General features: G+C 65.6%; 98 protein-coding genes, 3 tRNA genes and 1 pseudogene (2 of these 102 only partly in view). 55 read left to right on the top strand and 47 right to left on the bottom strand.

All coding sequences use genetic code 11. The features are described 5' to 3' along the window. Together AC1DEM_RS03105 and AC1DEM_RS03110 are read right to left on the bottom strand one after the other, a co-directional pair. Positions 1-39, bottom strand: partial view of a response regulator gene (locus tag AC1DEM_RS03105; RefSeq protein WP_476883062.1) — the start only. 618 nt of this gene lie to the left of the window's left edge; only the first 39 of its 657 coding nucleotides appear in the window; it begins with the start codon at positions 37-39; the stop codon falls past the left edge of the window. Next, on the bottom strand, positions 36-1,532 hold the full coding sequence (locus AC1DEM_RS03110) for a sensor histidine kinase (protein ID WP_476883063.1): 1,497 nt from the start codon (positions 1,530-1,532) through the stop codon (positions 36-38). Before AC1DEM_RS03110 ends, AC1DEM_RS03105 begins: the two co-directional genes overlap by 4 nt. Positions 1,533-1,720: 188 nt before the next feature. On the opposite strand from AC1DEM_RS03110, the gene AC1DEM_RS03115 reads away from it, so the two are divergent. Both AC1DEM_RS03115 and AC1DEM_RS03120 read left to right on the top strand, forming a co-directional pair. Then, positions 1,721-2,821, top strand: a complete 1,101-nt coding sequence (locus AC1DEM_RS03115) for an FtsX-like permease family protein (protein ID WP_476883064.1) — start codon at positions 1,721-1,723, stop codon at positions 2,819-2,821. Between the two features lie 118 nt (positions 2,822-2,939). Continuing rightward, positions 2,940-3,635: pseudogene (locus AC1DEM_RS03120) on the top strand (ABC transporter ATP-binding protein); the annotation flags it as partial. Positions 3,636-3,644: 9 nt separating this feature from the next. Here AC1DEM_RS03120 and AC1DEM_RS03125 read toward each other — a convergent pair. The 5 genes from AC1DEM_RS03125 to AC1DEM_RS03145 all read right to left on the bottom strand — a co-directional run bounded on the left by AC1DEM_RS03125 (position 3,645) and on the right by AC1DEM_RS03145 (position 9,798). Further along, a complete protein-coding gene (locus AC1DEM_RS03125) occupies positions 3,645-5,093 on the bottom strand; it encodes a phytoene desaturase family protein (protein ID WP_476883065.1) in 1,449 nt (482 codons plus the stop codon). Beyond that, positions 5,090-6,568: a glycosyltransferase family 87 protein gene (locus AC1DEM_RS03130; RefSeq protein WP_476883066.1), complete on the bottom strand. Its 1,479-nt coding sequence runs from the start codon at positions 6,566-6,568 to the stop codon at positions 5,090-5,092. Before AC1DEM_RS03130 ends, AC1DEM_RS03125 begins: the two co-directional genes overlap by 4 nt. A gap of 255 nt (positions 6,569-6,823) precedes the next feature. Next, entirely contained in the window at positions 6,824-7,057 is a 234-nt protein-coding gene (locus AC1DEM_RS03135) for a hypothetical protein (RefSeq protein WP_476883067.1), read from the bottom strand. A gap of 677 nt (positions 7,058-7,734) precedes the next feature. Continuing rightward, complete coding sequence (locus AC1DEM_RS03140; protein WP_377984279.1) at positions 7,735-8,319, bottom strand: histidine phosphatase family protein; 585 nt, start codon at positions 8,317-8,319, stop codon at positions 7,735-7,737. Further along, complete coding sequence (locus AC1DEM_RS03145; RefSeq protein ID WP_476883068.1) at positions 8,320-9,798, bottom strand: CCA tRNA nucleotidyltransferase; 1,479 nt, start codon at positions 9,796-9,798, stop codon at positions 8,320-8,322. A 171-nt stretch (positions 9,799-9,969) separates the two neighbouring features. On the opposite strand from AC1DEM_RS03145, the gene AC1DEM_RS03150 reads away from it, so the two are divergent. From AC1DEM_RS03150 to trxA, 5 genes are all read left to right on the top strand, one after another. After that, positions 9,970-10,518 (top strand): NUDIX hydrolase, encoded by a 549-nt coding sequence (locus AC1DEM_RS03150; RefSeq protein ID WP_476883069.1) that lies wholly within the window; start codon positions 9,970-9,972, stop codon positions 10,516-10,518. Between the two features lie 71 nt (positions 10,519-10,589). Then, positions 10,590-12,653 (top strand): murein biosynthesis integral membrane protein MurJ, encoded by a 2,064-nt coding sequence (gene murJ, locus AC1DEM_RS03155; RefSeq protein WP_476883070.1) that lies wholly within the window; start codon positions 10,590-10,592, stop codon positions 12,651-12,653. Between the two features lie 171 nt (positions 12,654-12,824). Beyond that, on the top strand, positions 12,825-14,387 hold the full coding sequence (locus AC1DEM_RS03160) for an ABC transporter substrate-binding protein (protein WP_476883071.1): 1,563 nt from the start codon (positions 12,825-12,827) through the stop codon (positions 14,385-14,387). A 263-nt stretch (positions 14,388-14,650) separates the two neighbouring features. Then, positions 14,651-15,607 carry a thioredoxin-disulfide reductase gene (gene trxB / locus AC1DEM_RS03165; protein ID WP_476883072.1) on the top strand — a complete coding sequence of 319 codons (957 nt, stop codon included), beginning with the start codon at positions 14,651-14,653 and terminating at the stop codon, positions 15,605-15,607. Positions 15,608-15,647: 40 nt separating this feature from the next. Further along, entirely contained in the window at positions 15,648-15,974 is a 327-nt protein-coding gene (gene trxA / locus AC1DEM_RS03170) for a thioredoxin (protein WP_018775302.1), read from the top strand. A 6,186-nt stretch (positions 15,975-22,160) separates the two neighbouring features. On the opposite strand, the gene AC1DEM_RS03175 is transcribed toward trxA, so the two are convergent. The 8 genes from AC1DEM_RS03175 to rpmH form a co-directional block, all read right to left on the bottom strand. Next, positions 22,161-23,417, bottom strand: coding sequence for a ParB/RepB/Spo0J family partition protein (locus AC1DEM_RS03175; RefSeq protein WP_476883073.1), 1,257 nt, complete (start codon positions 23,415-23,417; stop codon positions 22,161-22,163). A 68-nt stretch (positions 23,418-23,485) separates the two neighbouring features. Continuing rightward, positions 23,486-24,553, bottom strand: a complete 1,068-nt coding sequence (locus AC1DEM_RS03180) for a ParA family protein (protein WP_476883074.1) — start codon at positions 24,551-24,553, stop codon at positions 23,486-23,488. Between the two features lie 87 nt (positions 24,554-24,640). Next, a complete protein-coding gene (rsmG, locus tag AC1DEM_RS03185; RefSeq protein ID WP_476883075.1) occupies positions 24,641-25,291 on the bottom strand; it encodes a 16S rRNA (guanine(527)-N(7))-methyltransferase RsmG in 651 nt (216 codons plus the stop codon). A gap of 16 nt (positions 25,292-25,307) precedes the next feature. Then, the gene (locus AC1DEM_RS03190) at positions 25,308-25,898 is read right to left on the bottom strand and encodes a Jag family protein (protein ID WP_476883076.1); all 591 of its coding nucleotides are present in this window, start codon (positions 25,896-25,898) and stop codon (positions 25,308-25,310) included. After that, the gene (yidC, locus tag AC1DEM_RS03195) at positions 25,898-26,875 is read right to left on the bottom strand and encodes a membrane protein insertase YidC (protein WP_476883077.1); all 978 of its coding nucleotides are present in this window, start codon (positions 26,873-26,875) and stop codon (positions 25,898-25,900) included. The genes AC1DEM_RS03190 and yidC overlap by 1 nt, the downstream gene beginning before the upstream one ends. A 15-nt stretch (positions 26,876-26,890) precedes the next feature. Continuing rightward, positions 26,891-27,301, bottom strand: a complete 411-nt coding sequence (yidD, locus tag AC1DEM_RS03200; RefSeq protein ID WP_476883078.1) for a membrane protein insertion efficiency factor YidD — start codon at positions 27,299-27,301, stop codon at positions 26,891-26,893. After that, the gene (gene rnpA, locus AC1DEM_RS03205) at positions 27,294-27,704 is read right to left on the bottom strand and encodes a ribonuclease P protein component (RefSeq protein ID WP_476883079.1); all 411 of its coding nucleotides are present in this window, start codon (positions 27,702-27,704) and stop codon (positions 27,294-27,296) included. The genes yidD and rnpA overlap by 8 nt, the downstream gene beginning before the upstream one ends. A 41-nt stretch (positions 27,705-27,745) precedes the next feature. Continuing rightward, complete coding sequence (gene rpmH, locus AC1DEM_RS03210; RefSeq protein ID WP_003800212.1) at positions 27,746-27,883, bottom strand: 50S ribosomal protein L34; 138 nt, start codon at positions 27,881-27,883, stop codon at positions 27,746-27,748. A gap of 464 nt (positions 27,884-28,347) precedes the next feature. Here rpmH and dnaA point away from each other — a divergent pair, with 464 nt between their 5' ends. From dnaA to AC1DEM_RS03265, 11 genes are all read left to right on the top strand, one after another. Then, positions 28,348-29,769 (top strand): chromosomal replication initiator protein DnaA, encoded by a 1,422-nt coding sequence (dnaA, locus tag AC1DEM_RS03215; protein WP_277524928.1) that lies wholly within the window; start codon positions 28,348-28,350, stop codon positions 29,767-29,769. Between the two features lie 586 nt (positions 29,770-30,355). Then, on the top strand, positions 30,356-31,480 hold the full coding sequence (gene dnaN, locus AC1DEM_RS03220) for a DNA polymerase III subunit beta (protein ID WP_091560743.1): 1,125 nt from the start codon (positions 30,356-30,358) through the stop codon (positions 31,478-31,480). 99 nt (positions 31,481-31,579) lie between these two features. Continuing rightward, complete coding sequence (gene gnd / locus AC1DEM_RS03225; RefSeq protein ID WP_476883080.1) at positions 31,580-32,464, top strand: phosphogluconate dehydrogenase (NAD(+)-dependent, decarboxylating); 885 nt, start codon at positions 31,580-31,582, stop codon at positions 32,462-32,464. Between the two features lie 45 nt (positions 32,465-32,509). After that, positions 32,510-33,757 carry a DNA replication/repair protein RecF gene (gene recF / locus AC1DEM_RS03230; protein ID WP_476883081.1) on the top strand — a complete coding sequence of 416 codons (1,248 nt, stop codon included), beginning with the start codon at positions 32,510-32,512 and terminating at the stop codon, positions 33,755-33,757. After that, positions 33,754-34,317 (top strand): DciA family protein, encoded by a 564-nt coding sequence (locus AC1DEM_RS03235; RefSeq protein WP_476883082.1) that lies wholly within the window; start codon positions 33,754-33,756, stop codon positions 34,315-34,317. Before recF ends, AC1DEM_RS03235 begins: the two co-directional genes overlap by 4 nt. A gap of 413 nt (positions 34,318-34,730) precedes the next feature. Continuing rightward, positions 34,731-36,830, top strand: a complete 2,100-nt coding sequence (gyrB, locus tag AC1DEM_RS03240) for a DNA topoisomerase (ATP-hydrolyzing) subunit B (RefSeq protein ID WP_476883083.1) — start codon at positions 34,731-34,733, stop codon at positions 36,828-36,830. A 59-nt stretch (positions 36,831-36,889) separates the two neighbouring features. Then, the gene (gyrA, locus tag AC1DEM_RS03245) at positions 36,890-39,625 is read left to right on the top strand and encodes a DNA gyrase subunit A (RefSeq protein WP_476883084.1); all 2,736 of its coding nucleotides are present in this window, start codon (positions 36,890-36,892) and stop codon (positions 39,623-39,625) included. Beyond that, on the top strand, positions 39,622-40,224 hold the full coding sequence (locus tag AC1DEM_RS03250) for a DUF3566 domain-containing protein (protein ID WP_476883085.1): 603 nt from the start codon (positions 39,622-39,624) through the stop codon (positions 40,222-40,224). The genes gyrA and AC1DEM_RS03250 overlap by 4 nt, the downstream gene beginning before the upstream one ends. A gap of 98 nt (positions 40,225-40,322) precedes the next feature. Continuing rightward, positions 40,323-40,396 (top strand) — tRNA-Ile (locus AC1DEM_RS03255). Positions 40,397-40,465: 69 nt separating this feature from the next. After that, the gene (locus AC1DEM_RS03260; protein WP_216699097.1) at positions 40,466-40,582 is read left to right on the top strand and encodes a DLW-39 family protein; all 117 of its coding nucleotides are present in this window, start codon (positions 40,466-40,468) and stop codon (positions 40,580-40,582) included. Between the two features lie 72 nt (positions 40,583-40,654). Further along, a tRNA-Ala gene (locus AC1DEM_RS03265) sits at positions 40,655-40,730 on the top strand. Positions 40,731-40,790: 60 nt separating this feature from the next. Here the strand turns inward: AC1DEM_RS03265 and AC1DEM_RS03270 are convergent. Continuing rightward, positions 40,791-41,159, bottom strand: coding sequence for a cupin domain-containing protein (locus tag AC1DEM_RS03270; protein ID WP_476883086.1), 369 nt, complete (start codon positions 41,157-41,159; stop codon positions 40,791-40,793). A 131-nt stretch (positions 41,160-41,290) separates the two neighbouring features. Between AC1DEM_RS03270 and AC1DEM_RS03275 the strand changes: the two genes are divergently transcribed. Then, on the top strand, positions 41,291-42,235 hold the full coding sequence (locus tag AC1DEM_RS03275) for a DMT family transporter (RefSeq protein ID WP_476883087.1): 945 nt from the start codon (positions 41,291-41,293) through the stop codon (positions 42,233-42,235). A 55-nt stretch (positions 42,236-42,290) separates the two neighbouring features. Here AC1DEM_RS03275 and AC1DEM_RS03280 read toward each other — a convergent pair whose 3' ends face one another. Together AC1DEM_RS03280 and AC1DEM_RS03285 are read right to left on the bottom strand one after the other, a co-directional pair. Then, positions 42,291-43,163 carry a glycosyltransferase family 2 protein gene (locus AC1DEM_RS03280; protein ID WP_476883088.1) on the bottom strand — a complete coding sequence of 291 codons (873 nt, stop codon included), beginning with the start codon at positions 43,161-43,163 and terminating at the stop codon, positions 42,291-42,293. 213 nt (positions 43,164-43,376) lie between these two features. Beyond that, on the bottom strand, positions 43,377-44,360 hold the full coding sequence (locus AC1DEM_RS03285) for a hypothetical protein (RefSeq protein WP_476883089.1): 984 nt from the start codon (positions 44,358-44,360) through the stop codon (positions 43,377-43,379). A gap of 155 nt (positions 44,361-44,515) precedes the next feature. Here AC1DEM_RS03285 and AC1DEM_RS03290 point away from each other — a divergent pair, with 155 nt between their 5' ends. Further along, the gene (locus tag AC1DEM_RS03290) at positions 44,516-45,061 is read left to right on the top strand and encodes a peptidylprolyl isomerase (RefSeq protein WP_476883090.1); all 546 of its coding nucleotides are present in this window, start codon (positions 44,516-44,518) and stop codon (positions 45,059-45,061) included. A 9-nt stretch (positions 45,062-45,070) separates the two neighbouring features. Next, complete coding sequence (locus tag AC1DEM_RS03295) at positions 45,071-45,940, top strand: rhomboid family intramembrane serine protease (protein WP_476883091.1); 870 nt, start codon at positions 45,071-45,073, stop codon at positions 45,938-45,940. Between the two features lie 1,053 nt (positions 45,941-46,993). Here AC1DEM_RS03295 and AC1DEM_RS03300 read toward each other — a convergent pair. Then, complete coding sequence (locus AC1DEM_RS03300) at positions 46,994-47,599, bottom strand: DNA-3-methyladenine glycosylase I (protein ID WP_476883092.1); 606 nt, start codon at positions 47,597-47,599, stop codon at positions 46,994-46,996. Between the two features lie 105 nt (positions 47,600-47,704). Then, entirely contained in the window at positions 47,705-47,959 is a 255-nt protein-coding gene (locus tag AC1DEM_RS03305; protein WP_476883093.1) for a cell division protein CrgA, read from the bottom strand. A 175-nt stretch (positions 47,960-48,134) separates the two neighbouring features. Here AC1DEM_RS03305 and AC1DEM_RS03310 point away from each other — a divergent pair, with 175 nt between their 5' ends. Both AC1DEM_RS03310 and AC1DEM_RS03315 read left to right on the top strand, forming a co-directional pair. After that, positions 48,135-48,905, top strand: a complete 771-nt coding sequence (locus AC1DEM_RS03310; protein WP_476883094.1) for a class E sortase — start codon at positions 48,135-48,137, stop codon at positions 48,903-48,905. A gap of 170 nt (positions 48,906-49,075) precedes the next feature. Then, entirely contained in the window at positions 49,076-49,717 is a 642-nt protein-coding gene (locus AC1DEM_RS03315; RefSeq protein ID WP_476883095.1) for an anthranilate synthase component II, read from the top strand. 10 nt (positions 49,718-49,727) lie between these two features. On the opposite strand, the gene pknB is transcribed toward AC1DEM_RS03315, so the two are convergent. From pknB to AC1DEM_RS03350, 7 genes are read right to left on the bottom strand one after another with little or no spacing between them, the layout of a single operon-like run. Then, on the bottom strand, positions 49,728-51,704 hold the full coding sequence (gene pknB, locus AC1DEM_RS03320) for a Stk1 family PASTA domain-containing Ser/Thr kinase (RefSeq protein ID WP_476883096.1): 1,977 nt from the start codon (positions 51,702-51,704) through the stop codon (positions 49,728-49,730). Between the two features lie 6 nt (positions 51,705-51,710). After that, a complete protein-coding gene (locus tag AC1DEM_RS03325) occupies positions 51,711-53,549 on the bottom strand; it encodes a protein kinase domain-containing protein (protein ID WP_476883097.1) in 1,839 nt (612 codons plus the stop codon). Continuing rightward, on the bottom strand, positions 53,546-55,003 hold the full coding sequence (locus AC1DEM_RS03330; protein WP_476883098.1) for a peptidoglycan D,D-transpeptidase FtsI family protein: 1,458 nt from the start codon (positions 55,001-55,003) through the stop codon (positions 53,546-53,548). The genes AC1DEM_RS03325 and AC1DEM_RS03330 overlap by 4 nt, the downstream gene beginning before the upstream one ends. Further along, positions 55,000-56,445 (bottom strand): FtsW/RodA/SpoVE family cell cycle protein, encoded by a 1,446-nt coding sequence (locus tag AC1DEM_RS03335; protein WP_476883099.1) that lies wholly within the window; start codon positions 56,443-56,445, stop codon positions 55,000-55,002. Before AC1DEM_RS03335 ends, AC1DEM_RS03330 begins: the two co-directional genes overlap by 4 nt. Then, positions 56,442-58,289: a PP2C family protein-serine/threonine phosphatase gene (locus tag AC1DEM_RS03340; protein ID WP_476883100.1), complete on the bottom strand. Its 1,848-nt coding sequence runs from the start codon at positions 58,287-58,289 to the stop codon at positions 56,442-56,444. The genes AC1DEM_RS03335 and AC1DEM_RS03340 overlap by 4 nt, the downstream gene beginning before the upstream one ends. A gap of 2 nt (positions 58,290-58,291) precedes the next feature. Then, complete coding sequence (locus AC1DEM_RS03345) at positions 58,292-58,774, bottom strand: FHA domain-containing protein FhaB/FipA (protein WP_476883101.1); 483 nt, start codon at positions 58,772-58,774, stop codon at positions 58,292-58,294. Beyond that, positions 58,771-59,520 (bottom strand): FhaA domain-containing protein, encoded by a 750-nt coding sequence (locus AC1DEM_RS03350; RefSeq protein ID WP_476883102.1) that lies wholly within the window; start codon positions 59,518-59,520, stop codon positions 58,771-58,773. Before AC1DEM_RS03350 ends, AC1DEM_RS03345 begins: the two co-directional genes overlap by 4 nt. Positions 59,521-59,904: 384 nt before the next feature. Between AC1DEM_RS03350 and AC1DEM_RS03355 the strand changes: the two genes are divergently transcribed. Then, a tRNA-Leu gene (locus tag AC1DEM_RS03355) sits at positions 59,905-59,987 on the top strand. 194 nt (positions 59,988-60,181) lie between these two features. On the opposite strand, the gene AC1DEM_RS03360 is transcribed toward AC1DEM_RS03355, so the two are convergent. Continuing rightward, positions 60,182-60,910 carry an alpha/beta fold hydrolase gene (locus tag AC1DEM_RS03360; RefSeq protein WP_476883103.1) on the bottom strand — a complete coding sequence of 243 codons (729 nt, stop codon included), beginning with the start codon at positions 60,908-60,910 and terminating at the stop codon, positions 60,182-60,184. A gap of 143 nt (positions 60,911-61,053) precedes the next feature. Then, positions 61,054-61,764, bottom strand: a complete 711-nt coding sequence (locus tag AC1DEM_RS03365) for a TetR/AcrR family transcriptional regulator (protein ID WP_476883104.1) — start codon at positions 61,762-61,764, stop codon at positions 61,054-61,056. Positions 61,765-61,953: 189 nt separating this feature from the next. On the opposite strand from AC1DEM_RS03365, the gene AC1DEM_RS03370 reads away from it, so the two are divergent. From AC1DEM_RS03370 to AC1DEM_RS03395, 6 genes are all read left to right on the top strand, one after another. After that, a complete protein-coding gene (locus tag AC1DEM_RS03370; RefSeq protein WP_476883105.1) occupies positions 61,954-63,342 on the top strand; it encodes a flavin monoamine oxidase family protein in 1,389 nt (462 codons plus the stop codon). Between the two features lie 55 nt (positions 63,343-63,397). Next, a complete protein-coding gene (locus tag AC1DEM_RS03375) occupies positions 63,398-64,321 on the top strand; it encodes a universal stress protein (protein ID WP_476883106.1) in 924 nt (307 codons plus the stop codon). A gap of 14 nt (positions 64,322-64,335) precedes the next feature. Then, positions 64,336-65,853, top strand: coding sequence for an APC family permease (locus AC1DEM_RS03380; protein WP_476883238.1), 1,518 nt, complete (start codon positions 64,336-64,338; stop codon positions 65,851-65,853). A 117-nt stretch (positions 65,854-65,970) separates the two neighbouring features. Further along, positions 65,971-66,453, top strand: a complete 483-nt coding sequence (locus AC1DEM_RS03385; protein WP_476883107.1) for a pyridoxamine 5'-phosphate oxidase family protein — start codon at positions 65,971-65,973, stop codon at positions 66,451-66,453. A 318-nt stretch (positions 66,454-66,771) separates the two neighbouring features. Continuing rightward, positions 66,772-68,940, top strand: a complete 2,169-nt coding sequence (locus AC1DEM_RS03390) for a multicopper oxidase family protein (RefSeq protein ID WP_476883108.1) — start codon at positions 66,772-66,774, stop codon at positions 68,938-68,940. A 92-nt stretch (positions 68,941-69,032) separates the two neighbouring features. Continuing rightward, positions 69,033-70,163 carry a hypothetical protein gene (locus AC1DEM_RS03395; protein WP_476883109.1) on the top strand — a complete coding sequence of 377 codons (1,131 nt, stop codon included), beginning with the start codon at positions 69,033-69,035 and terminating at the stop codon, positions 70,161-70,163. Positions 70,164-70,184: 21 nt separating this feature from the next. Here the strand turns inward: AC1DEM_RS03395 and AC1DEM_RS03400 are convergent, their stop codons facing one another. Both AC1DEM_RS03400 and AC1DEM_RS03405 read right to left on the bottom strand, forming a co-directional pair. Continuing rightward, on the bottom strand, positions 70,185-70,823 hold the full coding sequence (locus AC1DEM_RS03400; protein WP_476883110.1) for an NADPH-dependent F420 reductase: 639 nt from the start codon (positions 70,821-70,823) through the stop codon (positions 70,185-70,187). A 53-nt stretch (positions 70,824-70,876) separates the two neighbouring features. After that, positions 70,877-71,509, bottom strand: a complete 633-nt coding sequence (locus AC1DEM_RS03405) for a hypothetical protein (RefSeq protein ID WP_476883111.1) — start codon at positions 71,507-71,509, stop codon at positions 70,877-70,879. A 187-nt stretch (positions 71,510-71,696) separates the two neighbouring features. On the opposite strand from AC1DEM_RS03405, the gene AC1DEM_RS03410 reads away from it, so the two are divergent. After that, a complete protein-coding gene (locus tag AC1DEM_RS03410) occupies positions 71,697-72,074 on the top strand; it encodes a VOC family protein (protein ID WP_476883112.1) in 378 nt (125 codons plus the stop codon). Between the two features lie 195 nt (positions 72,075-72,269). Here AC1DEM_RS03410 and AC1DEM_RS03415 read toward each other — a convergent pair whose 3' ends face one another. Next, positions 72,270-72,674, bottom strand: coding sequence for a DUF5997 family protein (locus AC1DEM_RS03415; RefSeq protein ID WP_476883113.1), 405 nt, complete (start codon positions 72,672-72,674; stop codon positions 72,270-72,272). A gap of 166 nt (positions 72,675-72,840) precedes the next feature. Here AC1DEM_RS03415 and AC1DEM_RS03420 point away from each other — a divergent pair, with 166 nt between their 5' ends. Next, on the top strand, positions 72,841-73,596 hold the full coding sequence (locus tag AC1DEM_RS03420) for a LysR family substrate-binding domain-containing protein (protein ID WP_476883114.1): 756 nt from the start codon (positions 72,841-72,843) through the stop codon (positions 73,594-73,596). A 24-nt stretch (positions 73,597-73,620) separates the two neighbouring features. Here the strand turns inward: AC1DEM_RS03420 and AC1DEM_RS03425 are convergent, their stop codons facing one another. Further along, positions 73,621-73,956 (bottom strand): hypothetical protein, encoded by a 336-nt coding sequence (locus AC1DEM_RS03425; protein WP_476883115.1) that lies wholly within the window; start codon positions 73,954-73,956, stop codon positions 73,621-73,623. A gap of 97 nt (positions 73,957-74,053) precedes the next feature. On the opposite strand from AC1DEM_RS03425, the gene AC1DEM_RS03430 reads away from it, so the two are divergent. The 10 genes from AC1DEM_RS03430 to AC1DEM_RS03475 all read left to right on the top strand — a co-directional run bounded on the left by AC1DEM_RS03430 (position 74,054) and on the right by AC1DEM_RS03475 (position 81,886). Continuing rightward, positions 74,054-74,374: a DUF6221 family protein gene (locus AC1DEM_RS03430; protein WP_277524979.1), complete on the top strand. Its 321-nt coding sequence runs from the start codon at positions 74,054-74,056 to the stop codon at positions 74,372-74,374. Between the two features lie 300 nt (positions 74,375-74,674). Further along, positions 74,675-75,559 (top strand): hypothetical protein, encoded by an 885-nt coding sequence (locus tag AC1DEM_RS03435; RefSeq protein WP_476883116.1) that lies wholly within the window; start codon positions 74,675-74,677, stop codon positions 75,557-75,559. A 199-nt stretch (positions 75,560-75,758) separates the two neighbouring features. Continuing rightward, positions 75,759-76,307 (top strand): DUF805 domain-containing protein, encoded by a 549-nt coding sequence (locus AC1DEM_RS03440; RefSeq protein ID WP_476883117.1) that lies wholly within the window; start codon positions 75,759-75,761, stop codon positions 76,305-76,307. A 275-nt stretch (positions 76,308-76,582) separates the two neighbouring features. Continuing rightward, positions 76,583-76,885 (top strand): urease subunit gamma, encoded by a 303-nt coding sequence (locus AC1DEM_RS03445; RefSeq protein ID WP_476883118.1) that lies wholly within the window; start codon positions 76,583-76,585, stop codon positions 76,883-76,885. A gap of 9 nt (positions 76,886-76,894) precedes the next feature. After that, complete coding sequence (locus tag AC1DEM_RS03450; RefSeq protein WP_476883119.1) at positions 76,895-77,245, top strand: urease subunit beta; 351 nt, start codon at positions 76,895-76,897, stop codon at positions 77,243-77,245. Further along, a complete protein-coding gene (gene ureC / locus AC1DEM_RS03455; protein WP_476883120.1) occupies positions 77,242-79,011 on the top strand; it encodes an urease subunit alpha in 1,770 nt (589 codons plus the stop codon). Before AC1DEM_RS03450 ends, ureC begins: the two co-directional genes overlap by 4 nt. A gap of 19 nt (positions 79,012-79,030) precedes the next feature. Then, a complete protein-coding gene (gene ureE, locus AC1DEM_RS03460; protein WP_476883121.1) occupies positions 79,031-79,513 on the top strand; it encodes an urease accessory protein UreE in 483 nt (160 codons plus the stop codon). Continuing rightward, entirely contained in the window at positions 79,494-80,216 is a 723-nt protein-coding gene (locus AC1DEM_RS03465; RefSeq protein ID WP_476883122.1) for an urease accessory protein UreF, read from the top strand. The genes ureE and AC1DEM_RS03465 overlap by 20 nt, the downstream gene beginning before the upstream one ends. A 48-nt stretch (positions 80,217-80,264) precedes the next feature. Beyond that, positions 80,265-80,882, top strand: a complete 618-nt coding sequence (ureG, locus tag AC1DEM_RS03470; protein ID WP_476883123.1) for an urease accessory protein UreG — start codon at positions 80,265-80,267, stop codon at positions 80,880-80,882. Positions 80,883-81,055: 173 nt separating this feature from the next. Beyond that, entirely contained in the window at positions 81,056-81,886 is an 831-nt protein-coding gene (locus tag AC1DEM_RS03475; RefSeq protein ID WP_476883124.1) for an urease accessory protein UreD, read from the top strand. A gap of 68 nt (positions 81,887-81,954) precedes the next feature. Here the strand turns inward: AC1DEM_RS03475 and galK are convergent, their stop codons facing one another. The 6 genes from galK to AC1DEM_RS03505 all read right to left on the bottom strand — a co-directional run bounded on the left by galK (position 81,955) and on the right by AC1DEM_RS03505 (position 89,882). Beyond that, positions 81,955-83,127, bottom strand: coding sequence for a galactokinase (gene galK / locus AC1DEM_RS03480; protein WP_476883125.1), 1,173 nt, complete (start codon positions 83,125-83,127; stop codon positions 81,955-81,957). Further along, the gene (galT, locus tag AC1DEM_RS03485) at positions 83,124-84,263 is read right to left on the bottom strand and encodes a galactose-1-phosphate uridylyltransferase (RefSeq protein ID WP_476883126.1); all 1,140 of its coding nucleotides are present in this window, start codon (positions 84,261-84,263) and stop codon (positions 83,124-83,126) included. Before galT ends, galK begins: the two co-directional genes overlap by 4 nt. Before the next feature lie 31 nt (positions 84,264-84,294). Next, on the bottom strand, positions 84,295-86,460 hold the full coding sequence (locus AC1DEM_RS03490) for an alpha-galactosidase (protein ID WP_476883127.1): 2,166 nt from the start codon (positions 86,458-86,460) through the stop codon (positions 84,295-84,297). Between the two features lie 106 nt (positions 86,461-86,566). Beyond that, entirely contained in the window at positions 86,567-87,904 is a 1,338-nt protein-coding gene (locus tag AC1DEM_RS03495) for an ABC transporter substrate-binding protein (protein WP_476883128.1), read from the bottom strand. 70 nt (positions 87,905-87,974) lie between these two features. Continuing rightward, positions 87,975-88,907: a carbohydrate ABC transporter permease gene (locus tag AC1DEM_RS03500; RefSeq protein WP_476883129.1), complete on the bottom strand. Its 933-nt coding sequence runs from the start codon at positions 88,905-88,907 to the stop codon at positions 87,975-87,977. A 12-nt stretch (positions 88,908-88,919) separates the two neighbouring features. Next, positions 88,920-89,882 (bottom strand): carbohydrate ABC transporter permease, encoded by a 963-nt coding sequence (locus tag AC1DEM_RS03505; RefSeq protein ID WP_476883130.1) that lies wholly within the window; start codon positions 89,880-89,882, stop codon positions 88,920-88,922. A 170-nt stretch (positions 89,883-90,052) separates the two neighbouring features. Between AC1DEM_RS03505 and AC1DEM_RS03510 the strand changes: the two genes are divergently transcribed. From AC1DEM_RS03510 to mmsB, 9 genes are all read left to right on the top strand, one after another. After that, positions 90,053-91,303, top strand: a complete 1,251-nt coding sequence (locus tag AC1DEM_RS03510) for a Gfo/Idh/MocA family protein (RefSeq protein ID WP_476883131.1) — start codon at positions 90,053-90,055, stop codon at positions 91,301-91,303. A 1-nt stretch (position 91,304) separates the two neighbouring features. After that, positions 91,305-92,354, top strand: coding sequence for a LacI family DNA-binding transcriptional regulator (locus tag AC1DEM_RS03515; protein WP_476883132.1), 1,050 nt, complete (start codon positions 91,305-91,307; stop codon positions 92,352-92,354). Positions 92,355-92,544: 190 nt separating this feature from the next. Further along, on the top strand, positions 92,545-93,567 hold the full coding sequence (locus AC1DEM_RS03520; protein ID WP_476883133.1) for a LacI family DNA-binding transcriptional regulator: 1,023 nt from the start codon (positions 92,545-92,547) through the stop codon (positions 93,565-93,567). Between the two features lie 110 nt (positions 93,568-93,677). After that, positions 93,678-95,393, top strand: a complete 1,716-nt coding sequence (gene araB / locus AC1DEM_RS03525; protein ID WP_476883134.1) for a ribulokinase — start codon at positions 93,678-93,680, stop codon at positions 95,391-95,393. Next, the gene (locus tag AC1DEM_RS03530) at positions 95,390-96,100 is read left to right on the top strand and encodes an L-ribulose-5-phosphate 4-epimerase (RefSeq protein WP_476883135.1); all 711 of its coding nucleotides are present in this window, start codon (positions 95,390-95,392) and stop codon (positions 96,098-96,100) included. The genes araB and AC1DEM_RS03530 overlap by 4 nt, the downstream gene beginning before the upstream one ends. Positions 96,101-96,203: 103 nt before the next feature. Beyond that, positions 96,204-97,724 (top strand): L-arabinose isomerase, encoded by a 1,521-nt coding sequence (araA, locus tag AC1DEM_RS03535; RefSeq protein ID WP_476883136.1) that lies wholly within the window; start codon positions 96,204-96,206, stop codon positions 97,722-97,724. 468 nt (positions 97,725-98,192) lie between these two features. Further along, complete coding sequence (gene chvE / locus AC1DEM_RS03540) at positions 98,193-99,317, top strand: multiple monosaccharide ABC transporter substrate-binding protein (protein ID WP_476883137.1); 1,125 nt, start codon at positions 98,193-98,195, stop codon at positions 99,315-99,317. A gap of 107 nt (positions 99,318-99,424) precedes the next feature. Further along, positions 99,425-100,954: a multiple monosaccharide ABC transporter ATP-binding protein gene (mmsA, locus tag AC1DEM_RS03545; RefSeq protein ID WP_476883138.1), complete on the top strand. Its 1,530-nt coding sequence runs from the start codon at positions 99,425-99,427 to the stop codon at positions 100,952-100,954. Positions 100,955-100,959: 5 nt separating this feature from the next. Further along, a complete protein-coding gene (gene mmsB, locus AC1DEM_RS03550; protein WP_476883139.1) occupies positions 100,960-102,249 on the top strand; it encodes a multiple monosaccharide ABC transporter permease in 1,290 nt (429 codons plus the stop codon). Positions 102,250-102,337: 88 nt separating this feature from the next. Here mmsB and AC1DEM_RS03555 read toward each other — a convergent pair whose 3' ends face one another. The 5 genes from AC1DEM_RS03555 to AC1DEM_RS03575 form a co-directional block, all read right to left on the bottom strand. Further along, the gene (locus AC1DEM_RS03555) at positions 102,338-103,699 is read right to left on the bottom strand and encodes an MFS transporter (RefSeq protein ID WP_476883140.1); all 1,362 of its coding nucleotides are present in this window, start codon (positions 103,697-103,699) and stop codon (positions 102,338-102,340) included. Positions 103,700-103,785: 86 nt separating this feature from the next. Then, on the bottom strand, positions 103,786-104,256 hold the full coding sequence (locus AC1DEM_RS03560) for an RpiB/LacA/LacB family sugar-phosphate isomerase (protein WP_476883141.1): 471 nt from the start codon (positions 104,254-104,256) through the stop codon (positions 103,786-103,788). A gap of 8 nt (positions 104,257-104,264) precedes the next feature. After that, positions 104,265-105,269: a ribokinase gene (locus AC1DEM_RS03565; protein ID WP_476883142.1), complete on the bottom strand. Its 1,005-nt coding sequence runs from the start codon at positions 105,267-105,269 to the stop codon at positions 104,265-104,267. A gap of 79 nt (positions 105,270-105,348) precedes the next feature. Beyond that, a complete protein-coding gene (locus tag AC1DEM_RS03570; protein WP_476883143.1) occupies positions 105,349-106,374 on the bottom strand; it encodes a LacI family DNA-binding transcriptional regulator in 1,026 nt (341 codons plus the stop codon). Positions 106,375-106,896: 522 nt separating this feature from the next. Next, positions 106,897-107,589, bottom strand: a complete 693-nt coding sequence (locus tag AC1DEM_RS03575; RefSeq protein ID WP_476883144.1) for a GntR family transcriptional regulator — start codon at positions 107,587-107,589, stop codon at positions 106,897-106,899. A 107-nt stretch (positions 107,590-107,696) separates the two neighbouring features. On the opposite strand from AC1DEM_RS03575, the gene AC1DEM_RS03580 reads away from it, so the two are divergent. The 4 genes from AC1DEM_RS03580 to AC1DEM_RS03595 all read left to right on the top strand — a co-directional run bounded on the left by AC1DEM_RS03580 (position 107,697) and on the right by AC1DEM_RS03595 (position 113,509). Further along, positions 107,697-108,455, top strand: coding sequence for a LamB/YcsF family protein (locus AC1DEM_RS03580; RefSeq protein WP_476883145.1), 759 nt, complete (start codon positions 107,697-107,699; stop codon positions 108,453-108,455). A 108-nt stretch (positions 108,456-108,563) separates the two neighbouring features. Further along, on the top strand, positions 108,564-109,901 hold the full coding sequence (locus AC1DEM_RS03585; protein WP_476883146.1) for an MFS transporter: 1,338 nt from the start codon (positions 108,564-108,566) through the stop codon (positions 109,899-109,901). Positions 109,902-110,057: 156 nt separating this feature from the next. Beyond that, complete coding sequence (locus AC1DEM_RS03590) at positions 110,058-111,755, top strand: 5-oxoprolinase subunit B/C family protein (protein WP_476883147.1); 1,698 nt, start codon at positions 110,058-110,060, stop codon at positions 111,753-111,755. After that, positions 111,755-113,509: an acetyl/propionyl/methylcrotonyl-CoA carboxylase subunit alpha gene (locus AC1DEM_RS03595; protein WP_476883148.1), complete on the top strand. Its 1,755-nt coding sequence runs from the start codon at positions 111,755-111,757 to the stop codon at positions 113,507-113,509. The genes AC1DEM_RS03590 and AC1DEM_RS03595 overlap by 1 nt, the downstream gene beginning before the upstream one ends. A gap of 369 nt (positions 113,510-113,878) precedes the next feature. Here the strand turns inward: AC1DEM_RS03595 and AC1DEM_RS03600 are convergent, their stop codons facing one another. The 3 genes in view from AC1DEM_RS03600 to AC1DEM_RS03610 are tightly spaced (at most 2 nt apart) and all read right to left on the bottom strand, a layout consistent with a single transcriptional unit that may run on beyond the window. After that, positions 113,879-114,865: an aldo/keto reductase gene (locus AC1DEM_RS03600; RefSeq protein WP_476883149.1), complete on the bottom strand. Its 987-nt coding sequence runs from the start codon at positions 114,863-114,865 to the stop codon at positions 113,879-113,881. A 2-nt stretch (positions 114,866-114,867) separates the two neighbouring features. After that, the gene (locus AC1DEM_RS03605; protein ID WP_476883150.1) at positions 114,868-115,290 is read right to left on the bottom strand and encodes a (R)-mandelonitrile lyase; all 423 of its coding nucleotides are present in this window, start codon (positions 115,288-115,290) and stop codon (positions 114,868-114,870) included. Next, positions 115,287-115,343, bottom strand: partial view of a helix-turn-helix transcriptional regulator gene (locus AC1DEM_RS03610; protein WP_476883151.1) — the 3' portion only. 852 nt of this gene lie beyond the right edge of the window; only the last 57 of its 909 coding nucleotides appear in the window; the start codon falls outside the window, past its right edge; the stop codon is at positions 115,287-115,289. The genes AC1DEM_RS03605 and AC1DEM_RS03610 overlap by 4 nt, the downstream gene beginning before the upstream one ends.

Below are 115,343 nucleotides of genomic sequence, written 5' to 3' on the forward strand. Positions count from 1 at the left end.
CGGGTGGTCGTCCACCAGGAACACCCGGATGCTGCTCATGGCCGGCCCCCGCTGATTTGCCCCGACGTGGCGTTGGAACCGGGCGGGGTGCCCTGCGTGGAATCAGGGGCTTGCCCCAGTGGCAGCCGGATGGCCACGACGGTTCCCTCGCCCGCGGCAGACTCGATGTCCAGCTGGCCATGGAGGGTGGCCACGCGTTCCCGCAGCGACGTCAGCCCGTAGCCGGAACCGTCGGGACGGGCCGGCAGGGCCGCGGGGTCGAACCCGGTGCCGTCGTCGTAGATGTCCATGGCCACTTCCGGGCCCAGGAAGGAAAGGGTGACGACGGCGGTGCTCGCCTGCGCATGGACCCGGACGTTGGCCAGGCTCGCTTGGGCGGCCCGGAGCAGGGCCGTTTGGTGGGCGCCGGGGAGTTCCACCGGCACACCTTCGACGTCGAGGCGGCAGCGCAGCCCGGTACCCCGCGCGGCGGTCTCCGCCTCGGTCTTTTCACACAGCCGGAGGAGGCCGGCCACCAGGGAGCCGTCCTCGAGATCGGGGGACTGGAGCGCCCGGACGAAGTTGCGGGCCTCCGCAAGATTGGCGGCCGCCGTGTCCCGGACAATGCGGAGCCTTTCCCGTGCCACGGCGGGTTCGCCGTCGTCCAGGGCCTTCTCGGCCGCGCGACCCATGAGCACAATGCTGGACAGGCCCTGGGCCAGGGTGTCGTGGATTTCGCGGGCCAGGCGGGTGCGCTCAGCCAGGGTGCCGGCATTGTGCTGGGTCCGCGCGAGTTCGGCACGGGTGCGGCGGAGCTCCTCGGCGGCCAGCCGCTGGTTTTCGGCCTCCAGGAACAGTGCCCGGTAGGCCAGCCCGGTGACCACGGCAAAGGCTGCGCCGAACGCGGGCCCGAGCACCATGGGCAGCTGCGGCGCCACACTGGCGGGATCCGGAGATGCAGCACCGCCGTTGTGGAACCAAAGCGCTCCAATGACAAAAAGGGTGCTGAATGCGATCGCGGGCAGCGCCAGCCGGCGCCGGAAGACATGCAGCTGCAGGAAGAACAGCGGGAAGGCCAGCCAGACGAAGTCGGCGCTGGTCCAGATCAGCAGCAGCCACAGGACGCACACGCCGCACAGCCACCAGGCCGAGTAGGGCCGCGGATCGAACCGGGTCCGGTGGGTGGCGTGCCGCTTCTCCAGAACGGTGCCCACCAGGTAGAAGGCGGCGAGCAGCAGGGCCAGCAGCAAGGTGAGCCAGCTCTGGCCCGTGATTCCGCCGGTCAGGAGCCGGACCAACGCCACCAGGAGCAGCACCGCGAAGCCGACGTGAAGGCTCACGCGAAGAACGCGCAGAATGACGGCCGCCCCGGTGGGCTCCGTACCCGCGTGCTGATGGCCGCCATCCGGCGTGCCGCCAGGCAGCGTGCCGACGTTTCGTGTGACCCCGTTGCCAGTGTCCTCGTGAGTAGTGCCGTCGTGGCTAGTGCCGTCGTGGCTAGTGCCGTCGTGGCTAGTGCCGTCGTGGACCGTGTTGCCGGCGTTGCCCTCCATGCTTCCAGCGTAGTGCCGGCGGGGCGGGGCTCCTGCGGAAAACGGCCCGCCAGCGGCGGAATCAACCTTTCGGTTGACCGCGTGGCCGTCCGCGCGGTTCCGGCGGTCCAACCGGGCGGCCGATGCCTCGGAGCCAGGCGGAGGGAAGGCTGGAAGCAACGCCGCAAACGTCACAAAAAAGGACAACCATGTATCTCGCCATCCGCGATATCCGCTTTGCCAAGGGCCGGTTCGCCCTGATGGGCGCGGTCGTCGCGCTCATCACGCTGCTGCTCGTCATGCTTTCCGGGCTCACGGCCGGACTGGGAAACCAGTCGACGTCGGCCCTCGCCGCCCTCCCGGCCGACCAGCTGGTCTTCGGCGCCCCGGCCGGGAGCACACCCAAGGCCTCGTTCACGGAATCCGAAGTCACGCGCGCCCAACAGGCGCAGTGGAGAGCACGCGACGGCGTCGCCCGGGCCGACGCCTTGGGGATCACCCAGAGCCGCTTCCAGGCGCTGGGCGCCGGAGGCGTGCCGGCACGGACGGCAAGTGCCGCGGTCTTCGGCACCGAGCCCGGCACACCCCTGGCTCCCGTCCCGCTGACCGAGGGAACCATCGCCGTCGGAGCGGGACTGGCGAAGGACCTGGAGCTCAGCATCGGCAGCCGCGCCTCGGTGGGCGGCACCGAACTCGTCGTAACCGCCGTGGTTCCGGAGCAGTGGTATTCACACACCGGAGTCGTGTGGACCACGTTGGCCGATTGGCAGAAAGTGGCACATGTTCAAGCGGGGGGCGCCGCGACGGTGCTGGCCGTAACGTTTGACCCCGACGCCGGACCCGGGGCGGATACGGGCGCCGCCAACGCAGCCGCGGGCACCGTCAGCACCACTGTCGACGGATCCTTCCAGGCCCTCGGCTCCTACAAGAGCGAGCACGGCTCGCTGCTGCTGATGCAGGCGTTCCTGTACGGCATCTCGGCCCTCGTGATTGTTGCCTTCCTGACGGTCTGGACGGTCCAGCGCACCCGGGACATCGCCGTTCTGAAGGCACTCGGCGGGTCCGCCCGCTACATCCTGCGGGACGCCATGGCGCAGGCAGCCCTGGTCCTGCTGGCCGGTGCCGCGGCGGGTGGGCTGGCCGGCGTCGCTGGCGGGGTCGTCGCGTCCCAGGCGGCGCCGTTCCTCCTTACGCCCGGGACCACGCTGCTGCCCATCGCCGGAATCGTGCTCCTGGGCCTAGCCGGGGCAGCCCTCGCGGTCCGCAGCGTGGCCCGCGTAGATCCGCTCATCGCCCTCGGCGGCAACTGACCGGGCCCTGACCCTCCTCCCGTATATTCTTCGAAAGGCATATTTAGTGAACTCCGCACTGAACAATTTCGTCCCGAACGCCTCCAAGCTGAACAAGTCCGCCCTGAACAGTTCCAGCCTGAACCAGGCCGCTCTTAACCTGGTCAACGTCACTCTGGAGTACCCGGACGGAGACGGCACCCTCAAGGCCCTGGACGACGTGAGCCTCAAGGTTCACGCAGGGCAGTTCGTGTCCCTGATCGGCCCCTCGGGGTCCGGAAAGTCGTCCCTGCTGGCCGTCGCCGCCACCCTCGTCCGGCCCTCCGCCGGCCTGGTACTGATCGACGGCCAGGATGCCGGCGGACTGTCCGACGCCGGATGCACCGCACTGCGCCGGGACAAGATCGGCATCATCTTCCAGCAGCCCAACCTCCTGCCCTCCCTCACGGCGATGGAGCAGTTGGTGATCACCCAGCGCCTGCGCGGAGGAGCCGCCCGGGCGGCAGCCGAACGGGCCGCGGGTCTGCTGGATCTTGTGGGTCTCGGGCAGGCCCTCGCGAAGCGGCCCCACCAGCTCTCCGGCGGGCAGCGCCAGCGCGTCAACATTGCCCGGGCACTCATGGGAAATCCAGCCGTGCTGCTCGTGGACGAGCCCACGGCGGCCCTTGACCACCACCGCAGCGAGGCGATCGTCCGGTTGCTGCGGCAGGTCACGGACGAGTTCAGCGTGGCGACCGTCATGGTCACCCACGACACCGATTTCGTCCCGCTCACGGACGCCGTGGCGAGCATGCGGGACGGACGGCTGTCCGCCATGGCTGCTACGGCGGCTGAGGAGACGCGGTTAGGGGACCCGGTAGCCGAGGCCCGGAACGCCGAGCCCGAACATGTCCTTGAGGGCATACCTGGCGGCGTGGAAGCCGGGCATCCCGGTGACGCCGGGGCCCGGCGGGGTGGAGGACGAGCACAAATACACGCCGGGTAGCGGCGTCCGCCATGGAACGGGGCTCAGCACCGGCCGCCGCAGCACGCCCCAAAGGTCCATGCGGCCGGCACCGAAGTCCCCGCCGACGAAGTTCTCGTCGTACGCCGCCAAACCTGCCGCCGTCGTCACTTTGAACTCGACCACCAGGTCCCGGAAGCCGGGTGCGAAGCGCTCCATTTGCGCCATGACCGCGTCACTCATATCCGCTGCGGAGCCGGCCGGGACATGGCAATACGTCCACAGGATGTGCCGGCCGGCCGGGGCTCGGCCGGAATCGAAACGCGAGGGCTGGGAGACCAGCACGTAGGGCCGGTCCGGATGGCGTCCCGCCGCAACCAGGCGCTCCGCTTCCGCGGTTTCTGCCCTGGTGCCGCCCACGTGCACAGTCCCGGCATCGGCGAGGCCCTGCGCCGCCCACGGCACCGGTCCGGAGAGGATGAAGTCGACCTTGCAGGCCGCGTTTCCGAAGCGGAAGGACTCCAGGGAGCTCCGGTAGCGTGCCGGGAGCCTGCCCTCCGCCAGGTGCAGCAGCGCGGGGGCCGCCACATCCAGGAGGGTGGCCCGCGTAGGCGGCAGCTCCGCGAGTGAAGTGATCCGCCTCCCGGTCTCGATCACCCCGCCATGGGCTTCGATGTCGGCGGTCAGCGCCCGGGCAATCGCGGCCGATCCGCCGCGGGGAATGGGCCAGCCGCCGGCATGCCCCAGGGCCGCCAGCATGAGGCCCGCGCCGGCTGCGGCCACCGAGGGCAGCGGCGCCACGGCGTGGGCGGCGACCCCGCTCAGCAGGGCGGGGGCCAGGTCCTGGCTGAACCTCGCGTTCCACAGCGGCGAGCCCTGTTCGAGCGCCCGGAGCCCGAATACGGCGGCTGCCACGGGATCTCCTGGAATCCGCAGCAGCTGGTTCAGGGTCAGGTCTGCGACTCCCTCCACCCGCCGCACGAGTGGCTCCATCAGCCGGCGGTACGCGGCTCCGTCCCGCCCAAGTTCCGCAACAGTACGGTCCAGGGAACGGTAGGCCAGCGCCGCACGGCCGCCGTCGAGCGGGGAACCGTATGAGAGGTCCGGCACCTCCAGGGGCACGCGCCGGGAGAGCTCGAACCGGCGGAAGAATGGTGAAGCCAGAACCATGGGGTGCACGGCCGAACAGACGTCGTGGAAGTGGCCCGGTTCCATCAGTTCGGCGGTGCGGAGTCCGCCGCCGGGGGTGGCGGCCGCCTCGAAGACGTGGACTTTGAGTCCGGCCCGCGCCATGGTCACCGCCGCGGCCAGCCCGTTGGGGCCCGAACCGACGACGGCGACGTCAGTCATGTGCGGGAGCCTTCCGCTACGGCACCCTTCCGCCACGGCACGACGGACGTAGCAGGCCGGCGGAGATTGATCCGCAGCCAGTCCGGGGCGCCATCGAAGGGTCCGCCATGCGGATCATCGATCCGGTGGCGGCGGATCATGTCGTAGGACGGGTCCCAGATGTCCCACGCGACGCGGGCCATCAGGTAGGCGGTGGCGAGCATGTGGGCAACCACTGCCAGGACATAATAGGGCATGTCGATGTTGTGCTGGGTCGAACCGCCGCTGGTCGCCTGCCCCAGGTACATCCAGATGGCGCCCCAGTGCAGCGCTTCGATGGTCTGCCAGATGAGGAAGTCGCGCCAGCGGGGCCGGGCTAGGGCGATGAGGGGTATCAGCCACAGCACGAATTGGGGCGAGTACACCTTGTTGGTCAGGATGAATGCGGCCACGATCAGGAACGCCAACTGCGCGATCCTGGGCCGCCGGGGTGCTGTCAGTGCGAGGACGCCAATCAGGATGCAGGCCAGGAGGAACAGGTCCAGGGCCAGGGAGTTGATGGCTTGGGCCTCAAGCGGGTTCCAGCCCAGCCGTTCGGCCACCAGGTTGTAGGCGAACCAGGGGGAGCTGTAGCCTGCGGGCCGCTCCTGTGTGAACTGGTAGAAGTACTTCCAGCCGTCCGGATTTGCCGCGGCCACAGGGACGTTGACCGCCAGCCAGGCCGCGGTTGCGGCGCCGGCAGTGATAAGCAGCGCCCTGATGCGCCCGCTCCGAAGCGCCAGCAGCAGGACGGCGCCGAGGATTAATAGGGGGTAGAGCTTGGTGGCCGTGCCCAGTCCGATGAGGATTCCGGCGAGGACAAGCTTGTTTCGCGAAAAGAAGTACATGCCCAGGGCCAGCATGCACACGGCCCACATGTCCCAGTTAATGACACCGGCCAGGACAATGCCGGGGGCAAGGGCAACCATGGCCGCGTCCCAGGACCGCGGCCGGTTTGTCCGTGCCGTGGCCAGCACGGTGACGATCCAGACCGCGGCGATCAGGGTGGCGTTGACGTCAAAGTAGCCGAGGACGCGGGGATCCCCGGTGCCGGCGCCGGGGACCAGAAGCGCCGTCGCGCCCGCGATGAACCCCATCAGCACGGGGTACTCAAAGAGGCTTCCCTGGGTGATGAAGGGGAAGGCGCCATCGCCGAGGCCGCGGTTACGGAACAGTTCCGGAAAGTCCGAGTAGCACGTGGCGTAGAACTGTCCGGGTGTTTCCCAGCCGTGGGTGCGGCAGAAGTTCTTAAGCAGGATCCCGGCCAGGGCCGCGATGACTGTGAGGATCACCAGAACACGCTCCACCGTGAAGAATCCTGGCGAAACGATCCCGGGCGCCGAGCGCTGGCCCAAAGGACCGCCTACCACTTCCGTGAAGTTTCGGAGAAAAGGGTCGCTGCGGCTCGGGATGACCAATCGGATCCGTTTGCGCTCCGGCGGCTTTGTCTCCTGCATGTCCTTGAGCTTACCGGGGGCGGTTGCCCCATGCGGCGCGGTGGCGTTCCTGGCACGTCGGATCGTCTCCCGCGCACAATCCGGGGAGGCGAAGGGTACTTAAAAGGGGGAGCCCGCGCGTCGCCGCGCGGGCTCCCCGGGATCGGTTCCGAGGGCAGTCATCAGGTTCTCCTTCGCTGCGGACAGTCCTTCCGGTAACGGGTTTTGTCCCTGCACGAGGTTGGTCCGTGCATCGGTGGCGGAAGTGTCCAGTACTCAGCGGATCAGGCCGGCCTGATGCATGGCGAGGAAGGTGTCGTCTCGCCTTTGGTCCAGGAGTTGACCGTTGAAGCGGGTCGGCTTCCGGTGTGCCAGCTTTCGGAACAGGACCGTATAGAGCTTGTTCATCATGGTTCTTACCTCCCCTCGGGGGCTTGATCGGTGCGTCTTGGCAGCGGGGACGGCGGGGACGGCGGCGCGCTGGGTTGAAGCGGTGGTTGGGGTAGCCACGGGGACCTTTCATTGGTGGGGGATTGTTGCCTGGCCGACGACAAACATGAGGCAAACGAGCGCAAACAGGCGGCAGGTAGGAATGGCCGGGCGAATCAGACGGGGTATTTTGGACGCGGCAAATAGAGCCATTAGTGCATTGAGTTCGAATAGCCGATTCCGGGCGCGACAATTAAGCGCGCAACTCCAGGGCTTTAGTTAAGCCGGAATTCCAGAGACGGAGAAGTTATTCGATGGAATGGCCCCTGGACGCGGTAGCGCCGAGACCCCAACAAGAAGCTGGGTTCCGAACTATGGGGAAGCTGCGCAACCGCGTGGTTCCGCCTGTTCAGGCTGCTGTCGCCGGGCGTTCCGTTGAGGAAGCCAGCTGCCGCCGGCCCCAGGTTGCATTACCTGGGACGGGGGAGCGGTCAGGAAACAGTCAGTCCGACATTCGGGCGCGGCACAGCGAACGAGGCCGGGGTGGCGGTGGTGGTGTACATCCATCCGCTAGTCAAAGTAATCATCATTTTCCCAACCTCCTTTTCTGTCCTGCCGTGGCTCCGGCTGACTGGCCGGGCGACGCGCGCCGTGACCCCGGCAAGTCGCTCTGGGGTCAGAAATAAAAATACACTACGAATGCGGCAGTTGCCTACCGAATTCATAAACTTTTTTTGACTTTGTTTCAAAATCCGGCTTTAGAGTCCCCAGCGCACGATTGCCGGGGTCTTTTTATCCCATCCCAGGGTGCAGACTTTGGCAGTTCCCAACACGAAGTGCCGGCCCTCGCGGGGGTCGAGTCCGAGCCACCGGGCGGTCAGGATGCGGGAGAAATGTCCGTGCGCGACGATCAGCACATTGTCCAGGCCCGATTCCAGAACCCGGGCCACGATCTTGTCCGCCCGGGCGGCGACGTCGTCGAGCGCTTCACCGTTGGGCACGCCGTGCGTCCAGATCAGGTACTCGGGGTTGTCCTTGCGGATGAGGTCTGAGCTGATCCCCTCATAGTCGCCGTAGTCCCATTCCACCGCCAGCGGCTCCAGCTGGGCGTCAGGGTAGCCGGCGAGTTCGGCGGTCCGGCGGGCGCGGCGCAGGGGCGAGGTCAGCACCAGGTCGAAGTCGACGGTCTCGAGCACCCTGCGCGCTTCCACGGCCTGCTGCTCGCCTTCCACCGTGAGGGGCATGTCGGTGAGCCCGGTGTACTGCCCGCTCTTGGACCACTCTGTTTCGCCGTGCCGCAGGATCCACAGTTGGGGGCGGGGGCCGTTAGATGGTGCAGACACTTAGGACTCCTCAGGGGTGGAAGTTTCGACGCCGGCGGGCGCCGCCTCGGGCTGGACCGCCCACCATTCCCGCAAGCGGGATTCGGCGACTGCGGGATCGAGCGGACCGTGCTCCATGCGTTCTTCGAGCAGGAATTTGTAGGCGCGGCCCACCACGGGACCGGGCTTGAGACCGAGCAGGGCCATGATCTGGCCACCGTCAAGGTCCGGGCGGACGGCGTCGAGGGATTCCTGTTCCCGCAGTGCCGCGATCCTCGTCTCGAGGTCGTCATAGGCGAAGGATAGCCGGTCCGCCTTGCGTTGGTTCCGGGTGGTCACGTCGGAGCGGGTGAGCCGGTGCAGACGCTCCAGGAGCGGCCCGGCGTCGGTGATGTAGCGGCGGACCGCGGAATCGCTCCAGCCGGCCTCACCGTAACCGTAGAAGCGCATGTGCAGCTCCACGAGCCTGGCTACGGCCTTGATGGTGTCGTTGTCAAAGCGGAGCGCCTTCATCCGCTTCGCGGTCAGCTTGGCGCCCACCATGTCGTGGTGGCGGAAACTCACCGCACCGCCCGGTTCAAAGCGGCGCGTGGCCGGCTTGCCGACGTCGTGCATCAGCGCCGCGAACCTCAGCACAAAGTCCGGGCCGGGAACCGGGCCGTCCGCCTTCGATTCCAGGGCGGCGGCCTGTTCCAAGACCTGGAGCGAGTGCTGGTAGACGTCCTTGTGGCGGTGGTGTTCATCGGATTCGAGTCGCAGGGCCGAGACTTCCGGCAGCACCAGGTCCGCGAGTCCGGTGTCGACCAGCAGGTCCACGCCGGCCCGCGGTTGGCCGGCGCAGATGAGTTTGATCAGTTCATCGCGCACGCGTTCGGCCGAGATGATGCTGATCCGTTCCGCCATCCGGACCATCGCCTCGCGCACCTCGGGGTGCACCGACACCCCCAGTTGGGCCGCGAACCTTGCGGCGCGCATCATGCGCAGCGGGTCGTCCGAGAAGGACGTTTCCGGCGGTCCCGGGGTATTGAGGATCGAGGCGTGCAGGTCGCGGGCGCCGCCAAAAGGATCGACGAGCTCCAGCGTGGGCAGCCGCAGTGCCATGGCGTTGATGGTGAAGTCCCGCCGCAGCAGGTCATCCGTGAGCGATGTTCCGAAGGCCACTAGCGGCTTGCGGGACTCCGGATCGTAGGCGTCGGCCCGGTAGGTGGTGATTTCGATCTGGAAGTCGCCCTTGCGCATCCCGATGGTGCCGAAGGCGCGCCCGATCTCCCAGTAGTTGTCCGCCCATTTCTTGATCAGGGCAACGGTCTGGTCCGGGGTAGCGTCGGTGGTGAAATCGAGGTCGGGGGAGATCCGGCCCAGAAACAGGTCACGGACCGGGCCGCCCACGAGGGACAGCTCGTGGCCGGCGTCGACGAACCGCTGCCCGAGCTCCAGAACCACCGGATCCACCTGGAAAGAAACGGTGTGGGAGTCAGTCTTGTGATGTGCGTGCGCCATAGTTACTTAAGCTTGTCAGAAAACCGCGGCAGCACCACACCGGAACCCTCACAGATCCGGCCGGTTCGTCACGATTGCAGACGAACCGGCGCGGGCCGACTTTCCCGGCAGTCCACTTTCCGGCCATGTTTAGGTCATCAACAGCGGGCAAGAGTCGTTAGAGTGGACCTCATGGCCCATCCCGTACCGAGCGCTCCCGGCAGGAGGACAAACGCACCGTTGCCGTCGGCAATAGGTGCCAATGTCGCGCCTGTCCAGCACACGGGCCACGCTTCCCTGCCCACCGTCGAGGAAATCTCCGCCGGCGGCGTCGTGGTGGACATGTCCGACGCCGAACTGCGGGTAGCGATCATCGCGCGCCTCAACCGAGGCGGCCGTCTCGAGTGGTGCCTGCCGAAAGGCCACCCCGAAGGCAAGGAAAGCAACGAGGAAGCTGCCGTCCGCGAGATCGCCGAGGAAACCGGCATCGAAGGCAGGATTCTGGCACCGCTGGGAAGCATCGACTACTGGTTCACCGTGAGCGGGCACCGCGTCCACAAGACCGTGCACCACTACCTGTTGCGGGCCACCGGCGGGGAACTCACCATCGAAAACGATCCGGATAAAGAAGCAGTCGACGTCGCGTGGGTTCCCATCCAGGAGCTGGCCCGCAAGCTGTCCTTCCCGAATGAGCGCCGCATCGCGGATCTGGCCAAAGAAGTCCTCCCAGAAGACCGCTGAAGGCCGCAGGTGCGGCCGGTCACGGCCACCGATAGCGACTAATGCCCCGCGCGGGTGAGACGATGAAGACGATGTCATCAGCCAAACCCACCCCCGTACCCTCCGGCCCCGCCGATTCCAAAGCTGTCCAGTCCGGAGAAGCCCGTTCCAGCGCCATCATGGCCGCCGGCACCCTCGTTTCGCGTTTCCTGGGCTTCGCCAAGACTTGGATGCTGGCCGCCGCCCTGGGCCTGGGCTCGACGGTCAACGACACTTTCATCAACGCCAACAACCTCCCCAACCTGATCTTCCTGCTGGTCGCGGGCGGGGTGTTCAACGCCGTTCTGGTGCCGCAGATCATCAAGGCCAGCAAGGCGCCAGACAAGGGAGCGGACTACATCAGCCGGCTGCTGACGCTGGCGGTGCTGGTGCTGCTGGTGCTCACGCTGCTGGTCACGTTGCTGGCGCCTTCCGTTATTCAGCTGACCACCCAGGGCTACTCGCCGCAGCAGAAGGCACTCGCGGTCTCATTCGCATTCTGGTGCCTTCCCCAGATTTTCTTCTATGGCCTCTACGCCCTGCTGACCCAGGTCCTCAACGCCCACGGAGCCTTCGGGCCCGCGATGTGGGCGCCGATCATCAACAACATCGTGGCGATCGCCGGTCTGGGCATGTTCATCGCCATCATGGGCGCCAACGCTGTTAATCCCCACACGATCGACAACTGGGGGTCCTTCCAGACCATCCTCGTGGCCGGGTTCTCCACGATCGGCGTCGTCGCCCAGACCGCCGTCCTGCTCATTCCCGTGTTCAGGCTCCGGCTGGGGCTGCGACCGCGCTTCGGCTGGCGCGGGGTGGGGCTGGGCCATGCCGCGAAGCTGAGCGTCTGGACCTTGGCGACGGCGGCCGTGGGACAGCTGGCATTCCTTTACGTCATGCGCATCGCCACAATCCCGGGCGCGGAGCGGCTCCGCCTCCAACAAGCAGGGGACCCCGCGGCAGCGACGATTCCGGGTAATGCCGTGCTGGAGGTGGCCAGCCAGCTGTATCTGCTTCCGCACTCGATCATTGCCCTGTCCCTGGCGACTGTACTGTTCAACCGGATGACCCGGGCATCACAGGACGGGGACCGGGTTGCGCTGCGCAACGCCCTCTCCCACGGGCTGAGGACCATGGCCGTGGCAACCGTCTTCGGTGCACTGGCGCTCTTTGCGCTGGCCGGACCACTGGGCATGTTCTTCTCAGGCAACGTGCGCCAGGACGGCGTCATGCTGGCCCAGACCCTCACCATACTGGCCCTTAGCACCCCCTTCATGAGCGCCAACTTCATGATGTCGCGGGTGTTCTACGCCAATGAGGACGCCCGGACGCCGTTCTTCATCCAGCTGGTGCTGGCGCTGGTCAATGTGGCGGCCGCGTTCGCGATCCAGTTCCTGCCTTTCGATCAGATCATCTTCGCCATCGCCATCCTCTATACCGGTGGCAATATCCTCTCCGTGATCGTCAGCGCGACGTTCCTGCGCCGGCTCCTGGGTCACCTGGACGGACCTCGGATCGCCAGCTCCTACATCCGCATGGGCTACGCGGCCCTGGGTTCCGCCCTGGCCGGAGCCGTGGCCCTGTGGATGCTGGGCAGCTACAACCCGGACGGCTACGCCTGGAGCGACCGGCTCGCCGCCCTGGTGACGATCGTCGTCGTCGGTCCCGTCATGATGGCCGCCTACTTCCTGCTGTTGAAGCTCTTCCGGGTCACCGAGCTGCAGGACCTCCTGCAGCCTCTGCTTGGGCGGCTCCGGCGCCGCGCCGCGGGGCCGGCCACCGAGGCGGGCGCTGAGCCGCAGGCAGGCGGCGTACCGGAGGTGCGAAGGGCACCGGAGCGGGCCACCATCTCGGTGGATACAGGTCTGATTCCGCGAATCTCCGGTGAGTTCGACGCCGAGTCGTTCCGCGTCGGCCCCGACATCCGGGAAGAGGACTCGTTCCCTTACGGGCGTCCATCCGGTCCTGAGGGCGGATATCTGCCGGCCGAGGACCTCCCCAGTACCGCTCTAGGCGGTTTGGGCCGGGGCGATGCTCCCTTGCCGGGCCGCCGGACATACCAGGGCCCGGCCGGTCACAACCCCTATTTCCCGTTCAGCCGGAAAAAGAAAAAATGAGCCCGGCCCCGTTTCAAACCACCGTGCTCACGCGGCCTGGACAGAGCATCGGCTAGGATCGAAGACTAACAAGGGAAGTTGCGGACCAGCGGTCAACCGGCTTACCGGAGGGCACACGGTCGCTCTCAGAGTGACCACGTCGGCAGGTCCCGGACAGTCTAGGAGGAGCCCGTGTCCCACCCGATCGATGTCGGATCAGTACTCGGTGGCCGTTACAAGGTCACTGCCACCGTACTGACCTCACATGACCAGGATCTGGTGCTGGACGGTGTGGACCAGGTGCTGAACCGTCCCGTGAGCATCCTCGTCGCCGGCCCGGGCAACGCCGATCAGGTGGCCCAGAGTGCCCGCGAAGTGGCCACGGGCGAACGTCCCGGCAGCGTGCAGATCCTTGACCTTGGCGTCAGCGATTCCACCACGTACCTGATCACCAACCACACCTCGGCGGCGGATCTCCTGGATCTTGTGGTGTCATCCAACCCGCCGTACGTCGAACCCTTCTTCACGGACACCCTGGGCAGCGAAATCTTTGGGCAAGCCCGCTCCCACGAGCCCGAAACCTACGACGGGCTCTACGACGACGAGGAAGTCGACGCTGGGTACATCGACTACGGGCAGACCCAGGCTGCAGCCGGACAACCGCCGGTTTCCCCCGCGGGGCCCTCCGCCGGAGTACCGTCCCGCCCCGCGTCGGCTCCCACCGCCGCGGCTGGCATGGCGGCCGGAGCGGCAGCAGCTGCCGCCAGGGCCCCCAAGGCCCCCACCACCGCACCGCAGGAGACCGCGGGACACACGACGGCGCCGCAGACCGTCCAGGGCGGCCAGGCGTCCCGCCAGGCCCAGCCGGCAGCGCAGCAGCCGGCAACCGCCGCGGCACCTAAAGTTTCCCTGTGGTCCGACGGCGACTACACCGGCGACGACCAGCGTGGCCTCGAGCACCACGGCGGCGCAGCAGCAGCCGCAGGAGTGGCCGGAGCCGGCTTCGACACCGCGGATCGGGCTCCAGGCAACTTCCCCGCCTCGGCACGTGCCGCCGTCGATGAGGATGTGGACGAGTACGAGTACGAAGACGAAGACGAGCCCAACCGGGAGCCGCGCTCCATGCGCTGGCTGGTGGGCGGCCTCTTGGCTGTCGTGCTGGTGGTAGGCCTCATCTTCGCGGTCAGCAACCTTGGCAGCCTCTTCAAGAGCGGCCCTCAGACCACCGCCGCCTCCTCCGCGCAGTCCAGCGCACCGGAACAGACCACCGCACAGCCGACGTCGACCGCCAGCCAGGCACCGGTCGCCGGACCGCCCGTCATCGAGGGCGTGACGCGACTCGGCAACTTCGATTTCGCCGGAAATTACGATTCCGACCTCGTCAAGACCTTTGACGGGAACGGCGCGAGTTTCTGGTCCGATATGGAATTCGCCACGGAAGACTGGGGCGGACTGGCTTCCGAGGTCCCGCTCGTCGTCAAGCTGAAAGACCCCTCCAAGGTCTCCTCCGTCACCCTGAGCCAACTCGGCGCCTCCGGCGGCAGTATCAGTGTCTTCACCAATGACAGCCCGTCCCTTGACGGCGCGAAGCAGGTTGGCAGCAACAGCTTCACGTCTCCGGACCTGACCATGCCGTTGGCCGAACCGGTGACGGCGCAATACGTGATCGTGTCCATCAAGACGCTTCCCAAGCTCGCCGCTCCCAAGACCCGTTACGGGTACGGCCTCCGCCTGGCCGAGATCAAGGTTCAGTAGTAGACCAGTTCCGTAGTAGACCAGTTCCGTAGCGGCCCTCTGCAGTAGCGACCGTGTACGGTGGCGGGCTGTACAGTCGCGGCCCTGTGCGGTCGCCGTCCTGTAACCGGGGCCCTGTCCGGCCCCGGCAAACCGGTACCCTGAGTAGTGGTGTCGCTCCGTGACGCCCATTTCGGCCGGAATATTCAATGCCCGGCAATAGTTGTGCCATGTGGCCGGCCATAGAGGCGGGCGCATCGACAAAGGAAGAGGTTCACCGTTCAGTGAGCAACGCAGAAAACACTGCCTCCGAAGTACGTGATGTCATCATCGTCGGCTCCGGCCCGGCAGGCTACACCGCAGCGGTGTACACGGCGCGCGCGAACCTGAAGCCGCTGCTCCTGGCAGGCTCGGTAACGGCCGGCGGTGAACTGATGAACACCACTGATGTGGAGAACTACCCGGGGTTCCCGGACGGCATCATGGGCCCGGATCTCATGGAGAACTTCGAGAAGCAGGCCGAACGCTTCGGCACGGAGATCCAGTTCGAGGACGTCACCGAACTGGACCTCGACGGCGACGTCAAGACCGTCACCATCGGCACGGGGGAGACCTTCAAGGCCCGCTCCATCATTCTCTCCACCGGCTCGGCTTACCGTGAGCTCGGACTGCCGAACGAGAAGCGGCTTTCTGGCCACGGTGTCAGCTGGTGTGCAACCTGCGACGGTTTCTTCTTCAAGGATCAGGACATCGCGGTAATCGGTGGCGGCGACTCCGCCATGGAAGAGGCCCTGTTCCTCACCAAGTTCGCCAGGTCCGTCACCGTTGTGCACCGCCGCGACACCCTCCGTGCTTCAAAGATCATGGCTGACCGCGCCTTGGCCCACGAGAAGATCAGCTTCGTGTGGAACACCGGCGTGGAGGACGTCCTGGGTCAGGACAAAGTCACCGGATTGCGGTTGAAAAATCTCCTGGATGGCGCGGAAACCGAGCTGGCGGTAACCGGAGTGTTCGTTGCTATCGGCAATGATCCCCGTACCGATCTGGTCAAGGGCAAGCTCGAACTGACCACGGAGGGAACCATCGCGGTCGACGGCCGCACGTCCAAGACCAGCATCCAGGGTGTTTTCGCCGCCGGTGATGTGATCGATCCGACGTACCGCCAGGCGATCACCGCTTCCGGATCCGGTTGTGTGGCGGCCCTCGACGTCGAGCACTATCTCGCAGATTTCCACGCCTAAGCAGCGTGCAGCAGCAACCAACGGAAGAGAGACAAAGGCAATGAGCAACGCAAAAGATGTAACTGACGCCAGCTTCAGCACTGACGTACTGGCCTCCGAGAAGCCGGTCATCGTCGATTTCTGGGCCGAATGGTGCGGGCCGTGCCGCAAGCTGGGGCCGATTCTCGACGAGATCTCGGTCGAGTACAGCGAGAAGGTTGATGTGGTCAAGGTGAACGTTGACGACAACCCGGCCATCGCAGCCGAGTACGGCATCACCTCCATCCCGGCCGTTTACCTGTTCCAGGGCGGCGAGGTCAAGAGCACCGTTATCGGTGCCCGGCCCAAGCAGTTCTTTGAGAAGGAATTCGCCGACGTGCTGTCCTAGGCTGACTGAAAATGGCCCCCGCCTTTGGTGGGGGCCATTTTTGGTTCTGATCCTCGATCACTGAGAGGCGCCGGAATGCCCGGATCGAGAGTGCATCCCTTCCGAATTGAGAGCACAACTTTCCGAGGTTGCCTGACGATGTAATTTTCTGCCCGCTCGCCGTTCGCGCCGAAACTTTGTGGGCCGGCCGCAGTTGGGATGCTGACGTGCGGCATCGGGCGCGGGGTAGCGCTGCAATTGGGCAGTTTAGCCCGGACTTGGATCGCCGGTTTTCGAGGTCGCCATCAAACTCGCGTTTCACGTGAAACATGCTGACCGGGGACTCGCTTTTGCTTGTGCCGTCGAGGGCGTTTTCACGAAACGTAAATGTTGGGTCAAACGCAGGCGCTGCCCTGGTTTGGCCTTACCCACAGCCACAGCCACAGCTGTACGGCCCCCTGGTGAGGGAGGACGTACAAAGCCTGGACGGTTTCACGTGAAACATCGAATCCAGACGCGAGGTTCTAGTGAACGGGATTCGGCGGAGGAGATGGCGCAAAGACCGAACAGATTCGAGATCAGGGCGGAGGCTGTCGAGATTCTCGACGGCTGCTGTACTCATCCTCAATGAGTTACGACTGCATATGGTCAGATGTTGTTGGCTGGGTCGCGCCTAGGCGGCCACAAGACGACACTCTGGCGGTGTCGCCACATTACGACGCCACCAAAATGCACGGTTCATTATGGGAAGCCGAGCCAAATTGGGTATGTGGGCGAAAATCGGGGCCAAACACCTAACGCACCTCGAACTCCGGACCGACCAATCAGGTCCTTGGCTTCATCCAGGCTCACCGGTGGTGTCTTGCTCGCTGCCGCCTGCCATCAGCCAGGAGGGCGGCTCGGGAAATCCTAGAACCGATGTTTCACATGAAACGTCCGACTGACGCCTCATTCGGGATTTGGTCAAGCAAGGGGGCGCCGCTGTTTCACGTGAAACATACTGGTGCTTCCCGCGCGAAGATCAGGAGAGCTGCCACGATGTTTCACGTGAAACCGAGATCCGCGAAGAGAACTCCAGCGGCCAGCATGGTGAACTGACAGTTGACTCTTAGATAGTCGCTTGTGCCCCTATCCCAACATCTTGTTCAGTAGGCAGATGAGAGAAAGAACGTCACTTTCGTCCCTGTTGGACTTCGAGCCGTATTCTCCAGCCGCCAAGAGAGCGGCCTACTTGGGGGTGCAGCTACTGTCCTGCAGAACTCCTCAAAGATAAATGGGCGAAGCCGCACGTGTCATGTCGTTCATTTCCGGCGGAACGCTCGATTATCTGCGGGCTCAATTCCCTCCAGTTCCTATTTCTGTTCCTCACGTACGATCACCGCGATCAGTGCCAGTTGCAGCACCTTCTGGTTTCACGTGAAACATGCCCACGTATTCCCGTCAATCTGAGGGGACGCAGACCAGAACTGTTTGGGTCCTAGCGGGGGATGGATGCCACATTTTCAGGGCTCGCCGGCCGCCCAATGACTAGGCAGCCGGGATATCCGTTGGGCAGGTGTGAACACTCGGCTTGGCCGGGCCGATTCCCTGCCTTCGGGCGAATAGCTGATTCACTTCACCCTATGGCAGTGCACATGAAAGGGTCTGGGTGCGTACCACCATAGATTGCCAGGGCAGCGAAGCGCAGCCGGCCGCGCGGCCAGTCGCCATTCGACTGAACCAGGACCTGCGGAAAGAGCCACGAGGGGACCCCCGCGCGTACTGGTATCTCGCTAATGGTGCGTGATTCGACGACCAGTCCGGACACCGACGGTCGAATCCTGGAGTGAGTCAGCGGTAGGCACCGGCGAAAAGCCTCCTACGAAGCCTCTTAGTCAGTCCCCGCCGGTTCAGCCCACGGGAGGTGCCTAGCAGGCACTCCACGACAGCTCGGATGCGGAGGGCGGAGCTCCTTTCCCACCGACTGTTTGCCCGCCGCACAGACCTCGGGCGAAGACGGGCCTCGCCGGCTAGGTCCGCAACCGCTTCAACGGCGGCTGAACCGGCAGCGGACCTGACTAACCCTTCAGTTCTTTCAGTCCCGTGTCCCCGTCAATGACTTATTCGTCCCGGGATCGTTCGGCAACGGCCAGGTTCAGAGTTCGGCCCGTTTGTTGCCGGCTCATCGACTCTCATCTCGACTCAGACTCCGGCCCATTCGCCGCCAGCTCCTCGACTCTCTTGACGTTTCATACCTCGGCCCGTTCGTCGCACCTCGTCTGTCGACTCTGCTCAGGTCTGCTGAACCGGACAGCCAACATCCGGTCCTGTTCGGCCTCGAGCTCGCCCTCAGGCGCAATGGCAACGCTCCATCTACCCGTGCCCCAGCCAGCCATTCTTCCCTGCCTGCTGAAGAGCGGACCGCCTAGATGGCGGTTCTGAGCCCCGTCGAGCACCCGCGGTTCTTCGTTCTTTGGATGGGAGGCGTGCACATTCTCCTCAACCCCGGGTTCGATTCAGGGCGTCGCTTTTCGAACCGCAGTCGGTGCTGCGGCACCTCGGACGTCCTGCCGCTCCTCGCGGAACCACCGGCTGCAGTCAGTGCGGGCTCCCTCGGAAGGAGATCCTTGATCGCTCCGTGTTCATGAGCAATTCCAGACTGCCCAGGGACATAACCCGGAGGACAAGCAGTCAAAAAATTGTCCCCTCACTGCAGCTGTTCGATTAGCCAAATTGAGGTCAACAACAGACGCCATACCCGCACGTCCAGCACCTCCAGGAGCCGGCAGAAACCATCGCGTCAAAGATATCCACCACGTTCTCCACAGAAGTTATTCACATGGTTATCCACAGGCCATGAGAGATTATTCACACCCCCGTACTGGCGTCCCGCGAACGTCGTCGCGCCCTCCGGCGATGACCAACTGACCGGCTGCCTGCAGTGCATTGGCCCTGCCGCGTAGAACGAATCAGAGCACCGGCGATCCGGAGACAAAAAGAGTCTTGGAGACCGAAAAATTAACCCTAGGACGGCGATTTAGTACGTCCCCACTAACGCTTTCGATCCCGTCCCTGCAACGGACGATCATGTTTCACGTGAAACGGAACACGGCCGCCCATAGGACCATCGAGGCGGACTACACGACAATGGCCCGTGCCCACTCAGCCCGATCCACTGGGATTGAGTCCGAAACTAATCCACAAAGTTATCCACAGCGATATCCACCGCGATATCCACCGCTCTATCCACCGGGGTCGGCGGAAGAGCAGGGACGGTGGATGACTCCGAGAGCACCTTATGGCACCGTTCAGCAGTCACAACTCAGCCCCTTGGAGCGCAGTTGGCAAGTGCCCGACCCGCTGACCATAGCGACTTCACCGTGGACAACGAGACCATTCACCACTCGATCCACCTGCCAGCCGAAGCAGCGCCGGCACCTCGTGCTCGAAGTTTCGAGGCACTAGCGGAGCGGAGTTGCTCCCCTTCTGGGCTCTCGGCTTCGGTAATCCGTCTCGTGGCCAAGTCACATAGTGACCGGACCGCCGTCGCATGGGTGTACCGCTGCACCGGAGCACCGCTGACCGGCGTCAACCCCCTCGGGGACCGTATCACCGAGGGGACGCCGGGTGCAGTGAAGCTGGCTCGTCTACGCGCCTCGAATACAGCGACTTCGTGTCCGCGCAAGGACCGTTAGCCGGCCTATCGTCGATGCATGATCACCGGCCATCTTCATTGCCGGCCAGTCCGGTCGTCCATGTCGCGATGGTGCCCGGCGTGGCCGGCGGACCGAAGGCCGGTGGTTGAGCTCCTTCCGGCGCGGTGAAGCCACGAAGCCTCCGGACTCCTGAAGCCGGCGCGGACCAACAGTTGTCGTCCCGAGTATCGAACGTGAGGACCGTCCATGACGCGGATGGCTATTCGCCCGTGACACCTGGGGATTGCAGTCCCCACCGAGGTTCCGGCGCCGGCAGTGAGTCGGTCCTCCGGTGGCACCAGGTCGCGACGTGCGCGTGCAGTAGTCTGACTGGGTTTAGGATAGGTTACGCCCAGACCACCGCTTACAGTACGAGCGCGCACGGTCAGTGGAACCTCGTCCGTGTGGACGTGATGAGGACGCCGGGTACTTCCCTCCTTGGCAGCTAACGAGGACACCAGCGCATCAGACCATGCCGGCTTGGCTGATTCCGCTCCAGGGGCCGCCGATCCGCAATACGAATCGACGCAGCACGGACGCGATCTCCACACACGATTTCCTCGGCATCGTGCTGCGAACCCCATGCACCCTTCCTGCAGTTGGAAGGGCCTCCAAGGTTTCCTTAAAGCTGGGAACGGTTGAATCAACTTCGCGCTGAACCCTCCCGGAGTCCAGCGGAGGCTGACAGGCAGGGCACAGTTGGCGAGCTCGGTGGGGGAGCCACGCAGCGAACCGGCCGCTGCGCCGCGTGTTGCCGTGCCGCGTTTCGCTAGTCACCCCCAATCGTGTCCTGTGATCGTGTGCCGTGTTTGCGGGCTGTGCTGCGTTGCGGGCTGTCCTGCGTTGCCGGCGTGCTGACGCGCCGAGGATCCGCGATGCCGAGTTGCCAGCGTGCTGCCGTGCCGAGATGCGGGAGAAATCTGACCTAAATAACCTGACAACAGACTCGAACCGCATCTGGCGTCGGAGATGAAATGACAAGTGGCACCTTGATGAATTCGGTACGGCCAGCAGGCCGTCGGGGGAGGTGAAAGGATGGGAACTGCGTACTGCCGGACGGCCCTGTCCGGCTTCCCGTGGGGAAGCGCCGCCGCATCACTACGAGGATTGGGTACTACGGGGTCGGCGCAACATCAATATCCGTATCGAGTCCACATTGCAGCCCCCAGACCGACAGCGATGCCCATGACCACCGGCCAAGGCGGCGGCCCCACGCATCGTGGCAGCGTCTCCCAGTCCTCGGATAGGAGACCGTTGGCGGACCACCGAGTGTGTCGAGGACAGATGCCAGGGCACATAGCCGGGGCACCCACGTCCAGGGAGTTTGTGGCACCATCACCGCCAGGTCAGAATCATGGCATTCGAATCTCCGCAGTTGCCTTCCGGAGAGCGCTTCAACGACTAACAACTGGATGCAGAGGGTGCCGGCACTCTGGCAACGCTCCGCGCTGGACGGAAACCCCCTCCACATCACGTTTCCGCCACACCGGTGCTCTGCGGCTGGGCCCATTTGGCATTCATTCGATCAGTCGGGGGAGTCCCAGCTGGCGCAATCGGGGCGTCCGCCAGCGTCCCTAATGGCGCCACGGGATGCCACTTGGATGCCGCGACTGCAGATGGATCCTGGTCCTGCGGGAGGGTTGCCGCCGCCGAAAGTTTGAGCTCCTACCGAGGGCTTACGGCGATCCCCAGAGCCTCATGCATCGTGGGCTGTTTCTGCCTACTTCTGGTTGCGGGAATTGAGCGGTCTGATCGAACCGGGACCAGTCGACGGACCGGGCATGGGCAGGTGCCACTACACCGAGCTGGGCATTTCCCCCTGGGAGGCGAAACCCTTTCCGACGGAGCCCGTGGTGATCTGAAAGATCATCTGCAATCGGTCGACCGCCTGGCTGCAGTGCTCCGCCTGTTCGCAGCTGAATTGCCAGGCAAAAACTCCAGGGCCATTGCCAGTAGGAGTGCCAGGCCTGGCGGAAACCAGCGACGCCGGCCGTCGACGGCTGGGACGAAGGACCGGCACCCGTCGAGCGCATTCGCCACCATCAACAACTTCTTGTCCCTCGGCGTCCCGGATAGATGAGTGTCCTGGCTTCAACCGGCCGGTTCTGTTTCACGTGAAACAGTAGCCTGGCCGATCCTGTTTCACGTGAAACATGGATGGGGGACACCGGAGTAGGCGCTCTATGGACACAGGGATGGGACCATGATGACTGCTTCGCTGAGAAGCGATAGTGATGGCGCGGACTCTGCAGCGCGCCTCCCGCCCGCACGTGCACCGCGAGGTGACGCCATAAGCCGGAGCGACCAGAACCCGGGGTCTCCCCTCGTTGGGCTACCAGGCGATCCGCCACGTCAACAGCGACGATTCCGCCCCACGAAGTGATGCCCCAATATGCCGGCAGCCACGGCGGACGAACGAGAGCGGGAACCCGTCCCTCAGAAGTCCCCGGGATCCGCGGTACTGAGGTTAACAAGAAAGGAGGGCCTGTTTCACGTGAAACAGACCCTCCTCGAATACTCAGTGATTGGCGACCTAGCTGGGCGCCCCGGGTGTCAGGACGTCCATGATGCGATTCAGGTCCTCGACGCTGGCGAACTCAATACTCACACGACCCTTACGGGCTCCGAGCGAGATCTTGACGTTGGTATCAAGGCGGTCAGACAGCGACGACGCCAGGTAGTCCAGCCGTTCGTGGCGGGCCCCCGGGCGTGGGATGTTGTTCTTGGCCGGCGAGGCGGGGCTCTGGTACAGGGTGACGGCCTCTTCGGTTGCCCGGACCGACATGCCCTCCGCCACAATCTTCTGCGCCAGCCGCTCCATGGCCGCGGCGTCCGGAAGTGCAAGCAAAGCGCGGGCGTGACCTGCGGAGATGACGCTTGCGGCAACCCGCCGCTGGACCAACGGGGGAAGCTTCAGCAGCCGCAGGGTGTTGGACACCTGGGGCCTAGAACGGCCGATCCGGTCCGCCAGCTGCTCGTGGGTAGTTCCGAAATCCTCAAGGAGCTGCTGGTACGCCGCGGCTTCTTCGAGCGGATTCAACTGGCTGCGGTGCAGGTTCTCCAGCAGCGCATCGCGAAGAAGGTCGTCATCGGTGGTGTCACGGACAATTGCGGGGATTGTTTCCAGGCCCGCGGCCTGTACTGCACGCCACCGTCGCTCGCCCATGACGAGCTCGTACGGTTCGCCACCCTCTTCGGTTGAGGTACGGACCACAATTGGCTGGAGGACACCGATTTCCCGCACGGAGTGCACCAGCTCCGCCATGTCATCCTCATCGAAGACCGAGCGGGGCTGTTTGCGGTTGGGGTGGATATCAGTGACTGGAATTTCGGCAAACCTGACACCGGGCACTTCTATGAGTTCAACAGATGGCTCATCACGGGGCTCCGACGTGGACTCGAACGCCAACTGCTCGCCGGCGTCGGCCGCGGACTGCTTGGCAGCAGTCGGCGACGACTTCGGGACAGCCGTCTTCCGAACGGGTGTCTTCTTGGACCCCGCACCGGCCGCGCCGCCAGCTACTTCGGCGTCGGCAGCAGAGCCGCCGGCTTCAGCGGCGTCAACAGTGACATCAGAAGGATCGGCCTTGACGGGCGCGGACCCCGGCGACTTGGACTGCTCGGCATTGATGCCCGGGAGCGCCTCGGCATCGGAAGTCTTTTTTCGGGCTTCGGGAAAGAAGAGGTCCACGGGCCGGGAAGGGGCAGCACCGTTTCCGGAGGCAGCCGCGGCGGAACTTGGAATGAGTGCGCCAAGTCCACGGCCGAGGCCGCGTCGCTTATCGCTCATGGATAAATCCCTCCAGTGGAAGAGCCGGGATTCACCTGGCTCTGGTTAGTGCAATTCTTGAAAAGATTCTAACGTTCCGCGATTTCCGCTGCGGCTTCCAGATAAGACAGGGCGCCGCTTGAAGAAGGATCATACGTCATGACGGTTTGCTGGTAGCTCGGTGCTTCGGAAATACGCACCGACCTCGGCACCACCGCACCGAGCACCTGCTTCGGGAAGTGCTCCCGGACCTCGGCTGCCACCTGGGCGGCGAGGTTGGTGCGGCCGTCATACATGGTCAACAGAATCGTGGAAACAACCAGATCGGCGTTCAGGTGCTTCTGGATCATCTCGATGTTCTTCAGGAGCTGGCTGAGGCCTTCGAGGGCGTAATACTCGCACTGGATCGGAATGAGGACTTCGCCGGCCGCGCAGAAAGCATTGACCGTCAGCAGCCCGAGACTCGGCGGGCAGTCAATGAAGATGTAGTCCAGTCGCTCTTCGCCATTCTTGGCGCGCTCCTTGGAGTACACATCGATAGCGCGGCGCAGCCGCTGCTCGCGGGCCACCAGGCTGACAAGTTCGATTTCGGCGCCGGCAAGGTGGATGGTGGCGGGCGCACAAATCAGGTTGTCGATGTCGGGGCACGGGGCCACGACATCCTTCAGCGGGACATCGTTGATCAGGACGTCGTAAATACTGTCGACGTCGGCGTGGTGCTCGATTCCCAGGGCTGTGGAGGCGTTGCCCTGCGGATCGATGTCGATCACAAGTACATTCAGACCAGCGGCCGCCAGCGCGGCGGCGATGTTGACGGTCGTCGTCGTCTTGCCGACGCCGCCCTTCTGGTTAGAGACAGTGAAGACGCGGGTCTTTTCCGGTTTGGGCAGTTGCCGGCCAAACAACCGCTCACGGCGCTTGTTTTCATGCGCGAGTTCCCGCGCGATAGGGCTGGAATCGTCAATGGAGTCCAGCACGTTCCCGGAATGTGGAAGAGAGGTTTCACGTGAAACACCGGCCATTCCGGTTGCTTTTACAACCGAAGCCGTGTGATTTCCGGAGAAGTCAAAAGCTACTGCAGGAGCCGTAAACGCCCGTGCGGACCCCAGGGACACAAACGGCGGGATCCGTTGTGTGGAGGCTTCGCTACTGCTCACTATGACACGCTCACTCTCATTCGGCTTTTACTGCCGGTTACTAGCCTAACCTCTTCCCCTCGGACTCCCCGGGCACCGGGGCCGGTGCTAGGTAATCTTTTGAGGCTTGTTCACTACGATTCGCACAACGGTGGTGGGTTCCTCAAGCAGGTCCTCACCCACCACCACCACGGACGTCTTAGTGCCGCCCAGTTTGCGGATAATCTTGGCGGCTTTTTCAATTTCCTCGCCGGCGCTCCGTCCCTTGATGGCAACGACTTCACCCTTGCCAGCCAGGAGCGGAATGGTCAGTCCGGCGAGGTTGGCCAGCGCGGATACTGCACGGGCCGTCACGACGTCGGCGTTCACGAGACCCACGGCGAGTTCCGCCCGGGTGCGCATGATCGTGACGTTCTCGAGGCCAAGGTCATCCACCACCTCCTGGAGCCAGATGACGCGGCGCTCCAGCGGTTCGATCAGGGTCAGTTCCAGGTCCGGCCGGGCGATGGCCAGGCACAGGCCGGGCAGGCCGGCACCGCTGCCGACGTCGGCGACGTGGCTTCCGTGGGCAATCTGGCTCTCGATGACGGCGCAGTTAAGCACGTGCCGGCTCCACAGCCGGGGTACTTCGCGGGGGCCGATCAGGCCCCGTTCTGTCCCGGACGTCGCCAGGTGCTCTACGTAGCGGGTGGCCAGGTCCAGGCGGTCACCAAAGATGGACTCTGCTGCTTTGAGTTCGGCGGCGGTAATTTCAACCATCAAGCTAGTCAACGGTTCAGTCTGCGGAGACAACGATGTGCCGGTCGGCGCCTTCGCCTTCGGACTCGCTGACGAGTCCCAAATCTGCGACGGCGTCGTGCACGATCTTGCGCTCGTAGGCGCTCATCGGGGCCAAGGCTACGGCCTCGCCGGAGTCCTTAACCGCGGCGACGGCGTCTTCAGCGATCTTTTGCAGGTCGCCGGCACGCTCCGCACGGTACCCGTTGATATCCAGGACCAGACGCGACCGGTTTTCCGTCGCGGAGAGCACAGCGAGCCGCGTCAGTTCCTGGAGCGCCTCGAGAACTTCGCCCTCACGGCCCACCAGGCTGTCCAGCCCAGCCGATTCCTCGTCGGCAACGATCGAGATATACGTGCGACCGTTGCGGACCTCGATGTCGATGTCGCCATCGATGTCCGCGATGTCCAGCAGCTCCTCAAGGTAGTCCGCAGCGACGTCGCCTTCTTCTTCCAGGCGGCTTGCGGAAACACTCTTGCCGATGCCGTTCTCCGCACCCTGGGCTGCGTCCTCAGGCGAGTCCTGAACCGTGTCCTGGTCGTCGTCAAACTCGGCGGAAATAGCGTTCTCGGTGCTCTCGGCAGACATTACTTCCTCTTCCTGTTCTTACGCTGCGGCTGGACGCGCTGGGTCTTGGCCTCCACGGCGGCGGCTGCGGCCGAAGCCTCGGCCGTCGCGGCTTCGTGCTTCTTGCCGCCCAGAAGGGGCAGGGCCGGCAGGCCCTTGGCGGCCCGGCGCTCGGCAAGAGCCTTGGCGGCAGGCGATCCCGGGGTAGGCATGCGGCGGATCACGAAGAACTGCTGTCCCATGGTCCAGAGGTTGGTGGTGGTCCAGTAGATCAGGACGCCAATGGGGAAGTTGATGCCGCCCACGCCGAAGACCACCGGCAGGATGTAAAGCATCATTTTCTGCTGGCGCATGAACGGGCTAGCCAGGGCCTCTTCGGACATGTTCTTGGCCATGATCTGCTTCTGCGTGATGAACTGCGAGGCCGTCATGGCGAGGATCATCACGATGGACAGGATCCACACCGACATTTGGTTGCCGCCGCCACCGTGCAGCAGCGATGCCGACAGAGGGGCGCCGAAAATGGTGGACTCGTCGAACTGCTTGACCTGTTCCGGGCTCATGGCACCAATGCCCTGGCCGCCCGCCTTCGCCGAACTGATGCCGGAGAGCACCTGGAAAAGCGCAAAGAAGAAGGGCATCTGGATCAGCATCGGCAGGCAGGCCGAGAACGGGTTGGTGCCGTGCTTCTTGTACAGCGCCATCTGTTCCTGCGCCATGGCCTGGCGGGACAGCTGGTCGGTCTTGCCCTTGTACTTGTCCTGCATCTTCTTCAGGTCCGGCTGCAGCAGCTGCATGCCGCGCTGGGCCTTGATCTGCTTGACAAAGACGGGAATCAGGGCCGCGCGGATGACCAGCACGAGCCCGATGATGGACAGGGTCCAAGTCCAGCCGCTGGCCGCCGGCATGCCGATGGCGCTGAGTCCGTCATGGAAGCCCACCATGATGGCTGAGACCAGCCACTTGAACGGGGCCAAAAGTGTTCCAAAGATGTCCATACGATTCCCTATTCGTCAGGCCGCAGAGCGGCCTTCTCCATCAGTCTGAGCAGCCAGGTACTGGTCCGGATTGTTCAGCACAACAATTGTGGGGGTGCGGCCGGCCGGCCATTCCCGGTGCCCGGCGGGGACATGGTCCACACCGCCGGCATTCCAGGGGTGGCAGCGCGAAAGGCGCTTGGCAGCCAGCCAGCTTCCCTTCACAGCACCGTGTACCGTGATCGCCTCAAGGGCATAGGCCGAACAGCTGGGGAAAAATCGGCACACTTGGCCGTACAGCGGCGAGACCACCTTGCGGTAGGCCATCAGCAGCAGGATGAGGATGTTACGGGGCAGGTTCCAGACGGCGGTCGCCAACCGGCTCAGCACCGATCCGGGCGCCGCAATGAACAGGCGGGGGACGACGGCGGCAGTTGAGTTACGCACGCGGGGTCCCTTCCTGTGTTGTCTCGTTAGAACCTGATGAAGCAGCCTTCAGAAGGTGGCTGCCCAGCCGCTTCATGGTCGTTTCCAAAGCGGCGTCATAGTCGGCCAGCAGCTGGTCCCAGCTGGCTCCCGACGCGGCGGGCAGTGCCCGGACCACGATGGCGAACCCGCTGCCGTATTTCTGCAACGACAATGCACCGGCTTCTCTCAGTCTCCTCTTAACGAGATTCCTGACAACAGCGTTCCCAACACTCTTGGAAACGATGAATCCGATCCGGCTTGGTTCATCGGCAGCGAGAGCTACCGCATATAACACTACGTTCCGGCGTCCATTGCGGACACCGGAACGTACAGTTGTTGAAAAATCGGTTGAAGTCCGCAGACGGTTCCTGGTGGCTAGCACCGTTCAACTCGCACAGGGATATGGACCGACGAGTCAGTTATTTAGGCCGACAGTTCGGTGCGGCCCTTGCCACGACGGGCTGCCAGGATGGCACGGCCGGCACGGGTACGCATACGAAGGCGGAAGCCGTGCTTCTTGGCTCGACGGCGGTTATTCGGCTGAAAAGTCCGCTTGCTCACGTTAGTTACTCCAGTGGATCAAAGGTGCGCCCACCCGATCAAGGGGAAGAACTGGCCGACGCTAAGTTTTGGTATGTGCCACTTCCCTCGTAACTCGCACGACGCGGGGCGTCAGGCGAGATTCAGATGAGGCGAAAAGCGTACACATGGGACTTCACAACGTTAGGGCTTGCCGCCCTCCCGAGTCAAACCGGGGGTCGCTCCGAAAGCTATCCCCAGCTGTGGCTAACTGCTTTCGCAGCCTGTGGATGAAGTGCGTCACCCGCCCCTTTTGAGAACCACAACGGTGTAATTATCCACAGGACTGAACCCAGCTATCTTCTAGCCTTTTCATCCCCTACAGTGGCTCAGTAACCCCTTATCCACGGACTGTGCATAACCCTGTGGATTGAGCCGGGCCGGTGTACCGCTCCGGACCGCGTGGATGCACGTAATGCAGGCCAGCAAGTTTGAGGAACTGATTGATGACAGTAGACGAAGCCAACCAAGCCAACACTGTCGGAAGTTCCTGGCGGCGGGTTGTGAGCCTTCTGGAGAACGACCACCGTGTCTCTCCCCGGCAGCGCGGCTTCGTGATCCTGGCCCAGGCCCAGGGCCTGATCGGCTCCACCCTTCTGGTGGCCGTCCCCAACGAGCTCACCCGCGAAGTGCTGCAGACCCAGGTCAAGGAAGCCCTCGACGACGCCCTCCGCAGCGTGTTTTCCGACGAGATCCGCTGCGCGATCGACGTCGACACCGATCTGGTGCCCCTGCACACAGAACCCGAACCCGACGTCGAACTTTCCCTGGCCGCCGACCCGACCGTGGAGTTGAAGCCGCAGCCGATGCTGCCGAGCACCTCGCACGAATTCGGCCGACTCAACCCGAAGTACGTCTTCGACACCTTCGTGATCGGTTCTTCCAACCGGTTCGCCCATGCAGCCGCCGTGGCTGTGGCCGAGGCACCGGCGAAGGCCTACAACCCGCTGTTCATTTACGGCGACTCCGGACTAGGCAAGACCCACCTGCTTCACGCGATCGGCCACTACGCGCGCCGGCTCTACAGCGGGATCCGGGTCCGCTACGTCAATTCCGAGGAATTCACCAACGACTTCATCAACTCCATCCGAGACGACGAAGGCACCAGCTTCAAGACCACGTACCGCAACGTGGACGTGCTGCTGATCGACGACATCCAGTTCCTGGCCGGCAAGGACCGGACGCTGGAGGAGTTCTTCCACACGTTCAACGCCCTGCACAACAACAACAAGCAGGTGGTCATCACCTCGGACCAGCCGCCGAAGCTGCTCGCCGGCTTCGAAGACCGCATGAAGTCGCGCTTCGAGTGGGGCCTGCTGACCGACATCCAGCCGCCCGAGCTGGAGACCCGCATCGCGATCCTGCGCAAGAAGGCCCTCAGCGAGGGCCTCTCCGCCCCGGATGATGCCCTCGAATACATCGCCTCGAAGATTTCCAGCAACATCCGCGAGCTTGAGGGTGCCCTCATCCGCGTTACAGCGTTCGCCAGCCTGAACCGGCAGCCGGTGGATGTGGCCCTGGCCGAGATGGTGCTCAAGGACCTCATCACCGACGACGGCGCCCAGGAAATCACCTCGGCCCAGATCCTCACGCAGACGGCCGACTACTTCAAGCTCAGCATGGAAGAACTCTGCAGCAAGTCGCGCACCCGCACGCTGGTGACCGCACGGCAAATCGCAATGTACCTGTGCCGGGAGCTCACGGACATGTCCCTGCCCAAGATCGGTCAGGAGCTGGGCGGCCGCGACCACACCACCGTGATCCACGCCGACCGCAAGATCCGCGAACTCATGGCCGAGCGCCGGGTCATCTACAACCAGGTGACCGAGCTGACCAACCGGATCAAGCAGCAGCAGCGTAATTCCTGAGCCGTCCGCCGGCGCACTCTTACCTTATTAACAGGGCCCTGTGGACAACCCTGTGGATACTTAAGGGGACAACCGCGGTTAATGGGCTTAAAACCCTTAAGGCGCCTGTGGATCAGCGAACCGGCCAAAAAACTTGTCCCCATCCACACCCTGTTTAAAACCTGCTCCACCCACAGTCCATGAACAGGGCATCACCGCGGATTCGCACGGCAGGATCGAGTTATCCACAGTTTCCACAGCAGTTATTAACACTACTAATCCCAAGAAAATGAAATTCCCTCAAACAACAATCTCCTTCCCACTTCCGAGCAGTGCCCAGGCCCGTTCCGGACCGGCACAGCAGACCGGCCCCGCGAACAACACTGATGTAACCCGGGGATGGGAGAAACGCTCACCTTGGGGCTAAGCTGTCTCCAGTGCGTCCGTCCTGGACATCTTTTGTGGTTCCCTGCGGGCCATGAGGCCCGGGGAGGGCGGACGATTCCCTTGTTGACGGAGTTCGGCGTCCCTGCCGAGGTCCGCGGCAGCTTGAGAAGTCTCAGCGGTTTTCAGCACTAACAGCAGCAATGAAAGGCGGCACCCTTCCGTGAAGTTCAGAGTCGAACGGGACGTCCTGGCAGAAGCCGTGACATGGACCGCCCGGTCGTTGTCTCCGCGGCCGCCTGTTCCCGTACTTTCAGGCCTGCTCCTGAAAGCTGAAGCCGGTACCGTCAGCCTCTCGAGCTTCGATTACGAGACCTCCGCGAGGCTCGAAATCCCTGCTGACATCAGCACCGAAGGCACCATCCTGGTTTCGGGCCGCCTGCTCGCGGACATCTGCCGCAGCCTGCCGTCCGCCCCGGTCGAGGTCGAAACCGACGGCAACAAAGTGACACTCACATGCCGCCGAAGCAGCTTCCACCTGGCCACCATGCCCGAGGCTGAATACCCGCCGCTGCCGGCCCTGCCCACCATCAGCGGCACCGTTCCCGGCGATTCGTTCGCCCAGGCGGTGTCCCAGGTGATCATCGCTGCCAGCAAGGACGACACCCTGCCGATCCTGACCGGCGTGCGGATGGAAATCGAGGACGACCTCATCACCCTCCTGGCCACCGACCGCTACCGCCTGGCAATGCGGGAAGTCCCTTGGAAGCCTGTGACTCCCGGCATTTCCACGAGCGCTCTGGTCAAGGCCAAGACCCTTAACGAAGTGGCAAAAACTCTGGGCAGCAGCGGCGACATCAACATCGCCCTCGCCGATGACGACAGCCGGCTGATCGGATTCGAGAGCGGCGGCAGGACTACCACCTCGCTCCTGGTAGATGGCGACTACCCCAAGATCCGTTCGCTTTTCCCGGACTCCACCCCCATCCATGCCACCGTGCAGACCCAAGAGCTGGTCGAAGCCGTCCGCCGCGTCTCGCTCGTGGCCGAACGCAACACCCCTGTCCGGCTCGCCTTCACCCAGGGCCAGCTGCACTTGGACGCGGGCACCGGCGAGGACGCCCAGGCCTCCGAGGAACTCGAAGCCCAGTTGTCCGGCGAGGACATCACTGTGGCCTTCAACCCGCATTACCTGATCGAGGGCCTGAGCGTCATCGAAACCAAGTTCGTGCGGTTCTCCTTCACTACCGCACCCAAGCCGGCCATGATCACAGCGCAGCAGGACGCCGAGGGCGAGGACCAGGGCGACTACCGCTACCTCGTCATGCCCGTCCGGCTGCCCAACTAGCTGACAGTTGGGGCCGTTCTGACCCCTCAAAACGGCCCAACTGTGAGTCAGTTGAGTGACGTCACCACGAAGCACCCAGCGCAGAAAAGAGTTCATCCCGTGCACATCGGACTAATCGGCCTTGGCAAAATGGGCTTCAACATGCGCGAACGCCTGCGCAACGGCGGGATCGAGGTCACCGGCCTTGACCGCAACCCGGACATCACCGACGTCGCCTCTGTGGACGAACTCATCGCCGCCGTTCCGGCGCCGCGGCTCATCTGGGTCATGGTCCCCTCGGGCGACATCACCGATGCCGTCATCGCTGAACTCGGCGCCAAGCTCGACGCCGGCGACCTCGTGATCGACGGCGGCAACTCCCGGTTCACCGAAGACCAGAAACACGGCGCGGCGCTGGCCGAAAAGGGAATCAGCTTTGCGGACTGCGGAGTCTCCGGCGGCGTCTGGGGTCTTAAGAACGGCTATGGCCTCATGGCAGGCGGCGACGCCGCGGACATCGAACGGGCCCTCCCCGTCTTCGACGCGCTCCGTCCCGCCGGCGAACGCGCCGACAGCTTCGTGCACGTCGGCGGCATCGGTGCCGGCCACTACGCCAAGATGGTACACAACGGGATCGAATACGGCCTGATGCAGGCCTACGCGGAAGGCTACGAGCTCCTGGCCGCGAAGGACATCGTCGCCGATCTTCCCGGGACGTTTCGGGCGTGGCAAAAGGGCACCGTTGTGCGCTCCTGGCTCCTGGACCTCATGGTCAAGGCACTGGATGAGGACCCCGGACTGGAATCGATTTCGGACTACGTCGAGGATTCGGGCGAGGGCCGCTGGACCGTCGAGGAAGCGATCGCCAATGCCGTGCCGGCTCCGGCAATCACGGCTGCGCTGTTCGCCAGGTTCTCCTCCCGCGAGGACAACTCGCCGGCCATGAAGATGGTGTCCGCGCTGCGCCACCAGTTTGGCGGCCACGCGACCCGGCCCGCCAAGTAATCCTGCCCGGACAATTTATCTTGCCTGCGAAGTCCTGAATCCCGCGTGTACCTAGAAAAACTCTCGCTCACAGATTTCCGCAGCTACGCGCAGGTCGATCTCAGCCTCGAGCCTGGAGTCACCGTCCTGGTGGGCTCCAACGGGATCGGCAAGACCAACCTGATGGAAGCGATCGGGTATCTTGCCACGCTCAACTCGCACCGCGTCAGCACGGACGGGCCGCTGCTGCGCTTTGGCACCGAGCGGGCGATGATCCGGGCCAAGCTGGTTCGCGGCGATCAGGCCACCGTGCTCGAACTGGAAATCAACGCCTCCAGGGCCAACCGTGGGCGCATCAACCGGAGCAACCCGGTCCGTGCCCGGGACCTGCTTGGCATCTGCCAGACGGTGCTCTTCGCTCCGGAGGACCTGGCGCTGGTCAAGGGCGATCCGTCAAACCGCCGCCGGTTCCTGGATGAACTGCTGGTCAGCCTCATCCCGCGCCACGCCGCGACCAGGAGTGACTATGACCGGGTGCTGAAGCAACGGAACGCGCTGCTCAAATCTGGGCGGACCGGGAAATTCACTGCCGGCCATGAGGCGACGCTCGACGTCTGGGACCAGCACATGGCCCGGGCCGGAGCCGAACTGCTGCACGCGCGCTTGGAGCTTGTGGAGCGCCTGCAACCACACCTGAAAAATGCCTACGCGGAGCTGACCGACGGCTCCAAGGAGGCCGCTGCCGTGTACCGTTCCACGCTGCAGGACACTTTGGACGACGACGGCGCTGCGGCCAGTTCTGGGGCCAGACCTGCGGACGGCGCCGCCACGGAGGCCGGTGTCGTCACCGACGCGGCTGCCGCGCCGGCGGCGGAGGATCTGCGCCTGCTCTCCGTCGAGCAGCTCACCGACCGCTACATCCAGGCCTTTGCCGCATCCCGCCGCAAGGAACTGGAACGGGGCATCTCCCTGGTCGGGCCGCACCGCGACGAGCTTGAGCTGGTGCTGGGATCCGCCCCTGCCAAGGGCTATGCCTCGCACGGGGAAACCTGGTCCATGTGCCTGTCACTGCGCCTGGCCTCCTACTACGTCATGCTCGACGACGCCCGCACCGGGGGGTCGCCTCCGATCCTGATCCTGGACGACGTATTTGCCGAACTTGACGTCCAGCGGCGGCGTAAACTGGCGGCAATAGTATCCGGCGCCGAGCAGGTGCTGGTCACTGCCGCCGTCGAGGCCGATATCCCGGCGGAACTGACCGGCCGGCGGGTGAAGGTCATCCCGGGAGGAATCGATGAGCAGGAAAATCGATGAATAAGGATACCGACGGCGGCCTCCAACCGGGCCGCGACCCCGACGAGATCGACGCCGCGCAGGCCGCACTGAACAGGATGCGCGACGCCGCCGCTGCCCGCGGCGAAATCCGGCGCAAGGCTCCGCCGCGCCCCGGCGCCGCCGCGACAAAACCCGGCCGCACGGCGCGGGGAACCCGCGGATTCTCCCAGTTTCATGGCACCGGCCGGGATCCGCTGGGCCTGGGAAAGGTTGTGGGACGCCTCGTGGCCGAACGCGGCTGGAGCTCGCCGGTGGCCGTCGGCTCCGTCATGGCGCAGTGGGCCGTGCTGGTCGGTCCGGAGATCTCGGCACACTGCACCCCTGAGAGTTTCACGGACACCACCTTGCATGTGCGCACCGATTCCACGGCGTGGGCGACCCAGCTTCGGCTGCTCAGCAGCAGCCTACTGGAGAAATTCCGCACCGACCTGGGTGACGGTGTTGTCACCAGCATCCAGGTGCTCGGACCCGCCGCGCCGAGCTGGCGCAAGGGCCTCCGGACGGTCAACGGCCGCGGGCCCCGCGACACGTACGGTTAACCCTGGCCGCAGAGGCGCGCACCGGATCTGAAGCACTTCTTGCAAAAAACCTTGAAAAATCCGCAAGCGGCGTGTAGGGCGCTCGAACGCCCCGGAGTCGTATAGGCACCCTAGGGCTGGACCCCGAAACCCTTGCAGGGGGAGCCAGCGGCCTCCCAGCGGCACTTTCCTGCCCGTTTGGCGCCCTGGAATGCGGGTTTGGGTCCTATAACACGATAGAATCGGTGGAGATAACTGGGCGCCGGTGAAGCGTTGACTGAGTCCGTTTCCGACGCAATTTCAGCGTGCGGTGGACGGAATCCCAAGTCAGCGGAACACCCGGCGTCGTCAGTGACGTGCCTGTTGGCAGGAGCCTTTTCCACGGAAGAGGCAACGGCCGGCCTTCAACGAACATAGAGGAGTCGAAAGCGCCTGTGGCTAACGACAATGCAGAGATCCCGGCAGTGGAAGACGTAGCGGAAGCGGTAGGGCAAGTGGCGGCGGCAGCGCCGTCGTCGGGGACCGCGACATCGCGCGAATACGGCGCCAGCGACATCACCGTACTTGAAGGCCTGGAAGCTGTCCGGAAACGTCCCGGCATGTACATCGGCTCCACCGGACCCCGTGGTTTGCACCACCTGGTCTACGAGGTGGTGGATAACTCGGTGGATGAGGCCCTGGCCGGGTACTGCACGCACATCGAAATCGTGCTGCAGGCCGACGGCGGCGTGAAGGTGGTCGACAACGGCCGCGGCATCCCCGTGGACATGCACCCCACCGAGCACAAGCCCACCGTGGAAGTCGTCATGACGATCCTGCACGCCGGCGGCAAGTTCGGCGGCGGCGGCTATGCCGTCTCCGGCGGCCTCCACGGCGTCGGCATTTCGGTGGTCAACGCCCTCTCCAGCCGCGTCGACACCGAGGTCCGCCGCCAGGGACACGTCTGGCGGATGTCCTTCGCCGACGGTGGCAAGCCCCAAGGCGGCCTGGTCCAGGGCGAGGAAACCACCGAGACCGGCACCACGCAGACGTTCTACCCGGATGCCACCATCTTCGAGAGCACCTACTTCGACTTTGAAACACTGCGTGCCCGCTTCCAGCAGATGGCCTTCCTTAACAAGGGACTGCGCATCACGCTGACCGACGAGCGCCGTGCTCCGGAGGAACCGTCCGAGGACGACGACCTGGACTTGGACACTGTCCCCACTGAAGGCGAAATCCCCGCGGAATTCCACACCGTGGTCTACCAGTACGACGACGGGCTGCTGGACTACGTCAAGCACCTGAACTCCGGCAAGAAGGTTGATGTAGTCCACGAGGACGTCATCGCCTTCGAGACCGAGGACACGGAACGGCACATCGCCCTGGAAATGGCGATGCAGTGGACCAACGCGTACTCCGAGAGCGTCCACACGTATGCCAACACGATCAACACGCACGAAGGCGGCACCCACGAAGAGGGCTTCCGCGCCGCGATGACCTCGCTCATCAACCGCTACGCGCGGGAGAAAAGCATCATCAAGGAAAAGGACGACAACCTCACCGGCGACGATATCCGCGAGGGCCTGACGGCAGTCATTTCCGTCAAGCTGGCCGAGCCGCAGTTCGAAGGCCAGACCAAGACCAAGCTCGGCAACTCCGAGGTCAAGGGCTTCGTCCAGCGCGTTGTCACCGACGGCCTCGGCGACTGGCTGGAACGCAACCCCGGCCCCGCCCGCGATGTCATCCGGAAGGCCATTTCGGCGGCCCAGGCCCGCATGGCCGCGCGGAAGGCCCGCGACAACGCCCGCCGCAAGAGCCCGCTGGAATCCTTCGGCATGCCGGGCAAGCTCTCGGATTGCTCCTCGAAAGATCCGGCCAAGTGCGAGGTCTACATCGTGGAGGGCGACTCCGCCGGCGGTTCCGCCAAGCGCGGGCGCAACCCGGAGACCCAGGCCATCCTGCCGCTGCGCGGCAAGATCCTGAACGTGGAACGGGCACGGCTGGACAAGGCCCTCGGCAATGCCGAGGTCCAGTCCATGATCACGGCCTTCGGCACGGGAATTGGCGAAGACTTTGACATCGCCAAGCTCCGCTATCACAAGATCGTCCTGATGGCCGATGCCGACGTGGACGGCCAGCACATCACGACGCTGCTGATGACGCTGCTGTTCCGCTACATGCGGCCGCTGATTGAAAACGGCTACGTCTACCTCGCGCAGCCGCCGCTGTACCGGATCAAGTGGTCCAACGCCGCGCACGACTACGTCTACAGCGACCGCGAACGGGACGCCAAGCTGCTCTCCGGCCAGGCCGCCGGCCGCCGTATTCCGAAGGACAACGGGATCCAGCGCTACAAGGGCCTCGGCGAGATGGACTACACAGAGCTTTGGGACACCACCATGGACCCGGACCACCGCACCCTCCTGCAGGTCACCATGGACGATGCCCTCGCCGCGGACCAGACCTTCTCCACCCTGATGGGCGAGGACGTCGAATCCCGCAGAAACTTCATTCAGCAGAACGCCAAGGACGTTCGGTTCCTCGATATCTAGCGGCCAACAGCCCTGAATATTCCCGGACTGATATATACCTGAAACGGAAAATATAGACTATGAGTGACGAAACACCCGAGGTCCCGGCCGGCTCGGCCGCTGGCGAGCCCGTACTTGAAGGCACTGTCCTGGACAGCGATGTGCTGACGGACCGTGTGGAACAGGTGGATCTGCAGACGGAAATGCAGCGCTCCTACCTCGACTACGCCATGGCCGTGATCGTCGGCCGCGCCCTCCCGGATGTCCGGGACGGACTCAAGCCCGTCCACCGCCGCGTGCTGTACGCCATGTTCGACGGCGGCTACCGCCCCGAGCGTTCCTTCAACAAGTGCGCCCGTGTGGTGGGCGAGGTCATGGGCCAGTACCACCCGCACGGCGACACGGCCATCTACGATGCGCTGGTCCGCCTGATCCAGGACTGGACCATGCGCTACCCGTTGGCGCTCGGGCAGGGAAACTTCGGCTCGCCCGGCAACGACGGCGCAGCCGCCCCGAGGTACACCGAAACCAAGATGGCTCCGCTGGCCATGGAAATGGTGCGGGACATCGACGAGGAAACCGTCGATTTCCAAGACAACTACGACGGCAAGAACCAGGAACCCACCATCCTGCCGGCGCGGTTTCCCAACCTCCTGGTCAACGGCTCTTCGGGTATCGCGGTCGGCATGGCCACCAACATCCCGCCGCACAACCTCCGTGAAGTCGCCGACGGCGTGCAGTGGTACCTGTCCAACCCGACAGCCAGCCGCGAGGAACTGCTCGAAGAGCTGCTCCTGCGCATCAAGGGCCCCGACTTCCCGACCGGCGCCACGATCCTGGGCCACAAGGGTATCGAGGATGCCTACCGCACCGGCCGCGGCTCCATCACCATGCGCGCAGTGGTCAGCGTCGAGGAACTCCAGGGACGCACATGCCTGGTGGTCACCGAACTGCCGTACCAGGCCAACCCGGACAACCTGGCCATCAAGATCGCCGAACTGGTCAGGGACGGCAAGATCTCCGGCATCGCCGACCTCCGCGATGAGACCTCGGGCCGCACGGGCCAGCGCCTGGTCATTGTGCTCAAGCGTGACGCCGTGGCCAAGGTGGTGCTGAACAACCTCTACAAGCACACCCAGCTGCAGGACAACTTCGCCGCCAACATGCTCGCCATCGTTGACGGGGTGCCGCGCACGCTCAGCCTCGACGCGTTCATCCGGCACTGGGTCACGCACCAGATGGACGTCATTGCCCGCCGCACCCGGTACCGGCTGCGGAAGGCGGAACAGGAAGCGCACATCCTGAGGGCCCTTCTCAAGGCGCTGGATGCGCTCGATGAGGTCATCGCCCTGATCCGTGCGTCCACCACCACGCAGGCCGCGCGCGACGGGCTGATGGAACTGCTCGCCATCGACGAGCTGCAGGCCACGGCCATCCTGGACATGCAGCTGCGCCGGCTCGCCGCCCTGGAGCGCCAGAAGATCCAGGACCGCCATGCCGAACTCGAGGCCCTGATCGCCGAGTACAACTCGATCCTGGCCTCCGAAGAGCGCCAGCGGGAGATCATCAGCGCGGAACTGGCCGAAATCGTGGCCAAGCACGGCGACGACCGCCGCACCAAGGTGCTCATGGGCTTCGACGGCGACATGTCGATGGAGGACCTGATCCCCGAAGAGGAAATGGTGGTCACCATTACCCGCGGCGGCTACGTCAAGCGCACCCGCAGCGACAACTACCGCTCCCAGCAGCGCGGCGGCAAGGGCATCAAGGGCGCCCAGCTGCGCGGGGACGACGTCGTGGAGCACTTCTTCGTCACCACCACGCACCACTGGCTGCTGTTCTTCACCAACCTGGGCCGGGTCTACCGGGCGAAGGCCTACGAGCTCGCCGAAGCCGGACGCGACGCCAAGGGTCAGCACGTGGCCAACCTGTTGGCCTTCCAGCCGGATGAGCACATCGCCCAAGTGCTGGACCTTCGCGACTATCAGCACGCCCCGTACCTGGTACTTGCCACCAAGCGCGGCCTGGTCAAGAAGACCCGTCTGGAAGATTACGACACCAACCGGTCCGCCGGCGTGATCGCGATCAACCTGCGGGACGGCGACGAGCTCGTCTCGGCCCAGCTGGTCTCCGAAACCGACGACCTCATGCTCGTCTCCCGCAAGGGACAGTCCGTCCGCTTCACCGCGACGGACGATGCGCTGCGCCCGATGGGCCGCGCCACCTCCGGTGTGACCGGCATGAAGTTCCGCGAAGACGACGAACTGCTCGCGGCCGACGTCGTCAAGGACGGCTCATACGTCTTCATCGTCACCGAGGGCGGCTTCGCCAAGCGGACGGCAGTGGAGGAATACCGGCTCCAGGGCCGCGGCGGCCTCGGCATCAAGGTCGGCAAGTACCAGGAGGAGCGCGGGCACCTAGTCGGTGCCCTGATCGTCCAAGAAGAGGATGAAGTCCTGGTGGTCATGGAGGGCGGCAAGGTAGTCCGCTCCTCGGTCACCGGCGTGCCGGCCAAGGGCCGCGACACCATGGGTGTGATCTTTGCCAAGCCGGATAAGAACGACCGCATCATCGCCGTTGCACGCAACAGTGAACGCGGGCTGGAAAGCGAGGAACCAGCCGAAGGCGACAACACAGGTGAAGATACAAGTGACGACGCCGAAAATCGGGCTTCCGCGCCGGATGACGTAACGTTGGCTGAAAATGGCGGATTGCATGACAACTCCGCAACGGCAGAATCAGTACCGGCCCCGGAGTCAGATGAGTCATCAGGCAATGCCGAGCTGGACGAAGACAACACCGGAGGTAACGAGTGAGTAATTCCGACTCATATCCCAAGCCCAGCAGCGGCGTGCGGCAACCCGCAGCCGCACCGCGCGTAGGGGGAGCCCCCTCGCGTCCGCAGCAGCGCCCTGGCGTGTCCGGCGCGGCCGCAGGAACGGGACAGCGTCCACCCGCACCCGGACAGCGCCCAACGGTCCCGGGACAGCGCCCAGCCCAGTCCGGCGGGCAGGGCACAGCCGGGCTGATCAAGCCGGCTCCCAAGGCCAAGGTGCGCCGTGCCAGGCTCCTGGTCAGCAAGGTGGACCCCTGGTCCGTGCTGAAGATGGCCTTCCTGCTCTCCGTGGCGCTGGGAATCGTCACGGTCGTGGCGGCCATCGTGCTTTGGACCGTTTTGGATCTGACTGGGATCTTTGACCAGGTGGACAGCCTGCTAGGGACCCTCGCCGGTTCCGAAGGCGGCGGCTTTGAATTGAAGAAGGTGGCGTCGCTCGGGCAGGTGGCCTCGTTCGCGACCATCATCGCCGTGATCAACGTGGTGCTGCTGACGGCCCTGTCGATGCTTTCGGCGGTGCTGTACAACATTGCGGCGACGCTCGTGGGCGGTATCGGCGTGACCCTCACGGACGACTAAATCCCGCACTTTTCCGCGGAATACCGCGGGAAAAAGCCTCGATTTGAGATCGGGCCGGGATGTGCTGTACAGTCATATCTCGGCCCGATGAGGCATCGGGGCGTATAGCTCAGGCGGTTAGAGCGCTTCGCTGATAACGAAGAGGTCCCAGGTTCAAGTCCTGGTACGCCCACGGAACCAGTACTGGTTCTGATAGAGGTTAGTGAAGGTTCGTCGATGACTGAACCGGAACGGAGTGCATGTGAAGAAGTTGCTGGTTATTGCAGCCACGGTCGCAGGCGTTCTCCTCTACAGGAAAGTGCAGGAATCCGAAGCCCGGAAAGTGATCTGGAGCAATTCAACCGATACGGTTGACTAGCCCGGAAACTGGGAATGGACGCTGGAAATCAGCTCGCCGGACCTAGGGTATGATTGTCGGGTTGCTTCTTATGGGGGCATGGCGCAATTGGTAGCGCACCTGCTTTGCAAGCAGGGGGTTCGGGGTTCGAGTCCCCGTGCCTCCACCATAGGAAAAGCCCTGGACCGCGGAAACGCGGTCCGGGGCTTTTTTCATGCCCTTTTCGCAATCACTCCTTCGGTTTGGCGTAATCAGCCATGCCTTGCCAGTCGATGAACACATAAGGCTCGTCGCCGAGTACCCAGGCATCATGCCCCGGCGGGATGACGCCGAAGTCGCCGGGGCCGAATTCGAGTTCTTCGCCGTCATCCATGACGACTTTGATGCGTCCTGAAATCGTGTAGCCGATATGGCTGGCCATGCAGCTGTCAGTTTTGGCGATCGGCTTGACGTGATCTGACCATTTCCAGCCCGGGAGGAATGTGGCCCGTCCGACCGGGCCGGAGTCCAGGTTGACGAGGTCCACCCGGCCCATCCCCTGGGCAACAGGACGTGATTCTTCGGGATTGTCCAGGCTCTTGCGGATCATTGACGCCATGATGGTCTCCTTCTTCGATGATGGCGAGACCGGGATGTGAGACCGCGACTTAAGGGTGGCACTGGCGTATGTACCGGTCAAGGCGTAGCGGCTGTAAGGGACACGGAGGTCCGCCCCACTAGGGTTGGAACGTGAACTTCTTACTTGCAGCCGTGGGGGTACTCGGCGTGGCCTCGTCCGGGCCGCTCATTGCCGCCACGTTGGGCGCCACGTCGGTCAGTGCCCTGGCCATCGCTTTCTGGCGTAACGCCATCGGAGCAGTGGTGATGGCCGGTCCCGTTGTGGTCCGCAACCCCCGTCAGTTCGCACGGGTGACCGGAGCAGAGTTCCGCTGGTCGCTCGCCGCCGCGGTGGCCCTGGCCCTGCACTTCGCGTGCTTCATTACCTCCCTGCAGCTGACCTCAGTCGCGGCGGCGACGGCGCTGGTGTGTCTTCAGTCAGGCTGGATCGCGATCTTCCAACTCTTCCGGGGAGTCCGGCACCGCTGGCCGGTGTTGGTAGGGCTGGGGCTCGCCTTCGGCGGTGTCGTGGCGATCACCGGTTTTGATATGGGCACCTCACCCGGAGCTCTCGTAGGCGATCTCCTGGCCGTGGCAGGCGGCGCCCTCGCGGGCATCTACACGCTCGCCGGAGGCAAGGCGCGGCAGAGCCTGGGCACCGGGGTCTACACGACCCTGTGCTACGGCATGTGCGCCGCGATTGTGGCGGGGATGGCCCTGTTGGCTGGGCAGCCGCTGGCCGGGTTCGAAGCCACCGGTTGGCTGGGGATCCTCGCGATCACCGTGTGCGCACAGCTGGTGGGGCACACCGCGTTCAACTATCTGCTGGCAACCATGAGCCCGCTGCTGGTGTCCATGATTATCCTGCTGGAAATCCCCGGAGCGGCGCTTTTGGCTGCGGCCTTCCTGGGCGAGACGCTCCCGGCCGGGACCTATGCCGGACTGGCCATGATCCTGGTGGGGCTCGCCGTCGTGGTCCTTGGACAGCGCGGCTCACGCTCCGCCCGGAGCATGGCCGAGGGGCACACTGCAGAGGGGCCCGGTCCGGAGCGGCTGGCGGAGCTCGGCACGGACTAGGCCGGCTGGGCCGCGAATTTTTGGCGGCGCCTCGTGGCCGTGGTGGTGGGGCGGGCTATTGGCCGCCGCGGCGGGCTGGCTGGGGTGCGTTCACCGTGTGAATGGCGCGGAGCAATTTTGCCGGGAAATAGACCGAGAAGAAGACCACCATGGGTGCCTTCAGTGCCATCTTCTTGACGTTGTGGGCCTTGTAGGTTCGGTCAAAGCGCGTCACGTAGTAGCGGTAATCCCGCGGGGAGTCCTCGAGCCGCCGGGCCGACATGCCCGAGATCATCTGCGGCCAGTACTGGATCCGGAGTTCGTGGTCGGCCAGGTGCAGCGAAAGATCGATGTCCTCGTGCATCTCGTCCTGCTCGTCCAGGCAGGCTTCTGCACGGATGGTTTCCCAGGCCGAGCGGCGAAGCGCCATGTTGGAGCCGAAGAGAAAGTGATACTGGTGCTTGGCAAGTCTGAGCATTAGCTGACGCATTTTGTCGTCCGCCTTGAGCCCAAACCGGCGCATGGGCATGTCGTAGTAGACCACCGGCCCGGTCGCGGCGTGCACAGACTCGTCACCGAAGGCGTTCTGTACCTGCTCTACCCAATCCGGTTCCAGGACGGAATCGGCGTCGATCCGGCCGAGGATGTCGCCCGTGGCGTGGTCCAGGCCAAAATTACGGGTGGGGATAAGTCCCTGATCGCGGTTTTGGCTGAGCAGGACGATGGGACTCTCCGGGTACTCCAGCTGCATCTGCCGCACGATTTCCGCCGTGCGGTCCTTGGACAGGTTGTCCACCACAATGATTTCGTGGGCAGGCACAGACTGATATACCGCGGCGATCAGACACTGCCGGATGACACTTTCCTCGTTGTACGCCGGGATCACAATAGATACAGCCGGTGGCGGAGCAGTAAGCAAGGCATCCTGAGGTGATCTATGGGGTGACATCACCACAAATTTAGCATCTAGCCTGCACTTTGAAGGGAGACCGCGACGAGCCTCCACGCTCCGTGCAAAAGCAGCCGCGTGAAACCTATCGTTTAAAACAAAGGGAGGGATCCCGCCGTAGCGGAATCCCTCCCTGGGAAAATGCAGGACACCTGCCGGCTGCCGGGCGGCCCTTGGCAGGGTCGCGGCTCAGCCGGCCTGTGCCAGCCGGAGCTACTGGCCCGGCTTGTTTGCCCCGTTATTCAGGTTGGCCGCAATGTTGCGGACGGCCGTCTTGGCATCGGTGGCAACCTTGGCGGCAGTCTTCGCGGTGTCGTCGGCAGTGTCCTTGGCCGCTTCTGACGCCTTGTCCGCCGCGGCAGCTACGGAATCGGAAGCCTTGGCCGATGCCTCGGCGGCAGTGTCCGCTGCCGCAACAGCCGCGGAGCCTGCCTTGTCGGCGGCGTCCTTCAGCGTTTCGCTGGCAGGGGCGGCAGGGGCAGGCGTCACCGGCGTCGGTACCTTCCAGGGGTCCTCTACAGGCCGGGAAGCCTTCCAGGCTGCGGCACCGGCGGCGACTGCGGCAGCGATGATGCCGAAGATCAGCAGGCCGCGGTGCTTGGATTTCTGCTGCTTGGCGAGCTTCGCATTGGCCGTCTTGCTAGCTTCGGTGGCGGCCGCTTTGATGTTCTTTCCGGCCTTCTTGGCATGTCCCTTGGCAGTCTGGGCCTGTGCCTGGACGCCGTGGACCACGCCGGAATCTACAAGCTTCTGTGCGACGGCGTCCACGTGGGCCGGAGCGTTTTCCAGCGTGCGGTGGACGGCCACGGAAGCCTGTCCGATCTGGTCGGAAAGCCTGGGCAGGTACTCGACTACCACCCGGTCCCGTGCGTTGAGGATCACCGGTGCCGCCTTGTCTACAGCCTCGTGCAGTCGCGGAGTCGCGCTTTCCGCTGCGTCGTGGATCTTCGGCGCAAGCTGGGCCAAGCCATCCTGGAGGCGCGGGGTGACGGTGGCAACGCCGCCGGCCAGATTGTGGGCCGCCGACTTGAGCCCCTCCTGGATTTTGGGAGAGGCTGTATCCAGCCCATGCTGCAGGCGGGGAACAGCCCAGTTCACGGCAGCCTCAACCCGCGGTGCCGCCCAATCCTTGGCGCTGTCTACTCCGGTGCTGACTGACTGCTCCAGGTCACGGGCAATACGATCCGTTTTCTTCACAACTACCTCCCGATTAATGTGACGGTTCTGCTGTTAGCCTACGTGTCTAGGAACGCACCGGCTATTCTTCAGACCGATTTCCAGTGGATTTCACCCAGCGCGGAACTGACTGTGCGGCCCTACGTGGGCGGAGCCGTCATGGAAGAATAGGCCCCATGACTGCCAACGCAACCGCAAAAGCCACTATCCACACGAGCCTCGGCGACATCGTCGTCAACCTCTATGGCAACCACGCGCCGAAGACCGTCGACAACTTCGTCGGGCTGGCCACCGGTGAGAAGGCCTGGACCCATCCGGAAACGGGCGAGGACAAGACCGGCACGCCGCTCTACAACGGCACCATCTTCCACCGCATCATCAAGGACTTCATGATCCAGGCCGGAGATCCCCTGGGCCGCGGCACCGGTGGACCGGGCTACAAGTTCGACGATGAAATCCACCCGGAACTGACTTTCAACGAGCCGTACAAGCTGGCCATGGCCAACGCCGGGGTCCAGATGGGGCGCGGCACCAACGGTTCGCAGTTCTTCATCACCACCATCCCCACCGGCTGGCTGCAGGGCAAGCACAGCATCTTCGGTGAAGTTGCCGATGAGGACTCCAAGAAGGTCGTCGACGCGATCGAAGGCGTCCGCACCGGCATGGGCGACCGCCCTGTCGAGGACGTCACCATCAACAGCATTGATATCGAACAGCTCTAACCCCACACCATGAGCTACGGAGTTCCGGCGGCAGAGCCGTCCGCAGAGGTCCCGGTATGCCCCAGGCACCCGGACCGGCCCGCCTATGTGCGCTGCCAGCGGTGCGGGCGCCCTGCGTGCCCCGACTGCCAGCGGGCGGCCGCCGTCGGATTCCAATGCGTTGATTGTGTTAACGAAACCAAACGCACGACGCCGACAGCCCGGACCGTCTACGGCGGCGCCGTGACCGCCGGCAAACCCGTGGTCACTTACGTGATCATCGGGCTGTGCGCCCTTGTCTATGCACTGCAGTGGATAGTTCCCAACGACGGGATCTATCAGCAACTGGCGTACGCTCCCGCCCTGACCGACGTTGAACCGTGGCGGCTGCTCACCTCGGCGTTCCTGCACTCGCAGGGATTCCTGCTCCACATCGTCCTGAACATGTATACGTTGTGGATTTTCGGCCAGATCCTTGAGCCGCTCCTTGGCTATGCACGCTTCTTGGCCATCTACCTGCTCTCGGCCGTCGGCGGCTCGGTCGGGTTCCTCCTGCTGACCCCGGTGTACCCCGTGAATGGCCCCGTGGGTCTCGTGGGCGCCTCCGGCGCTATCTTCGGTTTGTTTGGCGCGCTGCTGGTGGTCCAGCGGCAGCGCGGCGGGGAAGTCCGCCAACTCATTGTCCTGATCGCCATCAACGGCGTCATCGGCTTCATGGTGCCCCAGATTGCCTGGCAGGCCCATCTCGGCGGCCTCGTCACCGGTGCCCTGAGCGCTGCAGTCATTGCCTATACCCCCCGCGGCCCCCGGCAGACCCTCCTGCAGGCCATCGGCCTTGCCGGGGTCCTTGCCCTTGTGATCGTCGTGTCCGTCGTCCGGATGGCCGGCGCCAGCGCCTAGTCCGCTCCTTAGCCTGCGCCTGCCGGTGTCCCGGCCCGATTTAGCAATCTAGTTTTTTGGTGTCCGCCCCGCCGTTCACTCTCCCCTTAGGTCCCCTCCTCGCTTCCCAGAGGTGGGGACCTAAGCGCGCGGTCCCGGGCCGAGCCCATCGCCGGCATTCATTCCCACGCCCGAATTCACAGGGGCGGCCCGAAAAGTTTTCCACAAGGGTTATCCACATTGTTAATAACTTACAACCGTGTAGTTCACGGTGGCCACCCGGGTCTGACCGCCCGGGCTGGCGATTTTGCCGTGGTCAAGTGCTGCGGCCGGCCTGATCTCCACACCTGTGGATAACTTCTGTGGGCTGCCCTGTGAGTAAGTGGACAACTTTGCTCCGCGAGCCCGCGCCTTCCGCCGGCCGGAACCCCGTCTTGCCCTGTCTTCGTCGCGGCAAGTGTCGCGGCGTCTACGTCGCACTGCCCCTGCTCCATGGCATGCCTGCTGCTGGCCGGATGGGAGCGCCACAGGGGCCGCCCATAGGTATGTACGGTCCTGGGACGGCCGCTGGGGACAGCCGCTGTGTGTTTCAACAGGGTTATTCACAGTGTTAATAACTTGATGGTTGGAGTCTCCGGGGGAACTAACCCGGCTCATGGCCCCACAGCGGGGTCGCGGCCCGCAATCTCTCCCTGTTATCCCCAGCTGTGGATAACTTGTGGGTAGCGGGGTGTTATTAAGTGGATAACTCATCCGTTGCCTTGCCGGCCCGGGCGGGCGGCTTCAGTCGGGGACCGGGCCGCCAAAGGAGGACGACGCAGCACCACGCGAGTTCTGCCTGGGCCCAGTTGATGGCCTGCCGTACTTCTCCACAGGCAATCCACACTGTTAATAACTTACAACCCTGTAATTCGACTCCCGCCGGGAATCTCACCATCCGCACGGGGCCCGGCTGTGGCCTTTAAGCCGAGCCGATACGCGCGAGGACCCGGGAACTTATGAACAATGTGGATAAGTTTCCCCAGACTTGTACACAGCTGTGGATAAAGTCGGGTCGCCCATCCAACCCGGCCGTCAGTGCGGCCAGACGCCCGACGTTCCGCGCCGGTGGCTGTCCAGCAGATGGGTGTCCACCATTCCGATAGCCTCCATGAGCGCGAACATCGTGGTGGGCCCGACGAAGGCGAAGCCCTTCTTGCGCAGAGCCTTCGAGAGCGCAATGGACTCGGCCGAGGTGGTGGGGACCTGGTCGAGGGAGCTGGGCCGGGGGGTGGCAGTAGGCTGGAACCCCCACACGAAGTCGACCAGGCCGCCGTCGTCCCTCAGCGCCAGAGTAGCCCGTGCATTGGTGATGGTTGCCAGGATCTTTAGCCGGTTCCGGACGATCCCGGCGTCCAGCATGAGCCGCTCCACATCGGCGTCCGTGAACAGGGCCACGAGTTCCGGGTCGAAGTCCTTGAACGCCGCGCGGAAAGCAGGACGCTTGCGCAGAATCGTGGCCCAGGACAGCCCCGCCTGAAACCCCTCGAGGCTGATCCGTTCGTAAAGGCCCTGCTCATCCCGGACCGGCATGCCCCACTCGTTGTCGTAGTACTCGCGGAGCATGGGATCCACCGACGCCCACGCCGGCCGCGCCAGTCCGTCGTCGCCAATGGTTGAGCCGCTTACTGCCGGGGTCATCTGGATTCCTTCGCTGGGGCCGGGATTGGTGTCGGGGTTTAACGACGGCGGGCCGGCACACTGTGTGTACCGGCCCGTCAGGGAAATTGCGCCGCGGGGCCTTGTTCAGGAACGCCAGCGCGTGGTCATCAGGAAGCCGATGATCGCGATTCCGAATCCGGCGACGATGTTCCACGAGGCCCAAGCCTGAACGGGGAAGGCGCCCTCGGTGATGTAGAACGTGATGATCCACAGCAGGCCAATGATCATCAGGCCAAACATGACGGGCTTGAACCAGACCGGATTGGGCTTGTAGGCCTCCGCAGCAGAAGTCTGCGGGGGCACATGGGCAGTCCTTTTACGCGGCTTCGACTCGGGCACTGATCCTCCTTGGCGGGCTGGAACAAGAGCGGCAACGTGGCTTGATATCCTGCAGGAAGTGAGCCCCGCCGGCCAAAGCGCTCTTGGTCAGGTTTGAATTCTTTTATCGGAGCCAATTCTAGCTGTAGTTCCGGACACACCGTGGACTCCGCAATCGCCTGAAGGAGAACCCGCCGTGCTGCACTTGGAGCAGGGATCCGGCCCGGCGGCCCGCAGCCGCCGCAGTCCGCTCCTGCGCGGCGTCCGGATCGCGGGCGAGCTGCTCATAAGTGTCGGCGTCATTCTCCTGCTCTTTGTGGCGTGGCAGTTGTGCTGGACGAATGTGGCCTCCGATGCCCGGCAGCGCGACGTCGTGAAGGACTTTGCCCGCGGGACGTTAGACGGCAACGGCCCGGCGGCCACTGCCCCCGGGGCCGCCGTGGTGCCCAAGCCCGGTGCTGCCCCCGAGCCGGCAGAGGGCGCGACAATCGGCATTCTGTATGTCCCCCGGTTCGGCTCCGGATACACGCGTCCCATCGTTCAGGGAACCACGCCGGCGGTCTTGGACACCCTGGGCATCGGGCACTACCAGGGCACGGCAATGCCGGGGGCCGCGGGAAACTTCGCCGTGGCCGGCCACCGGCAGACCCACGGGGCAGTCCTGGACCATATCGACGCCTTGGTGCCCGGGGACCGGATCTACGTTCAGACCCGCGAGGGCTACTATGTCTACGTGTTCCGGAACAGCCAGACAGTCCTCCCCTCGCGGACCGATGTACTGTTGCCGGTGCCGACGCGGCCGGGCGCCGCGCCGACGGATAGCTACCTGACCCTGACGAGCTGCAACCCGCGGTTCGGTTCCCAGGAACGCTTTGTGGCCTACGCACTGCTGGCGCGGTGGCAACCTGTTTCCGCGGGCCCGCCGGCTGAAATTGCGCAGGCGGTCCGCGCGGCCAGGGAAGGCTGACGGATGTATGGCTGGCTTTTCCGCCACCTTCCCGGTCCCTTGTGGCTCAGGATTGCGACTGCGCTGGTGCTGGCGGCCGGAGCACTGGTATTGATGGTTCAGTTCCTTTTTCCCTGGTTGGCACAATTTACCCAGTTAACAGACTCAACGATTGGTTCAGCAAAGCACCCATGAGTACAACCAAGATCCTGGTCGTAGACAACTACGACAGCTTTGTCTACACCCTGGTCGGCTATCTCCAGGAACTCGGTGCCGAGACCACCGTGGTCCGCAACGACGACGTCACGCTCGCCGAGGCGATTGAAATGGCCGAGGCACGGGACGGTGTCCTCATCTCTCCCGGGCCGGGGAATCCCGCCGGGGCCGGTGTCTGCATTGAGCTGATCAAATGGTGCGGCGGCCATGACAAGCCCATGCTGGGTGTGTGCCTGGGCCACCAGGCGCTGGCGGAGGCCTACGGCGGAACAGTGACGCACGCTCCCGAGCTGATGCACGGCAAGACCTCCCTCGTCGAACACCACGGAACCAGCGTGTTTGCCGGGCTGCCCTCCCCGCTCACGGCCACCCGTTACCATTCGCTGGCCGCCGTCCGCGAGAGCATCCCGGCTGTCCTGGAGATCACCGCGGAAACGGGCACGGGCGTTGTGATGGGCCTGCAGCACCGCACCGCACCGCTGTGCGGTGTCCAGTTCCACCCGGAATCTGTCCTGACCGAAGGCGGCTACCAAATGCTGGGCAACTGGCTTGAGTCGCTGGGCATGGCCGGCGCCGCTGAACGGGCAGCGGACCTGAGCCCGCTCATCAAGCACTGACCCGACCGGCCTAGGGGAACAGTCCTTCCAGGACCGCGTCCTCCTTGGACGTGGTCTTGGTGGGAGTCGGCGTGGGCGTGGGCGTCGGTGCCGGGGGCGGCGCTGGTGCCTTCGCCACGGTCACGGCGATGGTCTTGCCCTGTTCCACGAGCGAATCCGCGGCATCGGACTGGCCTGTCACCTTTCCCGGGGCCACCTGGGAATTCTCCACTTCGGTGACGTTGAGCTTCAGGCCCTGCGCCGTCAGTTTCGCCTCCGCCTCCGCCCGCGGGAGCCCGATCAGCTGCGGCACAGCCACCTTCCCGGTGGAGACGACGATTTCGACGGCGCCCGCGACGGCCACGATTTGGCCCGGGGCCGGGTTCGTGGTGATGACGATGCCGACCGGGACCGTGGGGTTGTTGGACATCTTCGTGGTGAGGGAACCCGTCAGTCCTGTCTGGTGCAGGAGATCGCGTGCCGCCGCCTCCGTCCGGCCGGGCAGGTCCGTGGGGATGGTGATGGCGCTGGGTCCTTCGGAAATGTTGAGGACGATGTCCGAGTTGGCGTCCATGGAACTTCCCGATGCCGGCACGGTGCCAATGGCGGTGCCCTTGGGGATGCTCTCGTGCTGCAGCCGTTGAAGCTGTGGCTTGAAGCCGGCGTTGTACAGCCTCTGCAGGGCTTCTGATTCCGTCAGGGACGTCACCGTGGGAACCAAGACCTTGGTTGCCTGCGGCGGGGCCTGATTCATAATGTTGTACAGCCACAATCCGCCCCCGGCCAGTACCAGCAGCGTGAGGACCACGAGCGTCGCGATCCAGGTACGGCGGCGCGACTTCTGGCGTGGAGAGTGCTCGCGTTCGACCGGCAGCGCCAGGGGCAGGCTGCCGGTGTCCGCCGTGCCATAGAGTTCGGTGCCTGCAGGCGGCAGCAACTGCTCGTCGTCGGGCGTTTCCTCGGCGGGCCGGAGCCGGCCGCCGGGCGAATCGTCGAGGAACTTGGCCCCGGTCAGGGAGAACGCTGCTGTGGGCGCCAAGGGGTCATGCCGGGGAACGGCGTTGGTGGGGTCGGTGGGGGCCTCGCTGGCGGCCGGTGCCATCACTGGAACGCCACTGCGTGCGGCCCGGAGGGCACGGCGGAATGCGGCCGCGTCCTGGAAACGGTCCGCGCGGTTCTTTTGCAGGGCCTTCATTAACACGCTGTCCAGCGCTTCGGAGACATCGGGGTTCAGGCTGCTGGCGGGCTCGGGGATCTCCCGAACGTGCTGGTAGGCCACGGAGACGGGACTGTCGCCGATGAACGGCGGCCGGCCGGCCAGCATTTCATAGAGAAGGCAACCTGCGGAGTAGAGATCGCTCCGCGCGTCGACGGTTTCGCCCCGTGCCTGTTCGGGGGACAGGTACTGGGCTGTGCCCACGACGGCCTGCGTCTGCGTCATGGTGGCCGACGAGTCCGCCATGGCGCGGGCGATCCCGAAGTCCATGACCTTGACGCTGTTCGAATCCGGGCAAAACATCACGTTGGCGGGCTTGATATCGCGGTGCACGATTCCGGCCTTGTGACTGTAATCGAGCGCAGACAGCACACCGAGGGTGAAGTCGATCGCCTGATCGATGGTGACATCCTTGGCCCGCACCATGTCGCGGATCGTCTTGCCGGAAACGAATTCCATCACGATGTAGGGCACCCGGACGCTGTCATTGTGGTCACCGGGGACCGCGTGGTCCCCGGTGTCGAAGACAGCCACAATCGAAGGGTGGTTGAGTGCCGCGACCGCCTGGGCCTCGCGTTTGAACCGGGCCTGGAACTGTGGATCTCTGGCCAGGTCGGGGCGGAGCAGCTTGACGGCCACGGTGCGTCCCAGCCGGGTATCGACGCCGCGGAAAACATCCGCCATGCCGCCACGGCCGATCAGCTCACCCAGCTCATAGCGCCCGCTGAGGACGCGCTGCGTGTTCGCCGGGCGTTCCTCCCTGTGCGACGGAGTGCGGGGTGTATTGCTCATGATTGTTTAGGGTCCGGACTTGGTAGGTGACGGTGTTGAGGCGGCGGCTTCGGCCAGGTGGTAGGTCACGACGCTGCCGGCCGTCACCTTGGACCCGGAAGGAGGCGACGAGCTCACGAAAGTGCCCGGATCTTCGTTCTTGTCCGTGGGACTGACGTCGGCCCCCTTGGCCCACCGCAGCCCGGCGTCCTGGATGGCCTGCTGGACCTTAGCCTCGCTTGCGCCTGCCTTGATGGACGGGACGGAAACCATTTCCGGTCCCTTGGAGTAACTGACGGTGATGGTGTCCCCGGGCTGGACCGCACCGGAGGGATCAATGTTGGTGACCGTGCCCGGCGTCGCGTCGTTGACAACCTCGGCGCCGGTGACTTGCAGCCCCTTGCCAATCAGTTCGTTGCGGACGTCGTTGTATGGCCGCCCCAGATAGGCATCCGGAATCAGGTTGATGGCTGCCGGAGTGGACTGCGTGGGTGTCGCTGAGCTGGCGGTGGGGGTGGGGGTCTCTGAGGGGGTCGCGGACGGCGCCGAGGGGGTGGCACTGCTGGGCTTTGCGATGCTGGACGTGGCACCGGTGGTTGCCGGCGCCTGCGAGGGGAAGATATTGCCGGCCTGGCTCAAGACCACGCCGGCCAGGACGAACACCACCAGCAAGATCAGCGCAATGAGCGGCCAGGTCCACGGGCTACGTCCGCGGCGCTTCGGCTCCTCCTCCGGTTCGTCGTAGTCTTCGTCCTCTTCTTCCTGCACCCAGGTCCGCTCGGCGGCCAGGGCATCGGCGCGGTTGAGCGCGTTGCGGGCACCGTAGCCGCTGGCGGCGGCCGCACCGGCGGCCAGGCCGGCCGCGGCGCCGGCGCCGGCTGCGCCAACGACGGGCAGCGCGGACGTTGCGGACGTCGATTTGGCCTCCGCTGCGCTGGAGCCAATGACGCTGGTGGCCGCCGTGGGGACGTCGACGGGGGCCGTGATGGGGCCCGTGGCTGCCTCGAAAAGCAGCATGCCCGGCACGGCCGCGTGCGCGGCGGCGATATCACCGTTGCGGATGGCCTCGGCTGCCTCGGACAGCTTGATGGCGTCGGCCGGGCGGTTCTTCGGATCCTTTGCCAGCATGGACATCAGCAGGGCGCGGACCGGCCGGGGCAGCGTGTCCGGCAGCGGCGGCGGCGCATCGTTGACCTGGGCCAGCGCGATGGCGATCTGGGATTCCCCGGAGAACGGCCGGTGGCCCGTGAGGCACTCGTAGCCGATCACGCCAAGAGAGTAGATGTCCGAGGCACCGGTGGCTGTCTGCCCCGTGGCCTGTTCCGGTGCCAGATACTGGGCGGTTCCCATCACCTGGCCGGTCTGGGTCAGCGGAACCTGGTCGGCCAGGCGTGCGATGCCGAAGTCGGTGACCTTGACGCGGCCGTCCGGGGTGATGAGCAGGTTCCCCGGCTTGATGTCGCGGTGCACCAGGCCCTGCGCGTGGGCGACGGCCAGGGCACGCGCCGTCTGCGCCATCATCGAAAGGGTGCGGTCCGGGGAAAGCACCTGTTCGTGCTCGATAATGCTGCTCAGCGGCTGGCCAGGGACCAGTTCCATGACCAGGTAGGCCGAGCCCTCCTCCTCGCCGTAATCGAAGACGTTGGCGATGCCCACGTGGTTCAGGAGGGCGGTATGGCGGGCCTCGGCGCGGAAGCGCTGAAGAAATCCGGGATCACCCGTGTATTCCTCCTTGAGCACCTTGATGGCGACAATGCGGCCAAGGATCAGGTCTTTGGCTTTCCAGACTTCTCCCATGCCGCCGATCGCAATGCGCGTGGTCAGCTGGAATCTGCCGCCGAGGGTGATTCCCGAAGTAGGCCTCACTTATTCAACACCGCCTCAAAAATCTTCTTCGCGTTCGGACTGGTTAGGTTTGCGCCAGTGGTGATATCTACGCCTTCCATGACGATGGTGACAGCCACTTGCGGGTCATTTGCCGGGGCAAACCCGGTAAACCATGAGTTGTTCAGGCCGTTGCCGAGTTCCGCGGTACCGGTCTTGCCGGCTACCGGGACACCGGGCACGGCGGCCCTGCTGGCGATGCCGTCGTCGACGACGCTGACCATCCACTCGTTGATCTGCCGCGCGATCTCCGGGGTCGTGGCGGTGCGCAGAGCCTGGGGTTTCGGTTCGCTGATCGCCCGCAGGTCAGGGGCGCGCACCGCCTTGATCAGGTTCGGCTGCATCTGCACTCCGTCGTTGGCGATTGCCGCCGTCATCGTGTTGATCTGGAGCGGAGTGGCCCGGACGTCGCGCTGGCCAATCGAGGACTGCGCCAGCCCGGCGTCGTCCAGCGGTTCGCTCGGGAAGAAGCTCGCCGCGTGGTCCAGCTTCAGCTGGTCGCCGAAGTCCTGTCCGAAGCCGAACTTCTCTGCCTGGTCCCCAATGGCCTTCTGCCCCAGGTCCGTGGCGATGCTGGCGAAGGGCGTGTTGCAGGACTGTTGCAGGGAAAACGCGAACGACGCCGTGGTGCGGGTATAGCAGTTGCCGCCCGCGTAGTTGGGGAGCTTGTAATCGATGCCGGGGAATGACATCTCCGCCGGGTTGGGCAGGACGCTGTCCTTGTTGTACTTGCCCGAGTTCAGCGCCGCGGCCGTGTCAATGAGTTTGAAGACCGATCCAGGCGCCAGCAGGGCGCCAGTGGGGCCGCTGACGTTCTGGTTCAGGTTAATTCCGGGAACCTTGTTCAGTTCGGTGTAATTGGCCTGTTCGGCAGCCGGATCCTGGGTGGCAATCAGGTTGGGGTCATAGGACGGTTTGGAGACCATGGCCAGGATCGCGCCGGTCTTCGGGTTGGTGACCACGATCGAACCGCGCTGGCCGTCGGGGATGAGGTCGTAGGCCAGCTTTTGGATCTTGGGGTCCAGGGTCAGCTCTACGGACGCGCCCTTGGGCTGGTTGCCGAGGAACAATTGGCCCACCCGGTCGAGGAACTGCTGGTCCGAGCTGCCTGCCAGTTCGTCGTTCATCGACTTCTCAAGCCCGGTGAGGCCGTAGTTTTTGGAGAAGTATCCGGTGATGCCCGCATAGAGCTCGGGCTGGGAGTAGGTCCGCTGGAATTTGCAGCTCTCCGTGGCAGGAACAGACTCCGCCACCGGGGTGCCGCCGACAATGATTGCGCCGCGGTCGTTGCAGTAGTTCTGCAAGATGGCGCGCCTGTTCCAGGCATTGGCTTTGAGCTCGTCTGCGCCAACCACTTGCACGTAACTGAGCGCACCGAAGACCAGCACGAACATCGCGATGGCGGCGATCCATGAATTGCGGATGGCCTGGTTCACAGCTGTTTCACCGCCTCGGTGGGTGCGTCTGGACTGGTTCGGGGATCCGGTGCCGGTTTGGAGGGCAGCACGGGGAAGTTTTTGCGGATACCCGGTTCCTGGCCGGGCGGCAGCGGTGTCGTATCCACCGGACCGCGCGCGGTGTGCGAAATCATGAGCAGCAAGCCCACAATGATCCAGTTCGCCAAGAGTGAGGACCCGCCGGCGGCGAGGAACGGCGTCGTGAGTCCGGTCAGCGGGATGAGGCGCGTGACGCCGCCAATCACCACAAAGCACTGCAGCGCGATCGCGAAGGAGAGCCCGGTGGCGAGCAGCTTGCCGAACGCGTCGCGGGTGCCCAGTGCGGCGCGGAAGCCCCGCGTGAACAGCAGCAGGTACATCAGGACGATCGCGAAGACACCGATCAGCCCGAGTTCCTCACCGAAGGAGGCGATGATCATGTCACTGTTGGCAAACGGGACCAGGTTGGGCCGGCCCTGGCCGAGGCCGGTGCCCACCAGACCGCCGTTGGCCATGCCAAACAGGCCTTCGACGATTTGGAGGCTGCCACCGAACTGCCGTCCGTAGACCTCATCGGTGAAGGCATTGATCCAGCCGTCGATCCGCAGCGCGACGTGGGAAAAGACGCGGGCTGCCACGAAGCCGCCCACCACAATCAGAATCAGACCGATGATCACCCAGCTGATGCGGCTCGTGGCGACGTAGATCATCACCAGGAACAGACCGAAGAACAGGATCGAGGAGCCGAGGTCGCGCTGGAAGACCAGTACGCCGATGCTCACGAGCCACGCGGTGATCATGGGGCCCATGTCCTTAAACCGGGGGAACTGCACGGGGCCGATCTTCCGGCCTGCCAGCAGGATCAGGTCACGGTTCGAGGACAGGTACCCGGCAAAGAAGATGGCAAGCGTGATCTTGGCAATTTCACCGGGCTGGAAAGTCATGGAGCCGATCTTGATCCAGACGCTGGCGCCGAGGACCTCCCCAGCCGAGATACCGGGAACCAGCGGCAGGATCAGGAGCACGGCGCTGACGGCCAGCGAAATGTAGGTGAAGCGTCGCAGGATCCGGTGGTCCTTGAGGAACCAGATGACCGCAATCGCGACCGCCATGGCAACCAGTGTCCAGCGGAGCTGGTTGTTGCCGGTGTCCTCGCCCACCCTGTCCAGACGGTGGATCATGGCCAAACCCAGCCCGTTAAGGGCCACCACGAGCGGAAGTATTACCGGGTCGGCATATTTTGCGCGGATCCGCAGAACCACGTGAAATGCCAACGCAGCTGCCGCCAGCAGGCTGGATTGGAACCAGAAATCGGTATCGAACGCTTTTTGCCGGTCCACGCCCACTAGGGCCTGGGCGCCAATACCGACCGCGAGGGCAAGGACAAGGAGGACCAGCTCCACGTTACGTCGTGGCCTGGGCACGGGGTCGATGGGTGTCATTTGTCCCCCTCGCAATTCGTAGTCGGGGTGGCGGAGGGTGAAGGTTTGGCCGTCCCTGCGGAGGCCGAGGTGCTTGGTTTGGCCGTCCCTGCGGAGGCCGTGGCGCTTGGTTTGGCCGTCCCTGCGGAGGCCGAGGTGCTTGGTTTGGCCGTCCCTGCGGAGGCCGTGGCGCTTGGTTTGGCCGTTGCACCGGGGGTGGCACCGGCTGCCGTCGCTGTGGGGGACGGGGTGAGGCATTCATCCACCGGGGCGGTGGTGCCGGTGCGTTCCAGATTTTTGACGATCCGCTGCGCGTCGTAAAGATCGCGCGCCGGCACTGTCTGCAGCACCCGCTGCTGCGAAAATTCGGGAAGGTCGGACATCTTGATATCGGTCACCGCTTCGAGGGTGGAAAGCTGGATGGGCCCGAGGCGCTGGGAGACGCCGTTGAAGATGGCCACATGCTGATCGTGCTCGCCGATGTAGTAGCGCGTCTGCGTCCAGGCGTAGCCAAGCCACAGTCCGATGCCCAGCAGCGCGACGATCGCGGCGGCAATGGACACCGTGAGCCACCGCCGCGGCCGTCCGGTGGCCCTGAAGTCGTCGGTGTCCTCCCGGTCCTGTTCCGACTTGTGCGTCAGGACGGTGGCCGCGCGCCGGGCCACGGTGCGTCCGGCGATTGACGGAATGGACCCCGATTCCGCTGCTGCGGCGGCGGCCCCGACGAGTTCGTGGGGGCGCATGGAAAGCTCTTCACGCAGGACTTCGGCCGAGAGGTGTTCGCCCAAGTGCGGGTCGGTGGTGGTCTCTGGTTCCTTGCTTCCGGCATCCTCCTGCGCGGCAGCGGCCGGCGTGCCGTCAGCCGAGGCCCCAGCAGGGGCAGGGTCGGTGGCCGGCCGGCCCGATCCACCCCCGGCCGCGCCCTGCGCGGCGGGCCCGGCGTCGTCCTTTTTCCCGGACTCGCCGGCAGGCTTCGCGGCACCAAAGGTGCTGCCGGTCAGCGCTCCGGCTGCGGCGCCGGGCGTCGAGGTCCCGGTGGCCGGCGCGGGCACGACGTCGACGGCGGCGGTCCGGACGTCATCGCGAGTCGGCTCGGCGATGTCGAGCACCACCACCGTCACGTTGTCCGGGGCGCCCGCCTCCAGCGTCAGTTCAACCAGGAGATCGGCGCATTCGCCCAGATCTTTCGTCTCCCGGACCGTGCGTTCCACGACGTGGCCGGCCACGTAGTTCAGGCCGTCCGAGCACAGCAACCAGCGTTCCCCGGCCTGGACAGCTAAGGTGTCGAGGTCCAGTTCCGGGCTGGCATCGACGTCCCCCAGCACACGCATCAGGACGTTTTTGTGCGGATGCGTCTCGGCCTCTTCCGGGCGCAGACGGCCCTCGTCGATCAGCCGCTGGACAAAGGTGTGGTCGATGCTGACCTGTTCGAACTCACCGTCGCGCAGGCGGTAGGCCCGTGAGTCGCCTATGTGGGCGAAGTGAAGCTTGCCCTCCGCCAGGAGGAGGGCCGTGACCGTGGTGCCCATCCCGGCGAGCTTGGGATTGATGTGGACCAGCTCGGACAGCAGGGAGTTGGCCGTCTGGATTTCGTCGGCGAGGACAGTGCCGGCGTCGCCGTCGTAGTCATCATGATCAAGGTGGATCATGTCCAGGACGGTCGCGGCGGAGGCGACGTCGCCGCCTGCATGGCCACCCATGCCGTCGGCAACGACGGCGAGGTGCCGGCCCACATAAGCGGAGTCGTCATTCTTGGCGCGGATGCGGCCGACGTCTGAACGCGCGGCGTAACGCATGATGAGCGGCCGCTTCAGGGGCGTAGTTTTACCTTCGGCCCTGTCTGCGGGGCGATCGGGGGCAGCCATGGCTACGGCCTCAATTCAATGACCGTCTTGCCGATTCTCACGGGGACGCCCAGCTCCACCGGGAGGGCCCGGGTCAGCTGCTGGTCTGCCAGATACGTGCCATTGGTGGAGCCCAAGTCCTCGATGAACCAGCGGCTGCCTTGCGGGAACAGACGGGCGTGGCGGCCCGAGGCGTAGTCGTCCTCCAGGACGAGGGTCGCTTCCTGTGCCCGGCCAAGGAGAATGGGGCTCGCCGCTAGGGGGATAGTGGTGCCCTTGAGCGGTCCCTCGGTCACCACCAGTTGGCGGGCCTGCTGTTTGACGGGGGCGGGCGCGGGCTCGGCGAGGTCCGGATTCTTGCGCACCTGGCGTGCCGTTGGGGCCCCGGCCGCCGCCTTGCGACCGATCATCAGGTCGCGCCGCATGGCAGAAACAATGCTGAAGATCAGCACCCAGAGGAGGATAAGGAACCCGAAACGCAGGGCCGTGATGGTCAGTTCGCTCATGCGCGGCCGCCTGTGTTGGCGGGCAGAAGGCGGAAGATGATTTTGGTCCGTCCCATCATGATCGTGGCGCCGTCAGCAAGTTCGGAACTGCCCACGATCTTTTGGCCGTTGACGTAGCTGCCGTTCGTGGAGCCGAGATCGATCGCCTGGGCCGGGCCAGACCCCGTCCGGATTTCCAGGTGGCGGCGCGAAACGCCGGTGTCGTCAATGAGGATGTCTGCTTCCGAGGACCGTCCGAGGACAATCGAAGGCGCGTTCAGCGAGTAGCGCTGACCGTCGATGTCCAGTACGGGTTGAAGCTGTGCCGGCTGGCGTGTCGGGGCCGCCGGTACGCTGCCGTGAGCTCCCGGCTGGGCAGGGGCCGAAGGGGCGGAGCTTTTCTCGGTCCGCGAGGTGATGTCGAAATCCCCGGCGCGGTGCTCTTCGTCGCGGCGGAAACTGATCCGAACCGGTCCCTGGAGGGTGTAGCCCTGGCTGCGGACATGGTTGATGACGACGTCGCACAGTTCTTCCGCGAGCGGAGTGCCCCATTCCTGGGCGCGCTGGAAGTCGTCGCTACTAAGGAGCACGTCAAAAACGTTAGGGGCCAAGGTGCGTCCCGCGGCGATCGTAATGGCCTTATTGTCCACCTCGGTGCGGAGCCGGCTCGCGATCTCGACAGGCTCAACCTGGGCGCGAGAACCGGTGGAGAAGACTCCGCGGACGGCCTTTTCGATGCCGCGCTCGACTTTGTCCAGCAATCCCATGGTCCTTCTCCTTTCCTGTTGGCTGCAATGCAGCGCTCGTTCCGGAACTCGGTTTCCAACTTTTGCGAGCCCGCGCTCAGCGGACACTCCTACATCAGATACTACTGGGCGTGTCTGGGAATGGCCTCAATGGACGCCGCCGGGCGGCCGCCGAAATGAGCGCTGGCTGCGCTCTGACGTGCGCGAACATCGCCGACGGGGCCACCCCCGCGGGGCCCAGCGTGACGTTCGACTACAGGGCTTGATAGGCGGGAAATACACCGGGACCCGGGACCTGGACGGCTCGATTGGTGTTTTCCCGCAATTGTCCGTTATGCTTGATCTCGCTGCTTTTACGAGGTTGGCGGTCCGGGAAACCGGCCCTATCCGAGTGGAAGAAGTTGCGCGCGAGTGGCGGAACGGCAGACGCGCTGGCTTCAGGTGCCAGTGTCCGAAAGGGCGTGGGGGTTCAAATCCCCCCTCGCGCACGCAATCGAAAGACCCCGGGAAATCAACGATTTCCCGGGGTCTTTTTTGTCTCCACCCATGCCAGACGCCTGTTCGCCCACGTGAATCCCGACACGCGACCGCGCGCTGGGGGCCCGACCGGCCCGCGTCATGAGTTAGCCAGTGTTTCCAGGGCCCACCCGGTCCACCGAATTCAACGACGAGCGGGACCACCTCACTCCGTCAGCCTGCCGAGCTCATGCTCTGCCTCGATGAGCGTTGCGGCAAGGCGCCCGGGGTTCGTGAGGTGCACCATGTGCCCCTCGTCCAGGGTCAGGACGGGGATCCCGTGGGACCGTAAGTCGATGGCGGTGTCATCGAAGAACTGTCCGCGGGCGCAGTGCACGAACACGATTCGCACGGTGCTCAGATCTCCTGCCTCGTCGGGAAGCTTTTCGTCGACTGCCTTCCACAGCATGGGTGTGAGCAGCGGCGCGGCCCACTCGCGTAGCTGCGGGTCCTCGACTCCGAGTGCCTCGAGCGGGAATGGCGCAAACAGCCATGGACGGTCGGGCAGAGCCAGGCTGGCAAAGGCGTCCCGGAGCGACGGCAAGATGTCCAGGGCGGACTGCCCCGGATTTGGGACGAATGCATCCACGTACACGATCCCCGCGATCCGCTCCGGAACACGGCCTGCGACACCGGCAACCACCATTCCGCCGTAGCTGTGCCCCACCAGGACGACATCCCGAAGATCGTTCGCCTCGACAAGGCTGGTGATCTGATCGATGTGGGACAGCAACCCCACCTCCGGGGTCGCCTCGCCCGCGCGTTCTCCGACGCCGGTGAGCGTCGGCGCGTAAACCTCATGCCCGGCAGCTTCCAGCAGAGGGACGACTCGCGACCAGCACCAGGCCCCGACGAATGAACCGTGCACCAGCACATAGATCCTTGATGTCTTCATGGATTTCATTGTGCTCTTCTGCTCAGGTACTGGGAACGGGTGAAGAGATACCGGGTGCGGACAGCCCTCCTACAGCCCGCGAGGGAGCAGCCAACCCGTACTGGCGCACGTTCGCGCTCTAAGCCACAGCCCGGCGCCCGCCCCTAAGCCGCCCGCAGCGCCCCGAGTCCGGCGAGGAGTGCTTCGAGTCCCAGGCTGAAGGCGACGTCGGCCGGTTTTTCATGGCTGTCCTCGGCCAGGCGCTCGACGGCGGCCGTGAAATGCGGCGTCGAGGCGGCCATGGTCCCGGAATCGAAGATGTCCGCCGGTGCCGTGACGTCGTACGCGGAGCCAAAGATGAACGATTCGATCGCGACAATGGCCGGGACGATGCGCTCCTGGGGAAAGCCAGCCCGGCTGAAACCCGCGCTGACGGCCTCATACATGGCCAGCGTCTTGGGTGCGTCCGTCACCGGCAGCACGGCGATCACCGGGATCAACGGCGTGTGCTTGGAGAACACATCACGGTAGCTCCAGGCCCAGTCCCTCACCGCCTGCTCCCACGGCCCGGTCTCAAACGCGGCGACGTCCACGAACGACGTCAAGTGGTCCTGGACGAGGACCAGAACGTCCCGCTTGGAGGAAACGTGGTTGTACAGCGCGGAAGGCGCCACATTGAGGGTCCTCGCCAGCGCGGCCATGGTGAAGCCGTCGTATCCGCTCTTGCCGATCAGCTGCAGGGCGGCCGCGGTGATGCCGCCCTGATCCAGAACGGCCGCGGCCGGCCGGCCCACGCGGCGGCGGGGCTTGGCGGCGGGGCTGTGTTGATCTGTGGGGCTGTGAGGATCGGCGGGGACGCTGGTTGCTGCCGTCATTCCGGGCCTTTCTTCTTTGCTTGGCTGTCGTTCCGGGACTCAGCCCATTCTGCCCCCAACCTTACGGAAGAAATCCACGTGGCAGTGGGTCTTCCGGGTCTTCCCTGAACCGCAACGAAGGTCTATCATCTAAATGAACGGCATTCATTTAGTGGTCCGCATCACTCAAGCGGCCACGGAGAGGACATCATGCTGGAACTTGACCGCGACGTCGTTATCGTAGGGGCCGGGCCTTCGGGACTGACCGCAGCCCGCGAGCTGAAGAAGGCCGGATTGACTGTGGCTGTGCTCGAGGCACGGGACCGCGTGGGCGGCCGGACCTGGACCGACACGATTGACGGGGCCATGCTCGAAATCGGCGGCCAGTGGGTCTCGCCGGACCAGACGGCACTCCTGGGGCTTCTGGATGAGCTCGGATTGCAGACCTATTCCCGCTACCGCGACGGCGAATCCGTCTACATCGGCGCAAACGGCAAACGCACCTTGTACACCGGTGACACCTTCCCCGTCGGCGAGGCCACAGCCGCCGAAATGGACAAACTCACGGTCCTACTCGATTCCCTCGCCGAGGAGATCGGTGCCGAGGAGCCGTGGGCACACCCCAAGGCCCGCGAGCTGGACACCATTTCCTTCCACCACTGGCTGCGGCAGAACTCAACGGATGAGGAGGCGTGCAACAACATCGGCCTGTTCATCGCGGGTGGCATGCTGACCAAGCCCGCCCATGCCTTCTCCGCCCTGCAGGCCGTCCTGATGGCTGCCTCAGCCGGCTCCTTTAGCAATCTCACGGATGAGGACTTCATCCTGGACAAGCGGGTTATCGGCGGGATGCAGCAGGTGTCGCTGCTCCAGGCCGCTGAACTGGGCGGGGATGTGGTCCTCGACAGCCCTGTCCGGACCATTAACTGGACCGAGGACTCGAGCGGGGGACACCGCGTCACGGCAGTCTCCGAACGGGCCACCGTGACCGCCCGCTTCGTCATCATGGCCGTGCCGCCGAACCTCTACTCCCGGGTGTCCTTCAACCCGCCGCTTCCCCGCCGCCAGCACCAGATGCACCAGCACCAGTCCCTTGGTCTGGTGATCAAGATTCACGCCGTCTACAGCTCGCCGTTCTGGCGCGAGGATGGCCTCTCCGGGACGGCCTTCGGCGCCGGTGCGATTGTGCAGGAGGTTTACGACAACACGAACCACGAGGACCCCCGCGGCACGCTGGTGGGCTTCGTCTCCGACGAGAAGGCCGACGCGATGTTCGAGCTCAGCGCCGAGGACCGGCGCCGCGCCATCCTCGAATCGATTGCGTCCTTCCTCGGCGAAAAAGCCCTGGATCCCGAGGTCTACTACGAGTCCGACTGGGGCTCTGAGGAATGGACCCGCGGAGCTTACGCCGCCAGCTATGACCTCGGCGGCCTCCACCGGTACGGGAAGGACCAGCGCAAGCCGGTCGGCCCCATCTACTGGTCTTGCTCCGACCTTGCGGCCGAGGGCTACCAGCATGTCGACGGCGCCGTCCGGATGGGGCAGATCACGGCCGCCCGGATCGTCGCAGCCGCGGACCGCGCTTCCGTCTCCCGGTAGGCAAGTCGACCAGCAGATAACCCCAACGGTTCAGTTCAGTGAGGAGAGGGACCAGATGCGTTACGTAGTAGGGTATTCAGCCGATGACAGGGGCCATGATGCGGTCAATCTGGCCGTCTCCCTGGCGCTCGGGCGTGGAGCGAGCCTGGACCTCGTGCTCGTGGTACCTGAAGTGCAGCAGTCAGGGCACGCCCTCGCACCCAAGGCTGGCTTCGAAAATCTGCTCAATGAGCAGGCCCAGGAGTGGCTCGACCAGGCGCTGGCACTGGTTCCCTCGAGTGTCCCGGCGCAGGCGCACATCCGCAGCCACGATTCGGACGCACACGCGCTGATCGAGGCGGCCGAGGAACTGGGCGCGGACATGCTGATCATTGGGGCAACCAGAAGCGGGATCTTCAAGCGGTTCACGATCGGGTCGGTGGCCAGCGCTCTGCTCCACGCGTCGACTGTTCCGGTGGCCCTGGCGCCGCACGGCTATCACCGCCAGGATGCCTTGACCCGGATCAGCTGTGGGTTCGGAACCCGGGCGGGTGCCGAGAAACTGCTCGATTTCGCCCTTGGCATGGCATCGAACAGGGTCGTGCCGCTGCGCGTGGTCTCGCTTTTGGCGCTCCACGGCGGCGATGCCGCCGATGCGGCCGGCGCAGCGGATGCGGCCCGGGAGTACGCGGAGACGCACCTTGCCGCGGCCCTGCCTGACGGCGAGCAGCAGGCCCGGGAGGCAGCCAAGACCGACGTGGTCGTCGCGCAGGGCCGCAGCATCGAGGAAGCAGTGGACCGCCTGGACTGGGAGGACGGCGAGGTCCTGTTAATTGGGTCTAGTCGGCTTGCCAAGGGCCGGTCCATCTTCCTCGGCAGCACGGCCAACCGCATTCTGCGCGCCCTGCCGGTGCCGATGATCGTGGTCCCCAGTGACTATGAACTTAAGCACCTCAACCAGTCAGCATCCAATGACGTTCCCCGAGAGGCAGAAAAATGAGCACCGAACACGCGATGTCCCAGGCCTCGCATCCCGGCCAGAAGCACGACCAGCACGGGCTCAGTGAGAAGGGCCTGAAGGCCGGATCGGTGGGCCTGATTGGCGCCGTCGTCATCGGTATTTCCTGTATCGCCCCGGCGTATACCCTTACGGCGGCACTGGGCCCCACCGTGGCCGAGGTCGGCCTGCACCTGCCCGCGATCTTCCTGGTGGGCTTTATCCCCATGCTGTTGGTGGCGCTCGGCTACCGCGAGTTGAACAACGCCATGCCCGACGCCGGCACGTCCTTCACGTGGGCCTCGCGGGCGTTTGGACCGTGGATTGGCTGGATGGGCGGGTGGGGGCTGATTGCTGCGACCATCATCGTGCTCTCGAACCTGGCGGCCGTAGCGGTGGATTTCTTCTACCTGATGCTGGCGCAGCTGACGGGTAACCCGGACCTCGCTGACCTCACTACGAACCTGCCGCTAAACATCGCCACCACGCTGGTGTTCATTGCCCTCGCCTGCTGGATCTCCTACCGCGGCATGGAAACCACCAAGACTGTCCAGTACGTTCTCGTGGGATTCCAGCTGCTGGTCCTTGGCTGGTTCTCCGTGGCAGCGTTCAGCCACGTCGCCAACGGGACGGCCTTTGACGCCACTGCCATCGCCCCGGACTGGTTCAATCCGTTCGCGGTGGGATCCTTCTCCGCTTTTGCCGCTGGCGTTTCGCTGTCCATCTTCATCTACTGGGGCTGGGACGTCACGCTGACCATGAATGAGGAGACCAAGAACCCGGAGAAGACCCCGGGCCGTGCGGCCACCCTCACCGTGATTGTCATTGTGATCATCTACATGACCGTTGCCCTGGCCACGTTGTCCTTCGCCGGCGTCGGCGACACAGGCCTCGGTGCCGGCAACCCGGAGAATCAGGGCAGCATCTTCGCGGTCCTCGCGGGGCCGGTGATGGGGCCGTTCGCCATCCTGATGTCGCTGGCCATCCTGAGCAGCTCCGCCGCATCGCTGCAGTCCACATTCGTCTCGCCGGCGCGCACCCTGCTGTCCATGGGCCATTACAAGGCCCTGCCGCAAAAATTCGGCAACATCAGCCCCACATACAAGTCGCCGAGCTATGCCACGATTGCCTCGGCTGTGGCTGCCGCGGCGTTCTATGTCATCACCCGCACGACGTCGGAGAATGCTCTGTGGGACACCATCACGGCGCTGGGCATGATGATCTGCTTCTACTACGGCATCACCGCGCTGGCCTGTGTCTGGTTCTTCCGCGCCGAGGCGTTCAGCGGGGCGAAGGCGTTCTTCTTCAAGTTCCTGGCTCCCCTTCTGGGTGGCGTCATCCTGCTGGTCATGTTCGTCAAGACGGCCTATGACTCCATGGACCCCGCGTACGGTTCCGGCTCGTCAATCGGTGGCGTGGGCCTGGTCTTCATCCTGGGCATGGGTGTCATCCTGCTGGGCGTGGTGCTCATGCTGGTGATGGCCAAGCTCCGCCCCGAGTTCTTTAGGGGCAAGGTCCTGTCCCGGGGGCACTGAGCCCGCGGCCGGTTTCAGGAGGGTCTCCGTCCGGCAGCCATTGGAAAGTAAGCACACTTACCAATAGGCTGTTCGGAGGGGGACCTTCCTCCGTTGGAACCAGGACGAGGTGAGAGCATGTCGGATGCCGGAAGCATCAGCAAAGTCACGGACATCATCAACGATTCGCACATCGGAATGTTCACCACCATCAACGAAGCCGGCGCGCTCGTCAGCCGGCCGCTGGCCGTCCAAGAGGTCAAGGACGACGGCGACATGTGGTTCTTCACCTCGGCGAACACCTCGCAGGTGGCCCACCTCCGTGCCAACCCGGCGGTGAACGTGTCTTTCGGCAAGCACACCGAGTGGGTCTCGGTGGCCGGGACTGCCGAAGTGGTGACCGACCGGCAGCTGATCCATGACATGTGGAACCAGGTAGTGGATGCCTGGTTCCCGGACGGACCGGACACCCCCGAGGTGGTCCTGCTCCACGTCGACTCGGACTCCGCCGAGTACTGGACCAGCCCGGGCGGCACGGCGGCCACAGTGCTGCAGTGGATCAAGTCCAAAGTCACCAACAGCCGGATGAGCGTCGGCGAAAGCGGAACGGTCGAGCTCTAGGCCCGCGGAACCGGCGGGCCGCTGCTGGCGAGTATTCGTCCAGCACCGCAATCAGCCACTCCCAATATGCCCCGATGACGGGATGGGTCCTGCCCCGAAAAGCCCAGTGTTTCCAAAGGTCTTCCACGCATAGTAATGGCGTCAGCGGCGGAGGGCCTAGCGAAGCTGAGCCCACAGGGTAGGGAGTTTCCTCGTGATCACTCTTCAATTTAGGGATCGACGTGCAGGGGATGGTGGCCTCGGGCCGCAGGACGGCCCTTCGGCCCCACACGAAGGGGGCGCGGACTGATGGCTGGGCAATCTGCAGAAGAAGGCGGGGTGTCCCGTAGAACCCTATTGAGGTTGGGGGCGGCCGGAGGAGCCGGTGCCGCGCTGGTTGCCGCGCAGGGCCTGGGGGTGCCGTTTCTTGCACAAAGGGGCCTGCTCACAGCGGACGGCGCGTTCGCCGCGACGTCGGCAGCGCTAGGTGACGCGTTGTTCTACATTGAGAAGTTCCCGACGAGCCCGCTGATCCTCTCGCCGTTCAGTGACCAGCTGCCCATCCCGAAGTCGCTCCGCCCGATACCGAAGTCGGTGTACAGCGCCTGGCCGAAGCCGCCGGGGCCCGGACCTGGTCAGCAGAATTCGCTGGGTAACGAGCGGCATCAGATCTGGCCCAGCCAGATCGGCTATCCGGATCCGATCGTCTACAAGATCGACGTGCAGCTTCGGACCCACTCCTTCACCACGTCGCAGGTGTTGCCGATCGACTCGGAGGGACAGCCTACGGAGTCGTTCGACTCATCCGGCAAGAAGTACCCGGCTGGCACGAAGCGGACACTGCCGCCCAGCACGATCTACGGCTTTAACGGCGCCTTCCCCGGCCCGATGATCAACGCCGAGTACGGCAAGCCCGCGCTCGTCCGCTTCGAGAACCATCTGGACGAGAACCCGCTCAACCTTGATCGCCAGGATTTTGGCTCCCCGGACTGGTCCTTCCTGACCCACCTGCACAACGGTCACACCGCGCCCGAGAGCGACGGCAACCCGCACTACTCGATGGTGTCCGGGCCGAAGCACCCGGGCTTCAGGCCGCAGATGTTTGTCGACAACCTGTACCTGAACTGGCCGGCCGGTGGAGACGACCGGGAGAAGCAGAGCTTCTTCTGGTTCCACGACCACACGATGGATCACACCGGCTCAAACGTCTACAAGGGCCTGGTCGGCCTGTATCCCATCTACGACCCGAAGAACGGCCTGGACATGGGGGACGAGCGGCGGGGCCTCCGGCTGCCCGGCGTCCGCACCAACAACTCGGACGGTTCCTTCGACGTCAAGTACGACATCCCGCTGGCCTTCTCGGACTTCCGCCTTGACGACGGCGACACCGTTCACAAGGACATCCACGACGTGCAGGGCGAGTTCCCGGCCGCCAAGAACCCGGCCAAGCACCCCGAGTGGTGGGGCAAGACGTTCTACAAGCACTTCCCCAACCACGGTTTTGTTGGCGACATCTGCACGGTCAACGGGACGGCCTTCCCGGTCCTGGAGGTGAAGCGGCGCAAGTACCGCTTCCGGTTCCTGGACGCCTCGGTCTCGAGGATCTACGACTTCAAGCTGATGAGCTCGACGCAGGGTCCCAAGTCGTCGGCGTCGCTCGGCTTCGTCGATGACGAACTCGAGGGCCAGTACCGCATCCCCGACGGCCAGCAGTCCATGCAGTTCACCCAGGTCGCCTCCGACGGTGGGCTCCTCCCGTTCCCGATCAAGCGGGATTCGTTCGAACTGTGGCCGGCCAAGCGGCGCGAGGTCATCGTCGATTTCACCAGGTACCAGGACGGCACGCCCACCACTAAAGGCGACGTCATCTACCTCACCAATGTCATGAAGATGCCCAACGGGCGGATGTGGTCCAACTCGTCCCGCTTCTTACCCGATCCGGCCTACAAGGTGCCCCTGTTGAAGTTCGTGATCGGGGATAGCGCGCCGGACGACAGCGTGATCCCGGCTGCTCTGACTCCTTTGCGTCCGCTTCCGCCACTGCCGAGCAACTGGCGGAACTTGTTGGACAACCGCCTGATCTTCGAGGTGAAGCGGGGCGCTCTGGGCGGTGAGACCGAGTGGCTCATCAACGGCAAACCCTTCGACCCGACGACGGTGGCGAGGAGTCTGAAAAACAAGGCAGGCGCGACGCCGCTGGCCGCGCAGAGGAAGAACAGCTTCAACCTCTGGGAGGTCCGCAACGGCGGCGGCGGCTGGGTGCACCCCTTCCACCTGCACATGGAGGAGCACCGCACCGTCATGCGTAACGGCAAGGACGTGACTGTTGCAGCAGATGCCGGGCATCCCGACGACGTCTCGAAAGAAGACCTGGCGGCGCTCGACCCGAACGATTCGGTGATCCTTTACCGGGGATTCAGGGATTTCGTGGGGCCGTATGTGGCGCACTGCCACAACCTTGCGCACGAGGACCACGCCATGATGTTCGGTTGGGAGATCACACCATGACGGCCTCCCGCCCCCAAACGAAATCCTGGGGTTGGGGCCTGTCACACCAGACGGGCCCCGGCTCCGACAGCGGACATGCGAGGCAGCGGGATTTGATCGAGGACAAGCGGCTCGCCGACGCCAACATGGACCGCAGCGGTTCGGTCCCGGGCCAGCCAACTGTTCCGTGGCTGACGGTTGTATCCCTGTCTGTTGTGATGGCCTACGCTGACGGATTTTGGATGATGTCGCTGCGCGGTGCCGTTGGGGCCATTGAACGCACGGAGGAGCCGTTCGCGGGCTGGCTTCGTGAGTCCACCCTGGTTCTGCCGGTTTTCGTCTTCGCGGTGCTTGGGGCCCTGGCGCTGGCACTCCATCTATTCGGGCCGGTGCTGCGCAGGTCGGGCACGATCCTGACTGCGCTGCTGATTGTTGCGGCCGGAACCGCCGTCGGCGTGGCACTCATCACGGTCAGCGCGGCCTACGACTATCAGCTGCAGTCTTCCCAACTGCAGCTGATCGGCTCGATGAGCCATACCTGCGCGGAGGGGGACTGCCTGGCGCTGCAAGAGCAGGCGTCGCTGGGGCTCCAGGTGCGCGCTGTGGGCTATGGCAGCGGGATACTCCTGGTCACGAACCTCGTCCTGGTCGGCTGGGTTGTTGCGATTCGGGGCGGCCGATTGAACGTCAGCAGCACCCGGCAGCCAACTGCCCGCGGAAGCGGGATTGACCATCGATGGTTGTTTCTGGCTGCGACGCTGCTCGGCAGCGCGGCCATCCACGCTGCAGTCGTACCGGAGCATCTCAGCGAGTGGGCCGGCGCCGGTGTCTTCTTCGCCGTTCTCGCCGCAGCCCAGATTGCCGCGGGCCTCTTATCGCTCGGACGGCGGCACCGCGCCGTGCTCGTGGCCGTCACGGCAGTTTCGATTGTTCCGCTGGCGCTGTGGTTGTGCTCCCGGACCGTCGGACTGCCTTTCGGACCAAACGCCGGTGTCCCCGAATCGACCGGTCTGGCGGACATCGCCTGCTGCGTCCTGGAACTGGGCACCCTGCTCGCTGCAGTTGCCCTACTCCGTGACAAGGGCCGGCTCCCCGCACGACAAGCAGTGTCAGCCCACATCCGATCGCTCCCGGTTGTGGCGGCGATCGCCATTGGCGTCTTGGGTCTCGCCGGAACCGGCCCAAGCTGGTCCGGCAACCCGGGTGGCTCCGGGAACGAGTCGGTCCAAGTCCACCACCATTGAGGTGCACCGGCTCAGTTTCCGCTAGTCGATGATTTTCAAGCCGGTGCCCCAGTTGAAGGTTGGATACGCGGGGTTGGCCTGCAGCCCCATCACCAGCAGTTGGAAGCCCTCCAGCTCGCGGGCGTGGCGTAGCCCGCCCACTTGGAGCGGACGGAGTCCGGCGGCTTCGGCGAAGGCCGCGACCTCGTTGCGGGCTTCTTCGGAGTCCGAGGCAATGAACACATCCATTGGCGGCCCGCCGTCGGTCACGGAGCCGAGCGGGCCGGCGAAGGTGGTGTTGAAGGCCTTCACTACCTGTGCGCCCGGCAGCAGCGCGGCGATTTCCTCGGCCGCCGACGTCCCCGGGGCGACAACCAGTGAATCGAAGGTCTCGGTGTCGATCGGATTGCTGATCTCCACCACGGTCTTGCCGCTGAGGGTATCGCCGAAGTGCGTGGCAACTTCCTTGGCCGGGCCGTAGTACAGCGCGAGGACGACGATGTCGCCCTCGGGAACCTCGCTCAGGCCGCCGGGGCTGGTGTTGCCGCCCAGTTCAGCAGCGAGCCTGGCGGCATTTTCCGGCGTCCGGTCCAGAACCTGGACGGAACGGCCGGCAGCGACAGCCCGGATGCCGATCGCCCGTGCCATGTTGCCGCTGCCGATAATCGTGATGTCAGTCATGATGGAACCTTTCCGAGGTTGCCGGAAACTGCTGGGATCAGCAATTCCGCGAATTAGCTGTGCGCGTGGTCCGGACCAGGCAGCCCGGTGTGGCTGACGCCGGCCGCTCGTTCGGCGGCAGCCAGGGCATCTTCCAGCCGTTCCACAGCCGGGGCGTAGGCGGCATCGGTAGAGGCACGATCCGCGGTGCCGCCGAGGCGCTCGGCGGCCTTGATCGCCCGGATCAGCGCCGCCGTTTCCGGCTGCCGGGGGTCGCTCATCGCGGGATAGTCAATCGAAAACCCCGGATCCAGTTCGTACTGCTGCCACCGGGCGAGGGCACGGCGGTGCCGTGCGGCCGCCGCCTCGTTCTTGAGCTGGGTCTCACGGCCGGCACGGCGGGCATCCTGCCTGGCCAGCAGCCGGGGAGCCGCCGCCAGTGCCGCCCCGCCCGCCCCTGCGGCCAGCATCCCGAGGGCCAGGCCGGCCCAGGGCCAGGCGGAGGAGGCAAGGATGATGGCAGGAACAACGACGGCGAGTCCGGCGAAAACGTCCCAAAACGCGCCGTCGGCGCCTTCTGAGAGTCCGTCCTTAATGGCCAGGTGCTTGCGGGCGAAGTAGACCGAGGCGAAAGCCGCTCCGGCAACCAGGATGGCGAGGGCGAGGAACTGCCAGGCCGCGAGGGCACCGGATAGTGAAAGCGTCATTGCACACACCTCCCCGGAACGGTCCCGGGCGGGCGCTGTTCCGCTAGTTCCATTGGAATCCCTGGCGGCGGGGCCGTCAATGCCCCGCCGGCCGAGCTGATGTCGGCCGCCACAATGGGAGCCAAGGCCGGCTGCGAGGGCTGTGCCGCGGTTCCGTCACGGTTCCTCCCGGCGTAGCCTAGGGGCCATGCGACTGAAAATGTGCAGTATCCACGTCAAGGATCCAGCCTCGGCCCATGAGTTCTACACAGGCACGCTGGGCTTCGAAACGCTGATGGCCATGCCGGAGCACAACCTCTTCATCGTCAAGGATCCGGATGGTGCCGGGGGCGCCGGACTGCTGCTGGAACCCAGTGACAACCCGATCGGCGCTTCCTACATGAACGCCCTGCACGACGCCGGGATTCCAGCGATCGTCTTTGGCGTGCCGGATGTGCGCGCCGAATACGACCGGCTGGCGGCCAAGGGAGTGATGTTCCAGGCGGAGCCGTCCGACGGGCCTGGCGGGACCAGTGTGGTGATGGACGACGGCTGCGGTAACTTCGTGCAGCTGCACCAGGACTAGCTGCCGGGCCAACCGCACCCTGGGCGTGGCCTAGTGGCGCAGTTTGTCCTTGTCGGGGTGCTCGTCGCCGATGTGGCCCGGGGGGTGCGGCCAGAACGCGCGCCACGAAGGAGGCATACTCCTCCATATAGTGGCCCAGCAACTTGGCCGTAAATAACTTGGCCGTAAATAGGGTCCGGAAGGCGGCGCGTGCCGCTATTCGGCCTTGGCGCGGGCTTTCTTGGCGTCCTTCTTGGCGGCCTCGTCCTTGACGCGCTGGGCCTCGGCGCGGACGGCGGCGTGGGTGGCGCGCTCGGCGACCAGCCATGCCGGGGGAGCCTGGAGCAGCGCGGTGATTTCCGCCGTCGTCAGCGCTTCCTCAACACCACCGCGGGACAGGCCGCTGATGGAGATGTTGAGCTTCTGCGCCACCACGGGACGCGGGTGCGGACCGTTGCGGCGCAGTTCCGCGAGCCACTCCGGCGGGTTGGCCTGGAGTTCGGCGAAATCGGCGCGGGTGATGACCGAATCCTGGAACTCCTGGGGTGTCGCCGGCAGGTAGATGCCAAGCTTCTTGGCAACGGTGGCCGGCTTCATGGACTGGGAGTTTGCAGAGGTCATAGTTCAAGGGTATCCGGCGGGCCGCCCGCAGGGCGCCAGACCAGTACCAAAACAGCGCCAGACCAGTACCAAAACAGCGCCAGACCAGTACCAAAACAGCACCAAACCAGCTCGGTGCAGCCGTCGGGGCGGACCCCCGCGCCGTTCCGGGAGGTACTGTGAACATGTGTCCGCAGCAGAAGAAGCACCCCAGACCCCCGACGAAACCGCCGTCGACCCAGCCGTTGCCGTTGGGCGCGAGCTGCGCTTCGCGTACGTCGCCGGTGTGACACCCGGAAAATGGATCCGGCGCTGGGAGGAGCGGATGCCGGATGTGCCGCTGCACTCCTTTATGTCCGACGACGGCGGGCAGCTCGCCGTGCTCCGCGACGGTTCCGCGGACCTGAGCTTTGTCCGGCTGCCGGTGGAACGCGAGGGCCTCAGCGTCATCCCGCTCTACGAGGAACAGCCCGTGGTGGTGGCGCCCAAGGGGCACGAGATTTCTTTGTTTGAGGAAGTGAGCCTGACGGACCTGTCTGCGGAGGCCTTCCTCGACGTACAGGAACTCGGCGGCCCGGAGACGGCCCTGCAGGTGGTGGCATCCGGTGCAGGGCTGGTGATCCTGCCGATGTCCGTGGCCCGGCATTTCAACGTCAAGGACACCGTTGCGCGGAAGCTCACGGGTGCGCCCGGCACGGAGATCGCCCTGGCCTGGCCGAGCGATTCGACGGACGAGGTGATCGAGGAATTCATCGGGATTGTCCGCGGACGCACCGCGGCGAGCTCCCGCCAGCCCTCGGCGCAGCAGGAGAAACCCAAACGCGAACCCAAACCGGACCGGCGCGGCACCGGAGCGGCCAAGAAGCCCAAGGTGGCGCAGCGATACGCGCCCAACCCGGACAAGGGCCGCGGCAAGGGTTCCCGGAAAAAAGGGAAGCGCTAAGGCGCAGCCCGCTCCCGGCGTGCGCTACTTGGCGCAGGCGTCCTGAAGAGCCTTAACCGATTCGGCCGGAACCTGGTCGCCGGAGTCGGCGATCTGGCGCAGCGGGGTGGTGATCTCAGCGGGTGCACCCGCGGCTTCCGCACTGGTGACAAGACCGCCCAGCAGCTCCTTGTCCTTGGCGCTGACCAGGCCGTTCTGCACGATGGCGCAGGCCTGCTTCTTCACTTCATTGCCGGCCGCCGTCGCAGCCTGTGACGCCCCGTCGTTCACGGCCTTTTCGGTAGCGTCCTGCACTTGCCCACAGCCGGTAAGTCCGATCAAGAGGGCGGCAGCGGCAAGGGCGGCGAGACGTCGTTTCATCCACCCACCCTAACAAGCGCGGCTTGTGCCGGACTGAGGAAAAAGGGCAAACGCCGGGCCGTAGCCGTGCGGGCACCGGCGCGCATAGGCTCGGTGAGTGGACATCGTCGAGTTCCTGACCGCACGCATTACAGAAGACGAAGCCGCCGCCCTGAAACTGCTCGGCGACCCCACGCTCGCCGTCTCCGGCGAGTGGTATGAACGCCGCCTGCTCCGCGAGTGCGAGGCCAAACGCCAGCTCATTGGCATCATTGAATCCGCCCGCCAGTCCGTGCTGGCCACTTTGGTCAGCGAGGAACCCGCCGACGCCGGATGGGTGCCGGACGTCATTGAATGGACCACGCTGTCCCTGCACACCCTGGCCCTGCCGTACGCGGACCACCCCGAATTCCAGGCCCGCTGGCGGATCACCGGATAGGGGCGCGGGCGCCGTCACCTATGGCGGGCGCCCCCTACACCTACGACAATCGTCCCCCGGCCGCACAACAGGCACGTCCCGACGGTCATTGAGAATCGTAGAATCCGGCGCTGGTTTTCCATCATCGAATGTCTCCCGGCATGTACATTTGTCCTCATCGCCGTGCCGGCTCCGGCGGGGCCTGCATTTGGGGGAAAATTGAAGAACACTTTTGCGCGTCTCGGGGTAACCGCCACGCTTTTGGCAGCATTGCTGGCGTCCGCCGGCGCACCTGCTCAAGCGTCAGAGGGAAGAGCCGGCATGCTCAAGGCAATATCCGTCCAGTCGGAAGTCCTCAGCCAGTTCCCGTATGTGCGTGTCACCGGCAGTCCGGCCGTCGGCCACGTCCTGCGCGCCGTGCTCGGCAACTGGGTCGCCGGCAACTGGGTCGACGGCCCCTGGGCCGCCGGCACCAAAATGACCTACCAGTGGGCCCTCAATGGAGTGCCGATCCCAGGCGCCACCCGCGCCTCATACGTCCCGGTCACCTCTGACCTCAACAAGGGGCTCACCGTCAAAGCCATGGGCACGAAACCTGGCTCACTCTTTCAGTTCTACGTGTCCGACTCGACAAGCCGCGTCTACATTGCATACATCAAGTCAACGGGACCGGTGTTGATCTCCGGCTCACTGACCACCGGGTCCTGGCTTTCTGCCAGCCAGGGCGCCTGGGACGTTCCCGGTGTCACGCTGTTCCGGCACTGGATGCGCAACGGGATCGATATCCCCGGCTGGGATGGTGGCCAGGACAAGTACCGGCTGACCGCAGAAGACCTCGGTGCAAAGATCAGTGTCCGGACCGTTGCCGGGAAGTACAAATACCGGAACAGCGTGCCTGTGGTCTCGGCCGAAACCGGGGTTATCACGAAGGGCCTGATCCTATCCTCCAAGGCACCGGCCATCGCCGGCACCGCCAAGGTCGGCCAGGTCCTGTCGACAACCGCGGGTATCTGGAATCTCCCCGGGCTCACCGTGAAGTATCAGTGGTACGCCAGCGGGGTGGCCGTGCCCGGCGCCACCAGCAAGACGTACACTCCCGCAGTAGCCCAGGCCGGCAAGACGCTGAAGGTCAAGGTGAACGTGTCCAGGAGCGGCTACCTCCCGGCTTCCGTTTTCTCCGCGGTCACGCCGGCCGTCGCCAGGTAGCCGCTCGACGGCGGCGTGACGGCTCCTCCACCGGCTCGAGCAATTCGGGCCGTTGTTGCGGACCGTCAGCTGCACCCGGGGCCTCTTTTTGAGGCCTTGACCTGCGAAAACACTCCACCCGTACCCTGCCGCAGACGACGTATCGCCGGTACCATGGCGCAACCGACGCCCGCTAAATCGTGCATTGAAAGAGAGCGACATGTCAGATCCACATCAGTTCCCGCAGTACACCGGCCAGCAGCAGTGGCCGAGCGAGCAGCCCCGGCAGAGCCCGTACGGCGCGCCGGCCTACCCGGGGACCGCGGCCGGACCGGTCCCGCTCTGGGCACCCCTCTATGGCGCCTCTCTGCCGGCGGCCGTGTCGAGGTTCTTCAAGAAATACGCAACGTTCTCAGGCCGGGCGAGCCGGAGCGAATACTGGTGGTGGACGCTCGTCGCCAGCATCATCTCGCTCGTCTTGAACGTGGTCATGCTTGTCGGCGGCTCCGCCGGCGCAACGCTGCGTCCTGACGGAACGAGCGTCCCGGGCCCAGGTTACGTTGTCGGGCTGGTTCTGGCCGCCATCTGGTTCCTGGCAGTGCTCGTTCCGTCCCTGGCGCTGACGGTCCGGCGCCTCCACGACGCCAATTACAGCGGCTGGATGTACCTTCTGGTTCTGATCCCTTTGGCCGGTCCCATCATCGTGTTCGTCTTCATCCTGATGGGCCCCAAGCCCGAAGGTCAGCGGTTCGACGAGCCGACCCTGTAGGCACTTGGGTCAACGGGCCACCGGTGCAGTACGCTCCGGTGGCCCTTCTGCGTCCCGACGCCGGCGGCTCAGTGCGGATCCAGCAGCCAGGCGGTTAGTTCCTGGGCGTCGTGTCCGGCGCCGGACTTCAGGGGCGGTGCGCGGGGTTGAGCGCCGCCAGCCACGAGAAGCCACAAATGTGACGCAGGAAACCTGCAGGAAATCTCCGCGGCCTACGCTGGTCACACCGTGGCATCCGCGGTCCGCCAGCCGGCCGGTTCTTGAAGGGATTCGTCATGCACCTCTTGCCCCGTGAGCAGGAAAAGCTCATGATCGTGGTCGCGGCGGACCTCGCCCGCCGCCGCCAGGCCCGCGGGCTGAAGCTGAACTTCCCCGAGGCCGTGGCCGTCATCAGCTACGAACTGATGGAGGGCGCCCGGGACGGCCGGACCGTGGCGGAGCTCATGAGTTACGGAACCACCCTGCTTGACCGCGATGACGTGATGGAGGGCGTGCCGGAAATGATCCACGACGTCCAGGTCGAGGCCACCTTCCCGGACGGCACCAAGCTCGTCACCGTTCACGATCCCATCCGCTAAGGGGCTTCCATGATTCCTGGAGAATACGTGCTCAGCGCCACGCCGCTGGTGATCAACGCTGGCCGCGAGGCGGTGACCGTCGCGGTGACCAACACCGGTGACCGCCCCGTCCAGGTGGGCTCGCACTATCACTTTGCCGAAGCCAATCCGGCGCTGCAATTTGACCGGGCGGCCGCCTACGGCCGCCGGCTGGACATCCCGGCCGGCACGGCCGCGCGGTTCGAACCCGGGGACAGCAGGACTGTCCGGCTGATCGAGCTCGCGGGCAGCCGGGAAGTGTACGGCCTCAGCAACGCCGTCAACGGCACACTCCGCAACCCCGGACTCCATGTTTCCCAAGGGGAAGGTGACGCACAGTGAGTTTCGAGCTATCGCGCAGGCAGTATGCGGACCTCTACGGCCCGACGACGGGCGACGCGATCCGCCTGGCCGACACGGATCTGTTTCTTGAGATCGAGAAGGACCTTACCGTTTACGGCGAGGAAGTGGTGTTCGGCGGCGGCAAGGTGATCCGCGACGGCATGGGCCAGAACGGCCAGCTGACCCGGGACGGTTCTGGCGGTTTTGGTTCCGGCGGCGGAGTCCCGGACACCGTGATCACCAACGTCGTGGTGCTGGACTACACCGGCATCTACAAGGCCGACGTCGCGCTCCGCGACGGCCATATCGTCCGGATCGGCAAGGCCGGCAACCCGCAGATCACCGACGGTGTGGACATCGTGATCGGCGCGAGCACCGAGATCATTGCGGGCGAGCGGAAAATCCTGACCGCCGGCGGCATCGACTCCCACATCCACTTCATCTCCCCGGACCAGGTGCCCGCAGCCCTGTGCAGCGGCGTGACCACGATGGTCGGCGGCGGCACCGGTCCCGCCGAGGGCACCAAAGCCACCACGGTCACGCCCGGAAAATGGCACATCCACCGAATGCTGCAGGCCGCCGAAGGGCTCCCCATCAACATCGGACTGTTCGGCAAGGGCCACGCGTCCGCGGTCGAACCCCTCGCCGAGCAAATCCGCGCCGGCGCGATCGGGCTGAAAGTCCATGAGGACTGGGGCTCCACCACGTCCTCGATCGACACGTCGCTGCAGGCCGCGGACCAATACGACGTCCAGGTGGCCATCCACACCGACACCCTGAACGAGTGCGGCTTCGTGGAGGACACCATCCGGGCCATCGACGGCCGCGTGATCCACACCTTCCACACCGAAGGGGCCGGGGGCGGCCACGCCCCGGACATCATCAAGATCGCCGGGCTGCCCAACGTCCTGCCGGCCTCCACCAACCCCACCCTGCCGCACACGCGCAACACCATCGAAGAGCACCTGGACATGCTCATGGTCTGCCACCACCTGAACCCCGACATCCCGGAGGACGTGGCATTCGCGGACTCCCGCATCCGTGCCGAGACCATCGCCGCCGAGGACGTCCTGCAGGACCTGGGAATCTTCGCGATCACGTCCTCCGACTCCCAGGCCATGGGCCGGGTGGGCGAGGTGGTCATCCGCACCTGGCAGGTGGCGGACAAGATGAAGAAACAGCGCGGCGTCCTCAAAGACCCTGACGGGGGCAGCCACGGCGCCGCGTCCGGTCTCGGGGCGGAAAGCGACAACTTCCGGCTCAAACGCTACGTGGCGAAATACACCATCAACCCCGCCATCGCGCAGGGCATGGCCGACTCCATCGGCTCCGTGGAGGTCGGCAAGTTCGCCGACCTGGTGCTCTGGGACCCCGCGTTCTTCGGAGTGAAGCCGGACCTTGTGCTCAAGGGCGGCCAGATCGCCTACGCCCTCATGGGTGACGCCAACGCCTCCATTCCCACCCCGCAGCCGCGCACCATGCGGCCGATGTTCGCCGCCTACGGCAAGGCCCTGCAGCAGTCCTCCATCACCTTCCTCTCCCAGGCCGCCATCGACGCCGGGGTCCCGGCCGAGATCGGACTGGAGAAGGTCATCCGACCGGTGTCCGGCATCAGGAACCTCACCAAGGCGGACCTCAAGTACAACGGCGCCACCCCGGACATCGAGGTGGACCCGGAAACGTATCAGGTGAGGGTCGACGGCGAGGACGTCACATGCGAACCGTCGGACGTCCTGCCCATGGCGCAGCGCTACTTCCTTTTCTAGGCTTCCAGAGGAGACCACCATGATCATCGAAAAGGTCCTCGGCAACACCCACGACCTCCCTCCCGGTCCGGACCCGTACTTGGGGCTGCACCGGGAAAAGGTGGTGCTGCCCAGCGCCCAGCTGGTCAAACGCATCCAGCGCGTCACCACCGATCACGGGAAGGAACTGGGCATCCGCCTCCCCGCCGGTTCCGGGGACCTGCGCGACGGCGACATCCTGCACGTGGCCGACACCAACATGATCGTAGTGTCGGTGCTGCCCACCGATGTCCTGGTGATCGCCCCGCGCTCCATCCACGAAATGGGGGTGGTGGCCCACTCCCTGGGCAACCGGCACCTGCAGGCCCAGTTCTTCGACGCTTCCTCGGAGTATGGGGCGGAGGTGATGGTCTGCCAGTACGACCACACCGTGGAGGACTATCTCAAACACGTCGGAGCGCCCTACGACCGCCAGACGCGCGTGATGCCCGTCCCCTTCCGCCATGCCGAGCACTCGCACTAGATCGGCGCCAGAAGCGCCAGCGGGTGAAGGGGGCCGTGCCCGCTACCAGCTCGCGTTGCAGCAGCTGACGGATTCCGCGCTGCCTACCGGGGCGTTTGCGCACTCGCTGGGGTTTGAAACGTACATTGAGCGCGGGCTGGTGCATGACGAGGAGTCGTTCGGGGTGTGGCTGGCGGCCTTCATTTCACAGCAGCTGACATACTCCGACGCCCTGGCCATCCGGTTCCTCTATGAGGACGTTCCGGTTGCCGAACTGGATGCGTTGCTGACCGCCCAGCTCCTGCCCCGGCAGCTGCGCGAGGCCAGCGTCAAGATGGGGACCCGGCTGCTGGAGATCGGGGCCGAGATTTTTCCGTCCCCAGGACTGGCCGAGTACCAAGATCTCGTGAGGTGCGGCCGTGCCGCCGGGCACCAACCGCTGGCGTTCGCCGTCGTCGCCCGCTCCCTGGCTGTCCCGCTGGGCGAGGCCCTCGCCGCTTACCTGTTCGCCGCCGTGACGTCGTTGACGCAGAACGCCGTACGGGCAATTCCGCTGGGACAGAACGCCGGCCAGCGGCTCCTGCGGAAGGCGGCCGACGACGTCGCTGCCGCAGTTGAGCGGGCCGGCCACCTCACGGCCGTCGACTTTGGCGCCGTCAGCCCCGGACTCGAAATTTCGCAGATGCGGCACGAACGCCAGCGCGCCCGCATGTTCATGAGCTAACCGAGCCGTCCAAGAAAGGCTGTACGAGAAATATGTCTGGAGAAGAATATGTCTGAGCCCATCAAGATCGGCATCGGCGGCCCGGTGGGCGCCGGAAAGACCCAGCTCGTGGAGCGGCTCACCCGCCACATGAGCCGGGACATCTCCATGGCGGCCATCACCAACGACATCTACACGATCGAGGACGCCAAGATCCTCGCCGCCAACGGCATCCTCCCGCTGGACCGGATCATCGGCGTCGAAACCGGCGGCTGCCCGCATACCGCCATCCGAGAGGACACCTCCATGAACACGGCAGCCATCGAGGAGTTGAAGAAGCGGCACCCCGATTTGCAGGTGATCTTCGTGGAGTCGGGCGGCGATAACCTCTCCGCCACCTTCAGCCCCGAGCTGGTGGACTTCTCCATCTACATCATCGACGTCGCCCAGGGCGAGAAGATCCCGCGCAAGGCCGGCCAGGGCATGATCAAGGCCGACCTCTTCATCATCAACAAGACCGACCTCGCGCCGCACGTGGGCGCGGACCTCGCCGTCATGGAAAGGGACTCACGCGAATTCCGGGGCGAGAAGCCGTTCTGCTTCACGAACCTCAAGACCGACGAAGGGCTGGAGCGCGTCATCGAATGGGTGCGGCGGGACGTCCTGATGCTCGACCTGGCGTCATGACGACGGTTGTGCCGGCTCCGGCGGCTTCGCCGGATTTGGGGCCGTGCCCGTCCCCGGCCGCTCCCAACTCTCGCAAGCTCGAGTCTGGGCCCTCGCGGCGGGGGGCCCCCCGCGAGGCCCGCCACGCCGCGGCCCCAAAATCCGGCCTCGCCGCCTCAGCGGTCAAGTCACCGATGGGGGAGCTCGAACTCGTCGTCACTAATCGTGCAGGACGTTCTGTTGCCACGCATCAGTTCCATCGGGGGGCTTTGAGGGTTTTGCGGCCGCATTACTTGGATGGCAGCGGGCAGGTTTGTTATGTGCTCGTCAATCCGGGCGGGGCGTATTTGGGGGCAGATCTGTATGTGATTGACGTGGAGGTGGCCGATGGGGCGAAGCTGCTGCTCGCCACGCAGTCGGCCACCAAGATCTACCGGACTCCGGGATCCTTTGCCGAGCAGCGGATGAGGCTGCGGCTGGGGGAGGGGGCGCGGCTGGAGCTCGCCCCGGACCAAGTGATCGCCTACCGGGAGGCCAGCTACCGGCAGAATACCCACGTCACGGTGCGGCCGTCCTCGAGCCTGATCATGGCCGAAATCATCACCCCCGGCTGGTCGCCGGACGGGGCCTCGTTCCGGTACGAGGAGCTGCGGCTGCGGACCGAGATCCGGGTCGAGTCCGGGGGAGCGGGCGGGCTGCTGGCCCTGGACAACGTGCTCATCCGCCCGTCCCTGGGCGATGTCACCGGCATGGCGTTCATGGAGGGCTTCAGCCATCTGGGGTCGCTGATCGTGGTGGACCCGCGGGTGAACCAGGCCCTTGCCGACGAGCTCCACGAGATCACGGCCGGGTATGGCGCCCGCACCGGCATCTCGCTCACCGCCGCCGTGCTGGGAACGACCGGGCTGGTGCTGAGATCGCTCTCGAACAGCACGGAGGAACTCCGGCGCGTCCTGGGAGCCGCCACTGCCCTACTGCGCAAGCGCTGGTACGGCCAGGATCCGCTGGATCTACGGAAGTACTGATGGCCGGGACCCGGCAGAGGGCCGCGCTGCACCGGCTTCGGGCGCTGACCACCGGGCCGCCGGCCTGATCAGAGCCGCCGCGCCCCCTCTGCCGGCAGGACGGCGAACACGTCCGGAACCGGCAGCCCGCGGGCGGCGAAGCCGGCCAGGACCGCGGACCGGGCCCGATCGGCGTCGCTCACCGGAACCAGGGCGATGGCCGAACCGCCGAACCCGCCGCCGGTCATTCGGGCACCGACGGCCCCGTTGGCGCGGGCGGTGTCAACGGCCAGGTCCAGCTCCGGGCAGGAGATCTCGAAGTCGTCCCGCATGGAGCGGTGGCTGGCGTCCAGCAGTTCCCCGATGGCAAGCGGCCCGTGGGTCCCGAGCAGTTCCGCGGTCCGGGCCACCCGTTCGTTCTCGGTGACGATGTGCCGGACCCGGCGGAACGTCTCGTCGTCGAGAATCCGCTCGGCCCGGGGCAGGTCGGCGGCACCGAGATCCCTAAGGGCGCCCACGTCCAGGGCCCGGGCGCCCTGGACGCAGGAGGCCCGGCGCGCGGCATACCCGCCGCTGGCATGGGCGTGCGAGACCCTGGTGTCAATGACCAGGCACACCAGCCCGGCTTCCGCCAGGCCAAGCGGCACCGGGCGGGAGCTGAGGTCGCGGCAGTCCAGGTAGACGGCGCAATCCTCGGTGCCCAGCATTGAGGCGGACTGGTCCATGATGCCGGTGGGGGCGCCGACCACGTTGTTTTCGGCGCGCCGCCCGATGTCCGCCAGGTCGGCGCGGTCCAGACCGGCTCCGGTGAGATCGGACAGGGCAAGGGCGACGGCGCACTCCAGGGCCGCGGAGGAGGACAGGCCGGCGCCGACCGGGACATCGGAGGACACGAACAGGTCAAAGCCCGGCACCGGAATGCCCGCGCGTTCCAGCTCCCAGGCCACGCCGGCCGGATAGGCGGACCAGCCCGCAGCCTGGTCCGGGGTGAACGTGTCGAGATCGAATTCGACCGGTTCCGCGCCCGGGAACCCGGAGGCCAGCCGCACCGTGCGGTCTGCCCGGGCTGCCACGGCGACGGTGGTGCTGCGGTTGATGGCGAAGGGCAGCACGAGGCCCTCGTTGTAGTCCGTGTGCTCGCCGATCAGGTTGACCCGTCCCGGTGCCTGCCACACGCCGTCGGGGTGCCCGCCGAAGTGGCCGGCGAAGGCGCCGGTCAGAACGTCCGCCAAAGCCGTTCCTTTGCTGTCGATGTTGGTCATGGGGTTCCTGTCCTGGCATCCCGGAGCCGGGCGGCGACCTCTTCGGGCGTCGTGTCGTTGATGAAGGCGCCCATGGCGGCCTCGGAGCCGGCCAGGAACTTGAGCTTATCCGCGGCCCGCCGGGGCGAGGTGAGCTGCAGGTGCAGGTAACCGGACCGTCGCAGCACCGGGTCAACCGGGGCCTGGTGCCAGGCGCTGATGTACGGCGTCGGGCTGCCGTACAGGGCGTCCAGCCGGCCCAGGAGCTCCGGGTACAGCACGGCGAGCTCGTCGCGTTCGGCGCCCGTCAGCGCCGCCAGGTCCGGAACCTGGCGGTGCGGGACGAGGTGGATTTCCAGCGGCCAGCGGGCCGCGAAGGGGACGTAGGCGCTGAAGTACTCACCCTCGAGCACCATGCGGGCGCCGTCGGCGCGTTCGCCCGCCAAAATGGTCCCGGTCAGGGTGGCCTTTCCGCCCGCCGCGTCGTGGAACTGCCGGGCGGCCGCGGCCATCACCGCGGCCCGCGGCGTGACATAGGGATAGGCGTAGATCTGGCCGTGCGGGTGGTGCAATGTCACGCCGATGTCCTGGCCGCGGTTCTCGAAGCAGAACACCTGCGCCACGCCCGGCAGTGCGCTCAATGCCTCGGTCCGGTGCGCCCAGGCGTCGATCACGGTGCGCACGCGCCGACTGCTGAGCGCGGCGAACGTCCCGGTGTGCTCCGGGGTGAAGGCCACCACCTCGCACCGGCCGCCGGCGATTCCGCGGGTTCCCCAGCCCGGCGATGCCGGGGTGGGTGCGAAATCCGGTCCCAGCGACGGGAAGCGGTTTTCAAACACGGCGACGTCGTAATCCGCGGCCGGGATCTCGGAGGGCCGCGCGTCGGTGCTCGGGCACAGCGGGCACTCGTCCGCCGGCGGCAGGTGCGTCCGGTGTTGCCGGTGCGCGGCGACCGCCACCCAGTCCCCGGTCAGTGCGTCGTACCTGATCTCCCCGGAGGGTCCGCGTTCGGGAAGTTCGCGGCGGTCCCAGGACGGGCGTGGCCGGGGACGGTCGGAGTCGTCGAAATATAGCAGTTCGCGCCCGTCGGCCAGGCGTGTGCTGGTGACCGCGGACACCGACGCCGGGGCGTCGCTGCGGCTGATGATGCTGGTCATGGGGTTCCTTCAGGGGGTGGGGACCGGGCGGTCAGAGGGCCTGGACGTGCAGGAGCAGGGCGTGCTCCGGGTTCAGGAGCGGCAGGGGCAGGCCGACGTGCCGCAGGAAGGCGCCGGTGGCAACGGCCCCGTCTTCCAGCCAGGCGGGCGGCTGGACCTGGGTGTAGGTGTGCGCGTAGTCGCCGTCGAGGGGCGTGGGTAGCTCGGCCCGGACGCGGTAGTTCCGGGTCGGGTCAAGGCCCGGCAGCGACACCAGTCCGGGGACCTCGGCCGGGGCCGACGCCAGGGACACGGCGGCGAACAGCGCCTCACCGGCGTCGTGCGCAACCACACCGTGAACACTCAAGGTGGGCTCGGCGGTGTCCGCGTTGACCCGTTTGCCGGAGTGGATCAGTGCGCGGTGGCGCTTGTACAGCGCAATCACGCGGCGCAGCGTTGCCCGCTCCTGGTCCGTGGCCGCGCGGATGTCCCACTCCATGCCGAAGTGGCCAAAGAGCGCGGTGATGGCGCGGAAGGAGATGTCGTGCGTGCGGGCCGTGGTGTGCGAGGTGGTGGGTCCGATATGCGCGCCGACCAGCTCCGGCGGCAGGATGGCTTGTGTCCAGCGCTGGATGGTCTGGCGTTCCAGGGCGTCGTTGCAGTCCGAGGCCCACACGCGGTCCGTGCGCTGCAGGATGCCGAGGTCCACCCGTCCCCCGCCGGAAGAGCAGCTTTCGATCTCCACGTCCGGGTGCGCTGCCTTGAGCGCGTCGAAGAGCCGGTAGGCCGCGAGCGTCTGCTCGTGGACGGACGGGCGGCCGCCGCGGCCGTGCTCGGTGAGGTCCCGGTTCTGGTCCCACTTGAGGTAGGCGATGTTGTTTTCGCGCAGCAGGGCGTCGAGGCGGCCGTAGATGTACTGCCAGGCCTCCGGATTGGCGAGGTCCAGGACGTGCTGATTGCGCCACGTGTGCGGGAGCCGGCCGCCGTCCTTGTAGGAAAGCACCGACGGGCCCACGATCCACTCCGGGTGCTCGCGGGCGACGTCGGAGTCCAGGTTGACCATCTCCGGCTCCACCCACAGGCCAAACTCCATGCCGTGCCCGGTGACGGCGTCGATCAGCGGCGTGAGGCCTCCGGGCCACACACCCTCGTCGACGAACCAGTCGCCCAGGCCCGCGTGATCGTCGCGGCGGCCGCGGAACCAGCCGTCGTCCAGGACGAAGCGTTCCACGCCGAGCCGGGCCGCCGATTCGGCGAGTTCCAGCAGGGGTTCGAGGCTGTGGTCAAAGTAGACCGCCTCCCAGGTGTTGAGCACCACCGGGCGTACCCGCCCGGACGTGGTGTCCACGTGCTGCGGCCGGGCGCGGAACCAGTGGTAGAAGGCCTCGGTGATGCCGTCCAGGCCATGGCCGGAATAGGCGGCAAAGAGCGACGGCGTCCGGTAGCTGCCGCCGGGGTGGAGCACCACTTCGCCGGAGCCGAGCAGCTCCGCGGCACCGAGCATGCGCCGGCCGTCGGTGAGGCTGTCGAGGTACTGCTCGTGGTTGCCGCTCCAGCCGAAATGGGTGGCCCACACCTGGCCCCGGCGGTTGGAGAAGCCGGCGGTCCCGGCGGCCACGAGCAGCGAGGAATCGTGGCCGGTCCGGCCGTGCCGGCCGGTGCGGACCCAGGTTCCCTGCTGGACGGCGTGCCGCTGCGGGTGGTTTTCGCGGCACCAGCGTCCGGTGAGATCGAGCAGTTCCGTGGCGTCCCGCGGCACCGGCAGCACCGTGGCGAGTTCTTCGAGCTGGTATTCTGCCGTGCCGTTGTTGGTCAGAGTGTGGACCAGCTCCAGGAGGCCGCCGGGGTGGAGGGTGAGCTCGGAGCTGACGTCCAGTCCGGCCTCGGAATCACGGTGGATGATCAGTACCCCGCGGCCGCCGTCCTGCACCTGGGCGGAAACCACCCGCAGGGCCGGCGAAAAGTCCTGGCCGGGGCCGCCGTCTGCGTTCCGGTGCCCGCGGAGGCCCGGCCGTCCGGCCCAGCCGGAGGAGGCCTGCGGGAGCAGCCCGGCGGTGACAGGGACATCGAGGGCGGAGTGGGACACGGGCCCGCGGAGGATCGCCAGATCGGGGAGGTGTTCGCCGAGGTCGGCGCCCCAATGGACGATCTCGGCCTCGCCGGAGTCGAAGGCCAGCAGGAGGCTGGTGCCGGCAGAACGCAGGTGCACGGGGTGCATGGGATTCGCTTTCAGTTGTGCGGAAGTCAGGTGCTGGTGCGCGGGATCCCGGCTGGGACCCCGCGCAGCGGGCGCCGCCGTTGCCGGCGGCTATGGCTTCAGAGGCCTACTTGAACAGGGCGTTGACCTGGTCGTTGGCTTCGGTGAGGGAGCTGGCAGGCTTCTTGCCGGACAGCACTGCGTCCATGGCCGGCTTCATGATGCCGTCCACCTTGGCTGCCTTGTCCGCGATCGGGAACAGGAACGTGGTGCCGTCCTTGACCTGCTGGGTGAAAGCGGAGACGTCCGTGCCCTTGGCCTTGAACGCTGCGGCTGCCTTCTCGGAGGAGCTGGTGATGGCCGGGAACACGACGGCCTTGGAGGCTACGACGTCCTGGCAGGCGGAGGAGGCGAGGTATTCGACCCATTTGACCGAGGCTGCCGGGTTCTTGGTGCCGGCCCAGATGGAGTCGGCCAGGCCGTTGAACATGCTGGCGCGCTTGCCTTCGGGGCCCTTCGGGGTGGGGGCGATGCCGGTCTGGATACCCTTGTAGCCGGTGTACTGGCCGATCAGCCAGTCGCCGGTGGTGTTGATCGCGGCCTTGCCGGCGCCGAAGTTGTCCGACATGCTGGCGCCTACAGTGGTTTCAAGCTTGGGCATGTAGCCCTTGTCCGCCAGGCCGGCCCACCAGGCAATGGACTCCTGGAACTTGGGGTCGTCGTAGTTGAACTTGGTGCCCCAGGGGTTCTTGTCGGTGTGGGTCCAGCCGGTGGTGCCGGTGAGGTAGCTCCACTGCGTCTGGCCCTGGCCCGAACCGGAGGACTCCAGGCCGAGGCCGTAGACGGCCACGTTGTTCTTGTCGAAGCCGGCCTCATCGCCGCGCACACCGTTCTTGTCCACGGTCAGGTGCGCGATGGCCTTTTCGTAGCTGCCGCCGTCCTTCGGGTTCCAGTCCAGGTTGGCCATTTGCTCGGCGGTCAGGCCCGCGGAGTCCGTCATGGCCTTGTTGTAGAAGAGGCCTACGGTGTCCCAGTCCTTGGGCAGTCCGTAGCGCTTCCCGTCCTGGCCGACCCAGAGCTCGGCCAGGCCCTTGTTGTAGCTGTCCAGCTTGATGCCGTCCTTGGCGACGGCGTCGTCGAGGGGGAGCAGTTGCTTCTTCGCGGCGTACTCGGGGTACTTGGAGAGGTGGTCGGTGAAGACGTCGGGGGCGGTGCCGGCAATGAAGCCGTTGGTCAGTGTGGTCCAGTAGTCGTCCCAGCCGCGCTGGGTGATCTTGACCTTGATGTCTGGGTTGGCCTTGGTGAAATCGTCCGCGCACTTCTGGTAGGCCGGGAGCTGGTTGGCGTCCCACAGCCAGTAGTTGATTTCGCCCTTGGCGTCGGCCGAGGGGGCGGAACCGCCGCAGGCGGAGAGGGAGATGGCGATGGCTGCGGCGGCAGCGACGGCGCCGAGGGTCTTCTTCATGGTGGACCTTTCATGGAAGTGCTTCTTTGAGGGGAACGCTTATTGACGGGGAGTGCGTGCTGGGTCGGGGTTACTTGATGCCGGAGAAGCCGATGGAGTTGACCACCCGCTTGCCGAAGGCGATAAAGAGCAGGAGGACGGGCAGGGCCGCGATCAGGGTTGCGGCCATCAGGCCAGCCCAGTCGGGGGCGCCCTGCGGGGACTGGGACTTGAAGACGCCCAAGCCCACGGTGAGGACGCGGACGTTCTCGTCCTGGCCCACCAGCAGCGGCCAGAAGTACTCGTTCCACTGCCCGATGAAGGTCAGCAGCGCCAAGGTGGCCAGCGGGGCCGCGGCGTTCGGGAGCACGATCTGGAAGAAGATCCGCACGTGCTTGGCGCCGTCGAGCATGGCGGCCTCTTCCACCTCGCGGGACATGGAGAGGAAGAACTGGCGCAGGAAGAAGATGGCGAAGGGGGTCATGAACAGGAACGGCAGGGCCATGCCGGCGAAAGTGTTGAGCAGGCCCAGGTTCTTGATCATCAGGAAGTTGGGCAGGGCTGTGAAGATTGGCGGGACCATCATGGTGGCCAGGAACAGGCCGAACACCACGTTCCGGCCCGGCCAGCGGAGCCGGGAGAAGGCGTAGGCGGCCATCGCGCTGAAGAAGACCTGCCCGGCGGTGGTGACGGTGGCGAAGATGATGGAGTTCCGCAGGTACAGCCAGAAGTTGATGGCGGCGCCGGAGCCGCCCTCGGCGATCGCTTCCTCGGGGCTCTGCAGCCCCAGGACTCGCTTGAAGGCGCCGAGGCTGAAGTCGGCCGGCAGCAGGTTGCTGGCGTTCGAGGCGAGGGAGGCGTTGCTGGATAGTGCGGTGCGGAGCATCCACAGGAACGGCGCGATCGTCACGGCGACGGCGACGGCGACGAGGGTCCAGGCGCCGACGCGGCGCCAGTTGACCGGCTTCCTGGGAGCTGTAGCGGTGGTGGCGGGATTCTTGCGGGAAGGGGCGGAGGTAGTCATGGCTGGGGTTCCTTAGTCCAGATCCGATTCGTTGCCCTTGAGGAACTTCATCTGGACGAAGGCCACAAGAGCGAGAATGACGAAGAGAATGACGGACAGCGCCGAGGCGTAGCCGAAGTCGGATTCACCGAATGCCTTTTGGTAGATGTACATCTGGATGACGCGGGAGGCATTGATCGGGCCGCCGCCCGTGGTCACTGCCACGGTGTCGAAGACCTGGAAGGAGCCGATCACCGTGACCACCAGGACCAGCACCAGCACGGGGCGCAGGAGCGGCATCGTGATGCTCCAGAAGGTCCGGGTCGGGGAGGCGCCGTCGAGCGAGGCGACCTCGTACACGTGCTTGGGGATGGACTGCAGGCCGGCGAAGATCAGCAGGGCCGTGTATCCCATGTGGCGCCAGACGTTGACGCCGGCGATGGTGGGGATGGCCCATTGCTCGCTGCCGAAGAAGGCGATGCGCGGCAGGCCCATCCAGTTGATGACCTCGTTGACGATTCCGAGCTGGTAGTCGAGCATCCAGAACCACAGCAGTGCGACGATCACGTTCGCCACCAGGAAGGGCAGCAGCAGGGCGCCGCGGATGAAGGTGGACTTGGCGACGTTGTGCATCAGGAGCGCCAGGCCGAGGGCGATCGCGGTCTGGAAGCCGATGTTCAGTGCCACGTACTGGACCGTCACGGCCATGGCGTTCCAGAACAGATCGTCGGCGAAGATCGCGGTGTAGTTCTTAGTGCCGATCCAGGTTGGATCGCCCAGGACGCTGTACTCGGTGAAGCTGAGGTAGACGCCGCGGATGCTCGGCACAAGGTAGAAGGCAACGAAGCCCAGCAGGGCCGGGGCGATGAAGAAGAGGGCGACCCTCAGGTCGCTCCGGGGTCGGCGCAGGCGACGGGGGGCAGCGTTGCCCTTTCCCGTTCCCGTGCCGGTCGCCTTGCGGGCCTGAACGGCTCCGCGGGCAGTTGTGGTGGTCATTGGTGGGTCCTCCGCAGTTACGTGGTGCTGTGACGTGGATTACAACTGGGAGATGAATCTACACGAGTAACTTTCCGATGCGCAACCGTTTCGTTCATGTTTCCGGGCTGAAAAATTCCGCTCATCATGATCTATTGACTCGAGTAGAAACCGGTGTGAAACTTGCGTGCATGACATTCTCACTAGGTATCGTTGGCGCCGGCCAGTTCGCAGGCGCCTTCGCCAAGCTCTTCAACGCCCACCCCGAAATTTCAGAAGTCCATATCACCGATGTCCTGCCGGAACGGGCCGAGGCCCTCCGGGAGCGGCTCGGCCTGGCCGGGACGTATCCCAGCTTCGAGGCCATGCTCGACGGCGGCGTGGACGCCGTCGCAATCTTCACCCAGCGCTGGACGCACGGGCCGCTGGTGCTGCAGGCGCTCCGCGCGGGCAAGCATGTCTACTCGGCAGTGCCGATGGCCATCAGTGAGGACGAGATCGCCCGGATCATCGACGCCGTCCGCGAGACGGGCCTGACCTACATGATGGGCGAGACCAGCTACTACAACCCCGCCACTGTGTATGCCCGCAAGCGCAGGGCCGAAGGCGCCTTCGGCCGCATTTTCTATGCCGAGGGCGACTACGTGCACGACATGGACCTTGGCTTCTACGAGGCCTACCAGTACAGCGGCGGGGCGGACTGGAAGCGCACCGCCAGCTACCCGCCCATGCTGTACCCGACCCACTCCACGGGCGGGGTGCTGGGCGCGATCGGCGGCCATGCCGTCAGCGTCAGCTGCATCGGCGTCTCCGACGAACGCGGCGACGGCGTGTTCGACAAGGACGTCAGCATGTTCGGCAACGACTTTTCCAATGCCACCGCGCTGTTCGAACTCTCAACCGGCGGCTCCATGCGCATCAACGAGATGCGCCGCGTCGGCTACCCCTCCCACCTGCGCGAAAGCCGCTTCCGGTACTTCGGCACCGAAGCCAGCTTCGAGCAGCTGGCCACGGTCAGTGTGTGGCAGGACAAAGAGTCAGTGACCGATGTCAGCGCCGAACTGGACACCCACGCCACGCTCGCTGCCGACGATCCGGCGCTGGCCGACGTCGCACCGGCCCTGCGGGACGCCTTCAGCTCCGGTCTGGCCGCGGTGCACGACGCCGGCCGGCTCCCCGCCGAGTTCCGCGGACTTCACAACGGGCACGAGGGCAGCCACCACTTCCTGGTGGACGACTTCGCCACCGCCGTCGCCACCGGAACGCTGCCGCCGGTCAATGCCTGGGAAGCCGCCCGCTACACCCTTCCGGGCATCGTCGCGCACGAGTCCGCCCTCCGCGGCGGGGAGCGGCTGCCCGTGCCGGACCACGGTGACGCCCCCGCCGGGCTGCCCGCGCACGTCTCCAGTGAGGAAGGCTTTGCCGCCGAACTCCGGCGGTAGCATGGTCCCTGTGCCACATTCGCCAGCCCCCGCCAGGCCCACGATCACCCGCAAAGACGTGGCCCGGCTGGCTGGCGTCAGCACCGCCGTCGTCAGCTATGTGGTGAACGGCGGACCCAAGCGGGTCTCCCCGGTGACGGCCGCGAAAGTGCGCGAGGCCATCAGCGCCCTCGGGTACCGGCCGAACGCCGCGGCGAGGGCCCTGAAGCTGGGCTCCAGCGAGATGCTGGGCATGGTGGTCCCGGACACCACCAACCCCTTCTTCGCCACCCTGGCCCGCGCTGTGGAGGAAGCCGCGGCGGCGCGCGGCTACGCGCTGCTGCTGGCCAACTCGGGCGGATCGGCGGCCAACGAACGCCGCCAGGTCCGGAACCTCGCGAGCCGCCGGGTGGACGGCGTCTTCCTCTCCAGCGTGCTGTTCGAACCCGACCTGACCGAGCTTGAGCACTCGGAGATCCCCGCCGTGCTGCTCAACCACAGCAGCGAGGTGCCGGGCTTCAACTCGGTCGGCGTGGAGCTGCTCGAAGGCTCCCGGCGGGCCGTTGAGCACCTGGTGGGCCACGGCCACCGCAACATCGCGTTGGTCATGGGAATGAACGCCGGCAATGACCTCGACGCGCGCGAGATCGGGTGGCAGCGAGGGCTGGCCGAGGCCGACCTCCCGGAAGGGCCCATCCTGCGTTGCGACTTCGACCGCCAGGGCGGCTACCGGGCCGGGCAGCGGCTGCTCGCTGCCGCCGACCGGCCCACCGCCGTGTTTGTCAGTTCCGACCTGCAAGCCGTCGGCCTGCTGCGCGCCGTGTATGAGGCCGGCCTGCGTGTCCCGGAGGACCTCGCTGTCTTCTCCTTCGACGGCTCGGCCGAGGCGGAGTACAGCTGGCCGCCGCTGAGCACGGTCGCGCAGCCCGTACAGGCCATGGCCGAGGCTGCCGTCGAGGCACTCATCGACTCCGACAGCGGCTCACCCACCAGGAACAGGACCTTCCCCGTGGACCTGGTCCTGCGGGCGTCCTGCGGCTGCGTGCCGTCGCCCGCCGTGCCGGCCAGGTAAAGTCCCTTCCTCTGACATCGTTGCCGTCCCCTGCGGGCGGCGGGGGCTAAATGGACTATCGTTAGCGCTAACAGCAGCCGGGAGCCAGGCGACCTGCGGGCGTCATGCGCCCTCCCAGAGGTTGATTCCATAGGTTGATTTCACGGTAAGTTCACACCGGCGGACGACATCGGAGCGAAGGGAGCCTCGCATGGGGAACAGCAATGACCGGCGGCTGCCGCGGCTCGAAGACGTCGCCGCGCTGGCCAAAGTTTCCCACCAAACTGTGTCGCGGGTGATCAACAACCACCCGAACGTCAGCACGGCAACAAGGGTGCGGGTGGAGGCAGCGATTGCCGAACTCGGCTACCGGCGCAACACGGCCGCCCGGAGCCTGGTGACCCGGCGCACCCAAACCATCGGTGTCCTGGCCTCGGAACTCGGGCAGTACGGCCCGGCGAACACCCTGTTGGGGGTCCAGCAGGCCGCCCGCGAAGCAGGGTATTTCGTGAGCATTGCCGCGATCAAAGGGGCCGGGGCGAAGGCCATTTCGGATGCGGTGCGGCACCTGACGGACCAGGGCGCGGACGGAATGATTGTGATCGTGCCGCACGACGGGACACTTCAGGTGCTCGAAGGCCTGAACCTGGATCTCCCGGTGATCGTCGTCGGCGGTGCCGGGGAAGGGCGTCTGAGCGGCGCGATGGTCGACCAGAAGCTCGGGGCGCGGCTGGCCGTGGCCCATCTCATCAGCCTTGGCCACCAGCAAATCGGCCATGTCTCCGGCCCGCTTGACTGGGTGGACGGCAAGGCCCGTGTTGACGGGTGGCGCGAGGAGCTGGCGGAAGCCGGCCTCCCGGACGACCTTTTGGTCGAGGGGGATTGGAGCGCGGGCAGCGGGTACCGGATCGGGAAGCTGTTGGCAGAACAGCGCAGCGCCACGGCGGTATTCGTCAGCAACGACCAGATGGCGCTCGGACTGCTGCGGGCGTTCGGCGAGAAGGGCATCCGCGTCCCGGAGGAAATCTCGCTGGTCGGCTTCGACGATCAGCCCGAATCCGCCTACTTCATGCCGCCGCTGACCACCGTGCGCCAGGACTTCGAGGAGCTCGGAAAACGCTGCATGGACTTGATACGCGCCCAGATCGAGGACGAAGCCGGCAGCGGCGCCTTGGTGGTCAAGCCTGAGCTCGTGGTCCGCGCCAGCACTGCGCCCCGCCCCCGCCTCTCCTAGGGCCGAAGCTTTCCGTTTCCGGCCAAGCACGACCGGTCTTCTTGACACCATGTTTGTTAGCGCTAACAATAAGGGAGTTCGCAATGTTGCGGAACCTATTGGAGGATTTGATGGACTTCTCAGTGGACGGAACCGACAACTTTGTCATCGGTGTGGATTACGGCACGCTTTCGGGGCGGGCCGTCGTCGTCCGGGTCCGGGACGGCAAGGAACTGGGCAGCGGAGTCTTTGACTACCCTCATGCTGTGGTCTCGGGCGAGCTCCCCGAGGACACGGCGGGCGCCGCCGGGATCCGGCTTCCGGGCGAGTGGGCGCTCCAGGTGCCCGACGACTACCGGGAGGTCCTGCGCCACGCGGTGCCCGCGGCGATCGCCGACGCCGGAATCGACCCGGCCGCCGTCGTGGGGATCGCCACGGACTTCACGGCCTGCACCATGGTTCCGGTCAAGGCAGACGGCACCCCGCTGAGTGAACTGCCCAACTTTGCCGACAGGCCGCACGCCTATGTGAAGCTCTGGCGCCACCACGCCGCGCAGCCGCAGGCGGACCGGATCAACGCACTGGCCGCCGAACGGGGCGAAAGCTGGCTCCCGCGCTACGGCGGGCTGATCTCCTCCGAGTGGGAATTCGCCAAAGGACTGCAGCTGCTCGAGGACGACCCGGAAAGTTACGCCGCGATGGACCGCTGGGTGGAAGCCGCCGACTGGATCGTCTGGCAGCTCTGCGGCAACTACGTCCGCAACGCCTGCACGGCCGGGTACAAGGGGATCTACCAGGACGGCCGCTACCCGTCCGAGGACTTCCTGGCCGCCCTGAATCCGCGGTTCAAGGATTTCGTGTCCGCCAAGCTGGAACACACCATCGGCCGGCTCGGCGACGCCGCCGGTTATCTCACCGCCGAGGCCGCCGCCTGGACTGGCCTGCCCGAGGGGATCGCCGTTGCGGTGGGCAACGTGGACGCGCACGTCACCGCACCGGCCGCCAAAGCGGTGGAGCCGGGCCAGCTCGTGGCGATCATGGGCACCTCCACCTGCCACGTCCTGAACGGCGGCGAACTCCGGGAAGTGCCGGGCATGTGCGGCGTCGTCGACGGCGGCATCGTGGACGGGCTCTGGGGTTACGAGGCCGGGCAGTCCGGGGTGGGGGACATCTTCGGCTGGTTCACCAAGTTCGGCGTTCCGCCGGAATACCACCAAGCCGCGGCCGCCGCCGGTCTGGGCATCCACGAATATCTCACCGAACTCGCGTCCAGCCAGGCGATCGGCCAGCACGGCCTGATCGCGCTCGACTGGCACTCCGGCAACCGCTCCGTGCTGGTGGACCACGAACTCTCCGGCATCATCGTTGGCCAGACCCTCGCCACGAAACCTGAGGACACTTACCGGGCACTCCTGGAGGCCACAGCCTTCGGCACGCGGACCATCGTGGACGCCTTCCGCGACTCTGGCGTCCCGGTCACCGAGTTCATCGTTGCCGGCGGGCTCCTGAAGAACAAGCTGCTTATGCAGATCTACGCCGACATCACAGGACTGCAGCTCTCCACCATCGGCTCCACCCAAGGTCCAGCGCTGGGTTCGGCCATCCACGCCGCCGTCGCTGCCGGAAGGTACCAGGACATCCGGGAGGCCGCGGCCGCCATGGGTGCTGCGCCGGGCGCGGTCTACACACCGATCCCGGAGAACGTCGCGGCCTACGAAGAACTGTTCCGGGAATACCGGACACTCCACGACTACTTCGGCAGGGGAACCAACGAGGTCATGCACCGGCTCAAAGCTATTCAGCGCAACGCCGTCCGTCCTCTCTTCACCGCCGGGGTGTCCGCATGAGCACGCTGCCGGAATCCATCGCCCGGCTCCGCAGCGAGGTCTGCTCGCTGCACGCCGAACTCACGCGTTACCAGCTCGTGGTCTGGACGGCGGGAAACGTCTCGGCCCGCGTTCCCGGCTACGACCTCATGGTCATCAAACCGTCCGGCGTCTCCTATGACGAGCTGACGCCGGAACTCATGGTGGTCACCGATCTCTTCGGCACGCCGGTGAGCTCGCTCAGCTCCGGAGCCGACGGCGCGACGGTCGAGTGGGCCAACCCGGACCTCACGCCGTCCTCGGACACCGCGGCGCACGCCTACGTCTACCGCCACATGCCCGACGTCGGGGGAGTGGTGCACACCCATTCGACCTACGCCACGGCCTGGGCTGCCCGGGGAGAGCCGATCCCCTGCGTGCTGACCATGATGGGTGACGAGTTCGGGGGGACGATCCCTGTGGGCCCGTTCGCGCTGATCGGGGACGACTCGATAGGCCGCGGCATCGTGGACACCCTGGCCCGGTCCACCTCGCCGGCCGTGCTCATGCAGAACCACGGGCCCTTCACCGTGGGCAAGGATGCCCGCTCCGCGGTCAAAGCCGCTGTGATGTGCGAGGAAGTGGCCAAGACGGTCCACGTTTCCCGCCAGCTCGGCGAGCCCGTGCCGATCGACCCGGCCCAGATCGACTCGCTCTACGCCCGCTACCAGAACGTCTACGGCCGCTAGGCCCAAAAACCGGCCGCTAGGCCCAAAAACCGGCCGCTAGGCCCAAAAACCGGCCGCTAGGCCGCCAACCCGCCGTCGCTCTCTACCTTCCCCAGGAGAAAACATGTCCAACGCCAACAACACGTCCCTTGAGCAGTACGAGGTCTGGTTCCTCACCGGCAGCCAGCACCTCTACGGCGAGGACGTCCTCAAGCAGGTCGCTGCGCAGTCGCAGGAGATCGCCGACGCGCTGAACGCCTCCGCGGACGTACCGGTGAAAATCGCTTGGAAGCCCGTGCTCACGGACTCGGACGCCATCCGCCGCACCGCCCTGGAAGCCAACTCGGATGACGCCGTGATCGGCGTGACCGCCTGGATGCACACGTTCTCCCCGGCCAAGATGTGGATCCAGGGCCTGGACCTGCTCCGCAAACCGCTGCTGCACCTACACACCCAGGCCAACGTCGAACTGCCATGGGCGGACATCGACTTCGACTTCATGAACCTGAACCAGGCCGCCCACGGCGACCGTGAATTCGGCTACATCCAGTCGCGCCTCGGCATCCCCCGCAAGACCGTCGTGGGGCACGTGTCCAACCCCGCGGTCTCCCGCCAGGTAGGCGCCTGGCAGCGCGCCTCGGCGGGCTGGACCGCGGTCCGGACGCTTAAGCTGACCCGCTTCGGCGACAACATGCGCAACGTCGCCGTCACTGAAGGGGACAAGACCGAGGCCGAGCTGCGCTTCGGCGTCTCGGTCAACACCTGGTCCGTTAACGAACTCGCCGACGCCGTGCACGGCGCCCCGGAGGCCGACGTCGACACCCTCGTCGCCGCATACGAGCGGCTCTACGACGTGGCCGCCGAGCTCCGCGCCGGTGGCGCCCGGCACGAGTCGCTGCGCTACAGCGCCCGGATCGAACTGGGGCTGCGATCCTTCCTCGAGGCCAACGGCTCGGCCGCCTTCACCACCTCTTTCGAGGACCTAGGCGCACTGCGCCAGCTGCCGGGCATGGCCGTGCAGCGGCTCATGGCCGACGGCTACGGCTTCGGCGCCGAGGGCGACTGGAAGACCGCCATCCTGGTCCGCGCAGCCAAGGTCATGGGCTCCGGGCTCCCCGGCGGCGCCTCGCTCATGGAGGACTACACGTATCACCTCGCCCCGGGTCAGGAAAAGATTCTCGGCGCCCACATGCTCGAGGTCTGCCCCTCCCTGACCACCACCAAACCCCGCGTGGAAATCCACCCGCTCGGCATTGGCGGCAGGGAAGACCCGGTCCGCATGGTCTTCGACACCGACGCCGGCCCCGGGGTCGTGGTGGCGCTGTCCGACATGCGCGACCGCTTCCGCCTCGTGGCCAACGCCGTCGACGTCGTGGACCTCGACGAGCCGCTGCCCAACCTGCCGGTGGCCCGCGCACTCTGGTCGCCCAAGCCGGACTTCGCCACCTCCGCCGCTGCGTGGCTGACGGCCGGGGCCGCCCACCACACCGTGCTGAGCACAGCCGTCGGCATGGACGTCTTCGAGGACTTCGCCGAGATCGCCAAAACCGAGCTGCTCACGATCGACGAAGGCACCACCATCCGGGGCTTCAAGAAGGAGCTGGCCTGGAACGCCGCCTACTACAAACTGGCCGGCGGTCTGTGACCGGGGGCGAATACGGGCTCCGGCACGGGGCTAACACCGCCGTCATCACCGCCTGCGGGCGTCGGTGCGGGCTATCCCTTCGCATTGTCGATCACCGCGCGCTACCGGCTGGACGGCGACGGTCTGGGCAGGCGTGCGTCATCGTCCGGGACCCGGGCGGGACCGGCGTCGGCTTGAACCCGGAGCCACGCACCGCGTGGCTTGGCGCATTCTTGCGGCGTGAGGGCACGCTGCCGGACTGACGCAGATCAAACGGCCAATGTGCGTTGACTCACATGTTTCGAGAAGCTATCTTTGACCATATTGTTAGCGATAACAATCGGCCGCAGTTCCCTTGCAGGCTGAATCCCCGTTCCATTCAGACCTCCGCATTCCTCCCGCTGTCACCGCCCCGCAGGGGCACAATGACGTGCAGGACTGCGATCAGGAGCAACTTCGCGGACTATGCGTCCGCGGAAGGAGAAAATTGTGAAGATCAGGAAACTCCTGGGCGCCGTTGCGGTTGTCCTCGCTGTGACCGTAGGGGCCACCGGCTGCGGCAGTCGGCCCGGCACGGCCGCCCCGGCCGCCAGCGCCGATGCTGCCGGCTCGCTCGTCGGGATCTCGATGCCGACGCAGACCTCGGAGCGGTGGATCGCCGACGGCAAGAACGTCTCGGACTCCTTGACGAAGCTCGGTTACAAGGCCGACCTGCAGTATGCCAACGATGACATCCCCACGCAGGTGGCGCAGATCGAGAACATGCTCACCAAGGGCGCTAAAGCCCTGATCGTCGCGGCCATCGACGGCACCACCCTTACCGACGTCCTTGCCAAGGCGAAGGAACAAAACGTAAAGGTCATCGCCTACGACCGGCTCATCAACGGCACGCCGAATGTCGACTTCTACACCACTTTCGACAACTACACCGTGGGCGTGCAGCAGGCCACTTCGCTGCTGACCGGCCTGGGCCTCGTTGACGCAAGCGGCAACAAGGTCGAAGGCAAGGGCCCGTTCAATGTGGAGCTCTTCGCCGGCAGCCCGGATGACAACAACGCCAACTTCTTCTGGACCGGCGCCATGGACACCCTCAAGCCGTACCTGGACGCCGGGACCTTGAAGGTACCCAGTGGCCAGACCAAGTTTGAGCAGGCCGCCATCCTGCGCTGGCAGGCCCCCGTGGCCCAGAAGCGCATGGAGGACATCCTCACTGCCGCATACAGCTCCGGCACCAAGCTCAACGGCGTTCTGTCCCCGTATGACGGCCTCTCCATCGGCATCATCTCGGCCCTGACCAGCACCGGCGGTTACGCCAAGGGCAGCCTGCCGATCGTCACCGGCCAGGACGCCGAAAAGGGTTCAGTGAAGTCCATCGTCGCCGGAGAGCAGTACTCCACGATCTTCAAGGACACCCGCCAGCTGGGAGCCCAGGCCGTGAAGATGGTCGACGCCCTCATGAAGGGCCAGGAGCCCGAGGTCAACGACACCAAGACCTACAACAACAAGGTCAAGGTGGTCCCCGCCTACCTGCTCAAGTCCGTCATCATCACGGACGAGAACTACAAGAAGGAACTCGTCGAATCCGGCTACTACAGCGAGGCCGACGTCAAGTAGCCACGTCGAAGGGTGGCGGGCCGCCGCCGAGTCCGGGCCGCCACCCTTCCCGTAGACCCCTGCAGCCGCAGGAGGTCTCAAGCACTACCAGGCAGTGAGAATTGGCGATGAACACACCCATTCTTCAAATGCGAGGAATCACCAAGACCTTCCCGGGCGTGAAGGCCCTCCAAGACGTCACCCTGCAGGTGAACCGCGGCGAAGTCCACGCCATCTGCGGTGAAAACGGCGCCGGGAAATCCACCCTCATGAAGGTGCTGTCCGGCGTCTACCCGCACAGCTCCTTCGATGGCGACATCCTCTTCGAAAACGAAGCCTGCACCTTCTCCAGCATCAGCGACAGTGAGAAACACGGAATCGTGATCATTCACCAGGAACTGGCCCTGAGCCCGTATTTGTCGATCGCCGAGAACATCTATCTCGGCAACGAACAGGCCAAGCGCGGTTGGGTGGACTGGCGCAAGACCAACCTGGAGGCCGCGAAACTCCTGGCCCGGGTGGGGCTGAGCGAAAACCCGGTCACCCCCGTCCAGCACATCAGCGTGGGCAAGCAGCAGCTCGTGGAAATCGCCAAGGCGCTATCGAAGGAGGTCAAGCTCCTCATCCTCGACGAGCCGACGGCGGCCCTCAACGACGAGGACTCGAGCCATCTGCTGGACCTGATCCTGCACCTCAAGGGCCAAGGCGTCACCAGCATCATCATCAGCCACAAACTCAACGAAATCCGCAAGGTCGCGGACGCCGTCACGATCATCCGGGACGGCAAGACGATCGAAACCCTCCGCCTGGGCGGCGGCGAGATCACGCAGGAACGCATCATCCGCGGAATGGTGGGCCGGGACCTGGAAAGCCTCTATCCGGACAGGGAACCCCGGATCGGCGAGGAAGTCCTGCGGATCGAGGACTGGTCCGTCCGACACCCGCAGGACTACAGCCGGATGGTGGTCAACAACGCCAGCCTCAATGTCCGCAAGGGGGAAGTGGTGGGACTGGCCGGGCTGATGGGCGCCGGCAGGACGGAGCTGGCCATGAGTGTCTTTGGGCGCAGCTACGGCACCGCAACCTCCGGGAGAGTCTTCAAGCACGGCACGGAAATCAACACCTCCACCGTCTCGGCCGCCATCAAGCACGGGATCGCCTACGCCACCGAGGACCGCAAGCTCTACGGCCTGAACCTCATCGAGGACATCAAGCGGAACGTTTCCATGGCGGCGCTGCGCAAGCTGGTGAAGGGCGGCTGGGTGGACAAGAACCAGGAAACCCTGGTGGCCAACGACTACCGGAAGAACATGAACATCAAGGCTCCGTCGGTCGCCGCCATCACGGGCAAGTTGTCCGGCGGCAACCAGCAGAAAGTGGTGCTGAGCAAGTGGATGTTTTCCGATCCGGACGTGCTGATCCTCGACGAACCCACCCGCGGGATCGACGTCGGCGCGAAGTTTGAGATTTACACGATCATCGCGAAGCTGGCCGCGGAAGGAAAGGCGGTCATTGTGATCTCCTCCGAACTGCCCGAACTGTTGGGCATTTGCGACAGGATCTACACCCTGTCCGCCGGCCACATCACCGGCGAGATCCCGATCGCCGAAGCATCGCAGGAAACCCTCATGCACTACATGACCAAAGAGAAGGAATAGCGAACATGTCCGCCCTCCGAGAATCCCTGGGCTTCCTGACAAGCCGCCTCCGCCAGGTTGGCATCTTTGTCGCCCTGATCCTGATCGTCCTGCTGTTTCAGATCCTGACGGACGGGATCCTGCTGGAGCCCCAGAACGTCACCAACCTGGTGGTCCAGAACAGCTACATCTTGATTCTGGCCATCGGCATGGTGATGGTGATCATCGCCGGCCACATCGACCTGTCCGTCGGTTCGGTCGCCGGGTTCATCGGCGCCATCGCCGGGGTCATGATCGTGCACTGGGGATGGGAATGGTGGATCGCCATCCCCGCCTGCCTGATCGTTGGCGCGCTCGTGGGTGCCTGGCAGGGCTACTGGATCGCGTACGTCGGCATTCCCGCCTTCATCGTCACCCTCGCCGGGATGCTGATATTCCGGGGCCTGACACTGATCACCCTCAAGAACCAGCAGATCACGCCGTTCCCGGCCGAGCTGCGGGCGCTGGGCGGCGGCTTCCTGCCGGACATTTCCGGTGGCACGTCGGTGCTGGAGTGGCTGACGGTCATCCTTGGTGTCGGCGCCACCTTGGCGCTGGTGGTCCAGGCAGTCAAGGAACGCCGGATCCGGATGAAGTTTGAAGTCGAGAATGAGCCGATGGCGTGGTTCGTCACCAAGACCGCGTTCATCGCCCTGCTCATGCTGACCATCACCTTCCTGCTCGCCAGCTACAGGGGCACCCCCATCGTCCTGATTGTTCTCGCGGTTCTGGTGATCGTCTATACGGCCCTGATGAACAACAGCGTCTTCGGACGCCATACCTACGCACTCGGCGGCAACTTGCACGCAGCCGAGTTGTCCGGCATCAAGACCAAGGCGGTCACGTTCCGGCTGTTCGTGAACATGGGCGTCCTTGCCGCGCTGGCTGGCCTCGTGTTCACGGCCCGGCTCAACTCAGCCCAGCCGGCCGGCGGCACCGGCTTCGAACTGGACGCCATCGCAGCGGCGTTCATCGGCGGCGCCGCGGTCACTGGTGGCATCGGGACCGTGGCCGGGGCCATGATCGGCGGCCTCATCATGGGTGTGCTGAACAACGGCATGTCGATCCTTGGCCTCGGCACCGACTACCAGCAGCTCATCAAGGGCCTGGTGCTGCTCCTCGCCGTCGGCTTCGACATCTTCAATAAGAACCGCAGCGGCAAGGGCGGCGGGGCCGCGATCTTCAAGAGCCTCAAACTGAAAACCCCGCCCGCGGCGGGTGCCGACGCCGGGAAGCCGGCGGATGAGCGTCCGGTTCCGGTGGCGGCCGGACAGTAACGCGGGATAGCACAGACTGCTGCGACCCGGGTTGGCCTCCAGAGGCCAACCCGGGTCGCTCTTTATCGCGGGGGTCTTCGCTGCGCTGCTAGCGGGCGGCCGCCGGCTGGTCCTCCGCGGCAGCTGCCGGCTCGCCGGCGATGATGGCGTCGACTTCAGCCTTTTCCTTGGCGCCCCAGGTTTCGCGGGTGTTCAGCACGCCGATCAAGCCAATGACGCCTACCAGGACGTACAGCGAGGCGCCCCCCGCCCACCCGAAGACGGAGGCCAGGAGCACGGCCAGGAAGGGCGCGAATCCGGAAATGGAGGCGGCCACCTGGTAGCCGATGGAGGCGCCGGAGGTCCTGGTGTTGGTCCGGAACAGCTCCGCGAACCAGGCGCCCTGCGTGCCGGTAAACGTGGCGTGGATGATGCCGATGCCGATCACGAACGCCAGGACGATCAGGAACGGGTTGCCGGTGTTGCTGAGCAGGAACATCGGGAAGCCGAAGACAATGACGGCGATGGTTCCGCCGAGGTAGAGCTTGCGGCGGCCGATGCGGTCGGTGAGCGCGCCGGCGACCAGCGTGACCGGGATGGCCAGAAGGCTGGCGATCACAATGCCGGTCAGGCCGATGGCCCGGTCCTCGGGGTTGTTCTTCGTGATGTAGGAGAGCAGGTACGTGGCCGTGACGTAGTACGCGCAGCTCTCCACGATCCGCAGGGAGATCACCCGCAGGATGTTCCGCCAGTCGTTCTTGACCACGGTGGCCAGCGGGTTCTTAACGATCGCGCCCGTGGCCTTGGTGTGTTCGAACTCGGGGGATTCCTCAAGCCTCATCCGGACAACGAGGCCGACGACGATCAGGACGGAGCTGGCGAGGAACGGCAGCCGCCAGGCCCAGTCGGTCTGCAGGGAGGCGGAGAGCAGGAACGCGGCGTTGGCCAGCGTGATGCCCAGCGGGTTGCCTGCCTGCGGGATGGCCGCGAAACGGCCGCGCTTCTTCCACGGTGCGTGCTCGAACGTCATCATGACGGCGCCGCCCCATTCAGCACCGAAGGCCAGGCCCTGGATCATCCGGATGATGACCAGCAGGATGGGTGCGAGGATGCCGACCTGGCCGTACGTGGGGAGGCAGCCGATCAGGACGGTGGCGATGCCCATGGTCAGCAGCGCGCCGACCAGCACGGGCTTGCGGCCGTACTTGTCGCCGAGGTAGCCGCCGACGGCACCGCCGATGGGCCGCATCAGGAAGCCCACCGCCAGGGTGGCAAAGGCCAGAAGTGTTCCGACCACAGGGTCCGTGTTGGGGAAGAAGACCTTGCCGAAGTACAGGGCCGCGGCCGTGCCGTAGGCGACGAAGTCGTAGTTTTCCACGCACGTGCCGGCGGCCGAGGCCACGGCGGTCTTGATCTTTCCGGGTGACCCGTGGGCGGCCTGGCGCGGCCGGTCCGTGATTGCTGCCGTCATATTCTATATCTCCTTTGATATTGCTGGACAGCCTTGGGCAGCATGCCGAAGGCCAGGTAAACGATTGGTGGTGCGGTGCCGTCCGGTCAGATTTCGGCGGCCAGTTCCCGTGCTCCCTCGAGCTCCATTTCGCGCAGCTTTTGGACGCGCCGGATGGTGTCTTCGTCGTTGTCGAATTTCGCGTCGAGGAACGACTGGAGGACTTCCTTGGCGGTGGCCCTGCCGATCAGCCAGGCGCCCATGGCGATTGCGTTCGCGTCGTCGTGCTCCACACTCTGGTGGGCAGAATAGACGTCGTGGCCCAGGGCGCACCGGATGCCCGGGATCTTGTTGGCCGCCATCACGGCGCCCACCCCGGTGCCGCAGACCAGCACGGCGCGCTCGGCCTCGCCGGAGCGGACCAGATCGCAGGTGGCCCGGGTGATGTCCGGGAAATCGACCGGCGCCTCGCTGGGCGCGCCGCAGTCGATGACCTCATGGCCGAGGTCCTCCAGGACTGACTGGACAAACGATTTGAGGGGGAAGCCGGCGTGGTCGTTGCCGAGTGCGATTTTCATGGGTCTCCTTAGTTCGGAACGACAGGGCTGGAAAATGCTGTGATCGGGTTGGCGGGGTTCGGATTGGCTGGGTTCGGATTGGCTGTGTTCGGATTCGCGGGGTTCGGCGCGGACGCCGGTAGTTCGCGCGCCCATGGAATCGATTCCATGGCGCCGGCGCGCGTGACTGCAAGTGCCGAAGCGCGCGTGGCGTGAACCATTGCGGCAGACAGGTCGCTTGGGTTGTCGGCCAGAGATGCGGCGAGGTAGCCCACGAACGTGTCGCCGGCTCCCGTGGTGTCCCGGGCGGCTACCTTGGCGGCCGGCACATGCACCAGACTGCCATCGAGGACTGTGAAGGACCCTTCCGCGCCGGCGGTGCAGACGATGGCCGGACCCAGGACAGGCGGAAGAGTCTGGACCAGCTCCCGGTGGTTGCCGGGTATTCCGCCGAGGCCGGCGAGAACCTGGATTTCCTGCTCGTTCACCACGAGGAGGTCGACGTCGTCGAGCAGGCCATCGATCTGCCGGGGGGCGGGGGCGGCGTTGAGGATGACGAATGCGCCGCGGCTCTTCGCGATGTGCGCAGCCTGCCGGACCAGCTCCGTCGGGATCTCGAGCTGCAGAACCAGGACGTCGCCGGCCTGGACGGCGGCGAGTCCGGCATCGACGTCGGCCGCTGTGATCCCGGAGTTCGCGCCCGGACTGACGATGATCTGGTTTTCGCCGTGGTCGTCGACGGCGATGACCGCCGTTCCGGTGGCGTCGGTGCCGCTGACCCGGACGTGACCGGCGTCGATGCTGGCCTCGGTCAGAACCTCAAGGATCCGTCGGCCATGCGCGTCGCCGCCGACGGCGCCGGTGAACTTCACTGTGGCGCCGGCCCGGGCCGCCGCGACGGCCTGGTTGCCGCCCTTGCCGCCGGGGCTGAACGTCGCGTCCGAACCCCGGACGGTCTCGCCCGCCCGCGGCAGGGAACGGACGCGGATGTTCTGGTCGATATTGAGGCTTCCGACCACAAAAACCGTGCTCATTGGACCTGCTCCTTCGGTGGTGTCGGACGGTGCCCCAGGCCGCAAATCAGAGGGGTCGGACTGGACGGCGTTGCTGTTGTCACGGCAGCCCCTTGCTTGGGTCCGCAGCGCCCGAGGAGGCGCGGACAATGAGTTCACTCGGGAGGACGACCGAGTCCGGCTTCTGCCCGTCGATCACCTCGAGCAGGAGCCTGACCGCGGTCCGGCCCATCGCCTCTACATCGTGGGAGATGACGGTCAGCGGCGGATCGAGCAGGGAGAACCATTCGATGTCGTCGAAGGCGATGAGGGCCATGTCCCGTCCGATGCGCAGGCCCTTGCGGTTCAGGGTGGCCAGCGCGCCGACGGCCATGGGGCTGTCGGCGGCCAGGAGTGCGGTTGGCGGCTGCGCGAGGCCCAGCAGGTGGTGCGCGCCGGCCGAGCCGCTGGCGGACTGGAAGTCGCCGAAGTACGTCAGTGCGGGATCGGCGCTGAGCCCGAACTCGCGGGCCGCGCGGGAGTAGGACTTGAGCCGGTCCCGGCCGGTGGACGTGGTCTGGGGTCCGGCGATGTAGCCGACGCGCTCGTGGCCCTGCCGGACCAGATGCTCCACGGCTTGGCGGATGCCGACATCACCGTCGGTGGTAACGCTCGGCACATCGATTCCGTCGACCGTCCGGTCAACGAACACCGTGGGGATGTCCCGTTCCAGCAGGGCGCGCAGGCTCGAGCTCCCTTCGCCCTGCGGTGCGGCGATCACGCCGTCCACGCGCTGCGAAATAAAGGTGTCCAGGTACCGGTCCTGCTGCGGGATGCTCTCGTTGGCGTTCCCCAGCAGGGTGACAAGCCCCTCCGCGAGGGCCGCCTGCTCCGCGGCGTGCGCCAGGTCGGCGAAGAACGGGTTACGGATATCTGAGAGGAGCAGCCCGATGACGTTGGTCCTGGTGGAACGGAGCGCGCGAGCCTGGGCGTTGGGGTGAAAATCCAGCTCGGCGACGGCGGCGGCGACCTTCTGGCGCGATTCCGCGGACGTTGCCGGGTTTCCGGACAGCACTCTGGAGGCCGTGGCGGACGAGACGCCGGCCAGTGCTGCCACGTCCTTGATGGTGATGGAAGGTCCCGTCACTGCTGCGCCTTTCGCCCTTGAACTGCTCTGGAAAAGTCTGTGGAATCGATTCCATGGAATCGGTTCCACAAGTATGTGACGCTGGCTACAGTCTGTCAAGGGTTGCTCGCGATCGGGATGAAGGGCGGGCTCGATCAGCTGCGACGCACCGAATCTCCGCGACGGGGACGGCGACGGCGGATGCGCTCAGCGACGCGGTATGACCCGGCTGTATGCGCCCGGCGACGCGGGATGTGTTCACCGACGCGCGAACTCCCCCTCGACGCGGGAATACAGGCGTCGGGAGGAAATCTGCGCGGCGCAGAGCTGGATGCGCGTCGCGGGCCCGGATGCGCGTCGCCGGGCCGAATGCGGGTCGGGGGCATGGGCCGTATCTGGCGACCGGCGAAATTCTTTCCGACGCGCGAAATTCCCGTCGACGCGGGAATGCAGGTGTCGGCAGGAAATTTGCGCGTGGCCAGGCTGAATGGGGGTCGCAGGACCGGATGCGGGGCGCGGGACGGGGCCCAGCCCAGCGGCAGTTCACTCGCCGTGGACGGCGGCCTGGCGTTGCTCTGAGCGGTTCAAATAGGCCAGCAGCAGCTCCCCGGCGCGGTCCAGGTCCCCGGCTTCCAGGGCCCTGCAGATTTCCTCGTTGTCCGGCAGGTAGCCACGGTAGAAGTGCGCGTCCACGGTGGCCTTGTGGAAGAACAGCCGCATCTCGGCCAGGACCTGGGACATGATCGTATCCAGCCGCCGGCTGCCTGCCAGGGCCACGATCGCGCCGTGGAAATGCTGGTTGGCGTTGCCCAGGCCCTCTTCGTCGTTGGCGGCGGCCGCGGCTTTGCCCTCTTCCACGGCCGCGCGGACCGCCGCCACGCGCTCCGGGCTGCCGCCGCCGCGGATCGCACTGACTTCAATGGCGCGGCGCACCGTGTAGACGTCGTGGATGTCGCCAGCCTCCAGGCTCGCCACGAAGACGCCCCGGTTCGGGTGCCGGACCACCAGGCGCTCGGCCGCTAGTTCGGCGAAGGCCTCGCGGACCGTGTTGCGGGAAACGCCCAGATCCTCGGCGATGGTCGATTCTGTGAGCCGCGTTCCCGGCAAGAGCAGGCCCTCCGCCAGCTGCAGGCGCAGTTCGGCTGCCACCCGGTCCGCCACGGACGGCACGGCCACGCGCAGCCGCGCCGCCGCCGCGCCCAGGGCGGGGCCGGAAGCAGCATCGGAAGTCGTCATGGTGCCGAATCTACACGATTGTCCGAACGTTGAATCGTCGGATTGTTGAACAATCGGCAAAAGTGATGCATCCTTAGTAGGGGGCTATCATGAGACGAGGATCACAAATGGCGACCATTGACCTGAACAGCGACGTTGGCGAGTCCTTCGGACGCTGGACCCTGGGCGACGACACGGCGATGTTCCGCTCTGTCTCCAGCGCCAACGTGGCTTGCGGATTCCACGCGGGTGACCCCAGCGTCATCCGCCGGACCTGCCGCGAGGCGATTGCCGCCGGCGTAGTGATCGGCGCCCACGTGGGCTACCGCGATCTGGCCGGGTTCGGCCGCCGCTTCCTGGACGTTGATCCGATCGAACTGGCGGACGACGTCGTCTACCAGATCGGCGCGCTGCAGGCGCTGGCCGCCGCCGAGGGCGGCACGGTCCGGTACGTAAAGCCGCACGGCGGGCTCTACAACGCGATCGTGGCGCACACCCGCCAGGCGAAGGCCGTCGTCGACGCCGTGAAGTCCGTTGACCCGAACCTCCCGATCCTGGGCCTGCCGGGCTCGGAAGTACTGCGCCTCGCCGAGGCTGCCGGCCTCCGCGCGGTCACCGAAGCCTTTGCCGACCGCGCCTACAACCCGGACGGCACCCTCGTTTCCCGTGCGCTCCCCGGAGCCGTGCTGGAGGACCCCGCTCTCGTCACTGAGCATGTCCTCCGGATGGCCACCGATTCCGCCGTCCGCACCATCGACGGCTCCATCCTGAAGATCCACGCAGAGAGCATCTGTGTGCACGGCGACTCACCGGGAGCCGTCACCATGGCCGCTGCAGTGCGTGAGGCGCTCAACGCCGCCGGGATCGACACCGCCGCGTTCGTCTAAGGCACCCGCCTTCGTCCTTGCCGAAGCTCACAGCAGCGTGCCGGGCCCACCCCAAACGCTGGCTCCACCCCTAGCAACAGGCAGCACCCGCACACCTGGAGGAAAACCATGACCACACCGCAGCAGGCCACCCCGGCCGCCAGCAAGAAGAGGATGCCGCCCGGCGCCCTCAAGGCCTACGTCGCGAGCCTCACCGGCACGTCGCTGGAGTACTACGACTTCGCGATCTACTCCGTGGCCTCGGCCCTGGTGTTCCCCAAGGTCTTCTTCCCCGGGAACGACGAATACGTCGGGCTGCTGCTGTCCTTCTCGACCTTTGCGGTGGGCTACCTCGCCCGTCCCATCGGCGGCGTGATCTTCGGCCGGCTCGGTGACAAAATCGGCCGCAAGCACGTCCTCGTGACCACCCTGCTACTGATCGGCATCGCAACGGTCGTGATCGGCGCGCTCCCGGGCTACGCCACCATCGGCCTGGCAGCTCCCGTCATCCTGGTGCTGCTGCGCCTGGCACAGGGCATCGGCGTCGGCGGCGAATGGGGCGGAGCGGTGCTGCTCTCCAGCGAATTCGGCGACCCGCGAAAGCGCGGTTTCTGGTCCTCCGCCGCCCAGATCGGCCCGCCCGCCGGCAACCTGATGGCCAACGGCGTCCTGGCCATCCTCGCCGCGACCCTTAGCAACGAAGACTTCCTCTCCTGGGGCTGGCGCGTGGCCTTCCTCGCCTCGGCCATCTTGGTGGGCTTCGGCCTGCTGATCCGGCTCAAGCTCGAGGAAACTCCAGTCTTCAAGGCCATTAAGGCTCACGGCGAGGCGCCCAAGGCCCCCATCAAGGAGGTCTTTACCAAGGAACCGCGCGCTCTCGTGTCGGCCGCACTGTCCCGCATTGGCCCGGATGTGCTGTACTCCCTGCTCACCGTCTTCATGGCCGTCTATGCCACTAAGGAACTGGGCATGACCACGAGTAACGTCCTCACCGCCATCCTGATCGGCTCGGCCTTCCAGCTGGTCCTGATCCCCGCCGCCGGCGCCCTCACGGACCGAGTCAACCGCCGTCTCGTCTACGGCATCGCCGCCGTCGGAACCGCCGTGTACATCCCCCTGTTCTTCCTGATGATCCAGGGCAAGTCGGTCCTCATGCTGACCATTGGCATCGTGATTGGATTGGCGTTCCACGCCTTCATGTACGGCCCCCAGGCCGCCTACATCACCGAACAGTTCCCGGCCCGGCTGCGCTACGCCGGCAGCTCGCTGGCTTACACCATCGCCGGCGTGTTCGGCGGCGCCATCGCACCGTTGGTCTTCACCGCCCTCTTCGCCTCCAGCGGCAACTGGTTCCTGATCGCCGGCTACCTCGCGGTCGCCTCGATCGTGACGGTGATCGGGCTCGCCATCGGGCGCAACCCGCATACCGACGAAGAAGAGCGGCTCCTGCAGGAATCCCACGCCTGAGCACTTCGGATCGGGTTCAGCGGATCCTGTCCACCGGCACAATTTCTCCGGCAAGATTTTCCGGCACTATGAGTGAGGCACCTCGTGATTGAGACAGCAGGGGAACCCCCGAAGGTAGAGTACGCAGCACTTCATAGGGTCCGTTCCGTGCGGGCCGTGGGAACGCGCGCGGTCCTGGCCGAGCTCTCCGGCACCCAGGACGTGCTTGCCCTGCAGTCGCTGCTGCTGGAGAAGCCGCTGCCGGGCCAGCAGGATGTCCTGGCCGCGGCCGAGACCGTCCTGGTCAAGGCCGATTCCCCGGCCTCGGCCCGGCGCATCGCCGCCCGGCTGCTGCAGCTGGACCTCACCGCACCCGTGCAGCTCGACGGCAGCCTGGTGGTCATCGACACCGTGTACGACGGCGAAGACCTCGCCGAGGTCGGGAGGCTCACCGGCCTCGGCACGGAGGGCGTAATCGCCGCCCATTCCGGCCAGGTCTGGACCGTGGCCTTCGCCGGCTTCGCGCCCGGCTTCGGGTACATGGTGGGGGAGAACCAGCAGCTGGAAGTGCCCCGGCGCAGCTCGCCGCGCACCGCCGTGCCCGCAGGTTCCGTGGCGCTGGCCGGCAACTATTCGGCCGTGTACCCGCGCCGTTCCCCGGGCGGCTGGCAGCTGATCGGGCGCACCAACGCCCGAATGTGGGACCTGGACCGGGACCAGCCCGCCCTGGCCGCCCCCGGCCACCGGGTGCAGTTCCGCCCCGTCCGGGCTGAGGTCATGCTCGCCGCTGATTCAGTCACTGAATCATCCGCTGATTCAGCCGCAGAGACGGCCGCAGAGTCTGCGGCTGAGAACGCCGGCACCGCGCCGCAGCCGGCTGCGCGGGACGTCGCCCGCGGACTCCGGATCGTTTCGCCCGGGATGCAGAGCCTGATCCAGGATCTCGGCCGGCATGGCCACTCCGGCCTGGGCGTCTCCGCCGCCGGTGCGTTGGACCGGGCCTCGCTGCGCCGGGCCAACCGGCTCGTCGGCAACGCCCCCGGCGCAGCGGCCATCGAGACCGTCGCCGGCGGGCTCAAGGTCCAGGCCGTGGCGGACCAGGTCCTGGCGGTCACCGGCGCACCGTCGGCACTCAGTATCGAGTCGGCGCCGGACAGCACCGGCGAAACGTGGTACCGCGCGGTGCCGATCGCCGCCCCGTTCGCGCTGCTCGACGGCGAAACGCTCAGCCTTGGGGCGCCGCGCAGCGGCTTTCGCAGCTACCTCGCCGTCCGCGGCGGCGTGGATGCGGCCCTTGTGCTGGGCAGCCGCTCCACGGACACGATGTCCGGGATCGGCCCGGCGCCGCTGGCCGCCGGCCAGGTGCTGGCCGACGGCGGGGAGGCCGAGTCCGGCGTCGTCGGGGCTCCGGAACTGCAGCCGGACTACCCGGGCACCGGGGTGACCGTCCTCGACGTCGTCCCCGGCCCCCGCGCCGACTGGTTCGATCAGGCGGCGCTGGACTCCTTCACCGCCCAGGACTGGTCCGTGCTGCCGCAGTCCAACCGCGTGGGCATGCGGCTGGACGGGACCCCGCTGCAGCGCAGCCGCCAGGGCGAACTGCCCAGCGAAGGCACCGTGGCGGGCGCCCTGCAGGTCCCGCCGGAGGGCCTGCCTGTGCTCTTCCTGGCCGACCACCCCATCACCGGGGGTTACCCGGTGATCGCCGTGGTGGTCGACTCCCAGCTTGACCTCGCCGCGCAGGTGCCCATCGGCGGGAAGATCCGCTTCCGCTGGGCCGAATTCGCCGCGGCCGAGTCCGAGGCCACCGACGGCGGCACCACTGAACTCGGCACCACCAAACACGCCACCACCGAAGAAGAAGCGAGTAACTGATGCGCAAGGTCCTGATCGCCAACCGTGGAGAAATCGCGGTCCGCATAGCCCGGGCCTGCGACGACGCGCAGCTGGCGTCCGTCGCCGTGTACGCCGACATCGACGCCGACGCCCTGCACGTCTCCGCCGCCGATGAAGCCTTCAGCCTGGACGGCAACTCGCCCGCGGACACGTACCTGAACATCCCCAAGCTCCTCGCCGTGGCGGCCGAGTCCGGAGCGGACGCCGTCCACCCCGGCTACGGCTTCCTCTCCGAGAACGCCGACTTTGCCCAGGCGGTCCTGGACGCCGGACTGACCTGGATCGGTCCGACGCCGGACGCCATCCGGTTGCTCGGCAACAAGATCACGGCCCGCGACGCAGCCGTCCGGGCCGGCGCACCCCTGGTGGCCGGCAGCGACGGTCCCGTCGACACGGCTGCCGAGGCACGGGTTTTCGCCGAACAGCACGGCCTGCCCATCGCCATCAAGGCCGCTTTCGGCGGCGGTGGCCGCGGCATGAAGGTGGTCCGGGTCATCGACGAGGTCGAGGAAGCCTTCGACTCCGCCGTCCGGGAAGCAGTGGCCGCCTTCGGCCGCGGCGAGTGCTTCGTGGAGCGCTACCTGGACCGTCCGCGCCACGTCGAGGCGCAGGTCCTGGCGGACACACACGGCAACGTGGTGGTCGTCGGAACCCGCGACTGCTCACTGCAGCGCCGGCACCAGAAGCTCCTGGAGGAGGCACCCGCGCCGTTCCTCAGCGACGAGCAGACCAGCCTGATTTACGACGCCGCCAAGGCCGTTTGCCGCGAAGCTGGCTACTCCGGCGCCGGCACGGTGGAATTCCTGGTCGCGACGGACGGCACCGTGGCCTTCCTCGAGGTCAACACCCGGCTCCAGGTGGAGCACCCCATCACCGAGGAAACCACGGGGATCGACCTGGTCCAGGAACAGTTCCGGATAGCCGCGGGGGAGCCGCTGCGCCTCACCGAGGACCCGAAGCCGCGGGGGCACGCCTTCGAATTCCGGCTCAACGCCGAGGACGTGGGCCGCGGCTTCCTGCCCTCGCCCGGCACCATCGGCGAGTTCGCCGGCCCCACCGGACCGGGCATCCGCCTCGACACCGGCGTCCGCTCCGGCTCCTTCGTCGCGCCGCAGTTCGATTCCCTGCTCGCGAAGCTGATCGTCACCGGCGCGGACCGCCAGCAGGCCCTGCGCCGCGCCCGCCGGGCCCTCGCCGAAATGCGCATCACCGGGGTCGCCACCGTGCTGCCGTTCCACCGGGCAGTGCTGGAATCCCCGGACTTCACATCCGAAGACGGGCTGGGCATCCACACCCGCTGGATCGAAACCGACTTCGCGGACAAGATCCCGGCCGATCCCGACTACAGCACCACCGCGCCCGACGGCGAACGCCGCACCATCACCGTCGACGTGGACGGACGGCGCCTCGCCGTCGGCCTTCCGGCCGACCTGCTGGACGGCTGGGCCCGCTCAGGCGGGCCCAGCCCTGCCGGCGTGTCCGTGGAAGCAGCGTCCGACGGCGGTGCTGGCGCTGCCGACCCGGGCGAGCTGCGCGCCGACATGGCCGGGACCGTGGTGAAGTGGCTCGTTGAACCCGGCGCCGAGGTAGCGGCAGGGGACCCGGTTGTGGTCCTCGAAGCCATGAAGATGGAAACCCAGGTCTCGGCTCACCGGGACGGGACTGTCACCGACGTCCGCGCGGCAGCCGGCGGAGTGGTGGCTGCCGGGGCTGTGCTGGCGCTGATCGGCTAGGTTCCCGAAAGTCCGGCGGGGCCGTCTCGCCGGTTTCACTGTCTGGCTTTCGCCGGTGGATGACCGGCGCCGGTGTTCGGATCAATTCCCTCGGGATCGTCGCGCGGGGATGGCGTCGCCAAGGCTCAATTGCGCAGACACCGACTGGCAATTGATTGGCGGCCAGAACGTCGATTCCCAGACCGAACATCGACAACCGATCATGTGTCGCTCTGCCGCCGACAGTCGAGTCAATAGCGTCAAGTTAGGGTTTGAGAGTTTCCGGAGCCATCGTCAGGAAAGAAGCAACCGAACCCTATTCTGACAACCTCTTGGCCGCCTGCCTGACGTCAGGTTGGGGTGTGCCTTACTTTGCGCAGGCCAGCTGGTTCAGCGGTTGACGTAGCTCATGTGAGTGGAGTTGTAGCGGTCACCGTGGACACCGAGGCGCTGGGCGAGGGCGTTGAGGTCGGCGATCTCGTCGGCGGAGAGCGCGACCTGTGTGGCCTCGGCGTTCTCCTTGATGCGGGCTGTGCGCCGGGTACCGGGAATGGGTACGATCCACGGCTGCTGGGCAAGCAACCAGGCCAGCGCGATCTGCGCTGGTGCCGCATCCTTCGCCCTGGCCAGGTCAGCAACATGTATGACGAGGGCGTGATTGGCGGCGAGGTTCTCCTGATTGAAGCGGGGGACGCGGTGGCGGATGTCGCCGTCTGTGAAGGTGGTGGACGTATCCACGGTGCCGGTGAGGAAGCCCTTGCCGAGGGGGCTGAACGGCACGAACCCGATGCCGAGTTCCGCGAGAGTGGGCAGGATCTCGGCCTCAGGGTCGCGTGTCCACAGCGAGTACTCGCTCTGCAGCGCGCTGATGGGCTGGACGGCGTGCGCGCGGCGGATCGTGGCGGCAGAGGCCTCGGACAGGCCGAAGTGGCGGACCTTCCCCTCAGCGATCAGCTCGCTCACGGTGCCGGCGACGTCCTCGATTGGCACGTCGGGGTCGACGCGGTGCTGGTAGAACAGGTCGATCACGTCGGTGCGCAGCCGCTTGAGGGATTCGTCGGCGACGCGCCGGATCTGTTCGGGCCGGCTGTCCAGTCCCACGGACTTTCCGTCCTGGATGTCCCAGCCGAACTTCGTGGCGATCACGACCCGGTCACGGATCGGCTGAAGGGCTTCGCCGACGAGTTCTTCGTTGTCATAGGGGCCGTAGACCTCGGCGGTGTCGAAGAAGGTGACACCCTGGTCAACGGCGGATTGCAGCACCGCGATCATCTCATCGCGACTGCCGGGGTTGGGTCCGTAGCTCTGGGACATGCCCATGGCGCCGAGCCCGATCGCCGAGACTTCCAGGCCTTGGCCGAGTGTTCGTGTGTGCATGGTCATGCCTCCGTGGTGTGGTTGGGTGCGTTGCTGTATTCGTTGTCTGTAACGTGTTCGAGCCAGGTCGTTGTGGTGGCGGGGTCGTCGGCGTTTTCTAGCATGGCCAGGTGTTCCATGAACCGATCCGGTGCTGCGCCGTGCCAGTGTTCTTCTCCGGGAGGGGTGTAGATGGTCTGGCCGGGTACAGCGCGGATGGCAGTCCCGTCGCGGGTACCGATCAGGGCGACGCCGGCGGTGATGTGCAGCGTCTGCCCGTTGGCGTGGGAGTGCCAGGCGGTCCGGGCACCCGGTGCGAACCGCACGCAGGCGACGACCATTCGCTGGCCGGGCTCCTGGGGAGCGGCGATCGGGTCCACCCAGACGTCGCCGGTGAATTGCGCCGGCGGGTTCTTGCTGGTGGCGGACTGCGGAAGCTGTTTCATCGTTTCGTTTCCTTTGGTTCGGCGGCATGTGTCATCTTTAGGGCGGCGTCGTG

The sequence above is a fragment of the Arthrobacter sp. 05T420 genome (assembly GCF_056396305.1).

Bases quoted from the DNA above. Each gene is read 5' to 3' on its own strand.
- AC1DEM_RS03440 (WP_476883117.1), top strand. From the start codon at position 75,759: ATGTCAGATCCACATCAGTTCCCGCAGTACACCGGCCAGCAGCAGTGG.
- pknB (WP_476883096.1), bottom strand. From the start codon at position 51,704: ATGAGCAATACACCCCGCACTCCGTCGCACAGGGAGGAACGCCCGGCG.
- AC1DEM_RS03385 (WP_476883107.1), top strand. From the start codon at position 65,971: ATGTCGGATGCCGGAAGCATCAGCAAAGTCACGGACATCATCAACGAT.
- AC1DEM_RS03400 (WP_476883110.1), bottom strand. From the start codon at position 70,823: ATGACTGACATCACGATTATCGGCAGCGGCAACATGGCACGGGCGATC.
- AC1DEM_RS03450 (WP_476883119.1), top strand. From the start codon at position 76,895: ATGATTCCTGGAGAATACGTGCTCAGCGCCACGCCGCTGGTGATCAAC.
- AC1DEM_RS03600 (WP_476883149.1), bottom strand. From the start codon at position 114,865: ATGCACACACGAACACTCGGCCAAGGCCTGGAAGTCTCGGCGATCGGG.
- ureG (WP_476883123.1), top strand. From the start codon at position 80,265: ATGTCTGAGCCCATCAAGATCGGCATCGGCGGCCCGGTGGGCGCCGGA.
- AC1DEM_RS03300 (WP_476883092.1), bottom strand. From the start codon at position 47,599: ATGACCCCGGCAGTAAGCGGCTCAACCATTGGCGACGACGGACTGGCG.
- ureE (WP_476883121.1), top strand. From the start codon at position 79,031: ATGATCATCGAAAAGGTCCTCGGCAACACCCACGACCTCCCTCCCGGT.
- AC1DEM_RS03145 (WP_476883068.1), bottom strand. From the start codon at position 9,798: ATGGCGCACGCACATCACAAGACTGACTCCCACACCGTTTCTTTCCAG.
- AC1DEM_RS03510 (WP_476883131.1), top strand. From the start codon at position 90,053: ATGACATTCTCACTAGGTATCGTTGGCGCCGGCCAGTTCGCAGGCGCC.
- AC1DEM_RS03560 (WP_476883141.1), bottom strand. From the start codon at position 104,256: ATGAAAATCGCACTCGGCAACGACCACGCCGGCTTCCCCCTCAAATCG.
- AC1DEM_RS03290 (WP_476883090.1), top strand. From the start codon at position 44,516: ATGACTGCCAACGCAACCGCAAAAGCCACTATCCACACGAGCCTCGGC.
- AC1DEM_RS03425 (WP_476883115.1), bottom strand. From the start codon at position 73,956: ATGAAACGACGTCTCGCCGCCCTTGCCGCTGCCGCCCTCTTGATCGGA.
- AC1DEM_RS03405 (WP_476883111.1), bottom strand. From the start codon at position 71,509: ATGACGCTTTCACTATCCGGTGCCCTCGCGGCCTGGCAGTTCCTCGCC.
- murJ (WP_476883070.1), top strand. From the start codon at position 10,590: ATGTCATCAGCCAAACCCACCCCCGTACCCTCCGGCCCCGCCGATTCC.
- mmsB (WP_476883139.1), top strand. From the start codon at position 100,960: ATGTCCGCCCTCCGAGAATCCCTGGGCTTCCTGACAAGCCGCCTCCGC.
- trxA (WP_018775302.1), top strand. From the start codon at position 15,648: ATGAGCAACGCAAAAGATGTAACTGACGCCAGCTTCAGCACTGACGTA.
- AC1DEM_RS03530 (WP_476883135.1), top strand. From the start codon at position 95,390: ATGAGCACGCTGCCGGAATCCATCGCCCGGCTCCGCAGCGAGGTCTGC.
- AC1DEM_RS03360 (WP_476883103.1), bottom strand. From the start codon at position 60,910: ATGAAGACATCAAGGATCTATGTGCTGGTGCACGGTTCATTCGTCGGG.
- AC1DEM_RS03575 (WP_476883144.1), bottom strand. From the start codon at position 107,589: ATGACGACTTCCGATGCTGCTTCCGGCCCCGCCCTGGGCGCGGCGGCG.
- AC1DEM_RS03315 (WP_476883095.1), top strand. From the start codon at position 49,076: ATGAGTACAACCAAGATCCTGGTCGTAGACAACTACGACAGCTTTGTC.
- AC1DEM_RS03585 (WP_476883146.1), top strand. From the start codon at position 108,564: ATGACCACACCGCAGCAGGCCACCCCGGCCGCCAGCAAGAAGAGGATG.
- AC1DEM_RS03280 (WP_476883088.1), bottom strand. From the start codon at position 43,163: ATGTCACCCCATAGATCACCTCAGGATGCCTTGCTTACTGCTCCGCCA.
- AC1DEM_RS03150 (WP_476883069.1), top strand. From the start codon at position 9,970: ATGGCCCATCCCGTACCGAGCGCTCCCGGCAGGAGGACAAACGCACCG.
- AC1DEM_RS03125 (WP_476883065.1), bottom strand. From the start codon at position 5,093: ATGACTGACGTCGCCGTCGTCGGTTCGGGCCCCAACGGGCTGGCCGCG.
- AC1DEM_RS03110 (WP_476883063.1), bottom strand. From the start codon at position 1,532: ATGGAGGGCAACGCCGGCAACACGGTCCACGACGGCACTAGCCACGAC.
- AC1DEM_RS03335 (WP_476883099.1), bottom strand. From the start codon at position 56,445: ATGACACCCATCGACCCCGTGCCCAGGCCACGACGTAACGTGGAGCTG.
- AC1DEM_RS03415 (WP_476883113.1), bottom strand. From the start codon at position 72,674: ATGACCTCTGCAAACTCCCAGTCCATGAAGCCGGCCACCGTTGCCAAG.
- AC1DEM_RS03345 (WP_476883101.1), bottom strand. From the start codon at position 58,774: ATGAGCGAACTGACCATCACGGCCCTGCGTTTCGGGTTCCTTATCCTC.
- AC1DEM_RS03520 (WP_476883133.1), top strand. From the start codon at position 92,545: ATGGGGAACAGCAATGACCGGCGGCTGCCGCGGCTCGAAGACGTCGCC.
- AC1DEM_RS03130 (WP_476883066.1), bottom strand. From the start codon at position 6,568: ATGCAGGAGACAAAGCCGCCGGAGCGCAAACGGATCCGATTGGTCATC.
- AC1DEM_RS03605 (WP_476883150.1), bottom strand. From the start codon at position 115,290: ATGAAACAGCTTCCGCAGTCCGCCACCAGCAAGAACCCGCCGGCGCAA.
- AC1DEM_RS03555 (WP_476883140.1), bottom strand. From the start codon at position 103,699: ATGACGGCAGCAATCACGGACCGGCCGCGCCAGGCCGCCCACGGGTCA.
- AC1DEM_RS03500 (WP_476883129.1), bottom strand. From the start codon at position 88,907: ATGACTACCTCCGCCCCTTCCCGCAAGAATCCCGCCACCACCGCTACA.
- dnaA (WP_277524928.1), top strand. From the start codon at position 28,348: ATGACAGTAGACGAAGCCAACCAAGCCAACACTGTCGGAAGTTCCTGG.
- AC1DEM_RS03515 (WP_476883132.1), top strand. From the start codon at position 91,305: ATGGTCCCTGTGCCACATTCGCCAGCCCCCGCCAGGCCCACGATCACC.
- AC1DEM_RS03350 (WP_476883102.1), bottom strand. From the start codon at position 59,520: ATGGGATTGCTGGACAAAGTCGAGCGCGGCATCGAAAAGGCCGTCCGC.
- mmsA (WP_476883138.1), top strand. From the start codon at position 99,425: ATGAACACACCCATTCTTCAAATGCGAGGAATCACCAAGACCTTCCCG.
- AC1DEM_RS03190 (WP_476883076.1), bottom strand. From the start codon at position 25,898: ATGTCTGCCGAGAGCACCGAGAACGCTATTTCCGCCGAGTTTGACGAC.
- AC1DEM_RS03115 (WP_476883064.1), top strand. From the start codon at position 1,721: ATGTATCTCGCCATCCGCGATATCCGCTTTGCCAAGGGCCGGTTCGCC.
- AC1DEM_RS03270 (WP_476883086.1), bottom strand. From the start codon at position 41,159: ATGGCGTCAATGATCCGCAAGAGCCTGGACAATCCCGAAGAATCACGT.
- yidC (WP_476883077.1), bottom strand. From the start codon at position 26,875: ATGGACATCTTTGGAACACTTTTGGCCCCGTTCAAGTGGCTGGTCTCA.
- AC1DEM_RS03580 (WP_476883145.1), top strand. From the start codon at position 107,697: ATGGCGACCATTGACCTGAACAGCGACGTTGGCGAGTCCTTCGGACGC.
- AC1DEM_RS03235 (WP_476883082.1), top strand. From the start codon at position 33,754: ATGAATAAGGATACCGACGGCGGCCTCCAACCGGGCCGCGACCCCGAC.
- AC1DEM_RS03365 (WP_476883104.1), bottom strand. From the start codon at position 61,764: ATGACGGCAGCAACCAGCGTCCCCGCCGATCCTCACAGCCCCACAGAT.
- AC1DEM_RS03505 (WP_476883130.1), bottom strand. From the start codon at position 89,882: ATGACCACCACAACTGCCCGCGGAGCCGTTCAGGCCCGCAAGGCGACC.
- AC1DEM_RS03445 (WP_476883118.1), top strand. From the start codon at position 76,583: ATGCACCTCTTGCCCCGTGAGCAGGAAAAGCTCATGATCGTGGTCGCG.
- galT (WP_476883126.1), bottom strand. From the start codon at position 84,263: ATGACCAGCATCATCAGCCGCAGCGACGCCCCGGCGTCGGTGTCCGCG.
- AC1DEM_RS03410 (WP_476883112.1), top strand. From the start codon at position 71,697: ATGCGACTGAAAATGTGCAGTATCCACGTCAAGGATCCAGCCTCGGCC.
- AC1DEM_RS03565 (WP_476883142.1), bottom strand. From the start codon at position 105,269: ATGAGCACGGTTTTTGTGGTCGGAAGCCTCAATATCGACCAGAACATC.
- AC1DEM_RS03595 (WP_476883148.1), top strand. From the start codon at position 111,755: ATGCGCAAGGTCCTGATCGCCAACCGTGGAGAAATCGCGGTCCGCATA.
- rsmG (WP_476883075.1), bottom strand. From the start codon at position 25,291: ATGGTTGAAATTACCGCCGCCGAACTCAAAGCAGCAGAGTCCATCTTT.
- gyrA (WP_476883084.1), top strand. From the start codon at position 36,890: ATGAGTGACGAAACACCCGAGGTCCCGGCCGGCTCGGCCGCTGGCGAG.
- AC1DEM_RS03435 (WP_476883116.1), top strand. From the start codon at position 74,675: ATGCTCAAGGCAATATCCGTCCAGTCGGAAGTCCTCAGCCAGTTCCCG.
- AC1DEM_RS03465 (WP_476883122.1), top strand. From the start codon at position 79,494: ATGCCGAGCACTCGCACTAGATCGGCGCCAGAAGCGCCAGCGGGTGAA.
- araA (WP_476883136.1), top strand. From the start codon at position 96,204: ATGTCCAACGCCAACAACACGTCCCTTGAGCAGTACGAGGTCTGGTTC.
- AC1DEM_RS03495 (WP_476883128.1), bottom strand. From the start codon at position 87,904: ATGAAGAAGACCCTCGGCGCCGTCGCTGCCGCCGCAGCCATCGCCATC.
- AC1DEM_RS03380 (WP_476883238.1), top strand. From the start codon at position 64,336: ATGTCCCAGGCCTCGCATCCCGGCCAGAAGCACGACCAGCACGGGCTC.
- AC1DEM_RS03340 (WP_476883100.1), bottom strand. From the start codon at position 58,289: ATGGCTGCCCCCGATCGCCCCGCAGACAGGGCCGAAGGTAAAACTACG.
- AC1DEM_RS03175 (WP_476883073.1), bottom strand. From the start codon at position 23,417: ATGAGCGATAAGCGACGCGGCCTCGGCCGTGGACTTGGCGCACTCATT.
- AC1DEM_RS03370 (WP_476883105.1), top strand. From the start codon at position 61,954: ATGCTGGAACTTGACCGCGACGTCGTTATCGTAGGGGCCGGGCCTTCG.
- AC1DEM_RS03490 (WP_476883127.1), bottom strand. From the start codon at position 86,460: ATGCACCCCGTGCACCTGCGTTCTGCCGGCACCAGCCTCCTGCTGGCC.
- galK (WP_476883125.1), bottom strand. From the start codon at position 83,127: ATGACCAACATCGACAGCAAAGGAACGGCTTTGGCGGACGTTCTGACC.
- araB (WP_476883134.1), top strand. From the start codon at position 93,678: ATGGACTTCTCAGTGGACGGAACCGACAACTTTGTCATCGGTGTGGAT.
- AC1DEM_RS03375 (WP_476883106.1), top strand. From the start codon at position 63,398: ATGCGTTACGTAGTAGGGTATTCAGCCGATGACAGGGGCCATGATGCG.
- AC1DEM_RS03295 (WP_476883091.1), top strand. From the start codon at position 45,071: ATGAGCTACGGAGTTCCGGCGGCAGAGCCGTCCGCAGAGGTCCCGGTA.
- AC1DEM_RS03475 (WP_476883124.1), top strand. From the start codon at position 81,056: ATGGGGGAGCTCGAACTCGTCGTCACTAATCGTGCAGGACGTTCTGTT.